This is a genomic window from Paenibacillus violae, from assembly GCF_032461945.1.
In the GTDB taxonomy this organism is placed as follows: Bacteria; Bacillota; Bacilli; order Paenibacillales; family NBRC-103111; genus Paenibacillus_E; species Paenibacillus_E violae.
Genome location: NZ_JAWCUD010000001.1, coordinates 1,441,788 through 1,543,451 on the forward strand (window position 1 = coordinate 1,441,788; position 101,664 = coordinate 1,543,451).

General features: G+C 43.8%; 102 protein-coding genes, 1 pseudogene and 1 other annotated feature (1 of these 104 cut by a window edge). Of the genes and pseudogenes, 78 read left to right on the forward strand and 25 right to left on the reverse strand.

Annotated features, from left to right (window positions below; genetic code table 11):
* From icmF to RQP52_RS06505, 10 genes are all read left to right on the forward strand, one after another.
* A protein-coding gene (gene icmF / locus RQP52_RS06460; RefSeq protein WP_315950189.1) for a fused isobutyryl-CoA mutase/GTPase IcmF crosses the window boundary here: on the forward strand, window positions 1-1,557 show its end. It extends 1,686 nt beyond the left edge of the window; the window shows 1,557 of its 3,243 coding nt (coding positions 1,687-3,243); its start codon lies beyond the left edge, outside the window; its stop codon occupies window positions 1,555-1,557.
* A 23-nt stretch (window positions 1,558-1,580) separates the two neighbouring features.
* Window positions 1,581-2,591, forward strand: coding sequence for a thiamine pyrophosphate-dependent dehydrogenase E1 component subunit alpha (locus RQP52_RS06465; RefSeq protein WP_315950190.1), 1,011 nt, complete (start codon window positions 1,581-1,583; stop codon window positions 2,589-2,591).
* 1 nt (window position 2,592) lies between these two features.
* Window positions 2,593-3,573 carry an alpha-ketoacid dehydrogenase subunit beta gene (locus RQP52_RS06470; protein WP_315950413.1) on the forward strand — a complete coding sequence of 327 codons (981 nt, stop codon included), beginning with the start codon at window positions 2,593-2,595 and terminating at the stop codon, window positions 3,571-3,573.
* 12 nt (window positions 3,574-3,585) lie between these two features.
* Window positions 3,586-4,317 (forward strand): dihydrolipoamide acetyltransferase family protein, encoded by a 732-nt coding sequence (locus RQP52_RS06475; protein ID WP_315950191.1) that lies wholly within the window; start codon window positions 3,586-3,588, stop codon window positions 4,315-4,317.
* Window positions 4,318-4,344: 27 nt separating this feature from the next.
* Window positions 4,345-5,523, forward strand: a complete 1,179-nt coding sequence (locus RQP52_RS06480; protein WP_315950192.1) for an acetyl-CoA C-acetyltransferase — start codon at window positions 4,345-4,347, stop codon at window positions 5,521-5,523.
* A gap of 22 nt (window positions 5,524-5,545) precedes the next feature.
* Window positions 5,546-6,400 (forward strand): 3-hydroxybutyryl-CoA dehydrogenase, encoded by an 855-nt coding sequence (locus RQP52_RS06485; RefSeq protein ID WP_315950195.1) that lies wholly within the window; start codon window positions 5,546-5,548, stop codon window positions 6,398-6,400.
* Between the two features lie 162 nt (window positions 6,401-6,562).
* Window positions 6,563-6,913 carry a VOC family protein gene (locus RQP52_RS06490; protein WP_315950197.1) on the forward strand — a complete coding sequence of 117 codons (351 nt, stop codon included), beginning with the start codon at window positions 6,563-6,565 and terminating at the stop codon, window positions 6,911-6,913.
* A gap of 166 nt (window positions 6,914-7,079) precedes the next feature.
* Window positions 7,080-8,144, forward strand: coding sequence for a rod shape-determining protein (mreB, locus tag RQP52_RS06495; protein ID WP_315950199.1), 1,065 nt, complete (start codon window positions 7,080-7,082; stop codon window positions 8,142-8,144).
* 14 nt (window positions 8,145-8,158) lie between these two features.
* Complete coding sequence (locus RQP52_RS06500; RefSeq protein ID WP_315950201.1) at window positions 8,159-8,548, forward strand: hypothetical protein; 390 nt, start codon at window positions 8,159-8,161, stop codon at window positions 8,546-8,548.
* A 123-nt stretch (window positions 8,549-8,671) separates the two neighbouring features.
* On the forward strand, window positions 8,672-8,932 hold the full coding sequence (locus tag RQP52_RS06505; RefSeq protein WP_315950203.1) for a hypothetical protein: 261 nt from the start codon (window positions 8,672-8,674) through the stop codon (window positions 8,930-8,932).
* 74 nt (window positions 8,933-9,006) lie between these two features.
* Here the strand turns inward: RQP52_RS06505 and RQP52_RS06510 are convergent, their stop codons facing one another.
* On the reverse strand, window positions 9,007-9,855 hold the full coding sequence (locus RQP52_RS06510; protein WP_315950205.1) for an alpha/beta hydrolase: 849 nt from the start codon (window positions 9,853-9,855) through the stop codon (window positions 9,007-9,009).
* A gap of 176 nt (window positions 9,856-10,031) precedes the next feature.
* On the opposite strand from RQP52_RS06510, the gene RQP52_RS06515 reads away from it, so the two are divergent.
* Complete coding sequence (locus tag RQP52_RS06515; RefSeq protein ID WP_315950206.1) at window positions 10,032-10,799, forward strand: glucose 1-dehydrogenase; 768 nt, start codon at window positions 10,032-10,034, stop codon at window positions 10,797-10,799.
* A gap of 53 nt (window positions 10,800-10,852) precedes the next feature.
* Here RQP52_RS06515 and RQP52_RS06520 read toward each other — a convergent pair whose 3' ends face one another.
* Complete coding sequence (locus tag RQP52_RS06520) at window positions 10,853-11,245, reverse strand: PaaI family thioesterase (RefSeq protein ID WP_315950415.1); 393 nt, start codon at window positions 11,243-11,245, stop codon at window positions 10,853-10,855.
* Window positions 11,246-11,450: 205 nt separating this feature from the next.
* On the opposite strand from RQP52_RS06520, the gene RQP52_RS06525 reads away from it, so the two are divergent.
* The 20 genes from RQP52_RS06525 (at window position 11,451) to RQP52_RS06620 (ending at window position 33,574) form a co-directional block, all read left to right on the forward strand.
* A complete protein-coding gene (locus tag RQP52_RS06525; protein ID WP_315950207.1) occupies window positions 11,451-11,591 on the forward strand; it encodes a hypothetical protein in 141 nt (46 codons plus the stop codon).
* 144 nt (window positions 11,592-11,735) lie between these two features.
* Complete coding sequence (locus RQP52_RS06530) at window positions 11,736-13,538, forward strand: sensor histidine kinase (RefSeq protein WP_315950209.1); 1,803 nt, start codon at window positions 11,736-11,738, stop codon at window positions 13,536-13,538.
* Window positions 13,531-15,138, forward strand: coding sequence for a response regulator (locus tag RQP52_RS06535; protein WP_315950211.1), 1,608 nt, complete (start codon window positions 13,531-13,533; stop codon window positions 15,136-15,138). Before RQP52_RS06530 ends, RQP52_RS06535 begins: the two co-directional genes overlap by 8 nt.
* An 86-nt stretch (window positions 15,139-15,224) precedes the next feature.
* Window positions 15,225-16,142 carry a carbohydrate ABC transporter permease gene (locus tag RQP52_RS06540; RefSeq protein ID WP_315950212.1) on the forward strand — a complete coding sequence of 306 codons (918 nt, stop codon included), beginning with the start codon at window positions 15,225-15,227 and terminating at the stop codon, window positions 16,140-16,142.
* A 4-nt stretch (window positions 16,143-16,146) separates the two neighbouring features.
* Window positions 16,147-16,986: a carbohydrate ABC transporter permease gene (locus tag RQP52_RS06545; protein WP_315950214.1), complete on the forward strand. Its 840-nt coding sequence runs from the start codon at window positions 16,147-16,149 to the stop codon at window positions 16,984-16,986.
* A gap of 111 nt (window positions 16,987-17,097) precedes the next feature.
* Window positions 17,098-18,438 (forward strand): ABC transporter substrate-binding protein, encoded by a 1,341-nt coding sequence (locus RQP52_RS06550; RefSeq protein WP_315950215.1) that lies wholly within the window; start codon window positions 17,098-17,100, stop codon window positions 18,436-18,438.
* 104 nt (window positions 18,439-18,542) lie between these two features.
* Window positions 18,543-20,198, forward strand: a complete 1,656-nt coding sequence (locus RQP52_RS06555) for an MGH1-like glycoside hydrolase domain-containing protein (protein ID WP_315950217.1) — start codon at window positions 18,543-18,545, stop codon at window positions 20,196-20,198.
* A 79-nt stretch (window positions 20,199-20,277) separates the two neighbouring features.
* On the forward strand, window positions 20,278-21,096 hold the full coding sequence (locus tag RQP52_RS06560) for a transporter substrate-binding domain-containing protein (protein ID WP_315950218.1): 819 nt from the start codon (window positions 20,278-20,280) through the stop codon (window positions 21,094-21,096).
* Between the two features lie 88 nt (window positions 21,097-21,184).
* Window positions 21,185-21,565 (forward strand): MerR family transcriptional regulator, encoded by a 381-nt coding sequence (locus RQP52_RS06565; RefSeq protein WP_315950219.1) that lies wholly within the window; start codon window positions 21,185-21,187, stop codon window positions 21,563-21,565.
* A 114-nt stretch (window positions 21,566-21,679) separates the two neighbouring features.
* A complete protein-coding gene (locus tag RQP52_RS06570; RefSeq protein ID WP_315950220.1) occupies window positions 21,680-22,180 on the forward strand; it encodes a DUF1036 domain-containing protein in 501 nt (166 codons plus the stop codon).
* Window positions 22,181-22,322: 142 nt separating this feature from the next.
* Window positions 22,323-23,285: an NAD(P)H-dependent glycerol-3-phosphate dehydrogenase gene (locus tag RQP52_RS06575; RefSeq protein ID WP_315950221.1), complete on the forward strand. Its 963-nt coding sequence runs from the start codon at window positions 22,323-22,325 to the stop codon at window positions 23,283-23,285.
* 322 nt (window positions 23,286-23,607) lie between these two features.
* Entirely contained in the window at window positions 23,608-25,449 is a 1,842-nt protein-coding gene (locus RQP52_RS06580) for a sigma-54-dependent Fis family transcriptional regulator (RefSeq protein ID WP_315950222.1), read from the forward strand.
* 122 nt (window positions 25,450-25,571) lie between these two features.
* Window positions 25,572-26,531, forward strand: coding sequence for a 2-keto-3-deoxygluconate permease (locus RQP52_RS06585; protein WP_127457205.1), 960 nt, complete (start codon window positions 25,572-25,574; stop codon window positions 26,529-26,531).
* Window positions 26,532-26,564: 33 nt separating this feature from the next.
* Window positions 26,565-27,875 carry a four-carbon acid sugar kinase family protein gene (locus RQP52_RS06590; protein ID WP_315950223.1) on the forward strand — a complete coding sequence of 437 codons (1,311 nt, stop codon included), beginning with the start codon at window positions 26,565-26,567 and terminating at the stop codon, window positions 27,873-27,875.
* The gene (gene pdxA, locus RQP52_RS06595) at window positions 27,872-28,870 is read left to right on the forward strand and encodes a 4-hydroxythreonine-4-phosphate dehydrogenase PdxA (protein ID WP_315950224.1); all 999 of its coding nucleotides are present in this window, start codon (window positions 27,872-27,874) and stop codon (window positions 28,868-28,870) included. Before RQP52_RS06590 ends, pdxA begins: the two co-directional genes overlap by 4 nt.
* Window positions 28,871-29,013: 143 nt before the next feature.
* Window positions 29,014-29,517 (forward strand): GNAT family N-acetyltransferase, encoded by a 504-nt coding sequence (locus tag RQP52_RS06600; protein WP_315950225.1) that lies wholly within the window; start codon window positions 29,014-29,016, stop codon window positions 29,515-29,517.
* Window positions 29,518-29,534: 17 nt separating this feature from the next.
* Complete coding sequence (locus tag RQP52_RS06605) at window positions 29,535-31,406, forward strand: heparinase II/III domain-containing protein (protein WP_315950226.1); 1,872 nt, start codon at window positions 29,535-29,537, stop codon at window positions 31,404-31,406.
* A gap of 119 nt (window positions 31,407-31,525) precedes the next feature.
* On the forward strand, window positions 31,526-31,960 hold the full coding sequence (locus RQP52_RS06610) for a YciI family protein (RefSeq protein ID WP_315950227.1): 435 nt from the start codon (window positions 31,526-31,528) through the stop codon (window positions 31,958-31,960).
* Window positions 31,957-33,252 carry an RNA polymerase sigma factor gene (locus RQP52_RS06615; RefSeq protein ID WP_315950228.1) on the forward strand — a complete coding sequence of 432 codons (1,296 nt, stop codon included), beginning with the start codon at window positions 31,957-31,959 and terminating at the stop codon, window positions 33,250-33,252. The genes RQP52_RS06610 and RQP52_RS06615 overlap by 4 nt, the downstream gene beginning before the upstream one ends.
* Window positions 33,233-33,574 (forward strand): DUF1801 domain-containing protein, encoded by a 342-nt coding sequence (locus RQP52_RS06620; protein ID WP_315950229.1) that lies wholly within the window; start codon window positions 33,233-33,235, stop codon window positions 33,572-33,574. The genes RQP52_RS06615 and RQP52_RS06620 overlap by 20 nt, the downstream gene beginning before the upstream one ends.
* A 62-nt stretch (window positions 33,575-33,636) precedes the next feature.
* On the opposite strand, the gene RQP52_RS06625 is transcribed toward RQP52_RS06620, so the two are convergent.
* The 3 genes from RQP52_RS06625 to RQP52_RS06635 form a co-directional block, all read right to left on the reverse strand.
* The gene (locus RQP52_RS06625; RefSeq protein ID WP_315950417.1) at window positions 33,637-35,439 is read right to left on the reverse strand and encodes an ABC transporter ATP-binding protein; all 1,803 of its coding nucleotides are present in this window, start codon (window positions 35,437-35,439) and stop codon (window positions 33,637-33,639) included.
* A gap of 31 nt (window positions 35,440-35,470) precedes the next feature.
* Window positions 35,471-37,219, reverse strand: coding sequence for an ABC transporter ATP-binding protein (locus RQP52_RS06630; RefSeq protein WP_315950230.1), 1,749 nt, complete (start codon window positions 37,217-37,219; stop codon window positions 35,471-35,473).
* 198 nt (window positions 37,220-37,417) lie between these two features.
* Window positions 37,418-37,993, reverse strand: a complete 576-nt coding sequence (locus tag RQP52_RS06635) for a CBO0543 family protein (protein ID WP_315950231.1) — start codon at window positions 37,991-37,993, stop codon at window positions 37,418-37,420.
* 161 nt (window positions 37,994-38,154) lie between these two features.
* On the opposite strand from RQP52_RS06635, the gene RQP52_RS06640 reads away from it, so the two are divergent.
* Both RQP52_RS06640 and RQP52_RS06645 read left to right on the forward strand, forming a co-directional pair.
* Window positions 38,155-38,457, forward strand: coding sequence for a hypothetical protein (locus RQP52_RS06640; protein WP_315950232.1), 303 nt, complete (start codon window positions 38,155-38,157; stop codon window positions 38,455-38,457).
* 15 nt (window positions 38,458-38,472) lie between these two features.
* Complete coding sequence (locus RQP52_RS06645; RefSeq protein ID WP_315950233.1) at window positions 38,473-38,931, forward strand: hypothetical protein; 459 nt, start codon at window positions 38,473-38,475, stop codon at window positions 38,929-38,931.
* Between the two features lie 74 nt (window positions 38,932-39,005).
* Here RQP52_RS06645 and RQP52_RS06650 read toward each other — a convergent pair whose 3' ends face one another.
* The gene (locus RQP52_RS06650; protein ID WP_127457218.1) at window positions 39,006-39,884 is read right to left on the reverse strand and encodes a LysR family transcriptional regulator; all 879 of its coding nucleotides are present in this window, start codon (window positions 39,882-39,884) and stop codon (window positions 39,006-39,008) included.
* Between the two features lie 134 nt (window positions 39,885-40,018).
* Here RQP52_RS06650 and zwf point away from each other — a divergent pair, with 134 nt between their 5' ends.
* From zwf to RQP52_RS06670, 4 genes are all read left to right on the forward strand, one after another.
* Window positions 40,019-41,542 (forward strand): glucose-6-phosphate dehydrogenase, encoded by a 1,524-nt coding sequence (zwf, locus tag RQP52_RS06655; protein ID WP_315950234.1) that lies wholly within the window; start codon window positions 40,019-40,021, stop codon window positions 41,540-41,542.
* 46 nt (window positions 41,543-41,588) lie between these two features.
* Window positions 41,589-42,938: a glucose-6-phosphate isomerase gene (locus RQP52_RS06660; RefSeq protein ID WP_315950235.1), complete on the forward strand. Its 1,350-nt coding sequence runs from the start codon at window positions 41,589-41,591 to the stop codon at window positions 42,936-42,938.
* A gap of 15 nt (window positions 42,939-42,953) precedes the next feature.
* Window positions 42,954-44,372, forward strand: coding sequence for an NADP-dependent phosphogluconate dehydrogenase (gene gndA, locus RQP52_RS06665; RefSeq protein WP_315950236.1), 1,419 nt, complete (start codon window positions 42,954-42,956; stop codon window positions 44,370-44,372).
* Between the two features lie 121 nt (window positions 44,373-44,493).
* Window positions 44,494-46,125, forward strand: a complete 1,632-nt coding sequence (locus RQP52_RS06670; protein ID WP_315950238.1) for a hypothetical protein — start codon at window positions 44,494-44,496, stop codon at window positions 46,123-46,125.
* Window positions 46,126-46,182: 57 nt separating this feature from the next.
* Here the strand turns inward: RQP52_RS06670 and RQP52_RS36415 are convergent.
* Window positions 46,183-46,894: pseudogene (locus tag RQP52_RS36415) on the reverse strand (ABC transporter permease).
* 148 nt (window positions 46,895-47,042) lie between these two features.
* Entirely contained in the window at window positions 47,043-47,735 is a 693-nt protein-coding gene (locus RQP52_RS06685) for a Dph6-related ATP pyrophosphatase (RefSeq protein WP_315950240.1), read from the reverse strand.
* 143 nt (window positions 47,736-47,878) lie between these two features.
* Between RQP52_RS06685 and RQP52_RS06690 the strand changes: the two genes are divergently transcribed.
* Window positions 47,879-48,304 (forward strand): HIT family protein, encoded by a 426-nt coding sequence (locus RQP52_RS06690; protein ID WP_315950242.1) that lies wholly within the window; start codon window positions 47,879-47,881, stop codon window positions 48,302-48,304.
* 83 nt (window positions 48,305-48,387) lie between these two features.
* Here RQP52_RS06690 and RQP52_RS06695 read toward each other — a convergent pair whose 3' ends face one another.
* Entirely contained in the window at window positions 48,388-49,179 is a 792-nt protein-coding gene (locus RQP52_RS06695) for an SDR family oxidoreductase (protein ID WP_315950244.1), read from the reverse strand.
* A gap of 212 nt (window positions 49,180-49,391) precedes the next feature.
* Here RQP52_RS06695 and RQP52_RS06700 point away from each other — a divergent pair, with 212 nt between their 5' ends.
* Both RQP52_RS06700 and RQP52_RS06705 read left to right on the forward strand, forming a co-directional pair.
* Window positions 49,392-50,285 (forward strand): LysR family transcriptional regulator, encoded by an 894-nt coding sequence (locus RQP52_RS06700; RefSeq protein ID WP_315950246.1) that lies wholly within the window; start codon window positions 49,392-49,394, stop codon window positions 50,283-50,285.
* A gap of 1 nt (window position 50,286) precedes the next feature.
* On the forward strand, window positions 50,287-51,048 hold the full coding sequence (locus tag RQP52_RS06705) for a spermidine synthase (RefSeq protein ID WP_315950247.1): 762 nt from the start codon (window positions 50,287-50,289) through the stop codon (window positions 51,046-51,048).
* Here RQP52_RS06705 and RQP52_RS06710 read toward each other — a convergent pair.
* On the reverse strand, window positions 51,011-51,859 hold the full coding sequence (locus tag RQP52_RS06710; RefSeq protein ID WP_315950249.1) for a nicotianamine synthase family protein: 849 nt from the start codon (window positions 51,857-51,859) through the stop codon (window positions 51,011-51,013). The two genes, RQP52_RS06705 and RQP52_RS06710, sit on opposite strands and share 38 nt — an antisense overlap.
* 185 nt (window positions 51,860-52,044) lie before the next feature.
* On the opposite strand from RQP52_RS06710, the gene RQP52_RS06715 reads away from it, so the two are divergent.
* On the forward strand, window positions 52,045-52,629 hold the full coding sequence (locus RQP52_RS06715; protein WP_315950250.1) for a GNAT family N-acetyltransferase: 585 nt from the start codon (window positions 52,045-52,047) through the stop codon (window positions 52,627-52,629).
* A gap of 72 nt (window positions 52,630-52,701) precedes the next feature.
* Here RQP52_RS06715 and RQP52_RS06720 read toward each other — a convergent pair whose 3' ends face one another.
* The 4 genes from RQP52_RS06720 to RQP52_RS06735 form a co-directional block, all read right to left on the reverse strand.
* Window positions 52,702-53,778 carry a Ger(x)C family spore germination protein gene (locus tag RQP52_RS06720; RefSeq protein ID WP_315950252.1) on the reverse strand — a complete coding sequence of 359 codons (1,077 nt, stop codon included), beginning with the start codon at window positions 53,776-53,778 and terminating at the stop codon, window positions 52,702-52,704.
* The gene (locus tag RQP52_RS06725) at window positions 53,765-54,844 is read right to left on the reverse strand and encodes a GerAB/ArcD/ProY family transporter (RefSeq protein WP_315950253.1); all 1,080 of its coding nucleotides are present in this window, start codon (window positions 54,842-54,844) and stop codon (window positions 53,765-53,767) included. Before RQP52_RS06725 ends, RQP52_RS06720 begins: the two co-directional genes overlap by 14 nt.
* Complete coding sequence (locus tag RQP52_RS06730; RefSeq protein ID WP_315950255.1) at window positions 54,837-56,171, reverse strand: spore germination protein; 1,335 nt, start codon at window positions 56,169-56,171, stop codon at window positions 54,837-54,839. The genes RQP52_RS06725 and RQP52_RS06730 overlap by 8 nt, the downstream gene beginning before the upstream one ends.
* A gap of 149 nt (window positions 56,172-56,320) precedes the next feature.
* Window positions 56,321-56,746 (reverse strand): SRPBCC family protein, encoded by a 426-nt coding sequence (locus tag RQP52_RS06735; RefSeq protein WP_157326230.1) that lies wholly within the window; start codon window positions 56,744-56,746, stop codon window positions 56,321-56,323.
* 227 nt (window positions 56,747-56,973) lie between these two features.
* On the opposite strand from RQP52_RS06735, the gene larA reads away from it, so the two are divergent.
* From larA to RQP52_RS06775, 8 genes are all read left to right on the forward strand, one after another.
* Window positions 56,974-58,239 (forward strand): nickel-dependent lactate racemase, encoded by a 1,266-nt coding sequence (gene larA, locus RQP52_RS06740; RefSeq protein WP_315950257.1) that lies wholly within the window; start codon window positions 56,974-56,976, stop codon window positions 58,237-58,239.
* Window positions 58,240-58,395: 156 nt separating this feature from the next.
* Window positions 58,396-58,857, forward strand: a complete 462-nt coding sequence (locus RQP52_RS06745) for a MarR family winged helix-turn-helix transcriptional regulator (protein WP_315950259.1) — start codon at window positions 58,396-58,398, stop codon at window positions 58,855-58,857.
* Window positions 58,858-58,900: 43 nt separating this feature from the next.
* On the forward strand, window positions 58,901-59,272 hold the full coding sequence (locus RQP52_RS06750) for a VOC family protein (protein ID WP_315950261.1): 372 nt from the start codon (window positions 58,901-58,903) through the stop codon (window positions 59,270-59,272).
* A 13-nt stretch (window positions 59,273-59,285) separates the two neighbouring features.
* Window positions 59,286-59,729, forward strand: a complete 444-nt coding sequence (locus tag RQP52_RS06755; RefSeq protein WP_315950263.1) for a GyrI-like domain-containing protein — start codon at window positions 59,286-59,288, stop codon at window positions 59,727-59,729.
* A 21-nt stretch (window positions 59,730-59,750) separates the two neighbouring features.
* Window positions 59,751-61,040 carry an ankyrin repeat domain-containing protein gene (locus tag RQP52_RS06760; RefSeq protein WP_315950265.1) on the forward strand — a complete coding sequence of 430 codons (1,290 nt, stop codon included), beginning with the start codon at window positions 59,751-59,753 and terminating at the stop codon, window positions 61,038-61,040.
* A gap of 132 nt (window positions 61,041-61,172) precedes the next feature.
* Window positions 61,173-61,751 (forward strand): TetR/AcrR family transcriptional regulator, encoded by a 579-nt coding sequence (locus RQP52_RS06765; protein ID WP_315950266.1) that lies wholly within the window; start codon window positions 61,173-61,175, stop codon window positions 61,749-61,751.
* A 117-nt stretch (window positions 61,752-61,868) separates the two neighbouring features.
* Window positions 61,869-62,687 carry an SDR family NAD(P)-dependent oxidoreductase gene (locus RQP52_RS06770; RefSeq protein ID WP_315950267.1) on the forward strand — a complete coding sequence of 273 codons (819 nt, stop codon included), beginning with the start codon at window positions 61,869-61,871 and terminating at the stop codon, window positions 62,685-62,687.
* 127 nt (window positions 62,688-62,814) lie between these two features.
* Window positions 62,815-63,021, forward strand: coding sequence for a hypothetical protein (locus tag RQP52_RS06775; RefSeq protein ID WP_315950269.1), 207 nt, complete (start codon window positions 62,815-62,817; stop codon window positions 63,019-63,021).
* 352 nt (window positions 63,022-63,373) lie between these two features.
* Here the strand turns inward: RQP52_RS06775 and RQP52_RS36420 are convergent, their stop codons facing one another.
* A complete protein-coding gene (locus RQP52_RS36420) occupies window positions 63,374-63,625 on the reverse strand; it encodes an NACHT C-terminal alpha/beta 1 domain-containing protein (RefSeq protein WP_379174349.1) in 252 nt (83 codons plus the stop codon).
* On the opposite strand from RQP52_RS36420, the gene RQP52_RS06780 reads away from it, so the two are divergent.
* The 8 genes from RQP52_RS06780 (at window position 63,546) to RQP52_RS06815 (ending at window position 71,878) form a co-directional block, all read left to right on the forward strand.
* Window positions 63,546-64,451 (forward strand): helix-turn-helix transcriptional regulator, encoded by a 906-nt coding sequence (locus RQP52_RS06780; RefSeq protein WP_326061387.1) that lies wholly within the window; start codon window positions 63,546-63,548, stop codon window positions 64,449-64,451. The genes RQP52_RS36420 and RQP52_RS06780 overlap by 80 nt on opposite strands.
* Before the next feature lie 427 nt (window positions 64,452-64,878).
* Window positions 64,879-66,312, forward strand: a complete 1,434-nt coding sequence (locus RQP52_RS06785; RefSeq protein WP_315950419.1) for a DHA2 family efflux MFS transporter permease subunit — start codon at window positions 64,879-64,881, stop codon at window positions 66,310-66,312.
* 496 nt (window positions 66,313-66,808) lie between these two features.
* The gene (locus tag RQP52_RS06790; protein ID WP_315950271.1) at window positions 66,809-68,167 is read left to right on the forward strand and encodes an ABC transporter substrate-binding protein; all 1,359 of its coding nucleotides are present in this window, start codon (window positions 66,809-66,811) and stop codon (window positions 68,165-68,167) included.
* A 74-nt stretch (window positions 68,168-68,241) separates the two neighbouring features.
* A complete protein-coding gene (locus tag RQP52_RS06795) occupies window positions 68,242-69,132 on the forward strand; it encodes a carbohydrate ABC transporter permease (protein WP_315950272.1) in 891 nt (296 codons plus the stop codon).
* Between the two features lie 14 nt (window positions 69,133-69,146).
* Window positions 69,147-69,974, forward strand: a complete 828-nt coding sequence (locus RQP52_RS06800; protein WP_315950273.1) for a carbohydrate ABC transporter permease — start codon at window positions 69,147-69,149, stop codon at window positions 69,972-69,974.
* A 140-nt stretch (window positions 69,975-70,114) separates the two neighbouring features.
* Entirely contained in the window at window positions 70,115-70,726 is a 612-nt protein-coding gene (locus tag RQP52_RS06805; protein ID WP_315950274.1) for a class I SAM-dependent methyltransferase, read from the forward strand.
* Between the two features lie 29 nt (window positions 70,727-70,755).
* The gene (locus RQP52_RS06810) at window positions 70,756-71,343 is read left to right on the forward strand and encodes a histidine phosphatase family protein (RefSeq protein ID WP_315950275.1); all 588 of its coding nucleotides are present in this window, start codon (window positions 70,756-70,758) and stop codon (window positions 71,341-71,343) included.
* 4 nt (window positions 71,344-71,347) lie between these two features.
* Complete coding sequence (locus tag RQP52_RS06815; protein ID WP_315950277.1) at window positions 71,348-71,878, forward strand: GNAT family N-acetyltransferase; 531 nt, start codon at window positions 71,348-71,350, stop codon at window positions 71,876-71,878.
* A 52-nt stretch (window positions 71,879-71,930) separates the two neighbouring features.
* Here the strand turns inward: RQP52_RS06815 and RQP52_RS06820 are convergent, their stop codons facing one another.
* Window positions 71,931-72,092 carry a hypothetical protein gene (locus tag RQP52_RS06820; protein WP_315950278.1) on the reverse strand — a complete coding sequence of 54 codons (162 nt, stop codon included), beginning with the start codon at window positions 72,090-72,092 and terminating at the stop codon, window positions 71,931-71,933.
* Window positions 72,093-72,239: 147 nt separating this feature from the next.
* The gene (locus tag RQP52_RS06825) at window positions 72,240-72,572 is read right to left on the reverse strand and encodes a nuclear transport factor 2 family protein (RefSeq protein ID WP_315950279.1); all 333 of its coding nucleotides are present in this window, start codon (window positions 72,570-72,572) and stop codon (window positions 72,240-72,242) included.
* A gap of 174 nt (window positions 72,573-72,746) precedes the next feature.
* Between RQP52_RS06825 and RQP52_RS06830 the strand changes: the two genes are divergently transcribed.
* From RQP52_RS06830 to RQP52_RS06870, 9 genes are all read left to right on the forward strand, one after another.
* Complete coding sequence (locus RQP52_RS06830; protein ID WP_315950280.1) at window positions 72,747-73,220, forward strand: SRPBCC family protein; 474 nt, start codon at window positions 72,747-72,749, stop codon at window positions 73,218-73,220.
* Between the two features lie 161 nt (window positions 73,221-73,381).
* Window positions 73,382-73,807, forward strand: coding sequence for a MarR family winged helix-turn-helix transcriptional regulator (locus tag RQP52_RS06835; protein ID WP_315950281.1), 426 nt, complete (start codon window positions 73,382-73,384; stop codon window positions 73,805-73,807).
* A 72-nt stretch (window positions 73,808-73,879) separates the two neighbouring features.
* Entirely contained in the window at window positions 73,880-74,224 is a 345-nt protein-coding gene (locus RQP52_RS06840; protein ID WP_315950282.1) for a DoxX family protein, read from the forward strand.
* Between the two features lie 114 nt (window positions 74,225-74,338).
* On the forward strand, window positions 74,339-75,304 hold the full coding sequence (locus RQP52_RS06845) for a right-handed parallel beta-helix repeat-containing protein (RefSeq protein ID WP_315950283.1): 966 nt from the start codon (window positions 74,339-74,341) through the stop codon (window positions 75,302-75,304).
* A gap of 189 nt (window positions 75,305-75,493) precedes the next feature.
* On the forward strand, window positions 75,494-77,038 hold the full coding sequence (locus tag RQP52_RS06850; protein WP_315950284.1) for a response regulator: 1,545 nt from the start codon (window positions 75,494-75,496) through the stop codon (window positions 77,036-77,038).
* A complete protein-coding gene (locus tag RQP52_RS06855; RefSeq protein ID WP_315950285.1) occupies window positions 77,035-78,762 on the forward strand; it encodes a sensor histidine kinase in 1,728 nt (575 codons plus the stop codon). Before RQP52_RS06850 ends, RQP52_RS06855 begins: the two co-directional genes overlap by 4 nt.
* 110 nt (window positions 78,763-78,872) lie before the next feature.
* Window positions 78,873-79,832 carry an ABC transporter permease gene (locus RQP52_RS06860; RefSeq protein ID WP_315950286.1) on the forward strand — a complete coding sequence of 320 codons (960 nt, stop codon included), beginning with the start codon at window positions 78,873-78,875 and terminating at the stop codon, window positions 79,830-79,832.
* Window positions 79,833-79,868: 36 nt separating this feature from the next.
* Window positions 79,869-80,756 carry a carbohydrate ABC transporter permease gene (locus tag RQP52_RS06865; RefSeq protein ID WP_315950288.1) on the forward strand — a complete coding sequence of 296 codons (888 nt, stop codon included), beginning with the start codon at window positions 79,869-79,871 and terminating at the stop codon, window positions 80,754-80,756.
* An 18-nt stretch (window positions 80,757-80,774) separates the two neighbouring features.
* On the forward strand, window positions 80,775-82,367 hold the full coding sequence (locus tag RQP52_RS06870; protein ID WP_315950289.1) for a type 2 periplasmic-binding domain-containing protein: 1,593 nt from the start codon (window positions 80,775-80,777) through the stop codon (window positions 82,365-82,367).
* A gap of 67 nt (window positions 82,368-82,434) precedes the next feature.
* On the opposite strand, the gene RQP52_RS06875 is transcribed toward RQP52_RS06870, so the two are convergent.
* The 4 genes from RQP52_RS06875 to RQP52_RS06890 form a co-directional block, all read right to left on the reverse strand.
* On the reverse strand, window positions 82,435-82,863 hold the full coding sequence (locus RQP52_RS06875) for an SRPBCC family protein (protein ID WP_315950291.1): 429 nt from the start codon (window positions 82,861-82,863) through the stop codon (window positions 82,435-82,437).
* Window positions 82,860-83,390, reverse strand: coding sequence for an SRPBCC family protein (locus RQP52_RS06880; protein ID WP_315950292.1), 531 nt, complete (start codon window positions 83,388-83,390; stop codon window positions 82,860-82,862). Before RQP52_RS06880 ends, RQP52_RS06875 begins: the two co-directional genes overlap by 4 nt.
* Entirely contained in the window at window positions 83,387-83,722 is a 336-nt protein-coding gene (locus tag RQP52_RS06885; protein WP_315950294.1) for an ArsR/SmtB family transcription factor, read from the reverse strand. Before RQP52_RS06885 ends, RQP52_RS06880 begins: the two co-directional genes overlap by 4 nt.
* Before the next feature lie 129 nt (window positions 83,723-83,851).
* Window positions 83,852-84,820 (reverse strand): DMT family transporter, encoded by a 969-nt coding sequence (locus RQP52_RS06890; protein ID WP_315950296.1) that lies wholly within the window; start codon window positions 84,818-84,820, stop codon window positions 83,852-83,854.
* Window positions 84,821-84,937: 117 nt separating this feature from the next.
* Here RQP52_RS06890 and RQP52_RS06895 point away from each other — a divergent pair, with 117 nt between their 5' ends.
* The 11 genes from RQP52_RS06895 to RQP52_RS06945 all read left to right on the forward strand — a co-directional run bounded on the left by RQP52_RS06895 (window position 84,938) and on the right by RQP52_RS06945 (window position 97,299).
* A complete protein-coding gene (locus tag RQP52_RS06895) occupies window positions 84,938-86,293 on the forward strand; it encodes an aminotransferase-like domain-containing protein (RefSeq protein ID WP_315950297.1) in 1,356 nt (451 codons plus the stop codon).
* Window positions 86,294-86,363: 70 nt separating this feature from the next.
* Window positions 86,364-87,815 (forward strand): spore germination protein, encoded by a 1,452-nt coding sequence (locus tag RQP52_RS06900; protein ID WP_315950299.1) that lies wholly within the window; start codon window positions 86,364-86,366, stop codon window positions 87,813-87,815.
* 25 nt (window positions 87,816-87,840) lie between these two features.
* Window positions 87,841-88,929 (forward strand): GerAB/ArcD/ProY family transporter, encoded by a 1,089-nt coding sequence (locus RQP52_RS06905; RefSeq protein WP_315950301.1) that lies wholly within the window; start codon window positions 87,841-87,843, stop codon window positions 88,927-88,929.
* Window positions 88,926-90,008: a Ger(x)C family spore germination protein gene (locus RQP52_RS06910; protein ID WP_315950302.1), complete on the forward strand. Its 1,083-nt coding sequence runs from the start codon at window positions 88,926-88,928 to the stop codon at window positions 90,006-90,008. The genes RQP52_RS06905 and RQP52_RS06910 overlap by 4 nt, the downstream gene beginning before the upstream one ends.
* 101 nt (window positions 90,009-90,109) lie before the next feature.
* Window positions 90,110-91,195 carry a GerAB/ArcD/ProY family transporter gene (locus RQP52_RS06915; protein ID WP_315950304.1) on the forward strand — a complete coding sequence of 362 codons (1,086 nt, stop codon included), beginning with the start codon at window positions 90,110-90,112 and terminating at the stop codon, window positions 91,193-91,195.
* Window positions 91,196-91,200: 5 nt separating this feature from the next.
* Window positions 91,201-92,685, forward strand: a complete 1,485-nt coding sequence (locus RQP52_RS06920; RefSeq protein ID WP_315950306.1) for a spore germination protein — start codon at window positions 91,201-91,203, stop codon at window positions 92,683-92,685.
* The gene (locus tag RQP52_RS06925; protein WP_315950309.1) at window positions 92,682-93,833 is read left to right on the forward strand and encodes a Ger(x)C family spore germination protein; all 1,152 of its coding nucleotides are present in this window, start codon (window positions 92,682-92,684) and stop codon (window positions 93,831-93,833) included. Before RQP52_RS06920 ends, RQP52_RS06925 begins: the two co-directional genes overlap by 4 nt.
* A gap of 343 nt (window positions 93,834-94,176) precedes the next feature.
* Window positions 94,177-95,364: an epoxide hydrolase family protein gene (locus RQP52_RS06930; RefSeq protein WP_315950310.1), complete on the forward strand. Its 1,188-nt coding sequence runs from the start codon at window positions 94,177-94,179 to the stop codon at window positions 95,362-95,364.
* A 381-nt stretch (window positions 95,365-95,745) separates the two neighbouring features.
* Complete coding sequence (locus RQP52_RS06935; RefSeq protein WP_315950311.1) at window positions 95,746-95,910, forward strand: hypothetical protein; 165 nt, start codon at window positions 95,746-95,748, stop codon at window positions 95,908-95,910.
* A gap of 245 nt (window positions 95,911-96,155) precedes the next feature.
* Window positions 96,156-96,422 carry a DUF5316 family protein gene (locus tag RQP52_RS06940; RefSeq protein WP_315950313.1) on the forward strand — a complete coding sequence of 89 codons (267 nt, stop codon included), beginning with the start codon at window positions 96,156-96,158 and terminating at the stop codon, window positions 96,420-96,422.
* 310 nt (window positions 96,423-96,732) lie between these two features.
* Window positions 96,733-97,299 carry a GNAT family N-acetyltransferase gene (locus RQP52_RS06945; protein WP_315950314.1) on the forward strand — a complete coding sequence of 189 codons (567 nt, stop codon included), beginning with the start codon at window positions 96,733-96,735 and terminating at the stop codon, window positions 97,297-97,299.
* 1,087 nt (window positions 97,300-98,386) lie between these two features.
* Here the strand turns inward: RQP52_RS06945 and RQP52_RS06950 are convergent.
* The 4 genes from RQP52_RS06950 to RQP52_RS06965 all read right to left on the reverse strand — a co-directional run bounded on the left by RQP52_RS06950 (window position 98,387) and on the right by RQP52_RS06965 (window position 101,415).
* The gene (locus tag RQP52_RS06950; protein WP_315950315.1) at window positions 98,387-98,683 is read right to left on the reverse strand and encodes a GNAT family N-acetyltransferase; all 297 of its coding nucleotides are present in this window, start codon (window positions 98,681-98,683) and stop codon (window positions 98,387-98,389) included.
* A gap of 281 nt (window positions 98,684-98,964) precedes the next feature.
* The gene (locus RQP52_RS06955; RefSeq protein WP_315950317.1) at window positions 98,965-99,471 is read right to left on the reverse strand and encodes a GrpB family protein; all 507 of its coding nucleotides are present in this window, start codon (window positions 99,469-99,471) and stop codon (window positions 98,965-98,967) included.
* A 167-nt stretch (window positions 99,472-99,638) separates the two neighbouring features.
* Window positions 99,639-100,445, reverse strand: a complete 807-nt coding sequence (locus RQP52_RS06960) for a class I SAM-dependent methyltransferase (protein ID WP_315950319.1) — start codon at window positions 100,443-100,445, stop codon at window positions 99,639-99,641.
* A 42-nt stretch (window positions 100,446-100,487) separates the two neighbouring features.
* Window positions 100,488-100,709: a binding site (T-box leader), on the reverse strand.
* Between the two features lie 376 nt (window positions 100,710-101,085).
* Window positions 101,086-101,415, reverse strand: coding sequence for a putative quinol monooxygenase (locus RQP52_RS06965; protein WP_315950321.1), 330 nt, complete (start codon window positions 101,413-101,415; stop codon window positions 101,086-101,088).
* A 60-nt stretch (window positions 101,416-101,475) separates the two neighbouring features.
* Here RQP52_RS06965 and RQP52_RS06970 point away from each other — a divergent pair.
* Window positions 101,476-101,664: hypothetical protein (locus tag RQP52_RS06970; RefSeq protein ID WP_315950323.1), on the forward strand; the 189-nt coding region annotated here is incomplete at its 3' end.

The following is a 101,664-nucleotide window of genomic DNA, read 5'->3' on the forward strand; positions in this document are numbered from 1 at the left end:
GGAGAATTCCCTTATACCGCAGGAGTGTTTCCTTTTAAGCGTACCGCCGAGGACCCCAAACGTCAGTTCGCAGGTGAGGGCACACCGGAACGAACGAATCTGAGATTCCATTATTTGTCCAAAAATGATCAAGCAAAACGTCTCAGCACAGCGTTTGACTCTGTCACCTTGTACGGGGAAGATCCCGATGAACGTCAGGATATCTATGGAAAAATAGGCGAAAGCGGCGTTAGCATCTGTACGTTGGATGATATGAAAAAGCTCTACGCCGGTTTTGATCTATGTGATCCAATGACATCTGTTTCCATGACAATTAATGGGCCTGCGCCGATCATTTTGGCAATGTATCTGAATACAGCGATGGACGATCAGATAGAGCGTTTCGTTCAGAAATGTGGAAGAGAGCCAACCATAGATGAGGCGTCCGAAATTCGCTGGACAACGCTGAAATCGGTTAGAGGAACGGTGCAAGCGGATATTTTGAAGGAGGATCAGGGACAGAACACCTGTATTTTTTCTACGGAATTCGCGCTGCGAATGATGGGCGATATTCAGCAGTATTTTATCGATCAGGAAGTACGTAATTATTATTCGGTTTCTATCTCGGGTTATCATATCGCAGAGGCTGGGGCGAACCCGATTTCTCAGCTCGCTTTTACGTTGGCCAATGGATTTACGTATGTGGAGTATTATTTGTCCCGGGGCATGTCGATTGATGACTTTGCGCCGAATCTTTCTTTCTTTTTCAGCAATGGGTTAGATCCGGAATATACCGTCATCGGGCGGGTAGCGCGCCGCATATGGGCAACGGCAATGAAAATGAAGTATGGCGGGAACGATCGCAGCCAGAAGCTGAAATATCATATACAAACCTCAGGGCGTTCTTTACATGCGCAGGAAATGGATTTTAATGACATTCGAACGACCCTTCAAGCCTTGATGGCGCTGCTGGATAACTGCAATTCGCTGCATACGAATTCTTATGATGAGGCTGTAACGACGCCAACGGAGGAGTCGGTTCGCCGAGCGATGGCCATTCAGTTAATCATTACGAAAGAGCTTGGTTTTATTAAAAACGAAAACATGCTTCAGGGCTCTTTTATCATTGAGGAATTGACGGATCTGGTCGAGGAGGCTGTCTTGCAAGAACTGGAACGCATTAGTGATCGTGGCGGTGTGCTCGGTGCCATGGAGACTCAGTATCAAAGGGGTAAAATTCAGAATGAATCGATGCTCTATGAGATGAAAAAACATCAAGGAGACTTGCCGATCATTGGCGTCAATACATTCTTGAATCCTAATCCACCTGAGGGGGACATGGATATTCCGCTTGCGAGGGCATCAACAGCCGAAAAAAACCAACAAATTACCCATCTTCGGGAATTTCTTGATCGAAATCAACAAGCAGCTCCAGCGGCATTGCAGAAACTTCAGGGGGTGGCGCTCTCAGGCGGAAATATTTTCGCGGAATTAATGGAAACTGTCAAAGTTGCGAGTCTCGGGCAAATTACACGTGCGCTTTATCAAGTCGGCGGGCAGTATCGCAGAAACATGTAATGAACAGAAGAGGAGGAATGGCGATGTCTTCTCAGCACATGCTCAAGCATCAGCAGCTGGGTTTAACGGACGATGACGTGCTGAAGATGTATGCTTACATGCTGAAAGCGAGAAAATTCGATGAACGCGCTACCCTGCTGCAAAGATCAGGCAAAACGGCCTTTCACATTTCCAGCTTCGGTCAAGAAGCGGCACAGGTGGCGGCTGCATTCGCTTTAGATAAACAGCAGGATTATTTCCTTCCCTATTACAGAGATTATGCTTTTGTGCTCACAATCGGCATGACGGTCCAGGAACTGCTGTTGGCGGCGCTGTTCAAAGCGGAGGATATTAACGGGGGCCGGCAGATGCCAGGGCATTTCGGTTATAAAAAGCACCATATCGTATCCGGCTCAAGTCCCGTAGCGACGCAAGTTCTGCATGCGGTTGGCATTGCGCTCACAGCTCTGATGAGGAAGGAAGAACATGTGGCATTCGTAACTTTTGGAGAAGGCTCGAGTAATCAAGGTGATGTGCATGAGGCTTTCAATTTCGCCGGCGTATTCAAGCTGCCTGTGATTTTCCTATGCGAAAACAATCAATATGCGATTTCTATTCCAGCCCATCGGCAGGTTGCCGGTCGTGTCGTTGATCGTGCAGCAGGGTATGGTTTTCCAGGTCAACGAGTTGACGGCAATGATGCTCTGGAAGTTTATCGTGCGGTAAAAGAAGCCAGAGAGCGTGCCGTTCGTGGCTATGGTCCCACATTAATTGAAGCAATGATGTATCGAATTCCTCCTCATTCCACCGCCGACGACGATATGCTCTATCGAACGAAGGAAGAAGTGGATTACCACAAAGATCAGGAAGGCGTTCAACGGTTCCGGCGTTATTTAATGGAAAGTGACGTACTCAGTGAGGATTTGGATCGCGCCTTGCAAGAGAATATTGCCAAAGAAGTGAATGAAGCCACAAAATACGCTGAAAAATCACCATTTCCGGCTCCGGAGGATGTACTCCGGCATGTGTACGCGGAAGATGGGGGTGATGTTTGAGATGCCGATCATAACCTACTTGGAAGCTATTCGTTCAGCGATGTCGGAGGAAATGCAGCGGGATGATAACGTTTTTGTATTAGGTGAAGATATCGGAAAAGGGGGTGTCCTGAACGCCACGAAAGGCATGCGCGATAAATTCGGCGAGCTGCGGGTGCTCGATACGCCGCTTTCTGAATCAGCCATCGTAGGCGTCGCAATTGGGGCGGCGATGGTCGGTATGAGGCCGATTGCAGAAATTCAATTTGCCGATTTCATATTTCCAGCAGCCAATCAAATCATTAGCGAAGCTGCCAAGATTCGTTATCGCTCCAATAATGACTGGCATTGCCCGATTGTCATTCGTGCACCTTACGGCGCCACAGGCGGCGGGGGGTTGTATCATTCACAATGTCCCGAATCGGTGTTTTTTGGGACGCCGGGCCTCAAAATTGTCGCTCCGTCCACAGCTTATGACGCCAAGGGATTATTGAAAGCAGCAATTCGTGACGACGATCCGGTTCTCTTTTTCGAGCATAAAAAATGTTATCTCTCCGTATCGGACGAAGTTCCCGCGGATGATTATACCGTCCCCATCGGTAAAGCAATAACCCGACGTGAAGGTACGGATATTACGGTCATTGCTTACGGTTTATCCGTTCAATATGCCATGAAAGCAGCGGCTGAACTGGAGTTAGAGGGCATCGGTACAGAGCTTCTTGATCTGCGAACACTGCATCCTCTTGACAAACCGGCTATTTTTGAAGCTGCAGCGAAAACAGGAAAAGTTCTAATTGTCCACGAGGATAACAAAACTGGTGGTATTGGTGCAGAGATATCGGCTATGTTGGCTGAACACCTGTTGTATGAGCTGGATGCTCCCATCATGCGCTGCGCACCGCCCGACGTTCCCCCAGTCGGGATGGCGCCGACGCTGGAGAAATATTACCTGCCGAGTGTAGATACCGTGAAGGATGCGATGCGCCAGTTAGCGGAATTGTAGAGGAGGGTAGCTATGTCGCAAAACGAGGAATCAGGTGCAACCCTCTCAGGCGATCAACTGCTTGCTATCAGCCCGATGCGACAAGCAATTGCTTCCCGCATGCAGCAAAGTGTCACCGAAATTCCCCATGCCTGGCTGATGATCGAAGTTGATGTTACTAATCTCGTCAACTTGCGGCAAAAGCTGAAGGAAACCTTCTTGTTGAAAGAAGGCTTGCCGCTTACAATCTCACCTTTTGTAATCAAAGGGATTGTGAATGCTTTAAAGGAGTTCCCGCTAATCAACGCATCATGGACCCCGGAAGGTATTGCTGTCAAAAGACATATTCATGTTTCCGTCGCAGTTGGCTCTGAGGACGCTGTGATTACGCCTGTCCTCCATCATGCGGACCGCAAATCCATAGCTGGCTTGGCGTTTGAGCTGTTTGATTTACTCAAGCGGGCAAAGGCGGGCACTTTACGAATGGCGGATATGCAAGGCGGTACGTTTACTTTTCATAATACCGGAACCATTGGGTCGATGCTTTCTTATCCCATTATTCAGCAACCGCAAGCGGCTAATCTTACCTTTGAAAATATTGTTCGGAAACCCGTTGTGATTCAAGAAATGATTGCCATCCGATCCATGGTCTCAATCTGCCTTTCGTTTGATCACCGTATTCTCGATGGGATGATTTGCGGTCGATTTTTGCAGCGCGTCAAGTATTATTTAGAAAAATATGATATGGAAACTATGATCTACTGAGGCTTTTCACCTTAGGAGGATTAATGCATGAAGGAAAGTGTCATTGTTGGAGGTGCCCGCACACCTTTTGGGAAAATTGGCGGCGGCTTAAAGGATGTCTCGGCAGTCGAACTTGGCGGTACTGCAATTCGGGAGGCGATGCAGCGTTCTTCTCTTGAGCCGTCTGTGATTGAGGCTGTCATTATGGGCATGGTCCTGCAAGGGGGAGCAGGGCAAAATCCCGCGCGTCAGGCTGCGCGTTTGGCGGGTCTAGAGTGGCGTGTAACGGCAGAAACGATCAATAAGGTATGCGCATCGGGTCTGCGAAGTGTCACACTTGCTGATCAAATGATCCGTTCCGGCGATGCCGAATGCATGATTGCCGGTGGAATGGAGAGCATGAGCAGTGCCCCTTTCTTGCTGCCAAGCACCCGCTGGGGGGCGCGGATGGGGAATCAGACGACCATTGACTTAATGATTCACGATGGTTTGCTCTGCCCATTTGAACATGTCCAAATGTTCGTTCATGGCAGCGATGTTGCCAGAGAATTCGGCTTAAGTCGTGAGCGGCAGGACGAATGGGCTCTTCGCAGTCATGTTTTGGCGATTGAGGCGAGGAGAAAAGGTTACTCAGCGGAAGAAATTGTGCCTATTGTTGTGCAATCAAAGCATGGAACAAAGCTGGTCGATGAAGACGAAGGTCCGCGAACGGATACAAGTTTGGAGAAACTTGCTGCGTTGCCGGCACTGGTGAAAGGCGGAACGATCACGGCGGGAAACGCCCCTGGCGTTAACGACGGGGCGGCGGCGATGGTCGTGATGTCAAAGGAGAAGGCAGCAGCTCACGGTGTGACCCCGCTTGCCACGATTGTCGGGTCGGCGAATGTTGGCGAGAAGGCGCCGTACATTGCGACAACGCCTGCGTTAGCGATTCAGAAGCTGTTGCGGCAAACAGGCATCACGCTGGATCAAATCAGCCGGTTTGAAGTGAACGAAGCCTTCGCTGCGGTCTTGCTGACCAGTGAACAAATGCTTGGATGGAATCCGGAACTTGTTAACGTGGGAGGGGGGGCCATCGCTCTCGGCCATCCTATTGGAGTAAGCGGTGCACGGATTCTGCTCACCTTAATCCATGAGCTGCGAAGAAGCGGTGGCGGCTACGGAATTGCCGCAATTTGCAGCGGGGCTGCGCAAGGTGATGCCATTCTCATTCGGGTGGACGGATGAATAGGTTGGAGGGAGCGGGACGATGAACATACAGACCATCATGGTCATTGGCGCTGGACAAATGGGGAGCGGGATCGCACAGGTGGCTGCTGCTGCAGGCTTCCGGGTGCTGCTGCACGACTCATCCTCGGAATTTCTGAACAGGGGCATACAGGCGATCAACAAACAGTTAAGCCGAAATGTTGAAAAAGGCAAACTGACCCCGGAAGGCATGGCGGAGATTGTTAGCCGCATACAACCAACTGAGTTTGTAGAGCACGCGGAGCAAGCAGATTTCGTTATCGAAGCCATATCTGAAAATATGGCGTTGAAGGTCTTGCTGTTCCATAGGCTGGATAGTCTTTGTCCGCCTCATACGATTTTGGCGACGAATACGTCATCACTTCCTATTTCGGAAATTGCAGCTGTTACGGGACGTCCGGAACAAATTATCGGGATGCATTTTATGAATCCAGTGCCGGTCATGCCTCTCGTAGAAGTGATTCGAGGGTTGGAGACATCGCAGGAAGTGTTCGAGGTTGTTTACGGGCTGAGTCAGCGAATGGGAAAAACACCGGTTGAAGTGAACGATTTCCCCGGCTTTGTTTCTAACCGGATCTTGATGCCGATGATTAATGAAGCCATTTTCACCGTATATGAAGGTGTAGCCTCTATTGAATCCGTGGATAAAGTGATGAAACTCGGCATGAATCATCCGATGGGACCGCTGGAGCTCGCGGATTTCATTGGACTAGATACGTGTCTTTCGATCATGGAAATTCTCTATGATGGTTTTAAAGATTCCAAGTATCGGCCTTGTCCACTGCTGCGTAAATATGTGAAAGCGGGGAGATTAGGGCGTAAATCGGGGCAGGGATTTTACTCTTACCAAGAATGAATGGTGGAGAGAAGTGTACGTTGGGTAGGAACTACAGGGCGTTATTTGCGCTGAACTAGAGTGTTTTAACCCTGTAGTTCCTGTTGCGTTATTTAGTGTTTACACGGGAACAAATGTTTGGTATTATGTGGATATTAATTCCAAATTAAGGGGATGAGTGAAATGGGACGAGTTGTCTTATTTGAAATGAATAGTCAAGATCCTGAGCGTGCGGCGAATTTCTATTCTACTGTTTTTGGTTGGGAAATCGGCGCATCCAATTGGGGTTACCTTCCAGTGACAACAGGAAATGAGGACAAGCCTGGCATTCATGGCGGAATTTCTAAGGGACCAAGCGATTATCCTCATGGTATTAGAATTCAAATTCAAGTTGATAACATAGATGAAGCTATACATAACTCTGTAGAAATGGGAGCTCAAGTTGTTAGAGAGAAGATGGAATTTGATAACTTCTATCTTGCTTATTTAGTTGATCCTGTAGGAAATGGAATCGGATTGATTCAGAATAAGTAAGATGGATTTGCCTTTTTTTTGTCTTGGGAATGATTGGTGTTTATTGGCATACCCCCGTAGAATGGCTTGGCAGTGCGAACAAGTATACAGATGCAGTTAGTCATAATCATTTAAATACACACGCTACTAGGGGCATCGTCTAATAAACAGCGAGAAGGAGCGAGTCATGTTAAAGAGATTGGAAGAACTGTTTGGTGTAGATTTGGGCACCTGTAATACGCTAATTTACCAGCAAAAAAAAGGTATTGTTCTGCAAGAGCCGTCCGTAGTCGCCATTCAAACAGATACAGGGGAAATCAAAGCTATTGGCCAAGAAGCCTATGATATGATTGGGAGAACTCCAGCTAATGTGGAAGTCATTTATCCGTTAAAAGATGGCGTCATTGCTAATTTTGATATGACCTTAGCGATGCTTAAATATTTTATTGGCAAAATTAGAAAAGGATACAATTGGTTCCGGAGCTTTCACGTTTTGATTTCCGTGCCATGCGGTATTACGAATGTGCAAAAGCGGGCCGTTGAAGAGATGATCGTTCATAAAGGAGCGAGGCGGTCAACAACGGTAGAAGAGCCGCTGGCCGCAGCGATGGGAGCAGGACTTCCTGTCGAAGAACCCATAGGCAGCATGGTCCTTGATATTGGCGGAGGAACGAGCCAAGTTGCGATTATCTCACTTGGCGGCATTGTTGTAAGTGAGGCAATTCGCCGTGGAGGCATGTCGATTGATCAGGATATTATTGAATATGTGAAACGTGCCTACAATATGGTTATTGGTGAGCGAACGGCAGAGGAAATCAAGAAGAACGTCGCAACGGTCGTGAAACCTGTGAAGGAAATCACGATGGACATTCGGGGGCGTGACTTGATGGAAGGTTTGCCACGTAGCATTACGATCTCTTCGACGGAGATTTATGAGATTTTTGATGATTTTATGATTTCAATTGTGGAGTGCATACGGCTTGCCATGGAGAAATGCCCTCCAGAGCTCGCTGGCGACGTTATGGAGCAAGGCATTCTGCTTTGCGGTGGCGGCGCTTTACTGGAAGGACTGGACAAGCGTCTACAACAAGAATTAGGTGTACCTGTGTATCTAGCGGAACATCCGATGGCATGTATTGCTCAAGGGACGGGGAAAATGCTAAACTTCAATGGGGCGATAATTGAACGATCTGCCAAACGGATGACAAAGTCTGACAAGTTGATGACAGAGAATCAAGAGAGCGTCCAATAAAGGAGGCTTAACCATTGAAGTTTAGAGCGGTATCTGAGCAAACAAAAATGAATTATATGATGTGGAGTATTAGAAAAGAGATTGTCAAAGAAAATGCGTATTTGAATTCTCTACCCTATGATCCCTCACCCATTATGGAGATCGTCAAACAACACCTGGATGCATGGGATCCTATCGGACTGCTGGACATGCATGGTCTTGAAGACGAATATGAAGGTGAAGCGCGAACGCTAACAATTTATATAACGAAACAAGTTTCAGATTTAGATGCGCACAGCTTTAGCCAAGCCATCAATCAGCTATTTCGCACTTCATTCGGCGAAGAGTATCAACACCAGGATACTTCGGTTGAAATTGCATCTGCAATCCTTCAATCTCTCCGATCCAATTCAATTTTAGCGTAAGGCTTGAAGCAAGTTAGGCACCAAGGTTGGTGCCTTTTTTGTGTTAAGAGGGACTTGCCATGGTTGCATTAACAAGCATTTTATAAGAGAATAGAGCGAGGTATAGAGAAATGGGGTGTCATCGTGAGCGAAATGCTGAACAAATATTGTGCCAAATTATTTGGCAAAACGGGTTTTATCATTGAAATTGGCGTCATCAAAAAAGTAACGAACCGGACCATCCACGTGGATTGGGGAACGAAGACGTGGATCTATCAGAATAAAGATTTTAAATGGATCCCGCTAGACAAAGAAGAATTTGAACAAAGATATAAGAAACCTAAATTCTCTGAAGGGGCGCTTAACCGTGCGGCTGAATTGGGTTTGAAAATAACTTATAACTAACAGGCAGGCAATATAAATCGAAATGACTTGAATTCCTACGGGGAAATTCAAGTCATTTTTATATCTGCTAATTTTTAAGGTTTAGCTTGGTTCGCTCGAACGTCTTGCAGCCACTCGCCTACAATAGATAGAGCTTCTTCCGATTTTACGATCCTGTCATGGTCATGGTCAGCTAGAACGCGGACTTTGGCAGGTGTATATTTGTTGTACAAAGGTTCATAGGCGTGGGCATTAAAGACTTCATCTTCTTCACCAACGAGGACGAAAGTAGACGCGTTTAATTGGCGCAAATAGTTCTCATATTGATTATCTAACATGCGGGTTACAGCCAATCGATAGCTTAGCTGGCAAGTTTCAGTGCCATGCAGTTTATCCTGAGGCGTAAGTCGTCGATAAACAACGGTATGGTTAAACTTGGTAATGCCAATTGCATTGAGTCCCATCAACAACGCATATTTCGGAATGCTTACTGTAGATTCATTATTGTTGCCGTCTTTGCGAGCAAGTGGAGAATTGGGACTAAGAGCAGAAGAAATAAGCAAATAGGCATGAATATTCGCGTGAATCGGGCGAATTGTTTGCCTCAGAGCCGTAGCTCCACCTGCAGAATGACCGCCAAAGATGATAGTTGCATCCGGATAACAACTTTGGATGTGGTGAATTAAATCTTCGATGTCATCGTCCAGCTGTCCGATATAATCGATGTCGCCTCGGCGAAGCGGATTTTCTCCATAACCGCGTAAATCGGGTAAGAGGACAGTTGCCAAATGTTGTTCGGACATGTATGTACCAAACTCACGTAAATAGAGGCTGGGTTCTGTAATGCCATGCAAAAAAATGAGCACAATATCGGAAGGTCCTTCGAAATGCCGGTAAGGCAGTTTAGCGCCATCTCGGGCAGTAAACGTTTTATAATCAGTCATATAGCTTGTCATATTTGAGCAGCACTCCAGATGAAGGATTTAATTGGTCAAGGAAGTAATTCCATGTGACATGCTCTACTTCCTTCTCTTGCAATTCCATTGCATAGGCGATTACACATGTTTGATCAAATCCGTTATAGTAAAATAATGAAAAATAAATAGATGAGGTGACGATTATGCGAAAAGTAGCAGCAATCACAGGTGGTGGGCATGGCATTGGACGTGCGATCGCTCTTGCCTTTGCTCAAGCAGGGTTCAGTGTTTCCATAGCGGATATTCATGAAGATGCCGGTTTGGAGACGGTAAAACTCTTGAATTCCTATACAGAACATGTCGTTTTCACGAAGGTTGATGTTTCGAAGGAAGACGAAGTTAGGCAGTGGATGGAGCGCACGGTCTCTGACTTAGGCGGGATTGACGTTCTTGTTAATAATGCAGGGATTATGCATAACGCGGACGTGTTTGATCTCACGAGTGAACAGTTCTTACGGGTCATCTCCGTGAATTTAGGCGGAGCTTTCCTATGTTCGCAAGCCGCGGCACGTGTGATGAAGGCGAAAGGGCAAGGCGGCGCCATCATCAATATCTCGTCAACACGGGCGTATATGTCAGAGCCTAACACAGAGGCCTACTCGGCTTCAAAAGGCGGCATCTCAGCACTGACGCATGCGATGGCTATAAGCTTGGGCGAATATGGCATTCGTGTCAACGCCATTTCACCCGGATGGATTGAGGTTCGGGATTGGCACTATCCGGCTGTCGAAGGCAGCATTGTTCATTCCGAAGTGGATAAAAAACAACATCCGGTAGGCAGAGTAGGCAAACCAGAAGATATTGCCGCTGCTTGTCTCTACCTGGCCGATGAGAAAGCCGGTTTCATTACTGGTCAGAATCTAACCATCGACGGCGGTATGACGGTTAAAATGATTTATGCAGAGGAGTAAGCTTACATAACGATGTATAAACAGCCCTAGACACATTGTCTGGGCTGTTTTCGTCATTTTTTATCTATAATTGCGACGGTACAGCGTGAAATACAAATCAGTTGACTCTTCTCATCGGAGATGCGAATATCCCAAACCATCGTTTTCCGGCCTTTGTGTATAGGTGTGGCAACTGCTGTTACAATGCCATCTCGTTTGCTTTTAAGGTGATTCGCATTAATTTCTAACCCAACCGCCGCATACTTTTCTTTATCGACGATATTAATCTCTGAGGCAATGGAAGCGGCTGTTTCCGCCAATAGAACCGAGGCTCCGCCATGCAGGATGCCGGCAGGCTGATGGGTGCTAGGTCCGACCGGCATGGACATGACAACTCGATCAGGCGCCAATTCCACGAAGTCGATGCCAAGCGATTGAATAGCTGTATGCAAACTTCGTTCTTTCATAAAGGTGATAAATTGGTCTTTATCCATTCCATACGACCGGTAAATTTGTTCTGCTACAATCATTAGCCATATCTCCTTTCAGAGTTCTTACTTTTCTAGTATACGTGTCGTGATGCAGTCAGTAGAAGGAAAACTTTCTATGGTGAAAGGATAACAATTCCCGGATAGGAAATTCTAATTGCAACAACACGAAGGGGTTGGCAGCATGCAGATTGATAATGAGATGTGGATGCAATTTCAAGCGGATGAACAGGCGGAAAACGCCGAAACCAATCATGAATATGATTTAATTCGAGCATATGCGGATCAGTTAAATGGAGAAGTTGAAGTGGGTGAAGAGGAATAAAGTCAGCAAATAAAGGGATGAAATGCCGCAGTCAATGTGGCATTTTTTTTATTTACAATGTTTTTAGCAGTTGACAAAAAGCTGCCCGAAGGCGTTATATGGAATGTAATTAAAGATGCCACAACGAGCTAGAGGGGGCCGTACATGTTCTACTCGCTAAAAAACCGATTGATCGTTTTTTTCGTCGTCTTGTTGTTCGTCTCGTTCGGGACGATGTCGTACTTGTTTTTTACGGAGTCACGATCCATTATACGGTCCTATATCGAATCGTCCGCTTTCGAAAAAATGGACGAATACGGGTCATTCGTCAACATGGCGTTGGTTCAGATCTACGATGTTTCATCCATTGTTTTTAACAGTTCGACGGTGAAAAACTGGGACAATACCCTGTCAGATCCTGCATTGCCGGCAGGTGAAAAAATGCTGGCAAACATTAATCTCAGCCAGTTTCTAACCCAAACCACTAATAATTATTCGATTGTTTCGTCGGTGACGGTGTATCGGCAGGAGGGCTTGTGGATCACGGCGGACAATCAAATGATGAACGATTCGTCGTTCAAGAAGGAAGCTTGGTACGATCGTTTTAAAACGAGAGGCATTCAATGGGTGTCTGCTCATAAAGATCCGATTGAACTGAATCGTTCGAAAACGTTTGACGTACTCAGTTTATTGCTCCCAATCGGCACATTCGAGCCCTTGCAATCCAGAAATATGATGAAGATTAATGTCAGCTCTCAATTTTTCCTTGAGCCTTTAAGTCGGATTCATTTAGGTGAAAAAGGTACGATTTTCCTGCTGGATGGTCAAGGGGAATCCGTTCTCGGACAGCACGAATACGACTCTCACCCCGAGGCTGCCAAACAAATGGAAACAATTCGCAACAGCACGCAGCAGAACGGTGTTATTTATCTGGAGAATGAAGCTGGCGCTAAGGATATTATGGTTTATAAAAAGCTGAAGCTTAACAATTGGCTGTTGGTTGGCATTGTCCCTGAAGTTGATTTGTACGGCAAGTTGTACAAGCTGCGCACAAGTCTCCTGATCTTCGGTTCCTTGCTGCTGGTAGGGGCAATTATTGCGGCAATTTGGCTTTCGCATGGTATTTCGAAACCGCTCTCACGGCTGGCATCCGGCATGCGTTATGTTCAGATGGGCGATTTTGACGGCGCTGAGAATCGAATCCCTGAGGGCGAAAAGGTGCGCAATGAAGTCAGTTATGTCACGGCAACGTTTCGAAACATGGTCAGTCGGCTCCGGTATCATATCAAAACGGAATTTGAGCTAAAGCTGTTGAAGCAGCAGGCGGAATATAAAGCTTTGCTGATGCAAATTAATCCGCATTTTTTATTTAATACGCTCGAATTATTAAGCAGTTTGGCTATGCAGCATCGTACACAGGATACCGTGAAGGTCATAGAAGCGTTGGGGAAAATGATGCGTTTTTCCTTGAAAATCAGCAACGATTTAACGCCACTTGAAGAGGAACTGAAATATGTCCGCCATTATGCTTCCATTTTACAAATTCGTTTTGCCGATAGACTGCATCTCTCAATGGAAGAAGAGGAGTCGCTTCGTCAATGTGTTATTCCTAAGTTTATTTTGCAACCGCTGATTGAAAACGCTGTAAAATACAGCTTTAAAGAGCAGGCTGAAGCGAAAGTAGTTGTTAGAGTACAACGTGAAGATCAGCGCTTAATTCTCACCGTTGCTGATAACGGCACGGGAATATCGTTGGACCTATACCAGCAGCTGCGCGCTGAGTCTTTGACTTCTCATTTTGACCATATTTTGAAAACAAGGTCGGAGCAAATCGGTTTGCGCAATGTTTTGGCCAGATGCCAACTCTACTACGGCAATTTGTTCGAGTTCGAAATTACGCCGGGTGAGTTGGCAGGCACAAGTATCTCACTGAGTTTACCTATTCAAGGAGGGAGCCTAGATGTATAAAGTGCTTATTGTCGATGATGAACCGGAAATCCGCCTTGGCTTGAAGCTTAAGGTTGACTGGGAACGCTTAGGCTTGAACATTGCAGGTGAGGCAGGCAACGGAGCTGAAGCCATGGAGTGGCTGACACAGCATCCTGCTGATGTGGTCATCACGGATATGAATATGCCCGTCATGAACGGAGTGTCCTTTTTGGAAGCTTGCTACGAACAGTATCCCGCCTTGCGGTTGATTGTTATTACAGGTTATGAGGATTTTCATTATGCCAAAGCGGCGATTCGCAATCAAGCAAGGAATTATTTGCTCAAGCCTGTGACCCAAGATGAACTAACTGAAACGCTGGTCAAAATTATTCAGGAGCTGGATGGATTAAGGAATGAACGTGACCAACAAGCCATGATGCAGTGGCGGCTCTCGCAATATTACAAGGAAATGAAAGAACATTTTCTTGTTCATCTTGTCAAAGAAGAGGTGGAACGGGAGTCCGTACTGCGGGAAAGAGCCAAGTGGTTTCAACTGGATGCATGGGAAAGCCGACAAGTGCGTTTCGTTACTGCAGGTTTAATAGAGCGCCACACGATGCAGCAGGAACGTTCACCTGACAAATTGCGATTGCCTTTCGAAATGCTCTGCAGAGAAGCGGCAGACAATTCAAAGGGTCTGTATCATGTGTTTCGCGATGCGAATTATGCGGGATTGATGCATTTCGTTACCGCCACTGAGGAAGGAGAATTGGGAACTTTCGTTCAAAACTTACGTCAAGCCGTAACCGATCATTTGGGATTCGAGCCTGCGATTGGTATAGGTCAGGCGGTGACTGGCCTAAGACAATGGAAGGATGGTTATTTATCTGCATTATTGGCTTGGAATTTGAAAGGGAATCATGGTTCGAATGTCATTCAGCAGCATGGCGCCATGGAGGTCGTTCTTTCGGAGGAAACGACGAAGGTGCTGCAGCGCTATGTGACGCGAGGCGATTTGGTCGCGTTTGAGCAAGCGGTTTACAAAGAGCTGAGTGCCTCTTTTACCGCTTCGCAAGCTCGCTTTGTGAAACTTATTTTTCAGTTATATCTGATGCTGGATACGATGGCCTTTACGGCCGGCATTGCCTTAGAGAGCAGTGAACAACTGTGGCTTCGTCCTGAGCAGGTATGGGGTTTTGATACGGCAGCCAAGGCTCAGCAATTTCTGAATAAACTGGCTGTGAAAATCATGGGAGGGCCGGAAAAAGACTCTCTGGATGCCGATCATTCCATGATTCAGGCTGCCAAGCAATTTATTCAAGACAATTATATGTATGATCTGAATTTAACCATGTTAGCCGAACGTTTTAATTATAATTCCTCCTATTTCTCCGAGATGTTCAAAGCCAAAGTCGGCAAAACGTTTATTCAATACATTACGGATGTGCGGATGGGGAAAGCTGTACAGCTGCTAGAGGAGACGATGCTCAGTCTGTGGGATATTGCAGAGCTGACGGGCTTTTCGAATGCGAGTTATTTTAGTTCGAAATTTAAGCGGATGTACGGGATTTCGCCATCCGATTATCGAGTGCGCCTCAAATCACCTGAAAAATTTGATAATCAAGTACCGAAGAAATAGCATTCAAAGGAGCGCCGTAAATCCTTATGATGATCCTAATGGGGGCACATCGCCACCCGAAACGATCACGAAGGAGGAGGGCGCTCATGTCATCTCTACGAAAATCCGCCCTTTCGAGGCAAAATCGTACGGCTTATTTATTTTTATTGCCATGGCTGGTCGGATTCTTCTGTTTAACCTTAGGACCAATGGTGGGTTCGCTGTATCTGTCGTTCACGAAATTCAATTTACTGAACAGGCCCAGGTGGCTAGGACTGGACAATTATGTACAAATCTTTAAGGAAGACGACTCCTTTCTGCATTCGATGGGACTAACGTTCCAATATGCCTTGCTGTCCGTGCCTCTTCGATTGATATTTGCCTTATTGGTGGCAATGGCGCTGAATAAAGGAATTCGAGCGCTAGGCGTTTACCGCACCGTCTACTATATCCCTTCTCTGCTTGGGGGAAGCGTTGCGATTGCCATCGTATGGCGTAAAATATTCGATGGAGATGGATTGTTCAACCAATTTTTGAGCTTGTTTGGCATAGAGGGGCCGGCTTGGGTAGCACATCCGGATTATATCTTATCCACGATCATTACTCTGTCGGTGTGGCAGTTTGGATCTGCGATGGTTATCTTTTTGGCAGGACTGAAGCAAGTGCCTGCAGATCTGTATGAAGCCTCGCAAGTGGATGGTGCAGGAAAGATCAGGCAGTTTTTTCAGATCACACTGCCGCTGTTGTCGCCAGTTATCTTTTTTAACCTCGTCATGAGCATTATTAACTCTTTCCAGGTGTTTACACCTGGTTATGTGATCGGTGACGGGCGTGGAGGCCCGGTTAACTCAACCCTATTTTATACACTGTATCTGTATTTAAAAGGATTTGCGTTCTTCGATATGGGGTATGCGTCTGCGCTTGCGTGGATCATGGTAGTTGTGATTGGCGTATTAACGGCCGTTGTGTTCCTGACCTCAAAGTATTGGGTATTTTACGGCGATGGCAAGGATGAAAGGGGATGATGCAATGACTGTGAACAGGAACTATACAAAATTACTTAAACATTTGTTGATTATCGCTTTTGGCTTGCTGATGCTGTATCCCGTCTTGTGGCTGCTCAGCGCGTCGTTTAAACCGAATCAGCTCATATTCTCAAATACAAGCCTTTGGCCATCAACATTTACATTCGATAATTATATTAACGGCTGGAAAGGGCTGCAGGGAACGACGTTCGGCCGGTTTTTCCTGAATTCCGCGCAAATTTCGGTACTTTCAGTTCTTGGAAACATCATTACGTGCTCATTCGCTGCTTATGCTTTTGCCCGTTTGGAATTCAGATTCAAAAAGCTTTGGTTCAGTCTTATGCTGGTGACGATCATGCTGCCTTACCATGTCACTTTAGTCCCGCAGTACATTATTTATAACAAATTTGAGTGGATTAACACGTACCTGCCGCTGATCGTACCCAAATGGCTGGCTCATGATTCTTTCTTCATCCTGCTTATGGTGCAGTTCATCCGAGGTATTCCGAAAGAGCTGGATGAGAGTGCAACGATTGACGGATGTGGACAAGGTCAAATCTATTTTCGGATTATGATGCCGCTGCTGGTGCCGGCATTAATTACAACTGCCATTTTCACCTTTATCTGGACGTGGGACGACTTCTTCTCGCAAATGATTTATTTGAACAACATCAAATTGTTCACTGTTCAACTTGGGATCCGCTCTTTGTTTGATCCTTCCGGGGAATCAGATTGGGGTGCGCTGCTGGCGATGTCTGTGCTTTCACTGGTACCGATCATGACGATTTTCCTATCTTTCCAGAAATATTTCTTGGAAGGCATTGCGACTACGGGTTTGAAATAACCCGAAAAATTGAGTAGTCAACACCCGAAGAAATGACATTCTATGTCCATTAAAAATGCTTTACGATCAGGGTATCAACGATCATAACATGAAAAGCAGGGGGAATTATCTATGAAAAAACAGTTGATCATGACAACGTTGGCCATGTTGACGGCCGTGACAACGGCTTGCTCCTCAGGAACAGGCACAGGTACAAGCAGCGGCACAACAAGCGCTCCAGCGGCAAGTACGGCAAGCGGAGCTGCGAAAACAGAGCCGGTTGAGCTAAGGCTGATGTGGTGGGGCGATCAAAAACGGGCAGATCGCACGAATGAAGCGCTGCGCAAGTTCGAAGAGAAAAATCCGAATATCAAAATTGTTGGTGAGTTCGCGCCAAGCTCCGGTTATTTCGATAAGCTCAACACGCAACTCGCTTCCGGAACAGCGCCCGATGCATTTTTCCTTGGCGGGAACGTCGTTGATTATGCCAATAAAAACGTTTTGTTGGAGATGGACCCTTATGTAGGCAAGGAACTTGACCTTAGTGATATGGATAAATCCATGATTCAGTACGGGACATTCAAAGGCAAGCTACTACATGTCTCTGCGGGAGCGAATGCAAGGGGGATTGTTGTCAATACGGAGTTGTTCAAAAAAGCTGGAATCCCCGTTCCAAAAGACGGTTGGACGTGGGAAGAATTTGGAAAAACCAGCAAGGAAATTTCGGATAAGTTGGGCAAGGATGTATTCGGCACCTACAATTTCACTGTCGATGGCATGGATATCTACTTGAAGCAGAGAGGCAAGATGCTTTACGACATGGATAACGCGAAGCTTGGCTTTGAGCAGCAGGACGCGGAAGAGTGGTTCGGCTTATGGGATTCGATGACCAAAGCTGGCGGCGTTGTTACACCGGCGCTGCAAGTGTCAAACCCTCCGTCGGATACGAGCAAATCACTTGTTGTTACCGGCAAAGTGGCGATGAGTCTGCTAGCTTCCAATCAGCTTGGCGCTCATCAAAACTTGATTCCCGATAAGCTGGAATTAGTCCAACTACCTCGCGGACCGAAAGGTACCGGAGTCGTATTCGAATCCAGCCAAGGCTTGTCCGGTTATGCCAAAACGAAGCATCCGAAAGAAGTGGCGATGCTCATGAATTACTGGATTAACGATCCGGATGCAGCGAAAATTTTGGGCAATGACCGCGGTGTTCCTGTTACATCCAAAATGCGTGAGCTGTTGAAGAAGGATGCGAATCCCGTTGATCAAGTCATCTATGATTATACGAGCCGTGTCTCTGCAGCAACGAACAAAGAACCGTTCGCTGTGAGCTACAACCCTCCTGGCAACACGGAGTATACGAAATTAATTGAAACAACCGTACAGGAAATCGGGTTTGGCAAAAAAGATGTGAAAAAAGGCGTGGCCGATTTCTATACCGGTACAGTCAAAATTTTCAACAATAACAAATAAGAAATCCGCTTGCGGGAGAAAAGACTGCCACTGGCAGTCTTTTTCTTATCTACTCATGAGCATGCTGGAACTTTTAAATGAGATAAGAAGAGAGGCTGAAACAGATGAGAGAAGATATGCTTATGAAGCTGCGTGGGATTCAAACGGAGGAAAAGATCGGTGAGCTGAAAAAAGCTTCCGATGTTCAAGTCGTGAAAGAATGGGTACAGCATGGCGTTAAATTTGCCGCCTCCTCCGATAAATTTGAGAGCGTCTACTACGAGGCGCTGCGTAAACTGTTGGATTGCGTGGTGCCAACTCTGGGCGACAAGCCAATTTTACATGAAGGCGGCATCTATTTGGGTTGTTGGTTGGAAAGCACCGGAACCATTAATGCCGAGCTGCTTTCACGATTCCTACCGTCCGTGTCGCAAACGACCTATGAAATGTTCGCTGACAACCAGCGCGAAGATGGTTTAATTCCGTATAAGTTGACCGAGACTGGCCCATCGTATAGGCAAATTCAACTGGTGACACCGCTTGCGCGAAGTGTGTGGAATCATTATCAACTAAATGGGAAGGATCAGACATTTCTGCGTAAAATGTACACGGCCATGCAGCGCTATGACGAGTGGCTTGCTACTTATCGCGATACGCGCGGTACAGGTGCCGTGGAAGCGTTCTGTACGTTCGATACGGGACATGACTTGTCGCCGCGCTTCTGGCATGTACCGGACACACCGCATAGGAATGATCCGCGCGTGTACAACCCGGATTCTCCGATTCTGCCTTTCCTTGCACCGGATTTAACGGCAAATGTGTATTGTCAGCGCCTTTATTTGGCGAAAATGGCGGAAGAGTTAGGGGAAAGCGGTGAGTTTTGGCGGGAGAAAGCAGCTACGAGCTTAAATCGTTTATTCCAATACTGCTTTGATGAGGCGGATCAGTTCTTCTATGATCGGGATAAAAATGACGAGCTGGTCCGCGTTCAATCGGATATCCTTCTGCGTGTGTTAGCTTGCGAAGTTGGGGATCAAGCATTTTTCGATCAAGCGCTGCGGAAATATCTGCTCAATACGCGCAAGTTCTTTGCCAAGTATCCCTTTACCTCAATCGCGATGGATGATCCTCGATTTGATCCTTTTTCATCGTATAACAGTTGGGCAGGGCCTTCCAATTTTCTCAGCCTGATCCGCGCGCCGCATGCCTTTGAACATCACGGCCGATTCGTTGAGCTAACGTATGTGTTGTATCCCATCATGGCGGCCTTCAATAAAATGACGCGTTTCTCTCAAGCGCTTAGTCCGTGGACAGGCGAAGAGGGTTTTACGCAAACCTACTCACCGGCCATTTTGTGCGTATTGGATTATGTTGAACGGCTTTGTGGGATTATGCCTAGACCGGAAAGTGAACTTTGGTTTACAGGGCTGCTTCCGTACGCCGTCGACCACGGAGAAGAAATCGCTGAGGCTACGGCCTATAGTCGCTCAGTAGACGGCGTTATTTTTGAACTGGTGAATACGTTGGAGCAATCGATTGTTTATCGGGATGGGAAGTTGCTCCTGCAATTTCCGAATGGACTAAGAGCCGTGACGGATCGAGAAGGAAAGCTGAAATTTTTCATCGGGATGAGCGTTCGAACGGTAGAAGGGATCGTTTCTTATGATGGGCATGAGTGGCCTGTAAATGTAAAAGGAAATGAGAGAATTGATTTGAAGAATGGCACAGAGCTGGAAAAGTTAGAGGCTGATAGGGGAGTAATCGCACCGACATATCGTTAGTTCTATGTAAATAACCAAGTATAACCTCTCATCGATTAACAAATAATACCGTTGTTATGAGAAGGAGGGTATCCAAGCTATGGTTGGAAATCGAAGCAAGCGAGGCATCGTTCTGTTAGCCGTCCTGTTGGTTATGCTTGCTGCCTCAGGGTGCGGGAAACAGGAAACGGTCAAAGTCGGCATTGAGCAAAACTTCCGTCCGTTCACGTATATGGAAAACGGGGATAAGAAGGGCTTCGAGGTCGATTTGTGGCAAGCAATTGCGAAAAAAGCGGATATTAAGTATGAACTCGTTCCCATGGAGCATGGAGAACTCATCAAGAGCGTCAAATCCGGCTCGGTAGATCTGGCGATTGCCGGGATGACGGTCAGCAATGCCCGCAAGAACAATTTTGATTACTCCAGTCCTTATTTTCAAACAGGGCTGGTCGTCTTGACATCTACCGACAATGGTGTCATTAAAAGCAAGGAGGATTTAGCTCAGAAAGTGGTGGCAACCAAGAACGGATCGACTGCGTTTAACTATGCAGGTGAAATTCAAGGAGCAAAAATACGGAGCTATTCCAATGTCGCTGATGTCTACAACGAATTAAAAAACAATACGGTGGATGCCGCCATTTTTGATGAGCGTAACGCCCATGATTTTCTGCAGGACAAAGCGCAAGGACAAGTGAAAATGGTTGGAGAAACGTTTAACAAAGAGCGATACGCCGTCGTTGGGAAGAAACGTAATAAATATATCGGCAAAGTGAACAAAGGCATCGAGGCTGTTAGCAAAGACGGAACTTACGAATCGATGTATACGAAGTGGTTTGGCGCTAAGCCGGACCAAATGCCGGATAAAATCAAAAAAGATATGGAGTACGAAATGCAGCATGAAACAGTGAATGGTCGCTAAATAGCGGCCTTTATTGCTTTATAGGCGGCCATTCCGGTTGACATGGAGTATACTCCAGGCGATAAGATTGCTACAAAGGAGGCTTGGTATGGAGCTTACACTTTCGATCTCAGAGCTGTCTGAGAAGACGGGCCTGAGCATAGATACGATACGTTATTATGAGAAAATCGGGGTCTTGCCCTCACCTAATCGTAAAAGCAATGGACAGCGGGAATATACGAGCGGCGACCTGGAACGATTCATTTTCATTACACATCTGAAGCGAACCCATATGCCGTTAAAAGAAATCGACCACTTTATTCAGTTCTATATCGATCAAGACTATGAAGGTTGCTATCAAGTTCTTCGTAAACACAAAGAAGACATAGAGATGCAAATGTCTGAAATGAGTATAGCGCTTGAGAAAATGAATTATAAACTAGACAATTTTAAGAGTCTTGTCGCGGAACAAAATGGAAAGCGAAGTTAGCGATCCAGCACTAACTAATATTTTAGGAGAGCCAACGGTTGTCCCTTTCTGAATTTCAGTAATCTCATAGTATAAACTGTAAGATTACTATAATTGGATGGGAAGTGACGAACGATGGGTTTCAGTTTCCGAAACGGCACGGATGCTACTCTCTTTATTTCCTTCGGATACTTTAATTTACTCTGTCGACCAACGACCTTTGTCAAAACCGGCTGGTACAGAGTGGACCCTGGGCAAACGAGACAAGTGTGGAGTGGGTTCGTTGGCGGGCAAACGTTTTATTATTACGCTGAAGATGCGTTCGGACGCCGCTGGGCAGGGCAATTCTTCACACAGGTTCCTTCGACACCGTATCGCTGGTGCTGGGACACAGGTTGTTCCACCTGCCGAACTGTCGGTTTTAGGGGAATTAGGCTCGGTTTGCTTGTTGCCAATTTCACACTCACATTAACCGCAATTCGTAGCGCGAGCAAATCTACTGGTCCTGTAGCCTTGCCATCTAGAGGCATTTCATCACTGAGAAAAATTCCTACAGGCATGCCTGGAAAAAAACAAGTTGGCAGACCCCTTCTGGGAGGCCGCACGTCAAATCGTTTGTGGTTGCCAAAAAAATAGTCAAACTTCACATCCGCCCCTCCGGCGGATGTATTATTTTCATGGGCATCGAGAGGATCGTCAACTTTTTTCGCGAATAATGCTAATAGAGATGCATAGAGAGTACTCAGGCCTCAGATTGACGTAAAGGAAGTGCTATGTAATGAAAGTGACTGTATTAGGCTGCGGAAGATGGGGATCTTTTTTGTCTTGGTATGCTAATCAACAAGGACATGATGTTACATTATGGGGAAGAGAGGCTTCCCGCAATTATCAGAAGCTGTTGCAGACGAGAACAAATGATTATTTACTGTTACCACAACCTATTCAGTTGACGAATAGCTTGGAAGAAGCCGCTGCATTTGCTGAACTTATCTTTATTGCGATTAGCGCTCAAGAACTTAGAGGGTTTGCCAAGCAGCTTAATTCGTTGAACCTTTCAGACAAGACATTTGTTCTGTGTATGAAAGGTCTTGAGGAAAATTCCGGGGAAAGGCTAACAAGTGTTATTAAGCAAGAAATTCAGCAGCCTGTCCATGTTGCCATCTGGGTCGGCCCAGGTCATGTGCAAGACTTCGTGCAGGACATTCCGAACTGTATGGTGATTGATTCGGACGACAGTCAAGTTACGAAGTTAATCGTTGATAGCTTGGGAAGCGAAACGATCCGCTTTTATTATGGGGAAGATGTATTAGGAAATGAGATTGGTGCGGCTGCGAAAAATGTGATCGGCATTGCGGCAGGCATCTTGGACGGATTAGGCTATTCAAGCTTGAAAGGTGCATTAATGGCTAGGGGGACGAAAGAGATAGCCCGGCTAGTCAAGGCCATGGGCGGGAATGAGTTGACTGTATATGGATTGGGTCATCTCGGTGATTATGAGGCGACGGTGTTTTCCAAACATAGTCATAATCGGCGATTTGGAGAAGCTTTTGTCAAACAAGAGCCCTTTGAGAAATTAGCCGAAGGAGCAGCTACAGTGAAAGCCTTGCTTCATTTGTCAGCCAAGTATGATGTGGAATTGCCCATTTGTCAGGCTGTGAACGCTGTTCTTTGGAAAGCTCAAGATGCGCAAGAACAGATTATGAAGTTATTTATGAGACCTGTCAAATTTGAAACCATTTAAACTACTCTCCATATTTGTGATCTGATTACTACGGAACCGCTTTTGGATGGGAGCCGTGTTCGAGTTGTCGAGTAAGTGGATATAATTATTAGAGACATAATATATATTATGTAAACAAATAGCCAGCTTCACATGATTATGGTCTATGTGAAGCTGGCTATTTCATTGGTTAGAACGATACAGCCGCCGAATATATTGTTGCATAATCAAGTAATCACTTGGATAATTGGCAATAATAAAACAAAAAAGCTTATAATGATACATATTTGTTGTAATGTGCAACACATGAAATCACATTTTTTATAAAGGGGTCTCATTTCAAATGCAAATCAAAGTACTGGCAATCGCTCCATACCCCGGTCTAAAGGGTTTAATAGAGAATATCGCAAAAGAGGATCCGCGGATAAAGATTGATATCGAAGTTGCGGATCTTCATAATGCTCTTCCTATCGTCCAAGCTGCCAAGGGAAAATATGATATCATTTTGAGCCGTGGGGGAACCTCAACACTTATTAAAAGTCATGTAACAACGCCTGTGGTCGATATTCCAGTCTCTGGATACGATATTTTGAGAGTGCTCACATTGGTGAAAAATTCGAATAGCAAGGTAGCCATCATTGGTTTTCCTAATATTTGCCGCGGTGTTGCGGAGGTATCCAGCCTGCTCGATTATGAAATTCCTATCTATTCGGTAGATCGGGCCGATGATGTTCCTGAAGCGCTGCAAAAAGCTTTCGAACAAGATGCCCAAATCGTGCTTGGAGACGTTGTCACCGTGAATACAGCTGAACAAATGGGCTATAACGGCATCCTGATTACCAGCGGACGGGAGTCTGTGCTTGAAGCGCTTGAAGAGGTGAAGCGAATCTATGAGCTCGTCTGGAAAGCCCAGGAGAGCGAACATTTATTTGAGCATATTCTGGAGCACCACCGGACGGGCGTCATGGCAGTCAACGAAAGCGGCGGCATTCTTTATGCCAATGAGGCAGCTGCCTCATTATTAGGTTATAACAGCGCTGTCATACGCGGAATGAATCTTGCCGGCATAGATCCGATATGGAGCCGTTATTTGGAGGAAGCTGGCAAAGGAACAACAAGCGGCGTAAATAAGCAAACAAAATGGTTTCAAAAAAGGCAGGTAAGCATTGAAATCATCGTGCCTTCCAAGCAAAATCGTCTAAGCTACCATTATTTCATTTATTTGTATCCTTCAGAAAATCAACTGAACAGCACTGCTACTTACAATTTCCAAATAACGGATCGGATTGCTACTTTTGCCCAGGTGATGGGCTCCAGCAGCGTCATTATGCAAGCAATCAAACGTGCCAAAGCGATGGCGCAGACGCGCAATCCCATTTGGATATCGGGAGAAGAGGGCAGCGGAAAGCAGTTATTCTGTCAAGCCATTCATTCCGCTAGCGAAAGCGCAGGGGACGCGCTGTACATCATTCCTTGCGAGCAATTATCGGAGGAGGAGCAGGAAGCGGTTTTACTCGGAACCGACGACTATCCGGGGCTGCTTTTCAAAGAATCTGTAGGAACGATTTGTCTGGATAATATCCAGCATGTTAGTCAGCGGCTGCAGCGTAAATTGCTTTCAACGATGACAATAGGTACGAATGTCCGTCTCATTGTCACAACGTCTCACCCGATTAAGCTAATGCTAAAAAAAGAAGAAATGGAGCCATCCTTTGTCCTGGCCTTCATGGATATGTATATCAGCCTGCCGCCTTTGCGCGAAAGATTGGAAGATATTGATGAGATCGCCCGTGTGTTAATCGCGAATTATAACTCGAGGCACGGCAAACAAATCGTTGGCATCAGGCAGGAGGTACTGGAAGAAGATCTCATGCACAAGCTATGGCCAGGAAACATTCATCAACTGAGGATCGTCCTTGAGAGCATGCTTGCTTGTACGAACGGTCATTATATCGGCACGAATGAAGCGAAAGAAGGTTGGCAAAAGGTCAAGGAATCGTTGCAAAATGAAGCAACCAGTCAACTGGCGATGATCAATTTATCAGGAACTTGGGATGAAATTGAGCAGCGTATTCTTTTGGAAATACTAGAAAAAGAAGGGATGAACCAATCGAAAGCCGCGAAACGACTAGGAATTAATCGATCCACCCTTTGGAGAAAGTTGAAAGATGTGTTGCAAATTTAAACGATTAACCCCGTTGTTATCGTGGAACTCCTGATTTATAATCATCACATGAGCAACAAAGTTAATATGTGTTGCAAATTGCAACTGCAGGCTCAACAAAACTTCTTAGGAGGAAGCACATCATGAGAATTAAGGCAGCCATTGATCGGATTCCCGGTGGGATGATGATTGTTCCGCTCATTCTGGGGGCTATTATTACAACATTATTCCCTACAATGGGGAAAACATTTGGTTCTTTCACAGGCGCATTGATGACGGGATCTTTGCCAATTTTAGCTGTGTTCTATGTCTGTATGGGGTCAACCATCAATTTTAAAGCAACCCCTTACATTTTGAAAAAGGGTGGAACCTTGCTTGGAACTAAGATTTTAACCGCAATCGTTGTAGGATTTATAGCGGCTAAGTTTCTAGGCAACGGCATGATAAGCGAGGGCTTTTTTGCCGGCATTTCGGTATTAGCTATCGTAGCGGCCATGAATGATACAAACGGCGGATTGTACATGGCTTTAATGGGGCAATTCGGCAAGAAAGAAGATGTTGGCGCTTACTCTGTCATGAGCTTGGAATCGGGGCCATTCTTTACCATGATTTCATTAGGTATCGCAGGTTTAGCCGCATTTCCATGGCAGACATTCGTTGGTGCGATTTTGCCATTAATCGTTGGTATGATCTTAGGGAATCTAGACAAAGAAATGCGTGAGTTTTTGTCCAAAGCTGTACCTGTCTTAGTTCCTTTCTTTGCTTTTGCTTTGGGAGCAGGGTTGAATCTTCAAACGGTTTGGAAAGCTGGTTTCCTTGGCGTATTGCTTGGTATTGGCGTCGTCGCAGTAACGGGTCTTACTTTGACACTTATTGACCGTTTGATTGGCGGAAACGGCATTGCCGGTATATCGGCCGCTTCGACGGCAGGAAATGCAGCAGGTGTACCGGCCGCAGTAGCCGCGGCGAATGCCGCATATGCTCCGCTCGTACCATCTGCAACTGCATTGGTAGCCTCTTGCGTGATCGTGACAGCCATCCTTGTACCGATCGTAACGGCTTGGTATGCCAAAAAAATTGGAGCTAAGAGTCAAATCAATTAAATCGTTCGAGATTTGCATGGGAGGAACTGCACCATGAAACAAATTGCCATCATTGCAGATGACTTGACCGGAGCTTCCGACTCAGGTGTACAATTTGCAAGAAAAGGGCTGCAAACGCAAGTGTTTTTCGATACTGAGCAAGTATCTAAATCACAACAGACGATGGAGGCTATCGTCATCGATACCGACAGCCGTTCTGTTGCACAAGAGATCGCGTATGCCAGAGTGAAAGAAGCAGCAATTCACATTGATCATGCGTCTTTCCCACATATTTATAAGAAAATGGACTCTACCCTTCGTGGAAATCTGGGAGTTGAAATCGACGCTGTAATGGATGTCATTCCTTACGACTTTGCTGTCGTTACCCCGGCTTTCCCTAAGATTGGCCGTACCACTTTGCAGGGCGTACATTATCTGAACGGCGTTCCAGTCAGTGAAACCGAAATCGCCAATGACCCGAAATGCCCAGTCAAAGAATCCGATTTAGTGAAATTATTTGCTTCGCAATCCAAACGTAAAGTCGGCCTTATTCCTTTAGAAATCCTACATGCAGGAAAAGATCAGGTGCACCTGAACATTCAATCACTTCTTGAAGCAAAATCAGAACTCATCGTTTTTGATGCTGCAACCGAAGAAGATGTTCAGCATATTGCGGAATGGGTTGCCCAAACCAGCTATAAAGTACTATGGGCGGGTTCAGCAGGATTGGCTGATTTCCTGCCTGACGCTTTATCCCTTCCTGTTCATAAAAACGATTCTGCCCCGCAAGTATCAGGCGGGACAAAACCTGTAATGTTAGTCGCAGGAAGCATTTCACAGGTGACTCGCGAGCAAGTGGCCGCTTATAACAGGGATCCGCAAGTCATCGCCGTAGAATTAAATACGGTACAAGCGATTGCTTCCGAAGAAGGTTTAAAGGCAGAGATTGAACGTTGTGGAAAAGAGCTTCAGGCCGCATTACGAAACGGTTTGGATGTTTCTCTATGCGCAAGTTCATCTCCTGAACAAGTTCGATTGACGAAGTCAGCAGGTTTGCAAAGAGGATTAGATTCGACGGAAGTATCCAACGAGATCTCGCATATTCTGGGTGAGATTGCCTCCGAGATTATGGAGAGTATCGAGCTACAAGGGGTTATTTTAACAGGAGGAGATACGGCTAAGGGTGTATGTAAGCATTTGGGCGTATCTTCTATACAACTGATAAAAGAAATTGAACCAGGGATCCCGTTAGGCCTCCTTGTTCGTAATCAACCCGTATGGGCGGTTACAAAAGCGGGAGCTTTCGGGAAAGAGCATAGCTTATCCAATGCTAAAAAAGCATTAAAGGGGGAAACATTTCAATGAATAGACCAATTATCGGCATCACGATGGGTGATGGAGCAGGTGTAGGCCCGGAAATTATCATGAAATCACTGAAAGATGCTCAAATTTATCAAACTTGCCGTCCTTTTGTCATTGGTGATGCTAAATTATTGGAGAGAGCGGATCAGTTCGTTCAAACTGGTCTTCGTGTACGCCGAATTGCTTCTGTGGAAGAAGCGCAGTTTGAGCACGGAACTGTAGACTGTTATGACCTAAACTTATTGCCGGCCGATCTTCCGATAGGTCAAGTATCCAAGGAAGCCGGACATGCTGCATTCATGTATTTGAAACAGGCGATTGAACTGGCTAACGCTGGAGCCATAGATGCTATTTGTACCGCTCCGCTAAATAAAGAAGCGCTTCATATGGGTGGACACATTTACCCTGGTCATACCGAAATTTTGGCGGATTTGACAGGCACCGAGGATTTCTCCATGATGCTTTCCGCGCCTAAATTGAAAGTCATTCATGTCACGACACACGTTGGTATTCTAGATGCTGTGCGTATGATCAATCCGGATCGTGTCTATAAAGTCATCCGAATGGCTCATGAAACTTTGCAAAAAGCCGGCTATGCGCATCCTAAAATTGCCGTCTGCGGGATCAATCCACATGCGGGAGAGAACGGACTTTTTGGCTATGGCGAAGAAGACGAAAAAGTTGTTCCAGCCGTGAAGAAAGCGCAGGAAGAAGGCATTCAAGTCGTAGGACCTCTACCTGCGGATACGCTATTTTTCCGCGCAACGCGGGGGGATTTTGATATCGTCGTTGCCATGTATCATGATCAAGGACATGGTCCGATCAAAGTGTTAGGCCTAGAAGCCGGTGTCAATATTACGGTTGGTCTTCCGATCATTAGAACCAGCGTAGATCACGGTACGGCGTTCGATATTGCCGGCAAAGGCATTGCGGACGAGCAAAGTCTGAAAGAAGCGATTAAGCAAGCGATTGAGTTGGCTCCTAAACGCGAACAATAAGGGTTCGGTTAATCAACCTCTGGATAAGGCCATTGTGCCGTGTTCAGAGGTTTTTTTGCCGTCAGATCTTAAAAGGGTTTAATAACGTGATGAAGAATAGTAAATTACAGTAATTAGTAGTAGAAGACAGGAGGAATCGAATGATGAAGATAAGAATTTTGGAGGATTTCGATGCCAGGCTGTATCAAGCATTACGATTAAAAGCTTTGAAACTCAGTCCTGAGGCTTTTGGCTCGACCTATGAAAGAGAAGTACAGTTTACGTTCGAAACCTTCGTAGAGAGAGTTAGACCCGCGGATGGGAAATTCGTTCTTGGCGCTTTTGATGAAAGCGGATCGCTGGTTGGCAGTGTAAGTTTTGTTCGAGAGAGCGGTATGAAAAGCAGTCATAAGGGAAATGTCTATGGGATGTATGTCGCTCCGGAAGCAGGCGGGCAAGGTTTAGGAAAAAAACTAATGCTGGAGCTGATTGGAAGAGCTAGTCGTTATGAGGGATTGGAGCAAATCAATTTAATGGTTCTATCTGACAACGTTATTGCCAAGAAACTGTACAAGTCCTTAGGTTTTGAAATTTATGGCGTTGAACGTAAAGCTTTGAAGTATAACGGGCGTTATTATGATGAGGATTTAATGGTTCTGTACATCTAATGTAGAGGATGAAATCGATGTTAGCAGATCGTTATGATGCTGAAATTGTGAAAGAGGTTTTGCTGTCCAGGGAAAATTATAAGCCTTTTCCAACTAGTGAAGATCGATCAGAATGGTGTGAGCTTCCACAGAATCTGAAACGTTTTTGGATAAATAAGGGCGAAAGCAGGTTCAATTATTCATGGCCAACGATCACAGCCACACAGTACATGGACTTTAGTAGAACTGGGAACCGCGTCAGATATGACACGGTTTTATTGGAACGAAGACAGGATCTTGCTTCTCTGGTTATTGCTGAATGTATCGAGAACCATGGACGCTTTATGGATGATATCGTCAACGGGATCTGGTGTATATGTGAAGAAACATTCTGGGGAATCCCCGGACATGGTTATATGATGAGGAGACAGGATCCGCTTCCGGATGTATCAGACCGAATCATTGAACTGTTCGCTGCTGAAACTGCTTCACTGCTGGCTTGGACGTATTATCTGCTGAAAAATAAACTGGATGCCATGAGTAGGATGATTTGTGAGCGTATACATCTTGAAGTGAAAACTCGGATTCTTGATCCATACTTACAACGTACTGATTTCTGGTGGATGGGATTCAATCAAGAGAAAATGCTGAACAATTGGAATCCGTGGTGCAACTCCAATTGCCTGATGGCATTTTTACTCTTAGAAGACGACCAGCAGCGTCGTGAGGCAGCGGTTGTCAAAGCGATGCACAGTTTGGATATGTACATCCAACGACTCGATCCCGATGGCGGGTGTGAAGAAGGGCCGAAATATTGGATCTATGCTGGAGGCATGCTGTTCGATGGTCTGGAACTGCTTTATGGAGCCACGAATGGAAAGTTGGACGTCTTTCAAGAGCCACTGATTCAAAACGTGGGTCGTTACATTTACAAAGCGTATATCGATGGCTGCTTTTATGCCAACTTTGCGGATAGCTCGCCTAAAGTTCACATTCCTGCTGATCTTATGTATCGATATGGGCGCAGAATTGAGGATTCTAGGCTGTCTGGACTTGGAGCTATTGAGTTGAAGAAAAAGCATGAGGAATCAACTTTCGTACACTATTCAATCATGTTTCGTCAATTGTCAGCCATCTTTCATTACGCAGAAATGGAGCACTATATCGGTGAATCTCCTTACCTGAGGGATACTTGGTTTGACGGGATTCAAGTCATGGTTGCGCGAGAGCAGGAAGGCTCGTCCGAGGGGCTGTATCTCGCGGCTAAGGGTGGACACAATGATGAGAGCCATAATCACAATGACATTGGACATTTTATCGTATATTGCGATGGTTCTCCCATGATTATTGATCCCGGGGTAGGTTCCTATACGTCGAAATCTTTCTTTTCAGAGCGATACAGCCTGTGGACGATGCAGTCTGCTTATCACAATCTGCCACTTGTGAATGGGGCTCAGCAACTGGCTGGCAGACAGTATGAAGCTGATCAAGTCCATTATCACCAAGACGAGACATTGGCTTCGATCACGATGAACATAGCGAAAGCCTACCCGGAATCTGCGGGAATCACTAGCTGGAAGCGTGCGATTAAACTCATTCGTGACTCAAATCCGTATATTGAAATTCAAGATTATTTTCAATTAACGCGCATGTCAGACGATATTACACTAATGTTAATGACCCCACACGCTCCGCAGGTCGAGGGGATAGGCTGCATTGCGCTGCAAGATGTGAACCTTCATAGGTTAACTATCCGATATAATGGAGAACTATTTTCGGTTTCTATAGACACAATTGTTCTCGATGACGAAGCCATGAGAGAGGTATGGGGTGACCGCTTGTACAGGATCATGCTTAATGCTCAGACAGCTGGAAATCAAGGCGAATCTATTATCAAAATAAGTAAATAAAAAAATATATAACGTGTCGATTCTTCCGTTTTTAATTCGTTGTCTTTATAGAGGGCAAAATTTTTTCATAGATGTCATGCAGCTGGCAAAACCAAAACAAAAAACGGAGGGATACATTTATGAGATTCATGATGATCGTTAAAGCTACAACAGATTCAGAGGCAGGGAATAAGCCAAGTCAAGAACTACTTGACGCTATGCAAAAGTATAATGAGGAATTAGTGAGAGCAGGTGTTTTGCTCGCTGCGGATGGTCTGCAGCCAAGCTCTAGCGCCATAAGGATTTCCTACCCGGAACCAGGGAGCAAACCGAAAGTTGTTGACGGGCCGTTCACTGAAGCCAAAGAAATGATCGCCGGATATACATTAATTGAAGTTAAGTCCAGGGAAGAAGCCATCGAGTGGGCGATGCGCATGCCGGATCCTCATGGTTTTGGCCAAGGGGAAATTGAACTTAGACAGGTGTTCGAGATGGAGGAATTAGCGGACAATCCGGAAACAATTGCAAAAGACGCAGCCCTTCGTGAGCAAGTACGGGAGCAGCATAAAGCGTGAACTTGTCCCAAACTCATCGAACCCTTGAAACCATATGGCGAATCGAATCGCCTAAAATTATCGCCGGATTAACGAGAATGGTGCGCGATGTAAGTCTTGCAGAGGATATTGCCCAGGATGCTCTCGTCATTGCTCTCGACCGATGGTCAGATCACAATATGCCAGACAATCCGGGTGCTTGGTTGATGACGACGGCCAAACGGCGGGCAATTGATCATATGCGCAGAAATAAACGACGTGATCAAAAGTATATGGAGATTGGACACCAGATGGAATTATTTAAAGACAATGAGCAAAGTGAGCACTGGGATGGAGAGATCGGTGATGACATCCTTCGTTTGATCTTTATGACTTGCCATCCCAGCTTATCGCAGGAAGCAAGAGTTGCACTGACCCTCCGCCTGTTATGTGGGCTAACGACGGAAGAGATTGCGCGATCTTTTCTCGTCGCCGAGTCAACGATTGCCCAGCGAATCGTGCGGGCCAAGAAAACACTGAGTACGGGAAAGGTTCCCTTTGAAGTACCGACTGAGGAGCTCAAGGAGCGTCTGACTGCGGTGCTTGAAGTCATTTATCTCATGTTCAATGAAGGATACTCGGCAACATCGGGGCAGCATTGGATCCGTCCCTTATTATGTCAGGAGGCATTGAGGCTTGGACGTGTTCTGGCTGAGATTGCAACGGAGGAACCTGAGGTGCATGGACTTGTCGCCTTGATGGAGATTCAATCTTCCCGGTTTAAAGCACGGGTTACCCCGGAGGGAGAACCTGTGCTTCTCATGGATCAAAATCGAGCTCGTTGGGATTACTTGCTGATTCGCCGAGGTTTGATGGCTCTAGAAAGGAGCAGGAAGCTAGGCAAGGCTCTTGGTCCATATTCACTTCAGGCAGCGATTTCGGCCTGTCATGCACAGGCGCGAACAGCAGCTGAGACGGATTGGGTCCGAATTGCTGCGCTCTACGAAGCGCTTTCGAGAGTATCGCCATCGCCGATTGTTGAGTTAAACCGGGCTGTGGCTATTTCAATGGCGTTTGGTCCAGCTTTCGCGTTACAGATCGTAGACGAGCTGCAGTCGGAGCCATCCTTAAAGGAATACCATTTGTTGCCAAGTGTTCGCGGTGATCTCTTGGTTAAGTTAGGACGGGACGATGAGGCCAGCAAAGAATTTGATCGCGCAGCATCCATGACAAGAAATGAACGTGAAAAAGAACTTTTAATCAAACGGGTGGAAGAAATTAAATCTGCAAAAATTGCAAAGGAGCGATTACAACATGAATCCGGAAGTAACTGATTTTATTGAGGCGTTGAAAGAACCGTGGCAGAGGGAAATGTCTGTAAAATTGCGTCAAATTGTTCAAGAGGTGATTCCGGACGTGCATGAACGCATGCAATATAAGAAACCGCATTTTTTGAAAAATGGAAAATACGCCGCTGTCATCTCCTCGTCCAAAGATACAGTAAGCTTCACGATCTTTAATGCTAGTGAGCTAACCTTCCCGAATGGTTTATTTGAAGGTCCTCCGGAAAGAAAGACCTTGAAGCTGAAGCAAGGGCAATCCTTCGATCCCGAGCTGTTGTCTTCCTTAGTTAGCCAAGCTGTTGCGGGACTTTAAACGAATAACATCAAGAAAACAGCCCCAGGCATGCTAAAAAGCATTCTGGGGCTGTAGTGTATCTATTCCGCTGTACTTTCGAGATTTTTAAACTGATTGGAGAACATCCTGGAATACGTGCCATCTTGGCCCATCAATACGTTATGACTGCCTTGCTCGGCGATCTCGCCACGATCAATAACCATAATCGTATCCGCATCCCGAATTGTATTCAATCGATGTGCAATAATGAAACTCGTGCGGCCTTTCATAATGGAGAGGAGAGCTTCCTGAATATGCAATTCCGTGCGCGTATCAATGCTGCTCGTCGCCTCGTCCAGAATGAGAATAGAGGGATCTGCCAGGATAACGCGCGCAATCGCAAGCAATTGCCGCTGCCCTTGGCTTAAATTCCCGCCGTTCTCGGAGAGCGGGGTATCGTAACGCTTCGGCAGCCGGCTAATGAAGGCATCTGCATTCGCGAGCTTAGCAGCAGCAACCACTTCAGCATCGCTGGCATCGGGCTTGCTGTATTTGATGTTCTCCTTAATGGTGCCGGAGAACAGATACGTATCCTGCAGCACGATGCCGAAGCTGCGGCGGAGACTGTCCCGCGTATAGGATTTGATATCTCTTCCGTCAATCAAGATCGTGCCGCTCGTGGCGTCATAGAACCGGGTCACTAAATTGACAATCGTCGTCTTGCCTGCGCCTGTCGGTCCGACGAGTGCAAGGCTGCTGCCAGCCGGCGCATCAAAGCTGACTTGATTGATGATCGGCATATCCGGCCGATAGCCGAAGGTGACGCCCTGGAAAGTGACGTGCCCGACGGGTTTTACCAGTTCGATAGCGCCTGGCTCATCTTCAACTTCTTCCGCTTCATCCAAAACTTCAAAAGCACGTTCTGCCCCTGCAACACCCGACTGCAGCACGTTGTAGGTGTTCGCGATCTCGTTAAGCGGCCTCACGAATTGGCGCGAATAGCTCAGGAAGCTGGCAATAACGCCGACGGTGATGTGACCTTTGACGGCTAGAATACCGCCGACAATCGCAACGGCGGAGAAGCCGATATTATTGATAACGCTGAGGAGAGGCATCAAAAAACCGGACCAGATTTGAGCTTTTAGCCCAACCTCATAAAGCTTTTCGTTCACGTTATTAAATTCATCGATAGCTTTCTTCTCACGGTTAAAGGCTTTAACAACAAGAAGTCCGGAAATCGTTTCCTCAATGTGACCATTCAGCTTACCGAGCTGTGCCTGTTGTCCCTTGAATAACACGCTCGTTCGCTTGGTAATGGTTTTGGCGAGCAAGAACACGAGAGGCACGGTAATGAGACTCGCCAGGGTCAGGGTGGGGCTTAGTATCAACATCATCACTAACGATCCAACGATGGCTATTGATCCTGACATCAGCTGGGTAGTGGACTGTGAGATTGAGTTGCTCACGTTGTCAATATCATTCGATAGCCGACTCATGATATCCCCGTGAGAGCGTCTGTCGAAGAAAGCAAGAGGCAGCTTTTGCAGCTTCGCAAACATCGTTTGCCGAAGTCGCTTTACTACGCGCTGTGCCAGACCAGCCATGACCCAGCTCTGCAGGAAGGTAAGCCCGCCATCAGCGATGTACGTAGAGATGAGAACGATCAGCGTCACATCAAGGACGCTATAGTTAACTTGGCCTACTGCCATTGCGTCAACGGCTACACCAATGAGATAAGGGCCGGCTAGGGTTAAGGCGGAGTCGGCAATAATGAACAGAAAGACGATCGTCAGCCATTTTCGTTCGGTACCTAAATAGGACCATAGACGGCGTAGGGTGCCTTTGAAATTTTTCGGCTTCACGGCAGGAGCGCGGCCTCCACGACCAATCGGCCCCGTGATCATCGGGACGTCAGGGGCTGATTGACGCGACCCTTCATTCGGCTTTGACATGATGAGGCAGCTCCTTTCCGAATTGAGATTGGAAAATTTCCACGTAGACGCGGCAGCTCTTCATCAGCATCTCGTGTGTGCCGATGCCAACAATTTCGCCGTCGTCCATCACTATGATTTTATCAGCATCCATCACTGAGGTAATCCGCTGCGCAATGAGTAAACAGGTGACACCAGATGCGAAAGATTTGAGAGATTCTTTAATGTTTGTCTCCGTTGTCGTGTCCAGGGCGCTTGTACAATCGTCAAGAATCAGCACATCCGGTTTGCGAACGAGCGCACGGGCAATCGACAATCGCTGTTTCTGGCCGCCAGACAAGTTCACGCCGCGTTGACCAAGCATCGTTTCATAACCCTCGGGAAACGAAGTAATAAAGCCATGTGCTTCCGCCATTTTGGCAGCTTGTATGATCTCGTCAAGTGTTGCGTGCTCATTGCCCCAGCGCAGATTCTCTTCAATCGTTCCGCTAAACAATATAGATTTCTGCGGTACAATGGCAATCTGATCACGCAGCTTAGCCGGGTCAAGCTTCCCAATGTCTACACCATCAACACGGATCGTACCTGCGCTCGTATCATAGAATCGGGGGATAAGGCTCACGAGACTGCTTTTCCCCGACCCGGTAGATCCGATGATACCAATTGTTTCACCCGGTAGGCACGTGAAGCTGATATTTTTCAACACAGGATCTCCAGAAGCACCTTCGTAGGCAAACGAAACGTTTTCAAAATCAATCTGGCATCCCTGACGCCCGGTTGGCAGAGCAGCAGCGACGTCCCATGTCATGGTATTGACCTGATCGAAAACTTCGCCGATTCGATTGGCGGAAGCTTTTGCTCGCACGAATAAGTTGAAAACCATGGAAATCGTCATCAGCGCAAACAAAATTTGTGTCATGTAATTGACGAATGCGACGATATGTCCGACTTGCATTTGACTGTTATTCACGCGCCAGGCCCCCAGCCATAGCACGGCAGCGATCCCGAAATTGACACTGAGCAGGATAGAGGGGTTAAAAATAGCCAGCAGCCTCGTCACCTTTATGGATTTATTCTGATATTCAATATTGGCTTGTTGAAACTTACCCGTCTCGTGATCGAAACGATTAAAAGCTTTGACGACGCGTACGCCGGATAGATACTCTCGCATAACCCGATTGACGCTGTCCAGCGCCTTTTGCACGCCTACAAACCGAGAAAAGCCCACTTTCAAGTTCAACGCAACGAGCACACCGACGATCGGAACAACGATGAGCAGTACGACGGACAAATTAGGGTTGAGTCGCACGGCCATAATGAGACTCCCGATGCATAGAAGGGGAGCTTTAACAAAAATGCGCATAAGTCCATTTACAAAGTTTTGCACCTGCGTCACATCATTCGTTAATCGCGTAATTAAGGACGCGCGCTCGAATTGCTCGATGTTCACGAACGAAAGCGATTGGATTTTTTCGAATAAATCCCTTCTTAACTCCGTGCCGAATTTCTGTGAAACATGGCTTGCCACAATATTGCGCATCGAGGCTGCGACAGCTCCGAACGCGGTAATGATCAGCATCAATCCGCCCATACGGAGCACGTAATCCAGCCGTTTCTCCGCAACGCCCACGTCCAAGATGTGGGACATAATCGTCGGTTGCAGCAAATCCGCGAGCGCTTCCAACGTCACGAAAAAGACAGCAACCAGAAATAGCTTCCAGTGCTTACTGACATAAATCTTCATAAAACCCATCGTGTACACTCCTTTTTCCGTGGTCAGCCCCTCACTTGAACATTACTCCGATTTTGGTGTATTGTCATCCTAGGTATTTGTTAAAACTGGAAAAAAGGCGGTTTTATTCTTCTCTATTAGAAAAAAGTGCCGTATACAAGCTGCGAAAAAAAGACTCTAAACCCTCGATCAGCACAAGGGGATAGAGCCTTTCTTTTACTAGGCATTTCTAGAGTTTCTTTGAAAATGGAGAAACAAATCCGTTATCAACTTGGCAAGGATGGTAACCAGGAAGTATAGCAGAAATAAATAAAAGTAATTCATTCTGCCGTACAGATGAAACAAATCAACAGTTGATAACAATGGTTTAAAAACGAAAGCGAAGATTGCACACATCAGCGCACCAAATAAATAGTAATTTTTCTTATGATTCAGCGTCCACTGATATAGCAGCATAAGCACAACCGGATTAAAAGAAGCATCCATCGTAATGCTTGTTGGCAAATACGGAATGATTTTATACGGAAATCCCCAAATATTATTCCTTTCACCATACAGATGAATATAGGTAGCCATGACATGTACGCTGAAACCGTAGAATCCAATTTGCAGCGCCTTCTTTCGGTCTAGAACGAACCAGAGAATGACCAGGGGAATAACGAACATAGCCAGATTGGCCCAGAATTCCCATGTCTGGGCGTTGGAATATTGTACCCAATAATCGATCCAAGAGTTGGACAGCGACTTCTCTTTATTTAATAATTCCTCGTACACATGCTTTTGCTCTGGTGTCATAGAAGATCTCCCTGCATGTCTTTTTGTTATTATGCGCATTTCACACGATTTTACACGGGATGAATGGAAAATTTAGCTTTTTAGTATCGATACCACCCCCTGAAATCGACAAAATACGACGAATTGTTTAAAAGCTATGCATAATTAAGGAGTGAATCAAGATGGCGAATACATACAAACGCTTCATTCAAAATCAACTCGAAAAAGCGAAATCTACCGCTTCCGAATTCATTACTTCAAGAAGTGAAGAGCAAGAAGAAGACACAATCGAACTTAGTCCGCAAGCTTATGATGAGCTTAGAGCAATCGCCGATATGCAGAATACGACCGTACAGGAAATCGTCAATAGCATCATTGCCCAATACCTGGAAAGCTCCCCCTATGAATTAACCCACATTTCGGTGGATCAAAAGGAAGATAACCCGTTATTGTATTTGGATGGGATATGCAAATTAGAGGATTAGGAGTGCTGACGACATATGGATAACCACATGAATATACAGGATGCCATTTTCCTGGATGGAACAGCTTTAGCCGCGTTTATGAATCCTGAAGATCCCAGTTATGCGAAAGCTCGTTCTTTGTTTTTAGATCTGCATGATCTGGAACGTAATTACGTGACGACCAATTCGATTATCTTTGATCTGCACGAATGGCTGCGTAATGCCTACAGCTATCAGCGGGCCGAATATTTTCTGAGTGCAATCGATAAGGCTGTGAGTAAAGGCAAGCTGACTGTAATCTCCAGCAGTCCTGAATTCGAAGGGGAATCGCGTAGATTATTGCTCGACAGGCCCGAACTGAGGTTCTCCTTAAGTGAAGCATTCACTGCGGTGACTATGTCCTATTACCAAGTGAAACGTATCTTTACGTTTAATCGCAATTTCATGATGCTTGTTAATTTGGATAAAAACTTTCGAATTATACCATCTAACTAAAAAATTTCAGCAAAAAAGAGGCAGTCCCAGAGTCATTTAATGACCGAGGGAGAGCCTCTTTTTTTATTTAAATTCTATTGAACCAACTCTATGAACCTTCTTGCTGAAATGGAAAGAGGCATGTTGCGCATCGTCATAATACCTACATGCGTAGGCGGCAGCTTCACATCCAATTGAATTTCGAAGAGGGAACCTTCTTCCAGCTCTTTCGAAATAAATTCCTTCGTCACGTAAGAGATGCCAAGTCCTTTCCGTGCAAACTCGATGAGAAGCTCTACGCTGCCGACCTCGATTTCAGGCTTGAGCTTATAGCCGTAGCTTTGGAATAATTCCGTAATAGCCATTCGTGCCCGGCTGTTGCGCGAGAATAGAATGACGGGGTATTGCAGCAGCATTTCCAGGGATAAAGTCTCGCCTTTCAGCTGTTCGTAACGCGGCCCCGCTACAAAGCAATCCTTAAGCTGAATGCTTTCCCGTACTTCAAGCTGGGCATCAACAATAGGCATACGAACAACGCCCAAATCAATCCTGCCTTCTTTAAGAAAAGAGATGATTTCCGGTGTAGTACCATGATTCAAGTGCAGCTTAATACCTGGGTGATTCTGATGGAATTCTTCCAAATACGGAAGTAAATAATGTTTGAAGAGAGAGTCGCTTCCGCCGATCCGCAGCTCGCCACTGTCCAGATTTTTAAGCGCCGCCATCTTCTCCTCAGCTCTCGAAATGAAGTTCTGCGACTGCTCGATGTAGGAATAAAGAATCGCACCTTCTTGCGTTAAAGCAACACCTTTGGAATTTCTGTAAAACAAAGCGAGACCAAAGCTGTCTTCCAGCTGTTTGATGGCGTGGCTCACGCTTGGTTGGGTGATATACAGGGCTTTGGCCGCCTGTGTTAAACTGCCTGTTTTCGCTGCCCAATAAAAAACTTTGTACAATTCGTAATTATTTATCATAGATCAGGTCTATATCTCCTCTGAAATATAATGATTTCTTTTATAGGTGGTAATTATATTATAGTGGAGTTACGAAAAAGAAACCAGAACTGCTGAATGACTGAGGGAGTTCTGTTGGAAGGAGAAGAGAAAAAATGGAGCCTACTACATTTGTCTTATTTGGAGCGACAGGGGATTTGGCAAAAAGAAAGATTTACCCTGCACTGTATAATTTGTTTGTCGATAATAAACTACCGGAATCTTTCTCTTTAATTGGTCTTGGAAGAAGAGAGTTTTCCGATGAAGCCTTCCAGGCGAATGTTGAACAATCTATCCATACTTTCTCCAGGCGTAAAGCAAACAATCCTGAATTATTGAAAAACTTCTTACGTACATTCCGTTACAGTGTACTTGACATAGACCGTAAAGAAGATTATCAGAAGCTGCTGCAGCTCATTGAACAACGGGAAGAAGAACTCCGCATTTTACCGAATCGCATGTTTTACTTATCCGTAGGACCTGAATATTTTGAAACAATTGCTGCGAATATCAAGGAAAGCGGTCTGGGTTCTGCAGATGGTTGGAAACGCCTAGTAATCGAGAAACCGTTTGGCCATGATTTGCAATCCGCTCGGGATTTAAATCAACAGTTAAGCAAAGCTTTTGCCGAAAATGAAATTTATCGTATTGATCATTATCTTGGCAAACCTATGGTGCAGAAACTCGAGGTTATTCAGCAGTCCAATCCCGTCCTTCACGCGATATGGGCGAATAATTACATTGCGAACGTTCAGATTACGGCAAACGAAACCGTTGGTGTTGAAGAAAGAGCAGGTTATTACGATCATGTTGGCGCGGTAAGAGACATGTTCCAAAACCATATGCTGCAATTGCTAATGATGCTTACCATGCACCTGCCTAATGTCAGCAACTCCGAGTTGGTGCGGTTTAAGAAGAAAAAAGTGATGGAAAACCTCGAACCGCTGCTGAAACAGGATGTTGGCGCCAATGTGATCCGCGGGCAATACAAAGAAGGTTCGATTGGAGGCAAGCAAGTCGTAGGTTATACTTCGGAGCCAGGGATTGCCAGCACATCCATGAACGATACATTTATTGCCGCTAAATTGCAGATCGACGATTTCTTCTGGCGGGGCGTTCCGATTTATATCCGGACAGGAAAAAGAATGCATGAGAAATCAACACGGATCGTCATTGAATTTAAAGAGCCGAATACGAATCTGACTCAACATCATGATGAAAGCCAAGTGCCTAATCTATTGGTATTTGAAATTAGTCCAAATGAAAGTATTACGCTGCAATTAAATTCGAAAGATCCTTCCAAGAACGGGAAATACAAACCTATTCAAATCGACTTTCACGAAAGTCAAGAGGATGTTCCCGAAGCTTATGAAAACTTGATCTATGATGCCTTGCAAGGAGATCCTACGTTCTTTGCGCATTGGGACGAAGTCGAATTGGCTTGGGCTTGGGTTCAACCGATCCTGGATGCTTTCCAAGAAAATCTAGTCCCGCTTCATCTTTATGCCGCGGGCACGAATGGCCCCGCTGAATCCGATGCCTTATTGGCGGCGAATGGCCATCATTGGTGGTTTGATTCCAAAAATGAGCAAGAAAATAAACCAAGTGAAGAAAAATATTTTGCCCATCATACAAACTAAATTACGATTTATTCCCTGCATGCAGGTCTAAAAGGAGAGGTTTCAGATGGCTATTTCATTTAATTATTCCAGCGCATTACCGTTTATCCAGCAGCATGAAGTTGATTATTTCGGTGAATTTGTGAAAGTGGCGCATGACATGCTTCATGAGAAGAAAGGTCCTGGCTCCGATTATCTGGGTTGGGTGAATCTGCCGCTTCAATACGATAAAGAAGAGTTTGCAAGAATCAAAGAGGCGGCGCAGCGCATTCGTTCCAATTCCGATGCTTTGATCGTTATTGGTATTGGTGGCTCCTATTTGGGAGCAAGATCCGCGATCGAAGCGTTGTCTCACACTTTTCATAATCAAATGGATGGAAATACGCAAGTCTATTTTGCCGGTCAAAATATCAGCTCGACGTATATCACGCACTTATTAGAACTGCTTAAAGATAAGGATATTTCTTTGAATGTCATCTCTAAATCAGGCACAACGACGGAACCGGCTATCGCATTCCGCATCCTGCGAGATTATATGGAGAAAAAGTATGGGAAGGATGAAGCGAAAAAACGCATCTATGCCACTACTGACGCTTCTAAAGGTGCTTTGAAAAAGCTGGCGGATGAAGAAGGCTATGAAACCTTTGTCATTCCTGACGATGTCGGTGGTCGCTATTCCGTACTTACTGCGGTAGGTCTTCTGCCGATTGCTGCAGCTGGGCTCGACATTGATCAAATGATGGCTGGAGCCGCGGCGGCAGCACAGAAATATAATAATGCCGATCTGTCCACCAATGAAAGCTATCAATATGCAGCGGTTCGAAATGCCCTTTACCGTAAAGGGAAAAACATTGAGCTGTTGGCCAACTTTGAGCCGTCCTTACATTATGTTTCTGAATGGTGGAAGCAGTTGTTCGGCGAGAGTGAGGGCAAAGACCAGAAAGGGCTATATCCCGCATCCGTCGATTTCACAACTGATTTGCACTCCATGGGGCAATATGTCCAAGAAGGCCGTCGCGATCTGATCGAAACGGTGCTTTCAGTGAAGAAGCCGAGAGTCGAGTTGACGATTGAAAAGGACTCCGCCAATTTGGATGGTTTGAACTTTATTGCGGGCATGACAATGGACGAAGTGAACAAGAAGGCGGCGGAAGGCACACGACTTGCCCATGTTGACGGAGGCGTTCCTAATCTGATTGTGGAATTGGATGCACTGAATGAATATACGTATGGCGAAATGGTCTACTTTTTTGAGAAAGCATGCGGAATCAGCGGCTTGCTGCTTGGGGTGAACCCGTTTGATCAGCCTGGCGTTGAGGCATACAAAATCAATATGTTTGCTCTGCTAGGCAAACCTGGTTTTGAAGCGCAGAAAGCCGAACTACAAAAACGTATTGCTGCAACTGAGCAGAACTAAGAGGAGGAATTTTCGATGAGTAAACAGCAAATTGGCGTAGTTGGATTGGCCGTTATGGGGAAAAACTTGGCTTTGAATATCGAAAGCAAAGGTTTCTCAGTTGCTTTATATAACCGTTCACCAGAGAAAACGAATGAACTTTTGGAGGAAGCGCCAGGAAAGAACTTTGTAGGTACTTACAGCGCTGAAGAATTCGTACAATCCCTTGAATCGCCGCGTAAAATTTTAATTATGGTTAAAGCAGGCCAACCTACGGATGATACCATCAATTCTTTGATCCCTTACTTAAGCCCAGGTGATATCCTCATCGATGGCGGTAACGCATATTTCCCGGATACACAGCGGAGAAATAAAGAACTTCAAGCCAAAGGATTTCGCTTTATCGGTGCAGGTGTTTCGGGCGGTGAAGAAGGAGCTCTGAATGGACCTTCGATTATGCCGGGTGGACAAAGAGATGCGTATGAACTAGTAGAGCCAATCTTGACGGCTATTTCGGCCAAAGTGAATGGAGATGCATGTTCCACTTATATTGGAGCAGACGGCGCAGGGCATTATGTTAAAATGGTTCACAACGGCATTGAATACGGCGATATGCAGCTTATCGGAGAAGCGTATCACTTATTAAAGGATGTATTGAACTTAAGTACTAGCGAATTGCATGATATTTTCACAGAATGGAACAATGGAGAGCTCGATAGTTATTTGATCGAAATCACCGCTGATATTTTTGCGAAAAAAGATCCGGAAACAGGCAAACCGATGGTGGATGTGATCCTCGATTCGGCTGGACAAAAAGGAACTGGTAAATGGACAAGCCAAAGCTCGTTGGATTTGGGTGTGCCATTATCCATTATTACTGAATCGGTGTTTGCGCGTTTTATCTCAGCAATGAAAGAAGAGCGCGTAGCTGCAAGTAAACGTCTGAATGGCCCTACGGCGTCAAGTTATGATGGGGATCCGAAAGAATTCATTGAGGCTGTGCGCAAAGCACTGTACACAAGCAAAATCGCTTCATATGCACAAGGTTTTGCTCAAATGAGAGCCGCTTCTGACGCCTATGGTTGGGACTTGAACTACGGAAACATTGCGATGATCTTCCGCGGCGGTTGTATTATCCGCGCAAGATTCTTACAAAATATCAAAGATGCTTATGATCGTGACCCTGCATTGAAAAACTTGTTCCTTGACGAATACTTCGGCAAAATCGTAGATAACTACCAAGATGCTTGGAGAAAAGTCGTTTCGGTAGCTGTGACAAGAGGGATTCCGGTTCCTGCTTTTGCTTCCGCGTTAGCCTACTATGATAGCTATCGCACAGAGAGACTGCCTGCTAACTTATTACAAGCACAAAGGGATTATTTTGGAGCCCATACGTTTGAGCGTGTAGATAAAAAAGGCAGCTTCCATTTTCAATGGATGGAAACCAACGAATAAATCGCTTAGTCGTGTGTAAGAAGAAGCCGCATAATTGCGGCTTCTTTTATTTGCGCAACAATCGGATAGGTACTTACGTCTAATAAGCTGTTAGACTAACACAATGATGAGGAGTTTTGGATTGAGAAACCGTACTTTATGGAAGTTGTTTACTGTTGTGCCGTTTCTGGCGGCCATGCTCTTGATCGGAATGATACATATGGTGATGCTGGCAAGAGAACAGGTGATGCCGTTCGCAGAACCTTATGGACGAGCGACATTATTACCTGAACTCGCTTCCCAAGCAGGTCCTGTTCAAATGACCAGTCCCAAAACATTTGCCTACCGTTCAGGAAATGAACTGATCTATGTGAAGATCGACAATGAGGGGCGGAGCAGCTCCGTGGTGCGATCTTTGCCGGACTCGGAGTTTTTTCAATCCTATCGTCTTATTGGTGATGGAAAAGCCGTTTGGATCGGCGCAAACAACAAGCTGTACACGAGTGAATGGAAAAATGGGAACTGGTCCCCGAAAAAATTGCTGACTGAAACCGAAATGAATGGCGTTCAGGCCATACAGGGGGGAACGGGGAAAAGTGTACTTCTCACGTATAACGATGAGGCGCTCTTTGTGGGTATATCGTCTGGAGATGATGCACCAAATTGGATAAAGTTGAACGCTAGCGGAATTAAACAGGTACAAGGTTTTATGGATAAAAACGGCATGCTATCCGCTGTTTATGCGACTAGTAGGGAAGGGAACACCGGCCTGCACGTTGTCAAGTTGGATACCGAATCCGGGAAAACGGTCGTCATGGAGAAGCTCAAAGATTTGGAGCTGGTTAACAGGTATTTGGAGGATTATACGTTGTATGCAGACAACTCTTTACTCAGGGTCGCCTATACGATCAGCTCAGCTAAGTCAGGCAAAAGTAGTTTACAGATGCTCACTTTTCCTTGGGATAAGCCTACGGACCTGCAAGATGAGCGAATAGATCTTCCAAGTTCTGAGACCAGTGATTCAGATACGATCTTACAGCCTATATTCTCTGAAACGGATTCTGGCGAAGCTACACTGGTCGTTTCATCCGTTTATGAGAAAAATAGGCGCATGAGCAGCCAAGAAGTGTATCAATTAAGCTTTCATGAAACGCAGTTGGAATCATCAACAAAAATCAGCCAATTCGGCGGATTCGCTCAATATCCGAACCTCGCGCAAGAGCCGGATGCTCGAATTGCTGTTTGGCTTGATCCGGTGAACGAAGCGTCTTACCGCGTTTACTATGCGACAGATCAACAGCCTTACCAGGAGAGGATGAACCGGCTAACAGCAGATGACTTGCGAACAGCTGCTGAGAATCTTCCGCTGCTATGGGGGATCAGTCTCGTAACGTGGTTTCTAAGCCTGAAGTGGATCTTCTTACCAGGGATCTATCTGCTGGTGCTCAGCGCTTTTTGGCAGCATCAATATGATTCCCGCCAGCGGCTGCATTTTTTCATATCACTTGCCATGTATATCGTAGTTAAGGCGCTATTTATTCAAGATTACCGAAAAGCTGTGGCGCTTCAAGTTATGCCCGAAGCCTTACAGCCAATCTTGGTTTACTTATGTATGCTGATTATTACGGCTTTACTTGCTTATGTAAGTACGCGGCAATGGAGAAAAGGGTTAAATGATCGTAATATTGGTTTGGAATTGTTTTATTTTGTGCTTCTCGATGTCTTTATGACAAATTTATGGTATTCCTATTTTATGTCACCTGCAACTTTCTAACGATGAATAAGGCTGCCACGTAATGGAGTGGCAGCCTTGCTGTTTTAACCTTATCTGTTAAGTCCTGCGCATATACACAATTACCGTAATAAGTGCAAAGATGGCCACAATGACAATCGCTCCGATGAGCGAGATGGTGAGATCCCAGCCGACAGTGCCTGTGTTGGCAAGTTCTCTTACGGCGGAAACGAGGTGAGAGATCGGATTGATTTTAACAAACCATTGAAGCCAACCTGGCATGGTATCCACAGGAACGAGTGCATTCGAAAGAAACGTAAGAGGGAAGAGAACAAGCATCGATATCCCTTGAACGCTTGAGGCTGTTCGGGCAATTACGCCGAAGAAGGCGAAGATCCAGCTAATAGCCCAAGAGCAGAAGATGACAAGAAGCGCAGCGATCGCCACGTGTCCCAAACCAACTTCCAGGACGATAGCCCATGAGATACCCCATTGAAAAGGTGAGAACTGTAGTAATAATATACCGGATAGTGTCTGCCAAGAGTGCTCCTGCCAAAGGCGCAATCCTGGCGATAGGCAGTGACTTGAATCGGTCGAATACGCCTTTATCCATATCTTCTCGCAGCTGGACACCTGTGACGATGGAGGTCGTGATAACGCTCTGGACGAGGATGCCAGGAATAATGATGGGCAAATAGCTCACTACGTCGCCCGAGATGGCACCGCCGAAGACGTAAGTGAACATGAGCGTGAAAATAATGGGCTGTAGCGTGACATCGAACAATTGCTCTGGCGTGCGCCGAATCTTCAGAAGTCCTCGATATCGAGGGTCGGCTTCGGTATACTCATTTCCGTCAAATGAATACCAGCTTCTCGCAGGGAAATAACATGATGCATTACTGTGGATTATACTTGCATTTTTAAACTGTATATAAACGGAATTTCATGGGAAGTCTCTACTAGGCTTGGTCTAGCGTCAATGGTAAAAAGGCATATTCGCCATGCGTGACAATCTCACCTTTGTGAACGCTTATGCGTTGTTTGAAGAGGGGACCATCAATGACAGTGGTATGGAATTCGCCACCTTCTCCACAAGGATCAATCCCACGGGCTACAAGCTCCTCCACAAAAGCAAGGGTTAGCGTTCGACCAAGATCTTCTTCTCGCATTCCTAATGCTAAATTTACGGTAACAACGATTGAAACAAATCCTAAGTGAATGAATTCCTCAACAGTTTCACGGTGATCCATTTCCCAAAGCGGCATGCCCAGTTTTAATCCGGCAACGCTCGATACTTTGTCCTGCCAGCAACCATGAGCCGTCAATTCGAGGTCTCCCGTTACTAACACTTCCGCACCTTGCTTCTTAGCATCTTCCAGAAGATGAATAAACACTTCTTCGTAGTCATCCCAACTCGCGGGTGCCGTATAGACAGGCAATCCAATGGATTCGGCCTGTGCACGTAGAAGATCAGGTGGCGTTCCGTGTGAGCGGGAACGTTTTCCTTCCTCCTCCAGCATAACGATCAGGCCAAGAGCTTTTCCTACCTTCATTGCTTTGTAAAGCGCCAAGACACTATCTTTTCCTCCGCTAAAAGAGGCGATAAATGTTTGACCATTAGCTCCATTTTTCCAGTCTACAGCTGTTGTCATCTCTAGCATCCCCTTTTATATATCTATGATTTCATTGCTTAATTCTATCATGATTCCTCTCCATTGGCAGGATAGCATGGAAGCAGTGAAGAATTTTATAAGAAAAATTTTGCCAAGGTAGCTTCAGGAGGGAATGAAAATCAATGAACCATGTTTTAGAGTGTTTAGGCTGTAGATTAGCACAGGGTCTTGAGCCAACTCATGTCGTATACGAGGATGAACACGTGACGTGCATCTTAGTCATTGACCCATGCAGTGAGGGACATAGCATTATTTTGCCTAAAAAACATTATGCAGACGTTGACGATTTGGATGTAGAAACAGCCCTTTCTGTGATGAAGGCCTCAGCTAAACTATCGAAAGGATTAAAAACGTTATTCCATCCGGATGGAATCAGCATGATGCAAAATGGGGGTAAGTTTAGCGATTTAGGGCACTACCATATGCACATATGGGCTAGATATGAGAATGATGGGTTCTCATGGATTGACCCGTTGGATACTGGCGCAAGGGAACGATTTACCGAGACTAGAGAGGTACTAGCAAACGCGATTGATAACCTTGGATAATGATGCAAAGAGCTCTAAGGAAATTCAAGTCCTTAGAGCTCTTTCATTTTCTCAGCGATGATGCACGAAAAATCAAATGAAAATCAAATGGTTGACAACGTCCCGCCGTCAATCACATATTCGCTTCCCGTAATAGAAGCAGCGCGGTCAGACACCAGGAAGGCGGCAAGCTCAGCCACTTCCTCCGGCAAGCCGGGACGCCCAATCGGAATGCCCCCGAGGGAATTCATCAGTTCCTCTAGAGCGGCTTCGCGGCTTCCAGCTGCAGTAGCGATACGGTCAATCATACGATCCGCCGCTTCAGTTTGAATGAAGCCAGGGGCTATCGTATTTACGCGGATCCCTTTCGGGGAAAATTCCTTGGACAGGCCCTTGCTGTAATTGGTAAGGGCCGCTTTGGATGCAGCGTACGCCAAAGTTGTTTCGTACAGCGGCATTTTTCGCTGAATGGAGCTTACGTGAATAATAGCACCTTTGCCTTGCTCGACCATTAGGGGCAGCAAGCCTCTGTCCAAGCGTACGGAACCAAGAAGGTTCATATTCAGAGTTTCCATCCAGTCTTCCTCCGTCAATGCCAGCGCACCGCCGGGAGGAGTGGAGGCACCGCCTACCGTATTAATCAAAATGTCGATACCGCCGAGTTTCTCATACACGGCCTTCATGATGACCGCGGTACCTTCCGGCTTCGTGATATCAGCTTGAACAAAGTGGACGTTTGGATTCTCGTTATCCGTTGGGAGCTGGCGTGCTGTTGTGAGCACGGTAGCACCGGCTGCTGCAAGCCTCTTCACGATCGCTAAGCCCATACCTTTAGTTCCACCCGTTACTAGTGCGCGTTTTCCTTGAAATTCAAACTCATATGAAGAAAGATTCATTATGATTATCCTCCTGTATGTTAAATTCTAATGATGTGAACCTTGGTCACAGGTATTAGCTTACGTCCGATTGAATAATAAGTCTAATTTATATTAATAATAAATTACATTATTGTTTTTCATGAATGGACCTCTTCAGATTTGATTCAATCATAAGCAGTATGTATGATAGTAACAGGAATGATAAAAATAATGAATTTAGGAGAGGCGATATGGAGCTTACTCAATTAGAATATTTCTTGGAAGTTGCTCGGATCGAACATCTGACGAAAGCTGCAGAAGCCTTATCCGTCACCCAGCCTGCACTTAGTCATGCCATCTCAAAGCTTGAAGCTGAGCTAGGCGTACCTTTGTTTGAGCGGAAGGGAAGGAACCTGCAAATAAACCGTTACGGTACCATGTTCGCGAAGCGAGTTGAGAAGATTTTACAAGAAGTAGAGCGAGGAAAACAGGAAATTGAGGAATGCTCCAACCCTGAGTCGGGGATCATCTATCTTTCTTATTTAAATATATTAGGTGTAGGTTTAATACCTCAATTGATTCGTGAATACCAAAAAGCCAACCCGAAAATCACCTTCGAGTTGACACAGGGAGATAAGGGGGCGATTATGGAGCAGGTCGAAAAGGGCTTCTCCGATGTGATGATCACCTCGGAAAGACCAGTTAGTGACACCTATGAATGGGTACCGATCCTTTCGCTGCCCTTGTATTTGGTGGTATCTTTCGATCATCGTTTTGCGAACAGGGAATCCATAAGCTTAAAAGAAATGACTGGCGAGCCGTTCGTAGGCTTGAAACATAACTGCTCTTTAAGAGATTCGCTCCTCACCCGTGTCCATCATATGAATTTCACTCTCGCATCCACCTACGATGCAGAGGATCTTCCAACAGTGGCAGGTTTCGTAGCGGCAGGTCTTGGCGTTTCTGTGCTGCCCAAAACATCCGGATTGCACCTGGAAGATCTGCGATGGATACAGATCCAAGAGGAAGGTTGGCTATGGGAAGTCGGACTGCATATCAAAAAAGACCGGTTTCTGTCACCGGCCACGCAGAAATTCGTCAGCTTTATGAAAGAAAAAGCAGTCCAACCAGAAAGGGATCGATAACTTGGAGTTACTTTTCAAAACTTCTAGCCCTAATCATGAGATTTCCGTTTACGACACTACCGAGTTGTATGGTGAAAAGGGAAGGTTTCGTGTCTTAGAGTTTTCTAATAGCGCCATCCAAGGTGCGATGGACTTGAATGATCCGACACGCATTTTATTTGAATATCCGCGAGCTATTATTCATTTAATTGAGAATAATATCCCGTCGCTCGAAAAAACTTTTATTATCGGACACGGGATCGGGACGATAGCTGGCTATTTTTCAGAGAAGCAATGCAGCGTGGTAGAAATAGATCAGACCGTGGTGGAGTTAAGCAAAAAGTTTTTTGGATACGGCGGGGATAATGTCAGGATAGGTGATGGCCGTCAAATCCTCGCAAATGAAAAGCAGCATGTTTATGATGCAATTGTGTTGGATGCCTTTACTGAAAAAGGAACGCCTACTCATTTGATTTCGAAGCAATTTTTTGAAATTTGCAAAGAAAAGCTTGATCCTTCAGGACTGATTGTCATGAATCTGTTCGGTAAAGGTGAAAATGATCAGCTCGTGAACGCGATTCATTCAACGCTAAATGAAGAATTTGCTTATATAAAAGCATTTTCTCTACCGTCAGAAGACATCGCTGATATTCAAAACTTCTTACTTGTAGGAAGTCAAGTGCCGATAAGGTTCCAAACACGCCATATGGCAGGCTTTACGCAGATAGAACTCGGTCAAGGGTATATCATTCAGGACAAAGTCGATAAAAGCGAGCTGAATTAATCACTCGATTTGCTATCGGCGATGTCCGGCCAAGCAGACGCCATCCTGCCGCGGCGATAGCTTCCTCGTTGATCGCTTCATACATGAGCTGCCGGATGCCTTCCGCAGTTCGTATGGCGACCAAAGCGTTCGGATTCGTCCGGCGGATTTGTTCAAGTGTTTTGTCCTTTTGCGTAACAAGGCTTGCAATAAACACATGCTGGTAAGAAGCATAATCGAACTCCGCACCATCTCCTTGCACGACATGCACGTTATCGCTCAAATGAATGCGTTCCATCAAGGAACTTGCTGCTTCGCAAGCATCCGGATCCATATCCACACAGATGACGCTCACATTCCACCTAAGATGAAGCAGTACCGCACTCAGCGGCAAAGGCCCGCTTCCGACAAAAACAATAGGTGCAGAAATTTCCTCGGACCGAATAATCCTTCGGAGCTGCTTCAGTTCCTCGCCGACAAGACTGTCGTAATTTCTCCAGTTTTTATATTGGAATAAGCTCGCTAATCCGAATTCGGGTTGCTCGCAGAGGTGGCGGGAGTCGAACAACTCCATGAGGTACTCGGCTTCGGACAGCTTGGCAAGCAACCCTTTTTGGCGTGTGGCGACTTCAACATTCCCCATCACATACTTTACTTCTTCCGGTGTGTATATTTGCCTGAGTGCCTCCGTGAAAATAGAAATCGGTTTCGTGATCGCGGAATTTGAAGGGGTCAGATCCGACTCCCGTTGAAGGACATCATAGGTTTCTATTACAAGAGCTATCAAATCTGATATCCGCTTAGACGGCTCTGTCGTAGAACAATATTCCATAAGCGTTTACCTCCTGTCCATTTCCGTACAATTGCTTGAACCCAATATATTCGATGAACTCATTATTTAGAAATGAATTTCTGCTTTAGGGAGAGGAAGGGAAGGATTGTTTCATAGATGTGGAGAAGTTATGGAGAAAATTTGCGGAAGAGAAAAGTTAACCAATCCTATAGGAGGTAATTGCGATGAGTATTCAAGCATCCAGCCCGATATTATATACGATACCAGAGAGCTTTGAGAGTGAACGTTTGCTAATAAGAGCCCCCCTATGGGGAGATGGCGCGATGGTTAACGAAGCAATTAGGGAAAGTATGGAAGAGTTGCGTACTTGGATGCCGTGGGCCAGACAAATTCCCACCGTTGAAGAATCTGAAATAAACATCCGACGTGCCAGGCTGGAATTTTTAGATCGGACTGATCTCCGATTACTTCTATTTCTGAAGGAAACGGGTCAGCTCATTGGCAGCAGCGGCTTACACCGCATTGATTGGGAAGCGCGCAAATTTGAAATTGGTTATTGGTTGCGTACACCTTTTAGCCATAAAGGTTATATGACGGAAGCCGTAGAGGCCATTACGAACTATGCCATCCATGAGTTGCACGCTAATCGAATTGAAATTCGATGTGACGGACGAAATACACGTAGCTCACGTGTTGCTGAACGTCAGGGATATACGTTGGAAGGAATTCTTCGACAAGAGAAGTGTGCACAAGATGGTTCTTTGAGAGATACGATGGTTTTTGCAAAAGTGCGTGGTATTGAGTTTTAGAGTGATCAAAGAAACGAAAAAGGAACCTGAGGTAATCAATCAACCAAAGGTTCCTTCTATCTGTCATTTTGTTTACTTTGAACGCATTTTAATTAAACCTTCATTTTGGATATCTGTATGAAATTGAAGATCCATTTTCAGCTGAGGGTAGTATTCGGTTCGCCAATTCTGCAAATCTTTTCTTGGAATGATAGTACGAAAACGCTGCCCAATTCCTAGAATGTCAGCTTCACTTTTTTGGATTTTTGAAAATAGCATTTGAAATCTTTCTGTAATTAGCTTTTCTAATTCTTGTATAATGAGCGTTTGGGATGGATTTCCTTTTGTCTCCAGGACGACAACTTTCAATTTGATTTGTGTATGCATATAAGGTTTATTGTCAACAAGCTCGCTATTATATTTCATCGAATTACTAACAATTAAGACACTCGCATGATCCATGACCTCGATTTTTCCCTGGGTGCTTTCCTTGTTGAAGGCATTATACAGAAGAGTTTCGTCGGATGTGATCTGTTCAACCATCTTCCCATTTTTAATAACAGATGAGCCTATATAGTCACATGGGGAGGATTGACCTGATTTAATAATAGGGATTGCAATATCATTGGTGTACGAATATATACTACGATAAATTTGCCAGATCTGTGCTCGAGCAATCTGTGGGTTCCAACCCGCATTTTTTTCGAAAAAGTCGTAAACAAACGCTTGTTTGGGGACTGTTGTTTTCTTTTCATTGGCTAAATACTTTTCAATCTCTTCATCGCAGATAACAACGTACGCTTTAAGCGAAATTTCCCCGTTTCTCATGAAACCAGCGATAATATCTTTCAACCCTTGCTGTGCAAGTTTTTTTTCAATAAGAATGACTTTAATATGGAATAAATCGATTTGTTTTTCTTTATTCATACTGATTTTATCTACCGCTTGGCTGATTGTTTTACCAGTCTGGCTGATTAAATTCATTTTTATCGTATTCTGATCCAACTCAGGGTCTTGCAGGATGACTTTGTACTCATCATTTTGCTTAGTTATAGCCATAACCAGTGGTAAAGTACGATGATTTATGTCCTTATTATCCCAACAGCCGCTCAGAGTAATTACCATACCTAGAAGTACAATAACTTGCAACGAAGACTTAATTGAGTTCATGCCCCACCTTCCTTTTAAAACGAAGCCCCAGAAAATAAATAGACAACGGAATGGAAACTAAAACAAAAAATCTTAAAGGAGTGTTCCATAGAAATAGATTGCCGACGCTATTCCAATCCGGAATCATTAAACTGGAAACAAAGATAACAACCGAGATCGCGAGCAGTAGATAAAACGGCTTAATGATTGGTAAACACTTGCTTATAATGCGATTGGCCTGCCATAACGTTATGGAAATGAATAGCATGCTGAAAGTAATCAGTGTAAGCAAGAAAAACATGGTCACTCTGTCAAACATGAACCAAGAAATATTAATGGTCTCCACAACAACGACAAAAGGAAAATGAAGAGTTACTGCTGTTGCCTCCCCGAAGGTGAGAATAGGAATATAGACGGAGAAGATAAAGAAGGGAATAAGAAAAAGGGCTGCAAGAAGAATTTTTTTTCTTTGATATGTAATAACAGGCTGAATGAAGCCTAGAAACAAGAAGCCACCTGCGAAGGCAAAAAAGCTTTTAAAATAAGAGGGTTTCATCAGGAACGAGAAGTCTTGTTCGAAAAGGGGAAAGGAGTAGTACCAATTAATGTTCTGAAACGAAGTGAAACTAATCATAGAAATTAAAGGCAGAAAAATAATAGCCAATAGTACCCCAGTGCGAAAAATGGCTTCAATCCCTTTAGCTGCAAGATACGTTGACACAAAAAGTAATAACATCATGATTGACCATAATGGGGTATTGGATAAAAAAACGATACAAATGATTTCAGAGTAAGCGCGAACGGCTAGAATGGCGATGATGAAAAAATAAAGTGTAACCGGTAAAAGAAAAATGATAGCAGCTGCTTTTCCCGCATTGAGGTAAATCCGAATAATGTCCCACTTCGGGTAGAAGCTTAAACCCTTCATATAGATGGAAATAACAACAAAGTGGACAATAATTCCTATTACAATAGGAATCCAATGTGCGGAATCTGTACTTCCAATAATATCTTCCGGATATAGGAAAAAAATAAGCCCCAAATGAGTAAGAAGGTACATAAGCATGACGGAAATGCTTTTATCCATGATTGCTCCGATCCTTTGCCACATTGATTTGAATATAGGGAACTCCAAAAGTATTTAGACTTGCCAGGTAGGCACATACCAGGACTAAACCCGCCAAAATACCCAGCACTCCGTACATGGCAGCTAAAACCACAATTAAATATTTAAATAAACGGATGGAGAGCGAATTTTGAAATCCAACCACCGTTGAATTCGCAATTGTCGTGGCGGCCAGGATAATCAAGATGAGGTTACTCACTAATTTGGCAGCAACGATAGCTTGACCCAATATAATCCCGCCTACCATGGTAATTGTGGGCCCGATACTTTTGGGTAATCTGACGCTGGCTTCCACAATTAATTCTAGAATAACTAGGATCAGCAGGATTTCTACAAGGGCAGGGTATGGCACGCTATCACGGCTTTGAGAGACCGCTAACGCAAGTTCTATTCTTAACACCTCGGGATTAACGGCTACTAAGGCTACATATAAAGCAGGAACAATTAACGTCATCAAAACGCCAATGATTCGCAAAAATCGGACTGACAGCATTAAAGGGAGCGGATAATTGCGATCGTTTTCCATTGCAAACATATCCCATAACAAACTAGGCAGAATAAGTGCTAAAGGTAATCTATCTACAAATAGTACGACTTTCCCCATACGCAAGCATTGAGCTGCCTCCAGAGGAAGTTCTGTCGTTTTAAATTTAGAGAAGGATTCCCAGGCGGAAAATCCCATCGTTTTTGATAAGTTTTGTAAATTGTGAACTTCCTTATCCAGGTTCATTTCGAGTTGACGAACAATATTATTCACCAACTCCATTTGCACATAGTTCTCGCAATACAGAAGCGAAATCTTTTTTTTCTCATCCTTGCCCACATAAACCGATTTGACAAAAAGTTGATCTGTGCTTACTTGTTTCCTGACAATACCAATGTTTTGTTCAATGTCTTCGACAAAGGAACTAAGCGGCCCCTGAAGCACGTTTTCATTCGTAGGAGGTTCAGTAAACCGATTAAGCAATTTGGGTATCGGCTGCGACACAACAAATTTGTTGTATTTAGCGAAAAATATGATTAATTTTCCCTGCAAAATAGATGAGATGAGAACATTAATATCACTCTCTTTGACTTCCCCGAACAAGCTTAATAATTCTTCCTCTGTTATATTTACAGAAATTGCCTTTTCTATGTACATATGCATAGCTTCTCGAGACTCAGTCAAGTCGACCAATGTGTTGAAGCCCATTAAGATAACAGAGTTATTCATAAAATAATCCTGTTGAAGAAAGAAATCATCGTTATTCAGAAACTTAGCTGTAATTTCTTTTATTAATGGATTCATTGTCCTGAGTCCCCTTTATCTTTCAAAACTTTTTGTTATAATTTCCCACCGGCAAGGAATATATACAAAGTTAATCAGCAAATGAAATGACAAAAAACCTCCCGGAAGTAAGGGAGGTTTTCATTCATATCAAATCATATGGCCAAATCTTATTTGGCAGTTTCGCTATATTTTTTAAAGTTATCTAGAAACGCTTGCCAGCCAGCTCTTTGCATTTCAACAGGATTTGCGCTTTCAGCATCAAATGATTCAATTACCTTTGTATCGTTATCTTGACGAATAAATGAGATCTCAACTTTTCTTCCATCGCCCATGGTGTAAGAAATGAATTCATGCGTTCTCACTTCATCATAAACGCCGCCTAAGTCAAATCCAAAGCTTCCATCCTTGGCTTCGAGTCTTGTAACGAATGTTCCGCCAACCCTTAAATCATTTTCGGCTCTTGGCGCGTGCCAGTCATCAGAGGCGAAAGACCATTGTGTAATATGTTCTGGTTGTGTCCAAAATGCCCACACTTGTTCAACTGGTGCATGTACTGTAGTTTCAACCGTTACTGTCTGTTTAGCTGTTTCCATAACGATTACCGCCTCACTCTAAGTATTTTGATGAACAATGGTAATTATACCATTAAATAACGGTTAGCCATAATGTTAAAGTTGTCCCGTAGGCGTCAAGGTTATTCCTGTAAAAATGGAGAAGTCTATTACTAGTTGTCTATGTTATAATTTTACTATTAAACGCTTTCATAACTCTTGTAAATAATATTACGACTCAAATTCATGTTCACAATGGAGGGAAAGATATGCAGACGACCCTGCTGTACGGTAAAGGAACTTTAGCTGTTGATGTGCCAGACCATTCCAAGATTATCGAGCCTTATCATATGGATGGATTGCAAGAAGAGAAACTAGCCGTTCTGGAAGCTCTCAGACATCCGATTGGATCGCCGCCTTTGGCTGAGTTGGTCAAATCTACAGACAAGGTTGCCATTGTCATTAGTGATATTACACGTCCAACACCTAACGAGAAGTTGGTCCCGTGGATTCTTGAAGAACTGACTCACGTGCCTAAAGAAAATGTTGTCATCATTAACGGTACGGGAACGCATCGCGATCAAACCGAGGAAGAACTGATTCAAATGTTGGGCAAGACGGTTGTCGACAATGTACGCGTGATTAATCACCATTGCCACAACAACGATGAACTTGTGAAGGTGGGGCATAGCCAGTTTGGGTGCGATGTCTATCTCAATAAAGAGTATGTAGAGGCAGATTTCAGAATTGTTACAGGTTTTATTGAGCCTCACTTTTTTGCAGGTTTTTCCGGAGGACCGAAAGGGATCATGCCTGGTATTGCTGGAATTGAGACCATTTTGACCTTTCATAACGCCCGAATGATCGGAGACCCTTTGGCAACGTGGGGGAATATGGTAAATAATCCGCTGCAGGATATGACCCGTGAAGTCAATCGGATGTGCAAGCCCCATTTTATGCTCAATGTGACTCTGAATAAATCGAAGGAAATCACGCAAGTTTTTGCCGGTGAGTTGTTTGAAGCCCATGACCAAGGGTGTGCTTTCACCAAACAGCATGCCATGATCCCGGTTGAGGGACGGTTTGATGTTGTCATTACTTCCAATTCAGGCTACCCGTTAGACCAGAATCTGTATCAGGCAGTCAAAGGGATGAGCGCGGCCCATAAGATTGTTAAAGAGGGTGGAACCATCATCTGTGCCTCAGAATGCTCGGATGGGATTCCGAACCACGGCAATTATGCAGAAATTTTACAGATGCGTAAAACACCACATGAAATTCTCGAAATGATTAACGACGGAAGCTTTAAAAAGTTCGATCAATGGCAAGTACAAAAACAAGCCGTTATTCAGGTCTGGGCAGATGTTTATTTGCACTCTTCATTAGCCGACGAAGACGTTGAAAAAGCGATGTTAAAAACTTCTCATGATATTGAAGTTACATTGGAGCAATTGAAAGAGAAGTATGGCGAGAAGATGACGGTAGCCGTTTTGCCTTTGGGACCTTTAACCATTCCATATGTGAATGAGGAGTAAGATTCAATAAAAGCTTGATGTTCGTTGCGTTTTGACCTGTAAAATGGTTGATCTACACGGGCGTCAAGCCTATATGTATAAAATTAGTTGCAATAACATCCTATATGCCATATACTGAAATTAGTTGCAATGACATCCTATCTAAGGAGGCGTAAATTGAGCAATCACTGGAAGCCTGGTAATAAGGACAGCACGGAATCACACGGGCAATACATCTCTGCTATATATCGACACATGCAAATACTGATCTCATCCGAGCTGCAACCTTATCGCATTGGAAGCGGTCAGTACATCTTCCTCATGTCAATAGCTTTTCATCAGCCCATTACACAGAAAGCGCTAAGCGAGAGGCTGCTCATTGACAAGACGACTACGGCTAAAGCCATTGCAAAGCTGGAAGCAGAAGGATATGTTCGGAGGGAAGCCGATCCCGCGGACAATCGCTATCAACTACTCTATTTGACAGAGTCAGGTCGTGAGGTGGTGCCCAAAGTACAAGAAGCATTAAGCCGCGTCAAGAGCAAGACCCGAAAAGGTATTTCGGATGAGGAGTATGACTTGTTGAACGACCTATTGAAGACTGTCCTTCATAATCTGAGTGAACAAGAAGACGTGTAGAGGCAAGTGCTTTATATGGAGTATAAATTTAAGGAGGATGTACATGATGATTGCGATCCCTTTTATCGTAGTGGAGAACTGTAAAGACGAAATTAAATACTACCAAAGTATTTTTGGTGGTGAGATTATTATTCTGCGCAAGCAAGGTGAAGTGGTGTTAAACGCGGACCTTCATGTTGGGGCGGCAACACTTAAATTTGCCGATGTTCAAGCGGCGAAACCAACGTTGAAAGGTGACTATGTGAGAGTTTTCCTGAAAATCGATTCGGAAGAATCGTTCCGTGCGATTTACGGAGCATTGTCAACCGGCGGGACTATCCTTACCGAAGTATACGAGGCTCCGTTTAACGGTCTGCTGGCGATAGTGACTGACCGGAACGGCGTGTGCTGGGTGCTGTCCTTTTATCGAGAGTAGAAGGGAGATCCTAATGGAACCAGTCATTTTCAATCAAAGAAAAATGGTTACATTGTTCGGCTTTTCTAAAACGCATGATCAACAAAAAAGGTACAGTGATACGATTTTCGAACTGTTGGATAAAATTTGGAAGGAAGTACGTGAGAAGGGGCTCTCTCATAAGGGAACGAACCACGTAGTTTATGAAAATGGTCACCATATATTTGCCGGCATTGAGCTAGTTCTTCCTCCGAATGAAGATTCATTATTGGAAAAGAAGGATGTTATTTTAGAAAAATATGCCTATTGCAAACACATCGGGCCCTATAGTGAACTTGATAAAACTTATGAAAGCATTCGTGCAAAAGTAAAAGCTTCAGGTGACATTCATGAGCTTCCTTTAATGGAAGTGTACGGACATTGGAATGAGGATGAAACCAAACTAGAAACGGAGATTTTCTATAATCTCAAGTCGTAGCAAAGGAGGAGGAATGCTTACGTGACGGAATTGAATAATGATCTGGACGTGAAGGTTATTCAACAATTCAAGCAGGCGGTTGATCGTAATGACCCGGAAGCTGTAAAACAGATTCTGCAAAGTCATCCATCGCTAGTTTCACGGATAGACGAACCAAGTTTTTCTTTTGATACACCAGCGATTGTGATCGCTTCATACAGAGGTAACCGCCAGATGGTTGATGTGCTGCTTCAATTCGGGGCAGACATCAATGCCAAGAGCAGCTGGTGGGCCGGCGGATTTGGTGTTCTGCATCATGATCATCATAAATTGTCCCGTTACCTAATAGAACGAGGAGCTCGTGTCGATCCACACGCTGCTGCAGCATTAGGCATGCTTGATGTCTTGCAAAAGATGGTGGAAGAGGATCCAGAGGTTGTCAATCAGCGTGGCCCAGATGGGCAGGTTCCGCTGCATTATGCCGACTCACCTGACGTCATCGATTTCCTGCTGGATCACGGGGCTGACATTGATAAGCGGGATATTGACCACAATAGTACACCTGCTCAATATGCGGTTAATAAACCTGACAAATGCAAACATTTGATTAAACGTGGTGCTCAGACGGATATCTTTATGGCCATTCAGCTGGGAGACCTTGACCTTGTTCGCGGGATTTTTAACGAGAATCCGTATGCCCTTCAATCTCAGGTGGGAAAAGGGGAGTTTACCTCCGGTGAATCGAATGGTGGGCACATTTACGAGTACTTGATCAGCGCTGGAGCTAAGCCACTTTTTCTTGCGATGCACCTGGGTCATGATGCCATTACGGAGTTGCTGTTGCCGTACAGTTCTGTTGAGCAGAAGTTGCTGTACGCTTGTATGCAGGCGGATGCCGAAACCGTCAATTCCATGTTAAGCGAGCATCAAAATATCATCCAATCGCTAGATTCGGAATACCACAGTATGATTGCGAACGCAGCATGGGATCATCGGATAGAGGCCGTGCGACTCATGTTGGATGTTGGTTTTCAACCAGATGCCCGGCGTAATGAGCATTCGATGACAGCCCTTCATCGTGCCGCAATCCGGGGGGACAACAAAATTGTCCAATTGCTGCTTGGGCGTGGGGCATCCATCGAAATTCGTAATGAGTTTGGAGGGACTCCGCTCAATAGCTGTATGTGGGGCTCGATGCATGATCAGGACGCTAAAGGGGACTATGCCGCAGTAGCTGAGAGTCTCATTGCAGCAGGCGTAAGGCTTCCGGAGAAGGCCGCGGGTAGTGAGCTTGTGAAGTCTGTTCTAATCCGGCACGGAGTACCGGCATGAAAATAAGAGGGTTATTCCATTTTGTTTGGAATAACCTTTTTTAACCGGAATATTAGAACGTTCGGTAAAAATTATTCTTTACCGAACGTTCTAAATGTGATATAACTATATTCAGAAGGGAGGTGATGTGAAATGCCTCGAGTCAAGGAATTTGATGTCGATGTGGCGTTGCTGAAAGCTGTGAAGTTATTCTGGGAACAAGGCTATGAGAAAACATCGATCAATGATCTGGTTGATCATTTAGGTATTCATCGCAGAAGCTTGTACGATACATTCGGCGACAAGCATCAACTGTTTCTACAAGCCATTGAACGTTACAATGAGTACTTGAACGGGCAATTTCAATCAGGCATCACCCGCGCCGATAGTGCTAAGCAAGCTATTCGTTTTTTGTTTGACTACATGATTGAAGGAAAAGACGACAAGCCGCCAGGTTGCCTGCTTGTCAATATGGCTGTAGAGGTTGCTCCTTGGGATCACGAAGTGGATGTCAAGACAGTACAAAGCTTCGATAAGGTGGAGAAGCTTCTCGCTGAACTGATTCAGCGGGGACAAGAAAGTGGTGAGTTCGCTTCGACTCGTAACGCAAGTGAGCTTGCTGAAGAAATGCATAACTCAATGCTAGGTTTGCGTGTACTAGCTCGAACCTCTACCGACAAAGAGAAGCTTCACCGCATAGCTGGTTCCGCTATGTCGTTGCTAGATAGTTAATTGGAGCCTTATTTTTTTGTAAATTCTAGAATGTTCATTCTTGATATTTCTAGGCTCTATCTAGCATTAGAGAAAAATCATTGACAAAATTAGATAGACAAAAAGGAGAAATAGATGATGAGTAAAGTATGGTTTATTACAGGAACTTCGACAGGATTCGGCCGCCATTTTGTGGAGCAGCTGCTTCAAGCTGGGGATAAAGTAGTCGCTACAGCGCGCAAACTTGAAGCTATTCAGGATTTTAAAGCATTAGCACCGGATCGTGTTCATCTTGTCGCTCTGGATGTCACCAAACCCGACCAAATTCAAGCCGCTGTTCAAGAAGCTGTTGCTGTATTTGGAAAAATCGATATTGTCGTGAATAATGCGGGCTACGGACTATTCGGTATGCTAGAGGAGTACACGGAAGAACAAATTCGGAAACAATTCGACGTTAATGTATTTGGTGTATTGGATGTCATTCGTGCGACACTTCCTGTATTCAAACGTCAGGGATCCGGACATTATATTAATTTCTCGTCTTTCTTCGGAGTTGTTTCCTTCCCGCCGTTCAGCCTATATGCCGCCTCCAAGTTTGCAGTAGAAGGATTCTCTGAAGCATTCGCGAAGGAATTTGCAAGCTTTGGCATCAAGACGACGATTGTCCAGCCGGCTGTTTTTGCCACTGAGTTTCTCGGACACTCCTTGGAGCAGACGGAGAAAAAGCCGGAGTATATCCCGTACTACGAAGCGTATGAAAAAAACTTATCAAACATCAAAATTGGCGATCCGGCCAAAGCGGTCCAATATATTATTTCCGTCATCAATGAAGGAAATGCGCCGCTGCGGCTTCCGGTTGGGTCCCAATCTGCTTATTCCATTCGTGATGCTTACAACAAACGGTTGGAAGAACTCAACGCGTGGTATGATCGGTCAGCTGAAGCAGACTCGAATTAATATATATAGAAGAAGGCAGTTCGCTGGTTATAGCGGACTGCCTTTTTGGCTTTCATGGTCTTGACCCTAACACTTATGGTAGGGTATAGAATGGAAGTATCTTTTACATTAAGGAAGAGGTGCGATAATGGATATTACGCCGCAAGAAGAAGAGATGATAAAAGCTCTGCGTGAGGCTTCACTGCCTCCTTTGTATGTGCTTATACGAATAAGAAATGATATTTTAAATGACACTGTAAACATTGAAGAGAGCCGAAGAAGTGACGTAAAAAAAGCCTTAGAAAAATACATCAGCCCGTTATGGGCAGACTACAATCAAGCTAGGAATGAGTGATCGGAGTAAGTTTCTCTTAACCTTATTGATGAGCTAGGCCGTACTAATTCCCGTTATAGTTTAAGGAATGGTGATGGGGATGTGGGTGAGGTGTTGTCGAGACAGCTAAGCAGCGAATTCGAAGGCATACGTTGTATTTTATACAACATAACAGTGTGGTTTGACCGCGGAGGCATTCATTCGTTGCACAATATACAACCATTTGTTGCGAAAAGTCGTGATGGAAGCGTTTTAATGCAAGATTCGTTGTATAAAGTACAATAAAAAGCTGATCAGAAGCCAAATTTCAGCTAAATGGTTGCAAGAAGTACAACGTAGAATACGGTTACAGTCGCAACTTCGTTATGTGATTCTATAGTGGTAGGTGTTGAGTAATAAATGGGTTGATGTGATGAGGTGAAGAAGAGGCGTCTGGGTAGTAGAGTCGAAGGCTAATGCAGTTTTTCGCTGTTCCCCTTGAACCAATTGGGCAATTATGGTGTAATATATACAAACATATGTTCTTGAGTTTAAAGGGTGATGAGATGAAGTTAGAACGATTAATTTCGATTACGTATGCGCTTTTGAATAATGAAGTGATTTCCGCTTCAGAGCTTGCGAACAAGTATCAGGTCTCTCAACGAACCATTTATCGAGATATAGAGGCTATTTGTGCGGCTGGAATCCCTGTCGTATCTTATCAGGGCGTCAACGGCGGATATGGAATTATTAAAGAGTATAAAATGGAGAAAACTTTATTGCATGACAACGACATTGAGTCCTTAATCACGCTACTTCACAGTACGGCGACGGTGTTCAAAGATGAGGGAGCAACGGAGACGATCCATAGGCTTCAAACCATTCAAAAGGATAAAATGCCGAGCTTAACCATGGATTTAGGAAGCTGGCGAGCCAACAACGAAACGTTACATACGCTTCGTGCCGCGATAACGACGCGGCAAGTCATTCGATTCGAATATATGAATTCTAAGAATGAGAGAGCTCATAGGATCGTTGAGCCAGTTAGTTTGCTATTTAAATATTATTCTTGGTATTTGCATGGGTATTGTAGAGTTCGTAAGGATTATCGCGTATTTAAACTTACAAGAATGATAGATTTGGTCACCTTGCCTGAGATCTATCCGTGCATTCATTCAGCCTTTCTACAAGATCTCTCTTTGGATTATCGAAAAGATGAAATCGTGGGAGCTGTTCTACATTTCTCTGGGAGATCATTGGCACATGCTTTAGATTGTTTCTATGCGGAAGATAAATATTTTAATGAAGATGGCACGCTTACAATTACCATTATCAATCCTTCAGAAGTTGAATGGTTAGTTGAAATGATATTAAGTTTTGGTGAAGATGTGGAGGTTCTTGAACCCCTGTCGTTAAGGCAACTGCTCAAAGTAAAAATAGAAAAAATGTTAAATCGGTACCCACAAGTATGACAGACTGTTGTCATAGTTGTTTTCGTATAATGAGCTTAAAGCGAAGGGAAGTCATCCTAATAAGGAATTGGAGGTGTGCGCCTTGCATCATGATCCTTATTTTTTTGAGGAAACGATGAATGAGCATAGACAGGAGATTAAAGCAATTGAAAACAATGCCTGGAAGTGGACGCCGCGATCTAGTGCGAAACAAGTCAAACAATCAAAAAAACTGACCATGTTGTCCAGTCTTCTAACCCTAATTGGACTAAAATGATGAACGGAACCTCCCTGTGTCATTTGGAGGTGTTTTCTTTTTCTGGAAAGGAGAATATCATTTAATTTATTTTTGCACTTGTATAATTCGACAGACTGTTGTATTTTTAAGCGGACTATAAAGATAGAGAACTATTCAATTAGTTTTCAGGAGAGGGAAGTGAAGAAACAAATGAAGCAATATAATACTAAGGCTATTATGGCGTCGCTGCTGATCTGCGGTTTCGTAGGCATGTTCAGTGAGACGGCACTCAATATAGCTATTAGTAATTTGATGGATGTGTTCCAGATTTCAGCTGCCACTGCCCAGTGGTTAACGACAGGGTTTTTGCTGACTCTCGGAATTCTGATGCCGATGACTGGTTTACTGCTGCAATGGTTTACAACAAGGCAGCTTTTTATTGTGTCGCTCTCAAGCTCGATCGTTGGAACATTGATTGCAGCTCTGGCAGTCAATTTTGAAATGTTGATGGTCGCTCGTGTTCTTCAGGCAGCAGGAATGGGGTTATTAATTCCACTCATGTTTAATACAATTCTAGTCGTTTATCCTCCGGAGAAGCGCGGAGCAGCGATGGGTTTCGTTGGTCTAGTCATCATGTTCGCACCGGCAACCGGCCCAACTGTGGCGGGACTTTTAATCGAATATTTAACTTGGCACTATATCTTTTGGTTATCTCTTCCATTTTTGATTATTGGACTCTTGATCGGTTTGAGAAACCTGGAAAACGTCACCGAGGTTACAAAACCGCGTATTGATATACTATCGATTATTTTATCATCCATAGGTTTCGGCGGCGTTGTGTTTGGCTTCAGTAAAGCAGGCGAAGGAGAGGGCGGCTGGACTAGCGCAATCGTCCTTACATCGATCATAATCGGTCTAATCTCTCTTTTATTGTTTGCACTTCGTCAGATCTCAATGCGCGAGCCAATGATGAACTTGCGCGTTTTCAAATACCCAATGTTTATCATCGGACTGCTTCTTGTGTTGTCCTGTATGATGATTATTTTATCGACTATGATCATTTTGCCGATGTATCTACAAAATGGCATGAAACTATCTGCCTTTACGACAGGGCTCATGCTGCTTCCGGGTAGCGCGTTGAATGGTATTTTGTCTCCACGTATGGGGCGCTTATTCGATAAGTATGGACCTAAATGGCTTGTAATCCCTGGTCTTGCCATAGTAGCTGTGATGTTATGGTTTTTCTCCAGTATCACGGTTGCCTCTTCCGTAGCGTTTATCGTCGTCTTGCACATCGGACTCATGATTGGGATCTCCATGGTGTGGATGCCGGCTCAGACGAACGGACTTAACCAACTTCCGCCGGAACTTTATCCGCACGGAACAGCGGTGATGAACACGCTGCAACAGGTTGCAGGGGCGATCGGTACAGCAATTGCAATCAGTATCCTGACTAGCGGTATGGAGAAGTATCTAGATAGCTCTTCCAAACCAAGTGAACCCATCGAGGCTGCAAAAGCCATGATGCTTGGTTCCCAGAACGTGTTCATTTTCGCTATGATTGTGACACTTATCGGGTTAGCCGTAGCCTTCTTCATCCGCCGTGTCATTGTGAAGCACGCGACGATGAATGCTATGCATTAAGAATAGTAAGAAGCTCGCTCAGGCGGGCTTCTTTTTTTTGTTTCACAAATAATCTTCCATAGACCTATGTTGAATTATTATCCGTCGTAAAAATAAACAAAGCCATACTTGGCGGGTGAAAGACGACTTTTATCTGAAAGGGAGCCAGCTTCTCGCGTTGACGAGAGAGAGTTCCGCTCGATCGCTAAACTGCACATATAAAAAGACCGCCTCGCCGATAGGGGAACGGCAATGCGGCAAGGGGGAGGGTCTACGTTTACCAATATATTCTTGGATCGATCATATGTCGTAAGTATTTTGCCTAATTTGGCCCCGTCAAAAAAAAGTAAGTTATAAACAAGGAGTAAAGACCGTTCATCTGAAAATTGTCCGCCAGAAAACGGGCTTTTTGTACGTTATAAGGCGTAATCGTACCTTATCGTGTAATCATTTTTCCCCTACAATCAGTCATGTAAGCGCTACAATTATCTTGACTTTATTACTGGGGGTATTCGAAATGAGGGACTGGACGAAATTGAGCAGCATCGGACTCGCATCAATCATGGCTGTTTCACTTACAGCGTGTGGAACGGAAACGAAAAATGATGCGGGCTCAAAAGCAACGCCAGCAACATCGACATCACCTGCCGCGGCAACTCCTGCTGCTACGGCTGCGACAACAGCTTCAACACCAGCAAATGCTCCTGTTAAGATTAGCATCTATACCAATCATTTCGACGATGACACATCGAAGCCTTATGATTACGCGGTTGCGGAGCTAAAAAAAGAAATGCCCAACATTGAAGTTACGCTAGTCCCTGGTCTGCAAGATAATGGTCAGAAAATCAAAACGCAAATGGCAACCGGAGATTTGCCTGATATTATTGACACGAATTGGGATATCATGCAGATCGGAAGCAAGTCGAACAATATTCTGACCCTAGATGATGCTCCGGAAACGGCACAATTCAAGAAAGATCTGAACAAAGGCAACGAAGCAAAACTAATTGCACCAGATGGCCATGTGTATGGCTATCCGTATGCCGGCACTGAATTTATTATTTTGTACTATAATAAAAAGCTTTTTGCTGAAGCAGGCATAGAGGCGCCGATCAAAACGATCGATCAATTGAAGGATGCCGCTAAAAAATTCAATGCGAAGGGAATTATTCCACTCGCGATCTTCTCCAAAGAGAAATGGATTGGCAATGCCTTGTTGCAAGGCTTCATGACTCGCGAGGAGCCGAAAGGCTACGGAGCCCTCAACGGCGCGGCTGAAACGCCGGAAGCTCTGAAACTAGCCGCCAAGCAAGTAGAGGAGCTGCAAAAGGCAGGCTTATTTGCTAAAAATGCGACGCAGACGAACTATGATCAAGCTTCTTCACTTTTTTATCAAGGCAAGGCAGCTATGTTCGTTAATGGTCAATGGGAAATTCCTAGCTCACAAAAAAATCTCGGAGACAATGTAGAGTTCATGAATTTCCCAGCGAAAGATGAAGCCACTTACGAAAAGGCCAAGTTTGCCATGAATGGGGCAGGGGGACCAGGAGGCTTCGCCGTTTCCGCCAAAACAAAAAACAAAGAAGCCGCAATTAAAGTAGCGGCATTCATGGCGCGTAAATATGCAGAGTACAAGTATACGCAAGTGGGTACACCGATTGTCTCCATCAAGGTGGATAAGCCGATCACGGCGCAAGTGCCTGCAATGCTGTCTCGTCTTGGTAAAGAAGTGATCCCCAATATCACGAGCTTCGCAACCGTACAGAATGATACAAATGTGAATCTTAGCATTGACGACAACTCGCAGAACTTAATTGTAGCAGGATTTACAGCGGATCAGTTTGTTACGAATCTCAATAAATCGCTGAAGAAATAAATCCTTTCAGTACCTGATGACTCACATCGACCTGTAAGTCGGTGTGAGTTTTTTTCAAGAAAGGGAGCATAGAGATGAAACAATACTTAGGAAATAAATGGGCTATTCTCATTTTTTTAACCCCGGCTATTGTGCTTTATAGTGTCATTGTGTTTTATCCCATTCTTCAGACCGTTTATCGCAGTTTTTTTGAATGGGATGGGCTTAGCGAAGCCACTTTTATTGGCATCCGAAATTACATCGACCTTAGTCAAGATTATTTATTGACGACATCGCTGCGAAACGGGCTTTTGTTCGCCCTGGTGCTAGTCATTTTCCAAATCGGTCTAGGTACGTTGTTGGCGCTAATTTGCTCGGATCCCACGGTGAAGGGACGAAAAATCCTGAAAACCGCATACTTCATTCCTGTAGTACTGTCGGTCACGGTCGTGTGTCAACTTTGGCTTTCTATGTATGACCCGGTTAACGGAATCATCAATAAGTTGTTTCAAGCACTTGGGATCGCTTATCGTCAAGACTGGTTGAACTCACCGAGCGTCTCCATTATTGCAATTGCCTTCGTTAATGCTTGGCAGTATATGGGGTTTCAGTTTGCCTTGCTATATGCCGGCGCGAAATCCGTTCCAGAACATTATACAGAGGCTGCTCGAATTGATGGCGCAGGCAAATGGAGGGCGCATTGGCACATCACGCTCCCATTAATGAAAGAGACGTTCAAGTTTTGCTTTATTATTGCCATTACAGCTGGGATAGGGGCTTATGTGCAAATGGCTATTATGACAAATGGCGGACCAGGAACGACAAACTATACGATAACGTTCATGATCATTCGGAATGCATTTTCGGGCAATCAATATGGGTATGCGTGTGCCATTTCGGTTTTGTTGATTGTGATTAGCCTAATCGCCACCATAATCATCAATAAAGTGTTTGATAGCAGAGAAACCGGATTGGAACAAGGGTAAAGGAGAGTCATAGTATGAACAAAATCGTTGGAGTCGTCCTGCAGTCCTTTTTATGGGCCTATTTCGTTATTTCCGTCTATCCGTTAATTTGGATGGTTTCCTATTCGTTGAAAAACAATGATGAAATCTTCGTAACCAATCCTTTCGGACTACCAACGCACTTTAGATACGAAAATTATGTGAATGCCTGGAATAAATTCAGTGTCCCGACTTATATCACCAATAGCATGATTGTTTCAACGATAACAACGATAGGTGTTGTCTTGTTCGCCGTCATGTTTGCCTATGCCATTGCCAGGCTTCGATGGAAATTTCGGGAAACGGTACGGATATACATGATTATAGGGATGTTTATTCCGATTCAAGTCATTATCATTCCTTTGGCGATTATCGTGAAAGATTTTCACTTGACGAATACTTACGGCGCTCTACTGATCCCTTACATAGCGTTTGGGCTCCCTTTTGCATCGATGGTCTTTTACGGTTTCCTGCGTGGAATCCCACAAGAGTTGGAAGAATCGGCTTGTATGGATGGCGCTTCAATATACCTCGCATTTTTTCGTATCATGCTGCCGATTCTCACTCCAGCCGTCGCCACCATTGTTATTCTACAGTTTATGGGAACGTGGAATGAATTCTTTTTGGCATCGATTTTAATAACAAAAGAGGAATTAATGACCTTGCCGATTGGACTCATCTATTTTCAAGGTCTTCATGCGACCGACTGGGGTGGAATGGGGGCTGTCATGACGATCGCCAGCTTGCCGATGGTCGTGTTATATTTAATTTTCACCGAACAAGTGGAAAACGCATTGACGGTCAGTTCTGCTGTGAAGGGATGAACGGACGAAATATTAGGCTGCTGAGCGATAGCTCGGCGGCTTTTTGCAATAACTGGTAGAAATTAGGGAAGAATAATGAAACTTTATTAGATTTAAAGTGTCTAAACAAAGAGATTTGAGGAAGGGAGCGAAGAAAGCGAATGGAGATATATTGGAATCATAATACAGCATTTCATGAAGAGTTGGTGGACAACGCCAAGCTTCGTGGCGGCAGAGTACTCGACATCGGATGTGGAGACGGACTATTGCTTCAACGCCTCGCGCCCTTCGCTGGGCAGGTTGTCGGCATTGACCCCGATTCGCAAGCCATTGAACGTGCACGGACGCGGCTTGCTGCAGTATCAAATGTGACACTCGTAAACGGTGACTTCCTCACCATGCCAATCCCTTCTCATAAAGAACGCTTTTCTACTGTCATTTGTGTCGCGACTTTGCACCATATGGATTTAAGAAGCGCATTGTTAAAAATGAAACAAGTACTCGCACCTGGTGGCCGGCTTCTCATCATTGGGCTTGCGGCGGATAAGTCAATGTTGGATTTTATCCTCTCGGGACTGCTGCTTCTCCCAATCCGTATCATGGACCGAGCCCATGGCGGGATGCGAGATCCAAATGTGCGGATTGCAGAACCTAAAGAATCAATTACGGAGATTCGTCGAACAGTCCACGAGATACTTCCAGGGGCAATTGTCCGGCGCCGCTTTTATTACCGTTATTTAATTTCATGGGATAAACCGACGGACATTCATTAAAAAATTTGTTAGAGAGGTTATGGTTATATATGGCTACGCACATTTATTTTGTTCGTCATGGTATCGCACCCTTTTCACTTGAACTTGAACGAGCAGGAGGAGCAAGCCTGTCAGAACAAGGAAAAGCAGATGCCAAAAGAGTGGCAGAGTTGTTAGGCAACGAGAAGATAGACGCTATCATTTCTAGTTCCTATCATCGAGCAAAAGAAACGGTAACTCCATTAGCAGAGCTGCTAAAGAAAGAAATTATCCAGTATGATGAACTCATTGAAAGACCTATTGCGAGCCTAACTTATCCAATACCAGATGAACAGCTACTACTTGGAATTGAAAAATCGTTCACAGACATTGATTTTTGCATGCCTGAGGGAGAGACAACAAGGCAAGCTCAAGAACGAGCGATACCTATTATAATGAAATTACTGTCTGACTATCAAGGTAAGAAAATTGTTATTGGGACACATGGGAATATTATGACCATCATATTAAAGTATTTTGATTCAAATTATGGGTTTGAATTTTGGAAACAAACAAGCAAACCTGATATCTACAAACTTGAATTCAATGAAAAGGAATTAAGAAGTGTTGCGAGGTTATGGACATCAAACAAGAGGTGAAGAAATGCAAAATTCGATTAGGTTGGTAAAACCTTCGGCTGAGTATAAGGAAGAATATATGTCGTTTTATGAGGATTGGATAGCGAGTGGTGAAGATATTGTTCCTTGGACTGTAGAGAAGGAGCCTTATGATTTCACCGTCATGCTGAATTTCTTATACTCACAAGATTCAGAAGAGAAGATAACGGACGGAAGTTTTGTGCCGCACTCCACCTACTGGCTATTAGACGATGATTCTGGAATGATTATTGGCGCCGCAAATGTTAGGCATAGACTTAATGAAAAACTGCTTAATTGCGGTGGACATATCGGATATGGCATACGGCCGTCAGCAAGAAGAAAAGGATATGCCACTCAGCTCTTGGCCTTAACGTTAGAACGGATGAAAGAGATGGGAGTGAACAACGTCCTCCTTGTTTGTGATAAGGGAAACTTGGCCTCTGAAAGAACTATTCTAAAAAATGGTGGTAAGTTTGAATCAGAATATATAGAGGATCATGGAAATGTGGTTAGACGTTTTTGGATCCAGATATGAAAAAGAGGCTGCCGGAACCAACGGCAGTCTCTTTCTTTAACGAGCAGACGTATTAAGATTTCTTTATCGTATAAAAACCATACTGTTCGATTTCATCTAAAGCTTTACGTCCAAAAGACTCAATGAGTTCATCAGCTCGGATTTTCGTTCCACCAAGTGTAAGCCCGTCCCAACGTACAACTCTACCGTCTTTAACCAAGAAATAATCATCCATTTTGTTGCCTCCCAAATGACATTTTGGAAATCTGTGTGTTAACATGCGCAGAGTTCATCTGCCTATACGTATTTTACCATTATTTTGTTTTCCACGCATCTTGAAAAGCAGGGCCTGCAGGTCCTGTGGAGATATCGGAACAGCAGCTTAATTCCTAAGAAACCAAACCTTAATAATCATATCATCCTTTATTTCGTACATAGCCACAGCTTCCAAAATGGCGCCTTCTAATCTACCGGTTATTTGCTCATGGTCGATGACATATTTGCCATGATGGATTCTTTTATCCACCGTTGCAAACATGTTGGGGAAGGTCTCAAACAATTTTTCATAACGCGCTCTCATAGCAACCTGACCTTCCATAGTAAGGGTGTCAGGAAAATCATAGATTTTCACATCTTCACTATAACAGCTCATAAACAAATCAATATTTTTATCGTTGTATGCCTGTAATTGTCTTTCTACAACCGAGTTTTCCATGTGCTTTCCTCCAAAAAAATAATATCGTGGCAGAAGTATAGTATAAACAAATTAGCCGCATTGTAGAAGAGTAACAACATACATATTCAATGGATGTCTTCACTGGTATTTGTTATGATTTAACTACTTAGTGAGTTAGATTACATCAAGCTGAATATTTGGGAGGATTGGGACATGAGCCACAACAATGAAACAAACATCGCCGCGGCGCAAGTAGGAGAATGCGAGATTGTGATCACCCGTGTATTTAATGCTCCGCGTGAACTAGTGTTTGATGCTTGGACGAACGAAGAGCAGTTGTCGAAATGGTGGGGGCCGAGAGGTTTTTCGTCTACTTTTCAGAAATTCGAAATGAGACCAGGAGGTACATGGGAGTTTATCATGCATGGTCCTGATGGCGTTAATTTTCCTAATACGAATGAGATCCTCGTAGTCGATAAACCAGAACGTATTGTGCTTAAACACGCTGTGTTTCCTCATTTTACCGCAACAGCCGTTTTTGAAGACTTGGATGGGAAGACCAAACTTACATATAGCTCGGTTTTTGAAGAAACAGTAGCTACCTTTGACAAGGTGAAGGTTTACGCCGCTCCAGGAGCTGAACAGACCATGGACCGCCTTGGGGAGCATTTGGCAAGTTTGATTTAACGTAAGGCAATATTAACCAGCGGCAGTAGGATAAAATTCAATTATGCCGCTGGATTCATCATAAATTTCTCTGCTCAACGGTCCATTTGACAAACAAACGTTTTTAAGTTATTTTATATGCTATAGCATATATTAATTTGATAAAGAAGGGAGCGCATAAGATGGAGCTGAGTAATCTCACTGGATTTCTTGTTCATCGAACTGATGTTAAGATGACTAATTTTTTCACAAAAATACTTAAACAATATGAAGTAACTCCGGAACAATGGGGAATCCTCCTTGTACTTGATACAGAAAGAGCGACGAGCCAGAAAGAGCTTGCTGAAGCCATCGATCGAGATCAAACTACCGTTGTGAGGATGATTTATTCACTGGAGAAGAAAGAAATCGTAAGAAGAATTCAGAATGAAGCGGATAAACGCTCCCACAACTTGTTCCTTAGCGATAAAGGAATGAGTCTCAAAACCAAGCTTATGCCGATTGTAAAGGCCGCTCACGATCATGTAACCAAATATCTGAGTGACGATGAAATTCAACAGTTGCATGAGATTCTAAGCAAACTATATGCAACCGTAAAAGATGAATGAGTGCCTTGGCACCTCAAATATATGCTATAGCATATAAAATTAATCATTTTAAAATGAAAGAGTGTGAAAACAATGATAATAGCTATTATTTTACAAGTTATTTTGGGTATTTTCTTCATGATAACAGGAACGAGAATCATCTCAGGTAAAATGGCAAAGGAATTCAGCCGATTTGGCCTGCCTTCCATTTTTAATTTCTTAACAGGTTTCCTTGAAATCATAGGCTCAATTGGTATGATCGTAGGGATATGGTATCCCCTCGTTGCCCTGTTAGCCGGTTTGCTTCTAGGAGCGACAATGCTGGCCGCAGCCTTTACTCTGCTTGTGATTGCACGCGATCCATTTACCAAATCGTTCGCTGCCATAATCCTATGTCTGCTGTCATTTGGAATTGCTTTATATCATTTAAACCTCTGAAAGTGAAGCTGTATAAAAATACTAAAATGACTGGTCAATTGTTCCTTTCTAATCAACATCGTTTTGAATTTACTATAGAACAGATAGTGAATTCTTATCGATTGAGGTGATAGAATGGCGCTCATTGAGGTATTTCCCAACAGTCCGACGGCCATTCAAGATGCGGTTACGATGTCGAATGAAGGTGACGTCATATTGGTACATAGAGGCGTGTACCATGAAAGTGTACAGGTATCAAGTGTTAAAAACAACATTCGCATCATATCGAAGCATAAACATGCTGCGATTTTAGATGGAAGGTGCATGGAGCTTGAAGCATTTGAGTTAAATGGAGTAGCCGGTGTCGAAATCTACGGTTTTAAAATTAAAAACTATCTTTCACGCGGCATTCAGCTTATTAACGCAAAATCGAACCATATTCTTAGTAATAAAATTTACCATATAACTGGTGGCGTTGATCCGATTGGTATTTTTGTGAATAATTCCGTGGGCAATCTATTCATGAAGAATGTAGTCGAGCGAATTGGAATCGCAGAATCAGGATCGGGGATTTATCTTCAAACGGTCACAGGCAACTGGGTGATTAAAAATAAGCTGAAACACAATTCAGCCCAAGGCATCGAGGTCCTTGATGGTAGTCATAATGCGATTATTGGTAATCAGATCTCCCATAATAAAGGCGACGGGATTCTGGTGAATCGGGTAGATAACAACCTTATTTATGATAATAAGATAACTGACAATGGGAATAACGGGGTGAACGCGCAGAGCATGAATACAATGGTCTTGGATAGTAAAATAAAAGGGAATCGCGAAAACGGCTTATTCATCGCTTTGAATTATAACTTTGCCGGGTTCAATGAGATCAAAGATAATAAGCAAAGCGGAATTCAAGTTTCATCTGATTTTAATGATATTCAGAATAATAAGATTGAAAAAAATGAAGATAACGGCGTTTTTATACACCATCCACAAACTGCAAATTTTGTATTCGAAAATCAATTTAAGCGCAATAACCCACATAACATTAAAGATCAAGGAGAAAACAATACGATTATCCAGAACACGATCAAGGAATAAGTATTCTCTCGGATCATGGATCATGGAGCAAGTAGGTTGGCGCAGAGTTACACGCGGCAGCCTGTTTCGTATGTTATGAATCATAAAAAAACACAAACGCATAAAAGTTATCACATGGCGTGTATGTCTCAATCCATGTATCATCTAAGTAACCGTTAATGGGTAAATCTGGATGCGGATGGTGGTTGGATGTACAAAGCATTGGTTGTTGACGACGAAAAAATTGAACGCGAAGGCATTAAGTTTTTAATAGAAACGTTAGGACTGTCTTTACAAACTGCAGAAGCGGAAAATGGTGTCAAAGCATGGGAGTACTTGCAAGCCAACGAAGTGGACATCCTGTTCACAGATATCCGCATGCCTTTTATGGATGGTCTGGCGCTTGCAACTAAGGCCAAGAAACTAAATCCCAAACTTAAAGTTATTATTGTAAGCGCATTCGGGGATTTCGAGTATGCCAAACAAGCTATTCAAATTCATGTTGTTCACTATTTGCTCAAGCCCGTTGAGGTATCTGAGTTTCTAGAGGTTGTGACGCAGGTTGTCCACTTATGCGATGAAGATCGGGAGCAAAGGGAAAGAACGCTTAAGCTTCAGCAGGTGTACGAAATAGGAAGCCGTTACGTACAGGAGCAAACGCTGCTTAACTTATTGCAAGGTAGCGCGTCTACGCGCAATGGGATAGCGGGTGAGAGTGTATTCGATTGGCTAGATGAAAATACAAGATATCGTATGGTTCTATTGGATATGCAAAGGAAGTTTTTTGATTCAGTTGATCATGGATTCGAATCCGAAGTGAAATCAAAGCTTCCTTGGGAATGTTTGTATGTAAATCTGAATGAATATCAGAGTTTGCTGTTCTTACATATTGAAGATAGTTGGGATAATAACACGAGCTTAGAGCCGAATGGCCAACAACTGCAAGAGTTCCTGCTTGCAAAGTATTCTGCTGATCATGTGCTTATCTTCAGTAAAGTACTTAACGGCTTCCAGTTGCTTTCAGCCGAATTTCAGGAGATGGAAAAAGTGTTGGAACACAAGTTTTTCCTGCCTGCAACAGCCATGATGTTTACCGAACAAACCTGCGCTCCACGGCAGGAGGAACCTGCGGATATTGACGGTTTACTCGAAAAGATCTCAACTTACATCAACTATGGCGAATCTCATTTGATTCGAACTGGAATCGAACGAATGTTCGAGTCTCTTCGAAATAGCAATAGACTTTCCACCATTTATGTGAAATACATTTGCACGGAAATTGCAAAGAAATATGTCCAAACGTATAAACGTGAACACCATGCTTGCTTTCAAAGGTTTGTCGAGCAAATCTATACGACACAAAACCTGGTCCAACTGAAAGATTTGATGATCGAACTGATTGAAAAGCGGGAGAAAACGTCTACGGAGTCCCCCAGAAAGGTGATCGGAGAGGTGCTAAAGCTCATTCACCGCGATTATGGGCAGGATATCGGCTTGGATTCTTTGGCGGAGAAGGCTTATTTATCCCCGAGTTATTTAAGCCACCTGTTCAAGAAAGAAACCGGTGCCAGTCTTGTGAAATATATAACCTGCTACAGGTTGGACAAAGCGGGTGAATTGCTTCGGAGTACCACTAAGAAAATTTCCGATATCTCGCAGGAGGTAGGCTATACAAACTTCGCTTATTTCTGTTCCATATTCAAAAATTATTACGGGAAAACTCCGGCCAAGTACCGGGAAGGGGACTCCGCATGAGTCACTGGCTGGACGTGTTTAAGAATATGCGCTTCAAACAAAAGCTGATCCTGTCGTACCTGGTTGTTAGCTTAATTCCTCTAGCACTGCTAGGCGCTTATTCGTACAATCAATCCAAGCTATTTCTCCAGAAACAAGCGATCCAAGGCTTGCAGAATACGGTTGGTACGTTAGCTAGAGGGATGAACGATAAGACGGAACAGGTTGAGCGGACAGTGGATTCCGTCGTCATGAATACAGGTCTGCAGCGTATTTTTGCTACGAACTATACAAGCCTTACAACTCTTTCCGAGGATCTAAGAAACTATGTGAGCCCCTATTTTAGCATGATCAGAAATTTGAATACGGACATCCTGCAGCTCACCGTCTATACATCTGGCAAAATGCCCGAATATGGTGAGTTTATTCTTTCGTTGGACCGGATTAAGGAGGTAAGTCCGTGGTATAAGGACATAGCCGAACAAAAGAAAACAGGTTGGTATCTTGAAGGATCTGAACTGGCCGTATTCAGACCGTTCCCAACGATTCTGTACAATCAGATGACCGGAATCCTGTATATGAAGCTGAATAAGGAGCGCTTTTTTGATTCGCTTACTACGATGACAACGGCACAGTCCGCACACGATGGACTATTTATCTCTGACATAAATAATCATATTGTCTATTCCAACAACGATGAAGCTGTGGAGATCCAACAACAAATGCTGAAGGTTCCAGTAAACGCCAAGGATATGGTAGAAATCGATGGCCTTCGTTATATCCTGATTCAGGAGCCTCTTCGCCAAGCCAATTGGACGCTTCATTATTACATACCGGAACAGGACATAGCCATGGATGCGACCAGCATTGTCAAAGCAACGATTGCACTCATTATGACGTGTATGATCATATTGGTTGCCCTTATATCCATATTTTCTCATACCATGATCAAGCGTATTTATCACTTAAATAAATGGATGAAGCAAGTGCAATTCGGAAATTTGCAAATGGATATTCGAAGCGACAGCCGGGATGAAATAGGGGAATTAACGAATCGTTTCGGTATCATGCTGCGCCGGATCAATGAGCTGGTGACAGAAGTTTACCAGAACAAACTTATTCAGAAAGAAGCGGAGTTTAAAGCCCTTCAGGCCCAAATAAATCCCCATTTTTTATATAACACGTTGTCCGTCATTAACTGGAAATCATTGAAGATCGGGGCTACGGATATAAGCCATGTTGTCACGATGTTATCCCGCTTCTATCGGACTGCTTTAAACCGTGGTGAAAGTATGACCTCTGTGAAGGATGAACTGCAGAACACTCAGTCGTTTGTGGAAATTCAGCTAGTGATGCACGATTACAGCTTCGAAGTCAGCTACCAAATTGAAGAAGATGTCTATCAGTACGATACGGTGAATCTATCCATTCAGCCGCTTGTCGAGAATGCAATCGTGCATGGGATCGACCAAAAGGAAGAAGGCGGAGGCAAGCTGATAATTAAGGCTCTTGCTAACCAGGACACGATTGACATTCATGTAACGGACAACGGGCCTGGTATTGATAAACAACGACTTGGTGAGATTCTGATTAAACAGTCCAAGGGATATGGATTAAAAAATGTGAACGAGCGCATTAAACTCGTGTTCGGGAAAGAATACGGCATTGAAGTGATCAGTGAAATTGGGCAAGGAACGACGATGATCATGACGATTCCGAAATATAAAAACACGAAATCACAATAAATCAATAATTTTCTAAAAAATGAGATAAATCAATGAAATCATCGCTGTGCTATATTAAATAACAAGTGAATGCGCATTCATTTCAAATTGATGGGAAAGGAGAGGGTTTTTTGCAGGAATCCATTGCGGCAAACCCAAGAGTTGAAACCGTTTCCAGAGCGAAAAGCGAATTCAGACGAAAATTGAAAAGCTATCGCGTTCTTTACTTTATGCTGCTTCCAGGTTTGCTATATTTTCTTATTTTCCACTACATCCCGATCTATGGCGTTGTGCTGGCTTTTAAAAACTTCAAAATTATGCAGGGCATTATGGCGAGCCCATGGGTGGGGTTTGATCATTTTGAAAAAGTTTTTGCAGATCCGAATTTTTATCGCGTCCTCAATAATACCCTGATCATCAGTTTGTATAAAATCGTATTTGCTTTCCCAATTCCGATTATTTTCGCCCTCTTATTAAGTGAAATCACGAGAGAACGGTTTAAAAAACTCGTTCAGACGATTTCCTATTTACCTCATTTCATGTCTTGGGTCATTTTGGCAGGGATATTCATTAGCATCTTCTCGCTGAACGGTCCTGTCAATGCGATTGTCAAACTATTCGGTGGCGATCCGGTTTTATTCATGGCAGACGATCGTTACTTCCGTACTATCCTGGTCCTAACGGACATTTACCAAGGATTCGGTTGGGGTTCCATTGTTTATTTTGCAGCGATAGCCGGGATCGACCCACAGCTTCAGGAAGCAGCCATTATGGATGGTGCCAGCCGTTTCAAAAGAATCATTTACATTACGCTTCCTATGCTGTTACCCGTTATCTCCATTATGCTTATCCTTCGTATGGCTCATGTGCTTGATGCCGGCTTTGACCAAATTTTCAATATGTATAACCCCAAAGTGTACGGAGTTTCAGACATTCTCGATACTTTCGTATATAGAAAGGGTTTACTGGAAACGAACTATAGCTATGCGACAGCGGTTGGGCTCTTTAAATCCGTCGTGGCCCTTGTGCTAATCGTGCTTGTCAATAAAGCCGTTCACATGATGGGAGGAAAGGACCATACCCTTTGGTAAGGCTGTAAGGATTAAGGGGATGGAGGAAAACTGCCTATGAATAATACGAAAAAAACAACCGCAGAGACAATCGGCGAATTCTCGCTCTACCTGGTTATGATTGTGATTACGATAATCACCTTGTATCCTTTTTGGAATCAAGTGGTGACGTCGATCAGTTCCGAAAACACTCTATATACGACAGGGATGCTGCTTTTTCCGAGCAAGCTTTCCTTTGAAAGCTACCACGTTATTTTTCAATACAAAGCGATCTGGAACGGTTATGGCAACACGATTCTGCGTACAGTTCTGGCCGTAAGTCTAAGTCTAACCTTTACCGCGTTGTTCGCTTATCCATTATCCAAAAAGGATTTGCCTTTTAACCGAACCGTCACATCGCTCGTACTATTCACCATGCTGTTCAGTGGAGGTTTAATTCCCAATTATCTGCTAATTAAAAAGCTTGGCATTTATAACTCCATCTGGGCTCTTGTGTTGCCGAGTATGATTAGTGCGTTCAATGCGTTAATTATGAGGAATTTCTTCCGATCGATTCCGGACAGCTTGGAAGAGTCTGCGCGTGTGGACGGAGCGGGATACTTCTTTATTTTTCGTAAAATCATTGTGCCTTTATCCAAACCGGTTCTGGCTACTGTTGCTTTGTGGATCGCGGTTCAGCATTGGAATGCTTGGTTTGACGCTTTAATTTACATAACCGACCCGAAGAAGCAGGTGCTGCAGGTCGTCCTCAGAAAAATCATCGTGGATAACAATATGGATCAATTAAACGCAATGCTCTATCAATTTGATCAGAAGGATATGTTCTCTACTCGTCAGTTGCAAGCTACCGTCATTATGTTTTCTGTCATTCCTATGTTAGTGATTTACCCTTTCGTGCAAAAGTATTTTGTAAAAGGGATCATGATCGGTGCCGTGAAAGGATAAACAATGAGGATAGAAAGGGTGATCGGATTGAAAAAGGTTATTCCAGTGACATTAAGCTTCGCCTTGTTTGGGGTCGTACTGGCTGGTTGTTCAACGGGAAATGATGTAAAAGGGGAGCAAACCGCTGCACCACAGGTCCAGAAAAAAATGAAGTTAAGCTATCTGAATCAGAATTTCGATAAAACTGTCAAAGATTCTTATGCGATTAAGTATGTCGAGAACAAGTTCAATGTTGATATTGAACAACTCCCACGTTCGAAAGACAACTATAAAGACGAGCTTCTGCTGAAAGTGGCTTCTGGAGAAATCCCGGATGTTTGGGTGGATCTAGGTTTTCCTGAATATGAGAAACTGGTGAATCAGGGAGCTGTTGCCGAAATTCCGCAGGAGATGATTGAGAAGAATGCCCCGCATTATTGGGCTTGGTTGAAGAAGCATCTAGGTGATGATCCGTTGAAGTTATATAAGAGAGACGGTAAAAATTATTCCATGCCGATCATCCAGACGTTGGGGCCGGATCGTACGGTCGTTGGTTTGCGTAAGGATTGGCTAGATCAAGTGGGTATCACGAAAAACCCTGAAACGTTGGAAGAGTTTGAAGATGCTTTGCGCAAATTCCGCAATAATGATCCTGATAAAAACGGCAAAAAAGATACCTACGGTTGGACGGGACAAGCTGTAGGCGTGAAAGATATCTTCAGCCCGGTATTCGGTGCTTTCGGTGTATATCCAGGTACATTTACCGATAAGGACGGAAAAATCGTTCGGGGAGAGATTGAGCCGGGAGCGAAACAAGCGCTTACGCTGCTTAATAAATGGTACAAGGAAGAGCTGCTCGATCCAGAATTTGTGCTAAACAAAGGACAGAATGTGGACGATAAGATCATCTCCAGCAAAGCCGGAATTGTAACCGCTTCCTGGTACCAATTTATTACGAAAGCCGCTTTTTTTGATGGAAAATATTACGATAAACTTCGTGTCAATGTACCGAATGCCAATTGGGTGTTAACCGCTGGCCCCAAAGGTCCTGACGGACAACAGGGCACCGTCCAGTTAAACCCAATCGCAAGTTCAGGCGGCCAATTCGGCAAGCATATGGAAAATGACAAGGAGAAAATGGCCAAATATTTGCAGGTTGCAGATGCGACGGCTTTTGATGCGGAGACTTTTGAGAATATAGTGTATGGGGAAAAAGGAAAAACCTATAAGAAGGGAGAGAAAGGAGATTACAGTTATCTCCCTCCTTACGATAAAGAAGAAGAGCAGATCAAGTTCGGTATTGGTCAGCAGTATACGTTCCTAGGCAAATCATTTAACGATTATGACTTCCAAACTCCGTATATGACCCTTAATGAGTTGATGTCTTTACGCAAGGCTTCCGAACATATTGGCAAAGGAAAATACGATATCATGCAGCCGATTGCGATTCCAGCGTATAACGAAAACATCGATGCGCTTGACCAATTGACGCTGAAAACTTATATCGATATCATTACCGGACAGCGTCCTGCAAGCGATTTCGATAAGTATGTGGAAGAATGGAAAAAAGCCGGCGGTTCCAAGGTAATGGCCGAAGCCCAGAAGAAATATGAAGAGAATTTCAAAAAGTGAAAAGAAAAAGGAAAGCAGGAGGCATCCAGACATGTGCCGCGTGCTTTCCTTTTTAAATTTGAATCGGCTAATGAACTAACGCTGCACGTAAGGTCGAGATGCCGTGTTCCAGATAACCCTTAAGGCATGTCAAGGTATATACCCAACCTTCTTTGTTGCCTACAAGTAACGGAATTGACTCCTTGTCATCTGCAAAACCGTCCTCGTTCACTTCGACAATTGTGTTCATTTCATCCTTTGGCGTGAAGGTTATGGTGACGAGATGTACATGGCCGTAATCCCATTCGAAGGCAATTTTCTCGTCTTGCACGATTTCTTTAACTCTAATCTCGCCATCCGCATTATATTCATCATAGCGCAGCTTGATTGTTTTGCCGGATTCCCATCTCTCAGAACTGGAAGAGAACCAAAAGTTTCCGATCTTCTCAGGATCGACGAATGCTTCGAATACTTCATTAGCCGGTTTGGCAATGATCATTTTTGTTACATTGTTCATCGGTCACCCTCGCTTTCAAACAATTTTTTGTACTCGTCATGCAGCTCTTGCCATCCATAAAGAACAGCGTTGCTTCCAGCCATTGATGGCATCTGTTTGCCCTCGAGTATACCGGTTAGGCCTTTTAAACATAAAGTCCAACCCGCTGCAAGGGAAGGTGCCATTTGATAATCTGTGAAGCGATGACGGAGAATAAGAATGGTGTTGTTATCACTCACACTCAATTCCCAACGTAAAATGTCATTGCCCCACTTGAAAATAAGCAGGTGAGGGGCTTCCACCGTAAGCACTTCGCCTTGCCGTTTGACGTTTTCCTCAGCATGGTTCACATGGGAGAGTGCGACCGGTCCAGTCGATACAAGATCTCGATCTGTGGCAAAAGGGCCCCAAGCGGGTAGTTGATCCGATTCCGTCAGAGCAGCCCACACATCTTCAATCGGATGCTTAAGCGTTCGTTCAAGAATTAACACCCATTCTTCATCCGAATGGTTAAGGATGGGCATAACTTCTTCGTCGAGTGGTTTCATTGCAGGTTCTCCTTTTTAATCCGTTTTTGCCGATCAAGATGTTCTTCCAGCTTATCGACGTGTTGATTCCATTTGGCGCGATACGTACTTAACCAATCATCCACACCGGCTAGAGGACTTGCATCCAAAGAATAAATACGCCGCTGCGCATCTGCTTGGACACGTACGAGGCCGCACTCACGCAATAATCGTAAGTGGCTGGAAATAAGCGGCTGAGATAAACCCAACTCTTCGGTTAAATCTTTGACCGTTGAATCCGAACGCAGCAAACAGTCCAGGATTCGCCGCCGAGAAGGCTCGGCAATTATAGCATAAATATCGTGCAGGATCATCACCTCTTGTCTGTCTGATTAAAGTATAAATGTTTATTTATATAAATACAAGTGCATATAAGATGTGATAGGAAAATGAACAATTAAAAAAGACACCGAGAAGGTGTCTTTTTTAATTTTACGGACTGATTAACGGAAATCACTAGTGCGCGAGGACTGGGTGGAGCTTACTCGTTTGCCTCGCCATGACCCTGCATTCGTACAAAGCACTCCCGCGATAATAACAATTGCACCGATAATATGGTAGTAAGCAAGCTGTTCATTTAAGAAAACGAATCCCCCAACAATTGAAACCAAGGTAGCAAGATGATTGAACACACTTACCTTCGATGCCTCCAATTTGGATAAGGCGAAGTTGCTGAGCAAGCTGGAAACGAGCGAAGAGAGAACGCCCAAATAGAGAATAGACACTAAGAACACAGGGCTTGCAAATGGCTCAAAATAAAGCGATAGCGTTCCTGATGCCAAGTGCTGACTAACCGCCATGAGGTTGAAAACAAGGAAACCAATCATCGTCATCACATAGGTCATGGTGAACACCTTCAATCGCAAAGTCAGCTTCCTTGCAAGCACACTGTAACCCGCTAAAGAAAGGGCTGACAAAAGAATGAGCAGCGTACCTTTCATATTCGTCAAATCAATTGTCGTGCCTTTCATGACAAAGATGAAGATAACACCAGCAACAGAAAGTAACGTTGAAAGCTGTTGCAACCTTGTTGCACGTTCCTTCAGGAAATAAGCTGCTGCAATCATCGTGAAGATCGGCACGGTCGCGTGAATAATGCCTGCTTCTGCAGAAGTTGTGAACTGTAAGCCAAACGCTTGAAAAGCAAAGAACAGCGACGGATATAAGACAGCAAGTGGAAGAATAGCCAGCACATCCCGCAGTTGTATTTGCAGCTTCACCCATCCTAATAGAACAGGAATGGTGGCGGCGAGAAGAGAGATCGTAAAACGGTGAGCAAGGCTATCCAGCGGAGAAGCAACCGTTAAAGCTAATTTTCCAAACAGAAAAGAGAGTCCTACAATGGTGGAATAAATAACAATGGCTGAGTAGGCGAAGCGTTTTGTTTTGGTGTCGATTTGAGCAGTTGTCATGACGTTCCTCCTAGTATCTATACTTGATACGTATATCGTATCTCACCCTGTCATCATGCTACAATAAAGAAAACAGCAATCTGTACCGTTACAGATTGCAACTAAGGAGTTTGCCCGATGTACATATATTTGAAGCTAATGAATGAGCTGGAGGAATTGATACGGAAGGAGCCCTATAAGGATGGACAGAAACTTCCATCTATTCGCATGCTCTCGGAGCAGTATAAATGCAGCAAGAGTACGATCATTAAAGCATTGGATGAGTTGGAGAGGCGCCATCTCATCTATGCGATGCCTAAGAGCGGCTATTATGTGGTCAAAGGGATGAATGCCGCTCAGAGCGAAGCGTCTCCCATCTTGAATTTCTCAGCCGCTGCTCCTGATCCAAATGTGTTTCCGTATCTAGATTTTCAACATTGCATCAATAAAGCGATTGACACCTACCAGAAGGATTTATTTGTATATGGTACTGCCAAAGGCATGTCATCTCTAATCGAAATCGTACGTAAGCAGTTAATGGGTTATCAGGTGTTTACGGAAGAGCGGAACATCTTTGTGGTATCCGGAGTTCAGCAGGCATTGTCACTCCTTGCCGCAATGCCTTTCCCTAACGGGAAGCAGAAGATTCTGATCGAACAGCCTAGCTACCATCTGTTTATCGAGAATTTGGAGACGCGCCGTATGCCGGTGATCGGAATAGAGCGCAGCTATGCGGGAATTGATTTTGACAGACTGGAGAAAATTTTTCAAACCGAGGACATCAAGTTTTTTTATACTATGCCGCGGTTTCACAACCCTTTGGGCTGTTCTTATACGAGCAAAGAGAAGAAGCGACTTGCTAAGCTTGCTGCCAAATATGATGTATACATCGTTGAAGATGATTACCTCGCCGACTTCGAACAGGACAGCAAGGCCGATCCCATTTTTGCGCAGGACGATTCGTCACATGTCATTTATTTGAAAAGTTATTCCAAAATCATTTTCCCCGGTCTACGCATCGGCATTGCAGTCATACCTGTTCAGCTCGCTGAAACGTTCAGGCTGTACAAGAAACATGACGATATCGACAGTTCCATGTTGTCGCAGGCCGCTCTTGAAATCTATTTACGCAGTGGTATGTTCGATCGCCATCTTGCCAAAATCCGGAGCAGATATGCTGCACGGGCGAAGCTGCTCGATGCTGCACTTAAGAAGGAAGCTGCCCGCAGCGGCGGCGCCTTCACTTACGAACATTCTAATTATCCATTTATACATACGCATATCATGCTGCATGAAACAATTTCTGCTGAGAAGCTAATTGCTAAATTAAAGAGAAGCTCAATTCTGTTGGAGTCAATGGACCGGAATTATTTAAACAATTTCGAGAGGGAAAATATAGTGAAACTAAACGCTACGAACGTGAACGAGGATGAGATTGAAAGAGGGATAGAACGGATTAGCGCCATTATAGCGGAGTCGATTCAGTTGCATTGATTTTGTATAATTTTCCACTTAGTGTGACACAATGAGGTGAGAAATTATACGGAGAAAAGAGTGATTAGAAGTGAATTCAATCCCTCCATTATGGAAGGAGCTAAGTCAATCAGCAGATTTCGTGTGCTACGAACATCAAATGAACTCGGTTCCTTTGTATATCGGTTATTTTAAATCTCTCATAGAGTCAGAAATCTTGCAGCAGCATATACTGAGCTGTTTGAGTAACTTAACGAACAGATCTTTCGAGGATTTGTACCCATTGATACCCATAGCCGAGAAAGAAATATCGTCCGATTGGGATCTCATTCAAAGTAAAATATATCGGGGATACGTGGCCATTCAATATGGCCATCAAAGCATACCTTGTATTTTGGTCAACGCAGCTTCATCTAATGGTCGTAATGTAACCAATCCCGAAGTTGAATTCACCGTGGAAGGGCCGAAAGAAGCCTTTGTTGAATCATTGGACATCAATTTGAACTTGATTCGCAAACGAGTTCCCAGTCCTGATTTACGTATAAAAGAGTACATGGTGGGGAGTTTAGGTAAGTCAAGAGTTGCGATTTGTTACTTGGAAGGATTAACGAACAAACAATATTTACAAACATTTATTCAGCGCATTCAGGATGTGCAATTTGATCAAATTACGGATAGCTCTTTGCTTCAACAAATGATCGAAGATAATTCCAACTCCATCTTTCCCCAGTCGATCGGAACCGAAAGGCCTGATTACGTAGCCTGGGCCGTATCTTCTGGGCAAATTTGCGCATTGAAGGATGGATCCCCAAGTGCTTTTTTTGCGCCGGTGAACCTGTGGCAATTTTTCATTACCTATGAAGATTATTATTTGCCATGGATTATTGCCTCCTTATTGCGGCTGATTCGCATGTGCTCAGTGCTGTTTTCCGTCTTTGCCTCATCATTTTATGTTGCTGTAATGACTTATCACGGACAAAGCATTTCCAACGTCTTTTTGCCCACGATCGTTTCTTCGAGGATCAATGTACCTTTTCCACCAATAGTAGAAGTCATCATTATGGAACTTGTTATTGAATTATTAAGGGAAGCTGGTGCTAGATTGCCTACGAAAATCGGACAGACCATCGGCATCGTTGGAGGTATTGTTCTCGGTACGGCGGCAGTCGAAGCTGCGCTAACAAGCAATTTCCTATTAATTATCGTGGCGCTATCGGCATTGGCCTCGTTCACAACGCCTATTTTTCGCATGAGCGCTACCATACGAATTCTTCGGTTTCCGTTTATTATCGCAGCGCAAATATGGGGGTTATTAGGTATTTTTATTTGCACAATTGCCTTGGTTGCACATCTGTTGCGGTTATCATCTCTCGGGATGCCATATCTGGTTCCTTTCTACCCTTTACGCACTTCCGATTTATATGATACCGTCATTCGTCCACCATATTCCAAATTTCATTACAGATATAGCTTTCTCCGTACACTCAAACCTGCGAGATTTAATAAGAAAAATGTAAACGCAAAAAGAGACATCGATGATTGAAACAGCTCTGGGAGTGATATAAAAGATGAAATCAACTGAACATCCACGATTTACCATATCACCTTATCTGGTTTTCGTTTTGATTCATAGCATGCAGTTCGGACCCGAATATCTGTCCATGTCGAATATTCCAATTCAATTGGCTGGACAAGATACCTGGATTTCTATTATCCTCTGCGGTCTCAGTTTCCACGTCATTATTTGGATGATGTATCGAATACTTAACCGAAACGAGACGGATCTAATTCAAATCCATCAACAATTTTTCGGGAAATTGGCAGGTGGAGGTCTTAACTTTATCTTTATCATTTACTTCCTGCTAATTGCCAGTTTTCAATTGCGTTTTTTTATAGAAATAATACAAGTATGGCTATTTAAAGATCTCGAAACATGGTCATTGGCATTAGTCATGCTCCTACTTGTCTATTACATTGTCGCAGGGGGGTTTCGAGTTATTGTAGGCATTTGTATGTTTAGCTTATTGCGAATTGTGACCATCTTAGCCATGTTTTTTCCAGCGGATTATTTTCATTTCAACAATTTAATTCCTCTATTCGATCACTCGTTAAGTGAAATCGTCAAAGCAGGTAAGGAGATGACATTTCCCTTCTTAGGTGTGGAAATGCTCTTCTTTTGCTACACATTCATCAAAACTCCTCAAAAATCTCAAAAATGGGCGCATTTCGCGAATTTCATCACCACAGTATCTTACCTACTCGTTATATTCTTTTCCTTGTTATTATTTAAACCGGAGCAATTATCTGTAGAAATCTGGTCGCAATTAACCAAATATAAATTTATACAATTCCCTTTTATAGAACGATTTGACTATATTGGCGCTGCAGCACAGCTATTATGGGTAGTTCCTATTTTGTGCTTCTGTATTTGGGCTGCAAGCCGAGTGTGTAAACTCATGTTTACTGTGAAACAAAGAAGAGCACTGCCGATCTTATTAATTCTCGTTTTTGTGGCGGTATGCTTTATTCCAGATCATTCTCATATTGAAGTCGTTCAAAAAATACTATACGATATCGGATTTTACCTCATCTATGCCTATATTCCATTTGTATTTTTAGTTGACGTTATCAGAATGAAAGTGAGAAGAACCGTATGATTCGTTTTTTATACTTCGTAGTGCTCATCGTGAGTATGCTATTGACTGGGTGCGTAAAGCAAGATGTTATAGACAAAATCACGATTTCATTCACCGGCGCTTTCGATGAAGCCCCCGATGATCAAATCGAATTTACGATAGCGGCAATAAAGTTTCAAGCCGATAAATCCCGCTCTGTATCTAATGCTCTGTATTCAAAGGTCGGACATACAAGTAAGAACATTTTGGAAATAATGGATATGCAATTAAACCGTCCTATTAAACCTGGAAAAATATCAGTCCTCTTAATTGGAAAAGAATTGGCGGAAAGAGGGTTAGCGGATAAATTAGACGTGATCTTGCGGGACGCTATAGCTTCACGAAGGATGTATGTAGCCGTTGCTGAAGGCAAAGGAAAGGAAATATTGCAAGCAAATTTCAGCTCGAATGAAGAAAAAGGGATGTATTTGTATAATCTATTCGACTCGAATGTACGCACTGGACTTGTTCCGAGGCAGAACCTTCACGATTTTGAGTACGCTTTTTTGGGCAAAGGAATGGACCCTTTTTTGCCGCTTCTTTCCTTGCAGCCTAATGGTCAAGTGCAGATTTCCGGATTGGCGTTATTTAAGGATGACAAATACGTCCTGTCACTGAGCGAAAAGCAAATGCGCGTCATGAAGCTTTTACTCGAAAATGTAAGGTACGGCACACTTGAAACAAAGCTTGAAAATGGACCGTACATGGCAATTAAAAACATCGGTTCAAAAGTGAACTATAGCATCGGTAAGGAACCGAAAAGTCCAAAAGTGACGATAAATCTGAGCTTAAACACGGAAGTTATCGACTCAAAGGGGATTGCGTTAACGAAACAAGAGCAGCAGAGAATAAAAGAGAGTTTCGAAAAAGATATTCGTACGACTGGTGTGGATCTCCTACAACTATTTAGAAAGGAAGAGATTGATCCACTCGGTTTAGGGGATTTCGTTAGAAGCAAAACACGAAATTGGAACGAAGAAGCGTGGAAAGAGGAATATCCAATGATGAACGTTAGATTGAATGTAACAGTGAATTTAACGGAGATCGGAATCAGGAAATGAAAGGAAATATAAGTGAATAATAAATGCAACAAAGGGATAAAATTACAAAGAATCTTTTCATAATAAATGTCAATTCATAGCAGCATTGTGAGGAAAATAATATGGACGGAACACAAGGGAAAATCGGTATTGTATCCATCATTATGGTCATGATGCTGTTCAATGGTTTGACTAGTCATGTTATTGTAAATCCGTTGGTATTGGATACATCGGGTAGAGATGCTTGGATATCTGTTCTAATGACGGCAGTTCTCTACCTGCCTTGGTGCGCACTTCTTGTTTATATAATGAGAAAATCAGGTCAACAGGAGCTGCGGACATGGTTGATCAAGCAAACAAGCCCTCTTATTGCTTGGATCATCATAGCTCCGATTTGCGTGGAGCTGTTTTTGATTGGTGGCATGACGGTTATCCAAACGGAGATATGGACCGTCACTAACTATTTGCCTGCAACTCCACAATATATATTAATTATTGCGTTAGTTTCGGTTTGTTATTACTCGGCCTATAATGGCATTCGCACGATAACGATAGTAGCCGGTATTCTTCTTCCTACGGTTGTCTGCCTCGGATACTTCGTTTCCATTGCCAATACGCCTGAGAAAGATTACGCGCTTCTCAAGCCTTTTCTTGAACATGGTTGGCAGCCGGCTCTGAACGGAATGGTTTATACGGGAGGAGCATTAGTGGAGATCATGCTGCTGCTATTGTTCCAACACCGTTTTAAATCGAAAATGCGGGTCTGGCAAGTGCTGCTGCTCGGTATAATTCTGGTATACATTACTTTAGGTCCTTTGGTAGGAGCGATCACGGAATTTGGTCCTCAAGAAGCTGCCAAGCAGATGGTATCCCCATATGAGCAATGGCGCCTTGTCAAAATAGGTTCGTATATCGAGCACGTCGATTTCTTGTCTGTGTATCAATGGTTGGCTGGAGCAACTATACGAATTAGTCTCTCTCTTTTTTTATTAGCGGAAATAATCCCTTATAAAAAGGCAGAAATGCGGCGTTGGTTCATTCTGGTTTTAACGCTTTGCATTTTCATGTTTTCAATGATTGTAACGCACCAAAATTCGTTCTATTTATGGATGTACAAAATTTATTTTCCTGTAACTCTGATTTTCACTCTAGTCATAACAATTGTTTTAGCTGTAATTGCATGGATGGCCAAACCCACCAAGGAGTGAGCAACATGAGCGTTAGCAATACTCAATCTGGCGATGTAACGAAAGAGCAGATGCTTCGGCAATTATTCGCAAACTGTTCTGACGTGCAAATACAGACTTACTTATTTGGTGAGGATGATCCGTCATCCACGATTATGATGATCTATGCAGAAGGTTTATGTGATGCCGTTCAACTGGGGAAAATCGTCCTGCCGGAGTTGAATAAAGTTTATAGAGAAAATGGCTTCGAATATTTGCAAAACGGATATGTGCTTAGCTCTTTACCTCTCATTTCATTTGATGGAGAAGCGACTGAGCAAGAGATGACAGATTGTGTCTTTCAAGGCGATCTTCTGCTTGTTTTTGTTGCTTCAGATGCGATGTATAAGCTTAACATTTGCAACCGTCCTCAGCGCACACCTGATGAATCGAGTGTCGAGATTTCTATCAAAGGGCCGAAAGATGGATTTGTGGAAGAGTTTTCGACGAATATAGCCCTGATTCGCAAACGAATTCGAAGCAATTCCTTATGCTGTGAAACGTTCATTCTCGGAAGAAGAACGAGAACGAAGATCGGACTTATGTATATTAATGACATTTTGGCTCCAAATATTTTAGAGGAAGCTCGTTCTCGCTTAAATAAAGTCGATGTCGATGGCATTTATAGTATCAGTCAAGTGGAAGAAGCACTTACCGATAAGAAATTTGCGCTATTTCCTATAACGGACTTCACGGGTAGGCCCGATTATGCAGTCAACTGCCTGTTGGCCGGACGATTTATTATTATTGTGGACGGCAACCCTTTGATCTTAATTGCACCAGGGAACTTTTCATTGATTATGAAATCCCCGGAGGATATTCATTTCAGTTTTCAATACGTGACTTTTGCTCGCTTGATCCGTTTTTTAAGTTTCTGGATTTCGATTCTCTTGCCTGGTTTCTGGGTGGCTCTTACTGCGTTTCACCAAGATCAAATTCCATTTCGGCTCATGGCGACAATATCGGTAGCAAGAATCGGTTTGCCTTTATCAGCACAGATGGAAATGTTTACTTTGCTGTTCCTCCTAGAGGTTTTTCGAGAGGCCGGTGTGCGATTGCCTAGCTCCATTGGACAAACATTAACGGTTATCGGTGGGTTAGTCATTGGTGATGCCTCCATACGCGCAGGTTTGGTTTCCCCTTCGGTAGTGGTGGTTGGGGCGATTACCGCAATCATGGGAGCTACGCTTGTTAATCAGACCTTGGGCACAGTCGTAAGTGTGATCCGGTTGATTATTTTCCTAGCTTCAGCCGTCATTGGGATGTATGGGCTCATTTTGGGTATGGTTTTGTTAGTGATTCACATGTCCAAAATCAAATCGTTCGGGATCCCTTTTTTATCCCCGTTGTCCCCGCCTAATTACAAAGACCTATTTAAGAGCTTTATAAGGTTTCCATGGGCTAAAATGCGTTTTCGTCCGCAAGAGCTGCACACGATCGATTCAGACCATAAAGGGAAAGATCCCGAATGAGGAAACTCGGTCTTTTTCTAATCGTCCTAACCTTTCTAATTCTCCAATCGGGTTGTTGGAATTCCAAAGATATTCAAACCATGGCCTATGTGACAGCGATCGGATTGGATTACGAAAATGGAAAATATATCACCTATGTACAAGTGCTCAATTTTGCCAATGTGTCCAAAGCGGACTCATCACAGCTAGGGAAGAATATCCCCATATGGATTGGGAAAGGAGAAGGGGAAACGGTCACTGAAACGTTTAATGCGATTTATGCAACTTCCCAACTGAGAGTGTATTGGGGGCATGTGAAATCAATTGTGTGCACGGAAAGATTTTTAAAGAATGGTAAAAGAGTCAAAGAGGCTTACGATATGATAAACCGCTATCGGGAAATCCGTTATAACGTTCTTTTGTATGGAACAAAAGAGTCGTTAAACGATTTATTTCAGCAGAAGTCGATTCTGAATCTATCTCCGACAGATACCTTATTGGACAATCCGGCACAAATCTATTCTCAGCGTTCGTATATTACGCCGCATTACGGTTTCAAGATTATTTCAGAGATAAATGAACCAGGGCAATACGCCATGCTTCCTTCAATCGCTCTTGACAGGGAAGAATGGACCGAAGATAAACAGCCAAGATCGATGTTTAGAATCGATGGGGCGTTTTATCTAAGGGGTAGCCAATCCCTAGGATGGATGTCCGAAAAAGAACTGGAAGGTTTCCGATGGCTTCAAGAAAAACTGTCGCGTTCCCCGATCAACATTCCGGATACGAAGAAGCCTATTGCGGCAATAGTTATGATTGAGCCGAAATCGCGTATTCTGCCTACTATTCGAAATGGACAGGTGTACTATACGATTAAATTGAAAATAAATGCCTATGTAGATGAAATGGTGGAGGATATTTCACCACAAGACATGCAGAAACTTGCGGAGCATGTGATTGAAGATCAGCTCAGAAAAACCTATGAGATAGGACTTAGCAAAAAAATAGACGTGCTGCAATTGGGCGAGCGGCTTTACAGGAACTATCCGAATAAATGGCATGAACTCAACCAGCGCAACGACTTCAATTTGGATGCCGACTCTCTTGATAAAGTGGAGGTCAAGGTTAAACTGCAGCACACTGGCAAATATAAGGCTAGAGCGCATTAATGTTTGCGCTGCTGCAGGACAAGATAGCATTTATCTATAGAAAAACCGCGCAACAATAACAGGGGCGATGAAGTTGATGCCCAGCACACTGCCAACAACAATTCACATAAACCACTCTGTGTTAAAGATAGACAGGTAGATGGGGCGGAATGATAAAAGTCCATTCAAGTCCGCAGACAAAAACGATAGATTGGATCGCTGCCGCAGTGCTACTAATCGCTGTCGAGAGCAAACAGGGGGATAGGGTTTATTAGAACGTCAACACCTATCACTAATAATTCGGGTATGACCATCATATAAATCGGGAGAAAGGCTACCATTGGAAAGAAAAAGGAGATTGCCAATGAGAGACAATACCGCCGTTCGACCGTTTAGACCTGGGTTTGCTCAGGAATCGGCGCTTATGGACCTACGCCGGCGAGTCGCAGCGACAAGATGGCCCGACAAGGAAACAGCGACGGGTCAGTCGCAAGGCGTTTCGCTTGAGACGATTCAAACCATCGCGCGCTATTGGGCAACCGAATACGACTGGCGCAAATTCGAATCACGACTGAACGCCATCCCACAATTCGTGACGGAAATCGACGGCTTGGATATTCAATTCATTCATGTACGATCGAGTCATGAAGGAGCGATCCCAATGATTCTGACGCACGGATGGTCGGGCTCGATTGTCGAATTGCTAAAAGTCATAGATCCGCTGACCCGGCCGACGGCGTATGGAGCTTCGCCTTCGGACGAGTTCCACGTTGTGATTCCTTCGCTGCCGGGTTACGCGTTCTCCGGCAAGCCGAACAAGCTCGGTTGGGATATTCCACGAATTGCCTGGGCCTGGGCAGTGCTCATGAACCGGCTAGGCTATACGAAATACGTGGCACAAGGGGGCGATTGGGGCGCATTAGTCTCGGACATGATGGGTGTGCAGCAGGTTCCGGGGTTGTTCGCCATTCACAGCAATATGCCCGGCACGGTGCCTCCCACCTACGAAACGGCAATCATTAACGGGGAGCCGATGCCAGCCGATTTAACACAAGAACAGAAAAACGCCTGGATGCAGATGGATTTCTTTTATCAGCATGTCGGTTACTCCGCAATTATGGGGAGGCGTCCGCAAACGCTAACTGGGCTGGCTGATTCGCCGGCGGGTCTCGCGGCATTCAATCTTGACCATGATGCAAAAAGCCTGGATCTCATTTCGGGAGCTTTCTTCGGTCACCCCGGGGGTATTTCGCGAGATGATTTCCTCGATAACGTTACACTCTATTGGCTGACGAACACGCCTGTCTCTGCGGCACGTCTCTATTGGGAAAACAAGCTCCCGTTCTTCTCGGTCAAAGGCGTCAATAACATCCCAGTCGCCATCAGCGTCTTTCCCGACGAGCTCTATCAGGCTCCGCTAAGTTGGGCCAAGGAAGCGTACCCGAAGCTGTTCTATTACAACCGTGTCGCCACGGGAGGACATTTTGCCGCTTGGCAGGTGCCGATGCTGTTCTCTGAGGAGCTTCGCACGGCATTCCGACCATTTCGTTAGAGAAGGGATTTCGAGATAGAGAAAAAAACGGTCAAAGGTTCAAAGGGGGCAAAGGGGCAACGAGAGGAAACGGAACGCGAGATAGAACAAATATGTGTGTTCATAAAAACTGATCGCAATGATCCAGTTCCTGAAGCACTTTTTTGAAATGTCGGTTGTCAAGAACATTGTCCGAATGAAGTCCGTGTAAATCGCGGGCTTATTTAGTTATCGAATCAAGTTCTTGTCATTTGGCGATGACAAGAACTTGATCCGATTCCCGATTCGTAACAAGAACATTGTCCGATTACCAACTTGCATTAGACTGAGTTTAACTTGCTAAACTAGCAGGGAGTTTAATGGAATAATATGTATGATAAAATGGTTTTCTGGAGGTGTTTCATGCAAAAGGCAATTGTAGTTCAATATTATAACGATAAAAAGAATAACTTAAGTGATTTAAATCAGCTTTTAGAAGAGGGATGGAAGGTTGTATCTCAGAGTGCTATGTCAGGCGGTGAGATGGGTGCAACAGTTTATTCACTTGTTATATTAGAGAAAAATTAGGAAACAATGCTTGAGATTCATTGAAGAAACTAGGAACGAGAGTTAAGTTAGTGTAACGTAATTGAAATCTTACATTCATGTGATATTAATGAATTAAGCCTATAATAAAACTCGACCCCTTTTAAATATAAACCTTAGACCCTCAGCCCGTTGCTGTGGGTCTCTTTTTTGCTATTCAACGAAAGGGCAGTTTAGTTCCAATATGTGGTAATATAAGGGAAAAGGCTTAGGGAAGGCGTTTAAACTTGATATCAGCTAAAATATCTCTTATAAGTGGACTCTTTGTTACATTAATTATTTTTGTTTTGTCATTTTTTCTAAACAGTGGTTTATGTCAACGAATATCGGGCTGGATTGGTTTAATTCTAATAATCGCTACTATTATTACAAGTGGCTCACTGATATCAGGTGACCGCCAACGAGCTAATGATAATACAGAAGCCACCAATGATAAAAAACAAAGGGAAAGTACCCGCGGTGAGAATAATACAAGCACTACTCGCGGACTGTAGAATTTAGATACATTGATACTTATGATGCGAAACGACAATGGAATAGAGTGTATGATGGATGTGATGGATTTAGAAAATTAGAAAAATTCTTTTTTGATTTAAATTGGTTTTATCCCGACTTTCAAAGTAATAAGAAATAGTATATCGTGGACCTGAATATGAGAAATATGATTGAACTAACGGAGAACGATAGTTGAACCATAACTGGGAGAAGAACCTTCGGTGTTGCTCTTTGTTCCATTGATATAACGGAAGATTAGCTCAAAAAAGTTGTAATAAAATATAAATAAACGATTTGGAGGAGGAGACAATGTTTATACATAAGATTGATGAGGACTTATCTTTAAAACTAATAGAATTAAGGGATGGAGAGAGGATATATGAATTAACAAATAATTCAAGAGGTTATCTAAGAGAATGGCTTCCTTGGCTTGATGCTACAATACAACTTGAAGATACAATAGAGTTTATCAAAATATGTCTAAAAGGTTTCGCTGAAAATAAGAGCTTGAATACAGTTATATTATTTAAAGGGAAAATTGTTGGAGTTGCAGGCTACAATAGTATAAATTGGTCAAACAAAACTGCATATATAGGTTATTGGCTTGGAGAAGAATTTCAAGGGAATGGAATTATGACCAGGGTGGCTAGTGCATTAACCGATTATGCAATTAGTGAGTTAAACCTAAATAAAGTTGAAATTAGGGCTGCAGTAGGGAATAAGAAAAGTAGGAGTATTCCCGAAAGATTAAAATTTGTAAATGAAGGATGCATTAGGCGAGCAGAATGGTTATATGACCACTATGTAGACCACATTATTTATGGAATTTTGGCAGAAGAATGGAACAAAAATAGCCAGGCCTTTATTCAACTATAGTAAGAACGTTAGTTAAAAATAAGGAAACTGATCATGGGTATCTTATTGTGATCAGTTAAAATCTTCAGGAGTGATTCCAAATGGAGGTTATGTCTTGAAAGAAATTCTCGATATAATAAAATACAGCTGTATAGATGAAATTTATTTAACTGGTTTCGTAGATACAGATAATGTAGGGGTCACTGAATTTACAGCTCCAATTACTAATTGATCTGGAAGATGTTATCCCAGCAAAATCAAGAATAAGCAATATAATATTGAATAATCCTTCAATAGATAATAAAGTTGCAGCAATCGAGTTTTATAACTTACAAGTAAATAATCTTAGCGAAATATTATGTGATGCAATGAAAATAATACTTCAAAATAATCAAGAAATATTCTTGGACTCTTCTTTTTTGGGGATCAATATAGGTCAATCCGAAGTAGAAAAATTATGGAGAGATAGCTAACGGGGAACGGTAGCTTAATAAACATGAAGAATCGGCAACCTGCATATGAACCGCATTTACTCCTTCTGCTTCCCCAATTAGGAAACAACTATGCCTATTGGACGCCCTATAAAGAAAGATATAAACTGCCTCAAGGCGGTGAAGAGTACTTACATCAGTTCGCTCGACGATGGTTATGTTTAGCTTTAATGATGCGGTAAGAATTTTAGTTGAACTTATGCCAATCCGAATTGTAATTCCTGTTTGTGCCATTACCGACCCGCGGTTTTATTGTATTTTCATTTAGTGTCACACACCAATAATGGACATCCGTTATCTAGAAACGGTATGTCCATTATTTTTTTGTTTTATAAAGGTAGGGAGGAGAGGAATGTCTACGTTTTTCCATGTATTTCGTCCGGAAGGAAGTAGGCGCGATGTAGATGAACTAAGTAATACATGTTCACAAAACCCGTATTTTATACATATGTCCTGCCGTGTGACAGCATATCTCTGAATGCCCCTATCTCGGTGTCGGATGTTCTATCTCCCCCCACCTTCAGACGCTTTCAAAAAATGAATGAACTGCGTCTTATTTAGTGCGTCCTTTTTCTGATACTCCCGATTTAATTTTCATGGGAGCTTAATCGATTTTCTTAGAACACCTTCACCATCGTGTAAAACGAACTGCCTGGCGGATAATCTTTAATCTCCCCAACAACTTGGTAACCTTTTAATTCATAGAATGAACGAGCTTGAAAATCAAAAGTCGTTAATTTCGCTTGTACTGCACCTATCTGTTTTGCAATTACTTCTGCATTTTCAAGTAATTTAGAACCTAATCCCTCACCACGATAGTCTTCATGAACCCAAAAATAGTCAATTTCAAGCCAGTTCCAGCATACCTGTGCCGTTATACCGCCAACCCAGTTATGATTGTCATCTAATACCATAATGTTGATTGGTTGAACAGACCCTTCTTTTCTTTTCTTTTCTCAAGATGATGAAAGGAATGTTCATTATTGAATTCTTTCATCATCTTGTTTAAAAAAGTGGAAAAATCAAGGTTTTCCTCTAAAATAACCTCTACGTTGTACGCCATCATTCAACCCTCCAGTGTTTAGTACCAATTAGAAACTGCACTATTCTGCCAGTTAACGTAATGAAGCTGCCAATCTGCCGACAGCTTCGTCATTCAACTATAGTATCCGTAATAACTCAGGATGAACTAATATTATTTCCAACCAGCTCGTTGTAGCACCTCTCTTACAAAGTCGCCTTTGGCATTAGTGTAAGCAAAACGGCCATTCTGGAATCGTTGTGCAAGTTCCAACTTTAAGTCACCATATTGTTTTGCATCTTCTGGATGACTTCTTAAATAGTCTCGAAAGAGGACATGGCGCTTATACTCGGCGTTGTCCATGGTGCAGACGTATAGGTGATGCCAAGTTACATTGGCAGGTGGAATAAAAGCCTCTCGTCCAGCAGTTCCTAAGTCTCCTTCATGAACGTAGCCAATGGTAGCTAGCCTTTGAATAGCCATAAGGACATCCGATTGCGTAGACACTACCACGTCGATATCAACAATCGGCTTCGCTGCCAGTCCTGGAACTGATGTACTGCCAACGTGTTCTATTGTGACTACAAAATCGCTTAAAACAGGAAGTACAAAGCCTCGTAACTGTTCAAACAATTGAACCCAACTAGGGTCATATTCACGTACTATTAGACTGGTACCCATCAAACTCCTACTGACTGTTACAACATGTATACAAATTTAATGCGTAGTAGAAGTGTGTATTCTTGCATGTTACTTTAACAGACAAAGCCAGCCGATCATGTGCTGGCTGCCTTCATATTAGATTGAACTATGGATTCCCCGTTTCTTCAAGAAACTAACTTATGCATTTAACTTCTTTTCCCTATGTAGAGCAAATGAGATGATACCCCTAACACTGATGGATCCCCGGCAATTCTTATAAGTAGTTCAATTAACTTTTCCTTTTCACCTTGATCGGTCCAATATTGTTTCTGTTCGTTATTTATTAATGCACCGAGATTAGAAGAACCAATTAAGTCAATCGTTTCGAACCCGTGGCTCTCCATAAATGGTTTGATGTCTTCAATACTGTAATAATATGCACCTGTGAAACGACCTCGATCAGTGTGATTAAAAATTCCTTCTTCTAAGAATTTATTAATGGAACCTATATTATCATTTGGTTTCCAAAATGTTGGGAAGAGCAAGGAAGTAAGTAACATCCTCATTCGACTTTGGAAAGCTACAAAAACAATACCGTTATTTTTGGTTACACGATGCAATTCCCTAACTGCAGCTATTCGATCATTTTCGTTCTGCAAATGATATAAGGGGCCTAACATAAGAGAAGCATCGAAATTTTCATTTGATATTCCCTGCAAATTAGTAGCGTTCAACAAATGGAATCCGCTAAATTTCTCAGTTAATCCCAGCTCGTTTGCCTTTTCTTTTGCCATCTCGACTAATTTAGGTGTGATATCAGAGAGGGTCACGTTATATCCTTGTTTTGCTAATTCAAACGAGTATTTTCCTGGTCCAGCACCATTATCTAAGATTGAACCAGAATTCGGCAGGTATTTCTTTATATAATGCCAATTAATAGTGAATTCTAGTGGCTCCCTATCTAACCTTCCCCACTCATCAAAACTTGAATAATAATCAATAACATTCTTCATACTTACTTCCTCCCTTTTTTAAATACAAAAAACCCATCGCCTCAAAGAGGCGATAGGTATTACCTTCGCGGTACCACTCTTCTTGATTTATAACAAAATTCATCACAAATCCTTAGGACCGGATTACGGAGGTTACCCGTTAAGACTTACTGACTTCAGTCTTACCGCTTATGGGTGAGTTGGGGAACCTTTACACTGTCTCGCACCGGCCGACAGTTCTCTGGGCAATAGGTATTCCTTAATAATCCCAATCATTGCGTTTTGAAATATTTAATTTTGAATTGTTATGCCAGTATATAATCCCAAATAATTCCTGTCAATCTAATATTTAACCATTAATTATATAATGAAGCAGGGAACGGTTGCCGGCTGTTGTAGTGTTGTGATTTAACTATCGTTCCCAGTTAGCTTAAAGATCGGTTATGCTTTCCAATTGTGTGATGCTGCATAAATTATGATGTTCTCAAATAACCCCTGCTTGTACCCTATGTAACCCTCCATCTCAAGAAGCGAATGTAGTGTCAAACGAACAGCCTCCGTGGTCAATCCTTGTCCGTTTAACGGCTCATCCATGAAGTACCCCAGTGATCAGCTTGCTCATCTGAAATTCGTTCTAAATCAATCTATACAGGTAAGATATTTATTCTTTTGTGTAATCGAACGTTTTTACAACCTCGTACATGCCAGATTCGAATGTTGCCATTGTGAGTGCTTCTTTAAAAAAAGGTAACGGTCTTGGATCGTCGCGCATCGCTTGATAAAGCTCCAAGCTTTGCCATTGAGCGTACATCGTTACTTTTGTTCCATCTGTGCTTTTGTGTAATGCACAAGAAATAAAACCGGGTGTAAATTTAACTGAACTTTCTGTTACCTGAGTCAACAGTTCCACGACACGTTCCTGATTTTCTGGTTCAACTTTGAAGACGTTAATAAAAGTCAAAATTGGTTCATTAGCTTTGATTTGTGTCATTTTATTTTTCCTCCTCTAAATGGCAAAGATATTATAGATTGATCCCTTTTAACTCAAGATATGCAGACAAACCTACAGCACCAAATTCGCGTCCGATACTGCTCGCTTTTTAGCCACCGTGCTATGCTGCCCGTTACTTCCCTCGGTATTAAGGGATTTTCTCACGTTTACTCGCTCATTCGCAGGATTACATCCCTCTTGGAAAAAGGATACAACGGTTTAGTAGTGGTGGTGGCACCACCGAACGGC

Coding starts and splice junctions, on each gene's coding strand:
- RQP52_RS06465 (WP_315950190.1), top strand. CDS start 1,581: ATGTCTTCTCAGCACATGCTCAAGCATCAGCAGCTGGGTTTAACGGAC.
- RQP52_RS06470 (WP_315950413.1), top strand. CDS start 2,593: ATGCCGATCATAACCTACTTGGAAGCTATTCGTTCAGCGATGTCGGAG.
- RQP52_RS06475 (WP_315950191.1), top strand. CDS start 3,586: ATGTCGCAAAACGAGGAATCAGGTGCAACCCTCTCAGGCGATCAACTG.
- RQP52_RS06480 (WP_315950192.1), top strand. CDS start 4,345: ATGAAGGAAAGTGTCATTGTTGGAGGTGCCCGCACACCTTTTGGGAAA.
- RQP52_RS06485 (WP_315950195.1), top strand. CDS start 5,546: ATGAACATACAGACCATCATGGTCATTGGCGCTGGACAAATGGGGAGC.
- RQP52_RS06490 (WP_315950197.1), top strand. CDS start 6,563: ATGGGACGAGTTGTCTTATTTGAAATGAATAGTCAAGATCCTGAGCGT.
- mreB (WP_315950199.1), top strand. CDS start 7,080: ATGTTAAAGAGATTGGAAGAACTGTTTGGTGTAGATTTGGGCACCTGT.
- RQP52_RS06510 (WP_315950205.1), bottom strand. CDS start 9,855: ATGACTGATTATAAAACGTTTACTGCCCGAGATGGCGCTAAACTGCCT.
- RQP52_RS06515 (WP_315950206.1), top strand. CDS start 10,032: ATGCGAAAAGTAGCAGCAATCACAGGTGGTGGGCATGGCATTGGACGT.
- RQP52_RS06520 (WP_315950415.1), bottom strand. CDS start 11,245: ATGAAAGAACGAAGTTTGCATACAGCTATTCAATCGCTTGGCATCGAC.
- RQP52_RS06525 (WP_315950207.1), top strand. CDS start 11,451: ATGCAGATTGATAATGAGATGTGGATGCAATTTCAAGCGGATGAACAG.
- RQP52_RS06530 (WP_315950209.1), top strand. CDS start 11,736: ATGTTCTACTCGCTAAAAAACCGATTGATCGTTTTTTTCGTCGTCTTG.
- RQP52_RS06535 (WP_315950211.1), top strand. CDS start 13,531: ATGTATAAAGTGCTTATTGTCGATGATGAACCGGAAATCCGCCTTGGC.
- RQP52_RS06540 (WP_315950212.1), top strand. CDS start 15,225: ATGTCATCTCTACGAAAATCCGCCCTTTCGAGGCAAAATCGTACGGCT.
- RQP52_RS06545 (WP_315950214.1), top strand. CDS start 16,147: ATGACTGTGAACAGGAACTATACAAAATTACTTAAACATTTGTTGATT.
- RQP52_RS06550 (WP_315950215.1), top strand. CDS start 17,098: ATGAAAAAACAGTTGATCATGACAACGTTGGCCATGTTGACGGCCGTG.
- RQP52_RS06555 (WP_315950217.1), top strand. CDS start 18,543: ATGAGAGAAGATATGCTTATGAAGCTGCGTGGGATTCAAACGGAGGAA.
- RQP52_RS06560 (WP_315950218.1), top strand. CDS start 20,278: ATGGTTGGAAATCGAAGCAAGCGAGGCATCGTTCTGTTAGCCGTCCTG.
- RQP52_RS06565 (WP_315950219.1), top strand. CDS start 21,185: ATGGAGCTTACACTTTCGATCTCAGAGCTGTCTGAGAAGACGGGCCTG.
- RQP52_RS06570 (WP_315950220.1), top strand. CDS start 21,680: ATGGGTTTCAGTTTCCGAAACGGCACGGATGCTACTCTCTTTATTTCC.
- RQP52_RS06575 (WP_315950221.1), top strand. CDS start 22,323: ATGAAAGTGACTGTATTAGGCTGCGGAAGATGGGGATCTTTTTTGTCT.
- RQP52_RS06580 (WP_315950222.1), top strand. CDS start 23,608: ATGCAAATCAAAGTACTGGCAATCGCTCCATACCCCGGTCTAAAGGGT.
- RQP52_RS06585 (WP_127457205.1), top strand. CDS start 25,572: ATGAGAATTAAGGCAGCCATTGATCGGATTCCCGGTGGGATGATGATT.
- RQP52_RS06590 (WP_315950223.1), top strand. CDS start 26,565: ATGAAACAAATTGCCATCATTGCAGATGACTTGACCGGAGCTTCCGAC.
- pdxA (WP_315950224.1), top strand. CDS start 27,872: ATGAATAGACCAATTATCGGCATCACGATGGGTGATGGAGCAGGTGTA.
- RQP52_RS06600 (WP_315950225.1), top strand. CDS start 29,014: ATGAAGATAAGAATTTTGGAGGATTTCGATGCCAGGCTGTATCAAGCA.
- RQP52_RS06605 (WP_315950226.1), top strand. CDS start 29,535: ATGTTAGCAGATCGTTATGATGCTGAAATTGTGAAAGAGGTTTTGCTG.
- RQP52_RS06610 (WP_315950227.1), top strand. CDS start 31,526: ATGAGATTCATGATGATCGTTAAAGCTACAACAGATTCAGAGGCAGGG.
- RQP52_RS06620 (WP_315950229.1), top strand. CDS start 33,233: ATGAATCCGGAAGTAACTGATTTTATTGAGGCGTTGAAAGAACCGTGG.
- RQP52_RS06625 (WP_315950417.1), bottom strand. CDS start 35,439: ATGATCACGGGGCCGATTGGTCGTGGAGGCCGCGCTCCTGCCGTGAAG.
- RQP52_RS06630 (WP_315950230.1), bottom strand. CDS start 37,219: ATGGGTTTTATGAAGATTTATGTCAGTAAGCACTGGAAGCTATTTCTG.
- RQP52_RS06635 (WP_315950231.1), bottom strand. CDS start 37,993: ATGACACCAGAGCAAAAGCATGTGTACGAGGAATTATTAAATAAAGAG.
- RQP52_RS06640 (WP_315950232.1), top strand. CDS start 38,155: ATGGCGAATACATACAAACGCTTCATTCAAAATCAACTCGAAAAAGCG.
- RQP52_RS06645 (WP_315950233.1), top strand. CDS start 38,473: ATGGATAACCACATGAATATACAGGATGCCATTTTCCTGGATGGAACA.
- RQP52_RS06650 (WP_127457218.1), bottom strand. CDS start 39,884: ATGATAAATAATTACGAATTGTACAAAGTTTTTTATTGGGCAGCGAAA.
- zwf (WP_315950234.1), top strand. CDS start 40,019: ATGGAGCCTACTACATTTGTCTTATTTGGAGCGACAGGGGATTTGGCA.
- RQP52_RS06660 (WP_315950235.1), top strand. CDS start 41,589: ATGGCTATTTCATTTAATTATTCCAGCGCATTACCGTTTATCCAGCAG.
- gndA (WP_315950236.1), top strand. CDS start 42,954: ATGAGTAAACAGCAAATTGGCGTAGTTGGATTGGCCGTTATGGGGAAA.
- RQP52_RS06685 (WP_315950240.1), bottom strand. CDS start 47,735: ATGACAACAGCTGTAGACTGGAAAAATGGAGCTAATGGTCAAACATTT.
- RQP52_RS06690 (WP_315950242.1), top strand. CDS start 47,879: ATGAACCATGTTTTAGAGTGTTTAGGCTGTAGATTAGCACAGGGTCTT.
- RQP52_RS06695 (WP_315950244.1), bottom strand. CDS start 49,179: ATGAATCTTTCTTCATATGAGTTTGAATTTCAAGGAAAACGCGCACTA.
- RQP52_RS06700 (WP_315950246.1), top strand. CDS start 49,392: ATGGAGCTTACTCAATTAGAATATTTCTTGGAAGTTGCTCGGATCGAA.
- RQP52_RS06710 (WP_315950249.1), bottom strand. CDS start 51,859: ATGGAATATTGTTCTACGACAGAGCCGTCTAAGCGGATATCAGATTTG.
- RQP52_RS06715 (WP_315950250.1), top strand. CDS start 52,045: ATGAGTATTCAAGCATCCAGCCCGATATTATATACGATACCAGAGAGC.
- RQP52_RS06720 (WP_315950252.1), bottom strand. CDS start 53,778: ATGAACTCAATTAAGTCTTCGTTGCAAGTTATTGTACTTCTAGGTATG.
- RQP52_RS06725 (WP_315950253.1), bottom strand. CDS start 54,844: ATGGATAAAAGCATTTCCGTCATGCTTATGTACCTTCTTACTCATTTG.
- RQP52_RS06730 (WP_315950255.1), bottom strand. CDS start 56,171: ATGAATCCATTAATAAAAGAAATTACAGCTAAGTTTCTGAATAACGAT.
- RQP52_RS06735 (WP_157326230.1), bottom strand. CDS start 56,746: ATGGAAACAGCTAAACAGACAGTAACGGTTGAAACTACAGTACATGCA.
- larA (WP_315950257.1), top strand. CDS start 56,974: ATGCAGACGACCCTGCTGTACGGTAAAGGAACTTTAGCTGTTGATGTG.
- RQP52_RS06750 (WP_315950261.1), top strand. CDS start 58,901: ATGATGATTGCGATCCCTTTTATCGTAGTGGAGAACTGTAAAGACGAA.
- RQP52_RS06755 (WP_315950263.1), top strand. CDS start 59,286: ATGGAACCAGTCATTTTCAATCAAAGAAAAATGGTTACATTGTTCGGC.
- RQP52_RS06765 (WP_315950266.1), top strand. CDS start 61,173: ATGCCTCGAGTCAAGGAATTTGATGTCGATGTGGCGTTGCTGAAAGCT.
- RQP52_RS06770 (WP_315950267.1), top strand. CDS start 61,869: ATGAGTAAAGTATGGTTTATTACAGGAACTTCGACAGGATTCGGCCGC.
- RQP52_RS06775 (WP_315950269.1), top strand. CDS start 62,815: ATGGATATTACGCCGCAAGAAGAAGAGATGATAAAAGCTCTGCGTGAG.
- RQP52_RS06780 (WP_326061387.1), top strand. CDS start 63,546: ATGAAGTTAGAACGATTAATTTCGATTACGTATGCGCTTTTGAATAAT.
- RQP52_RS06785 (WP_315950419.1), top strand. CDS start 64,879: ATGAAGCAATATAATACTAAGGCTATTATGGCGTCGCTGCTGATCTGC.
- RQP52_RS06790 (WP_315950271.1), top strand. CDS start 66,809: ATGAGGGACTGGACGAAATTGAGCAGCATCGGACTCGCATCAATCATG.
- RQP52_RS06795 (WP_315950272.1), top strand. CDS start 68,242: ATGAAACAATACTTAGGAAATAAATGGGCTATTCTCATTTTTTTAACC.
- RQP52_RS06800 (WP_315950273.1), top strand. CDS start 69,147: ATGAACAAAATCGTTGGAGTCGTCCTGCAGTCCTTTTTATGGGCCTAT.
- RQP52_RS06805 (WP_315950274.1), top strand. CDS start 70,115: ATGGAGATATATTGGAATCATAATACAGCATTTCATGAAGAGTTGGTG.
- RQP52_RS06810 (WP_315950275.1), top strand. CDS start 70,756: ATGGCTACGCACATTTATTTTGTTCGTCATGGTATCGCACCCTTTTCA.
- RQP52_RS06815 (WP_315950277.1), top strand. CDS start 71,348: ATGCAAAATTCGATTAGGTTGGTAAAACCTTCGGCTGAGTATAAGGAA.
- RQP52_RS06820 (WP_315950278.1), bottom strand. CDS start 72,092: ATGGATGATTATTTCTTGGTTAAAGACGGTAGAGTTGTACGTTGGGAC.
- RQP52_RS06825 (WP_315950279.1), bottom strand. CDS start 72,572: ATGGAAAACTCGGTTGTAGAAAGACAATTACAGGCATACAACGATAAA.
- RQP52_RS06830 (WP_315950280.1), top strand. CDS start 72,747: ATGAGCCACAACAATGAAACAAACATCGCCGCGGCGCAAGTAGGAGAA.
- RQP52_RS06835 (WP_315950281.1), top strand. CDS start 73,382: ATGGAGCTGAGTAATCTCACTGGATTTCTTGTTCATCGAACTGATGTT.
- RQP52_RS06840 (WP_315950282.1), top strand. CDS start 73,880: ATGATAATAGCTATTATTTTACAAGTTATTTTGGGTATTTTCTTCATG.
- RQP52_RS06845 (WP_315950283.1), top strand. CDS start 74,339: ATGGCGCTCATTGAGGTATTTCCCAACAGTCCGACGGCCATTCAAGAT.
- RQP52_RS06850 (WP_315950284.1), top strand. CDS start 75,494: ATGTACAAAGCATTGGTTGTTGACGACGAAAAAATTGAACGCGAAGGC.
- RQP52_RS06855 (WP_315950285.1), top strand. CDS start 77,035: ATGAGTCACTGGCTGGACGTGTTTAAGAATATGCGCTTCAAACAAAAG.
- RQP52_RS06865 (WP_315950288.1), top strand. CDS start 79,869: ATGAATAATACGAAAAAAACAACCGCAGAGACAATCGGCGAATTCTCG.
- RQP52_RS06875 (WP_315950291.1), bottom strand. CDS start 82,863: ATGAACAATGTAACAAAAATGATCATTGCCAAACCGGCTAATGAAGTA.
- RQP52_RS06880 (WP_315950292.1), bottom strand. CDS start 83,390: ATGAAACCACTCGACGAAGAAGTTATGCCCATCCTTAACCATTCGGAT.
- RQP52_RS06885 (WP_315950294.1), bottom strand. CDS start 83,722: ATGATCCTGCACGATATTTATGCTATAATTGCCGAGCCTTCTCGGCGG.
- RQP52_RS06890 (WP_315950296.1), bottom strand. CDS start 84,820: ATGACAACTGCTCAAATCGACACCAAAACAAAACGCTTCGCCTACTCA.
- RQP52_RS06895 (WP_315950297.1), top strand. CDS start 84,938: ATGTACATATATTTGAAGCTAATGAATGAGCTGGAGGAATTGATACGG.
- RQP52_RS06905 (WP_315950301.1), top strand. CDS start 87,841: ATGAAATCAACTGAACATCCACGATTTACCATATCACCTTATCTGGTT.
- RQP52_RS06910 (WP_315950302.1), top strand. CDS start 88,926: ATGATTCGTTTTTTATACTTCGTAGTGCTCATCGTGAGTATGCTATTG.
- RQP52_RS06915 (WP_315950304.1), top strand. CDS start 90,110: ATGGACGGAACACAAGGGAAAATCGGTATTGTATCCATCATTATGGTC.
- RQP52_RS06920 (WP_315950306.1), top strand. CDS start 91,201: ATGAGCGTTAGCAATACTCAATCTGGCGATGTAACGAAAGAGCAGATG.
- RQP52_RS06925 (WP_315950309.1), top strand. CDS start 92,682: ATGAGGAAACTCGGTCTTTTTCTAATCGTCCTAACCTTTCTAATTCTC.
- RQP52_RS06930 (WP_315950310.1), top strand. CDS start 94,177: ATGAGAGACAATACCGCCGTTCGACCGTTTAGACCTGGGTTTGCTCAG.
- RQP52_RS06935 (WP_315950311.1), top strand. CDS start 95,746: ATGCAAAAGGCAATTGTAGTTCAATATTATAACGATAAAAAGAATAAC.
- RQP52_RS06945 (WP_315950314.1), top strand. CDS start 96,733: ATGTTTATACATAAGATTGATGAGGACTTATCTTTAAAACTAATAGAA.
- RQP52_RS06950 (WP_315950315.1), bottom strand. CDS start 98,683: ATGGTATTAGATGACAATCATAACTGGGTTGGCGGTATAACGGCACAG.
- RQP52_RS06955 (WP_315950317.1), bottom strand. CDS start 99,471: ATGGGTACCAGTCTAATAGTACGTGAATATGACCCTAGTTGGGTTCAA.
- RQP52_RS06960 (WP_315950319.1), bottom strand. CDS start 100,445: ATGAAGAATGTTATTGATTATTATTCAAGTTTTGATGAGTGGGGAAGG.
- RQP52_RS06965 (WP_315950321.1), bottom strand. CDS start 101,415: ATGACACAAATCAAAGCTAATGAACCAATTTTGACTTTTATTAACGTC.